99 protein-coding genes, 4 tRNA genes and 2 pseudogenes (1 of these 105 running past the window's edge) are annotated in these 115,343 nt (G+C 54.9%); 31 read left to right on the top strand and 74 right to left on the bottom strand.

Going from position 1 to position 115,343, the window contains the following annotated elements; translation table 11 throughout:
* The 4 genes and pseudogenes from WG891_RS13450 to WG891_RS13435 all read right to left on the bottom strand — a co-directional run.
* A pseudogene (locus WG891_RS13450) lies at window positions 1–342 on the bottom strand (fimbria/pilus outer membrane usher protein) (its annotated part extends 1,874 nt beyond the left edge of the window); the annotation flags it as partial.
* Window positions 343–367: 25 nt separating this feature from the next.
* Window positions 368–1,108, bottom strand: a complete 741-nt coding sequence (locus tag WG891_RS13445; RefSeq protein WP_337263168.1) for a fimbria/pilus periplasmic chaperone — start codon at window positions 1,106–1,108, stop codon at window positions 368–370.
* 47 nt (window positions 1,109–1,155) lie between these two features.
* On the bottom strand, window positions 1,156–1,695 hold the full coding sequence (locus tag WG891_RS13440) for a fimbrial protein (RefSeq protein WP_337263167.1): 540 nt from the start codon (window positions 1,693–1,695) through the stop codon (window positions 1,156–1,158).
* Window positions 1,696–2,212: 517 nt separating this feature from the next.
* The gene (locus WG891_RS13435; RefSeq protein WP_337263166.1) at window positions 2,213–2,893 is read right to left on the bottom strand and encodes a hypothetical protein; all 681 of its coding nucleotides are present in this window, start codon (window positions 2,891–2,893) and stop codon (window positions 2,213–2,215) included.
* A gap of 404 nt (window positions 2,894–3,297) precedes the next feature.
* Here WG891_RS13435 and WG891_RS13430 point away from each other — a divergent pair, with 404 nt between their 5' ends.
* The 3 genes from WG891_RS13430 (at window position 3,298) to WG891_RS13420 (ending at window position 4,549) form a co-directional block, all read left to right on the top strand.
* Window positions 3,298–3,486, top strand: coding sequence for a hypothetical protein (locus WG891_RS13430; RefSeq protein ID WP_337263165.1), 189 nt, complete (start codon window positions 3,298–3,300; stop codon window positions 3,484–3,486).
* A 93-nt stretch (window positions 3,487–3,579) separates the two neighbouring features.
* Window positions 3,580–4,089 carry a hypothetical protein gene (locus tag WG891_RS13425; protein ID WP_337263164.1) on the top strand — a complete coding sequence of 170 codons (510 nt, stop codon included), beginning with the start codon at window positions 3,580–3,582 and terminating at the stop codon, window positions 4,087–4,089.
* The gene (locus tag WG891_RS13420; RefSeq protein ID WP_337263163.1) at window positions 4,082–4,549 is read left to right on the top strand and encodes a hypothetical protein; all 468 of its coding nucleotides are present in this window, start codon (window positions 4,082–4,084) and stop codon (window positions 4,547–4,549) included. Before WG891_RS13425 ends, WG891_RS13420 begins: the two co-directional genes overlap by 8 nt.
* A gap of 339 nt (window positions 4,550–4,888) precedes the next feature.
* Here WG891_RS13420 and ugpQ read toward each other — a convergent pair whose 3' ends face one another.
* The 11 genes from ugpQ to WG891_RS13365 form a co-directional block, all read right to left on the bottom strand.
* A complete protein-coding gene (gene ugpQ / locus WG891_RS13415; RefSeq protein ID WP_337263162.1) occupies window positions 4,889–5,626 on the bottom strand; it encodes a glycerophosphodiester phosphodiesterase in 738 nt (245 codons plus the stop codon).
* Window positions 5,626–6,699 carry a sn-glycerol-3-phosphate import ATP-binding protein UgpC gene (locus WG891_RS13410; RefSeq protein WP_337263161.1) on the bottom strand — a complete coding sequence of 358 codons (1,074 nt, stop codon included), beginning with the start codon at window positions 6,697–6,699 and terminating at the stop codon, window positions 5,626–5,628. Before WG891_RS13410 ends, ugpQ begins: the two co-directional genes overlap by 1 nt.
* On the bottom strand, window positions 6,700–7,545 hold the full coding sequence (gene ugpE, locus WG891_RS13405) for a sn-glycerol-3-phosphate ABC transporter permease UgpE (RefSeq protein ID WP_337263160.1): 846 nt from the start codon (window positions 7,543–7,545) through the stop codon (window positions 6,700–6,702).
* Window positions 7,542–8,429, bottom strand: a complete 888-nt coding sequence (gene ugpA / locus WG891_RS13400) for a sn-glycerol-3-phosphate ABC transporter permease UgpA (protein WP_337263159.1) — start codon at window positions 8,427–8,429, stop codon at window positions 7,542–7,544. Before ugpA ends, ugpE begins: the two co-directional genes overlap by 4 nt.
* Window positions 8,430–8,543: 114 nt before the next feature.
* Window positions 8,544–9,857 (bottom strand): sn-glycerol-3-phosphate ABC transporter substrate-binding protein UgpB, encoded by a 1,314-nt coding sequence (gene ugpB, locus WG891_RS13395; protein ID WP_337263158.1) that lies wholly within the window; start codon window positions 9,855–9,857, stop codon window positions 8,544–8,546.
* Window positions 9,858–10,154: 297 nt separating this feature from the next.
* Entirely contained in the window at window positions 10,155–11,342 is a 1,188-nt protein-coding gene (locus WG891_RS13390; RefSeq protein WP_337263157.1) for an aminotransferase-like domain-containing protein, read from the bottom strand.
* A gap of 217 nt (window positions 11,343–11,559) precedes the next feature.
* Window positions 11,560–12,261: a high-affinity branched-chain amino acid ABC transporter ATP-binding protein LivF gene (gene livF / locus WG891_RS13385; protein WP_337263156.1), complete on the bottom strand. Its 702-nt coding sequence runs from the start codon at window positions 12,259–12,261 to the stop codon at window positions 11,560–11,562.
* Window positions 12,262–12,265: 4 nt separating this feature from the next.
* Window positions 12,266–13,033 (bottom strand): high-affinity branched-chain amino acid ABC transporter ATP-binding protein LivG, encoded by a 768-nt coding sequence (livG, locus tag WG891_RS13380; RefSeq protein ID WP_337263155.1) that lies wholly within the window; start codon window positions 13,031–13,033, stop codon window positions 12,266–12,268.
* The gene (locus tag WG891_RS13375; RefSeq protein WP_337263154.1) at window positions 13,030–14,313 is read right to left on the bottom strand and encodes a high-affinity branched-chain amino acid ABC transporter permease LivM; all 1,284 of its coding nucleotides are present in this window, start codon (window positions 14,311–14,313) and stop codon (window positions 13,030–13,032) included. The genes livG and WG891_RS13375 overlap by 4 nt, the downstream gene beginning before the upstream one ends.
* Window positions 14,310–15,236 carry a high-affinity branched-chain amino acid ABC transporter permease LivH gene (gene livH / locus WG891_RS13370; protein ID WP_076943562.1) on the bottom strand — a complete coding sequence of 309 codons (927 nt, stop codon included), beginning with the start codon at window positions 15,234–15,236 and terminating at the stop codon, window positions 14,310–14,312. Before livH ends, WG891_RS13375 begins: the two co-directional genes overlap by 4 nt.
* Before the next feature lie 238 nt (window positions 15,237–15,474).
* Entirely contained in the window at window positions 15,475–16,590 is a 1,116-nt protein-coding gene (locus tag WG891_RS13365) for a branched-chain amino acid ABC transporter substrate-binding protein (RefSeq protein WP_337263153.1), read from the bottom strand.
* Window positions 16,591–17,062: 472 nt separating this feature from the next.
* Between WG891_RS13365 and panM the strand changes: the two genes are divergently transcribed.
* From panM to WG891_RS13350, 3 genes are read left to right on the top strand one after another with little or no spacing between them, the layout of a single operon-like run.
* Window positions 17,063–17,455, top strand: coding sequence for an aspartate 1-decarboxylase autocleavage activator PanM (gene panM, locus WG891_RS13360; protein ID WP_337263152.1), 393 nt, complete (start codon window positions 17,063–17,065; stop codon window positions 17,453–17,455).
* Window positions 17,452–18,660, top strand: coding sequence for a DUF3142 domain-containing protein (locus WG891_RS13355; RefSeq protein ID WP_337263151.1), 1,209 nt, complete (start codon window positions 17,452–17,454; stop codon window positions 18,658–18,660). Before panM ends, WG891_RS13355 begins: the two co-directional genes overlap by 4 nt.
* Window positions 18,647–20,707 (top strand): hypothetical protein, encoded by a 2,061-nt coding sequence (locus WG891_RS13350; protein ID WP_337263150.1) that lies wholly within the window; start codon window positions 18,647–18,649, stop codon window positions 20,705–20,707. Before WG891_RS13355 ends, WG891_RS13350 begins: the two co-directional genes overlap by 14 nt.
* Window positions 20,708–20,772: 65 nt before the next feature.
* Here the strand turns inward: WG891_RS13350 and rpoH are convergent, their stop codons facing one another.
* From rpoH to ftsY, 4 genes are all read right to left on the bottom strand, one after another.
* Window positions 20,773–21,630, bottom strand: a complete 858-nt coding sequence (gene rpoH, locus WG891_RS13345; RefSeq protein ID WP_076943557.1) for an RNA polymerase sigma factor RpoH — start codon at window positions 21,628–21,630, stop codon at window positions 20,773–20,775.
* Window positions 21,631–21,935: 305 nt separating this feature from the next.
* Window positions 21,936–22,889 (bottom strand): permease-like cell division protein FtsX, encoded by a 954-nt coding sequence (ftsX, locus tag WG891_RS13340; protein WP_076943556.1) that lies wholly within the window; start codon window positions 22,887–22,889, stop codon window positions 21,936–21,938.
* A complete protein-coding gene (ftsE, locus tag WG891_RS13335) occupies window positions 22,879–23,550 on the bottom strand; it encodes a cell division ATP-binding protein FtsE (protein ID WP_337263149.1) in 672 nt (223 codons plus the stop codon). Before ftsE ends, ftsX begins: the two co-directional genes overlap by 11 nt.
* A 5-nt stretch (window positions 23,551–23,555) precedes the next feature.
* Window positions 23,556–24,914: a signal recognition particle-docking protein FtsY gene (gene ftsY, locus WG891_RS13330; protein ID WP_337263148.1), complete on the bottom strand. Its 1,359-nt coding sequence runs from the start codon at window positions 24,912–24,914 to the stop codon at window positions 23,556–23,558.
* Between the two features lie 253 nt (window positions 24,915–25,167).
* Between ftsY and rsmD the strand changes: the two genes are divergently transcribed.
* From rsmD to WG891_RS13315, 3 genes are all read left to right on the top strand, one after another.
* Window positions 25,168–25,791: a 16S rRNA (guanine(966)-N(2))-methyltransferase gene (gene rsmD / locus WG891_RS13325; protein WP_337263147.1), complete on the top strand. Its 624-nt coding sequence runs from the start codon at window positions 25,168–25,170 to the stop codon at window positions 25,789–25,791.
* A complete protein-coding gene (locus WG891_RS13320) occupies window positions 25,781–26,053 on the top strand; it encodes a DUF1145 family protein (RefSeq protein ID WP_076943552.1) in 273 nt (90 codons plus the stop codon). Before rsmD ends, WG891_RS13320 begins: the two co-directional genes overlap by 11 nt.
* Before the next feature lie 125 nt (window positions 26,054–26,178).
* Complete coding sequence (locus WG891_RS13315; RefSeq protein ID WP_156293328.1) at window positions 26,179–26,805, top strand: lysoplasmalogenase; 627 nt, start codon at window positions 26,179–26,181, stop codon at window positions 26,803–26,805.
* A 40-nt stretch (window positions 26,806–26,845) separates the two neighbouring features.
* Here the strand turns inward: WG891_RS13315 and WG891_RS13310 are convergent, their stop codons facing one another.
* Both WG891_RS13310 and WG891_RS13305 read right to left on the bottom strand, forming a co-directional pair.
* The gene (locus tag WG891_RS13310; RefSeq protein WP_156293327.1) at window positions 26,846–27,205 is read right to left on the bottom strand and encodes an AprI/Inh family metalloprotease inhibitor; all 360 of its coding nucleotides are present in this window, start codon (window positions 27,203–27,205) and stop codon (window positions 26,846–26,848) included.
* A gap of 48 nt (window positions 27,206–27,253) precedes the next feature.
* The gene (locus tag WG891_RS13305) at window positions 27,254–28,822 is read right to left on the bottom strand and encodes a serralysin family metalloprotease (protein WP_337263146.1); all 1,569 of its coding nucleotides are present in this window, start codon (window positions 28,820–28,822) and stop codon (window positions 27,254–27,256) included.
* 567 nt (window positions 28,823–29,389) lie between these two features.
* Between WG891_RS13305 and WG891_RS13300 the strand changes: the two genes are divergently transcribed.
* A complete protein-coding gene (locus WG891_RS13300) occupies window positions 29,390–31,702 on the top strand; it encodes a zinc/cadmium/mercury/lead-transporting ATPase (RefSeq protein ID WP_337263145.1) in 2,313 nt (770 codons plus the stop codon).
* A gap of 43 nt (window positions 31,703–31,745) precedes the next feature.
* Here WG891_RS13300 and tusA read toward each other — a convergent pair whose 3' ends face one another.
* A complete protein-coding gene (gene tusA, locus WG891_RS13295) occupies window positions 31,746–31,997 on the bottom strand; it encodes a sulfurtransferase TusA (RefSeq protein WP_076943611.1) in 252 nt (83 codons plus the stop codon).
* A 231-nt stretch (window positions 31,998–32,228) separates the two neighbouring features.
* On the opposite strand from tusA, the gene WG891_RS13290 reads away from it, so the two are divergent.
* Together WG891_RS13290 and WG891_RS13285 are read left to right on the top strand one after the other, a co-directional pair.
* A complete protein-coding gene (locus WG891_RS13290) occupies window positions 32,229–32,894 on the top strand; it encodes a 7-cyano-7-deazaguanine/7-aminomethyl-7-deazaguanine transporter (protein ID WP_337263144.1) in 666 nt (221 codons plus the stop codon).
* 135 nt (window positions 32,895–33,029) lie between these two features.
* Window positions 33,030–33,590: a DcrB family lipoprotein gene (locus WG891_RS13285; RefSeq protein WP_337263143.1), complete on the top strand. Its 561-nt coding sequence runs from the start codon at window positions 33,030–33,032 to the stop codon at window positions 33,588–33,590.
* A gap of 38 nt (window positions 33,591–33,628) precedes the next feature.
* On the opposite strand, the gene glpC is transcribed toward WG891_RS13285, so the two are convergent.
* The 3 genes from glpC to glpA are packed head-to-tail and all read right to left on the bottom strand — an operon-like array spanning window position 33,629 to window position 37,735.
* Complete coding sequence (gene glpC, locus WG891_RS13280; RefSeq protein ID WP_337263142.1) at window positions 33,629–34,828, bottom strand: anaerobic glycerol-3-phosphate dehydrogenase subunit GlpC; 1,200 nt, start codon at window positions 34,826–34,828, stop codon at window positions 33,629–33,631.
* Entirely contained in the window at window positions 34,825–36,096 is a 1,272-nt protein-coding gene (glpB, locus tag WG891_RS13275) for a glycerol-3-phosphate dehydrogenase subunit GlpB (RefSeq protein ID WP_337263197.1), read from the bottom strand. The genes glpC and glpB overlap by 4 nt, the downstream gene beginning before the upstream one ends.
* Window positions 36,086–37,735: an anaerobic glycerol-3-phosphate dehydrogenase subunit A gene (gene glpA / locus WG891_RS13270; RefSeq protein ID WP_337263141.1), complete on the bottom strand. Its 1,650-nt coding sequence runs from the start codon at window positions 37,733–37,735 to the stop codon at window positions 36,086–36,088. The genes glpB and glpA overlap by 11 nt, the downstream gene beginning before the upstream one ends.
* Window positions 37,736–38,100: 365 nt before the next feature.
* On the opposite strand from glpA, the gene glpT reads away from it, so the two are divergent.
* The 4 genes from glpT to WG891_RS13250 all read left to right on the top strand — a co-directional run bounded on the left by glpT (window position 38,101) and on the right by WG891_RS13250 (window position 41,591).
* Window positions 38,101–39,453, top strand: coding sequence for a glycerol-3-phosphate transporter (glpT, locus tag WG891_RS13265; protein ID WP_337263140.1), 1,353 nt, complete (start codon window positions 38,101–38,103; stop codon window positions 39,451–39,453).
* Between the two features lie 204 nt (window positions 39,454–39,657).
* Window positions 39,658–40,749, top strand: a complete 1,092-nt coding sequence (gene glpQ, locus WG891_RS13260; protein WP_337263139.1) for a glycerophosphodiester phosphodiesterase — start codon at window positions 39,658–39,660, stop codon at window positions 40,747–40,749.
* Window positions 40,750–40,879: 130 nt separating this feature from the next.
* Window positions 40,880–41,341, top strand: a complete 462-nt coding sequence (locus tag WG891_RS13255) for a hypothetical protein (RefSeq protein ID WP_337263138.1) — start codon at window positions 40,880–40,882, stop codon at window positions 41,339–41,341.
* The gene (locus WG891_RS13250) at window positions 41,319–41,591 is read left to right on the top strand and encodes a hypothetical protein (protein ID WP_337263137.1); all 273 of its coding nucleotides are present in this window, start codon (window positions 41,319–41,321) and stop codon (window positions 41,589–41,591) included. The genes WG891_RS13255 and WG891_RS13250 overlap by 23 nt, the downstream gene beginning before the upstream one ends.
* 5 nt (window positions 41,592–41,596) lie before the next feature.
* Here the strand turns inward: WG891_RS13250 and WG891_RS13245 are convergent, their stop codons facing one another.
* The 10 genes from WG891_RS13245 to pldB all read right to left on the bottom strand — a co-directional run bounded on the left by WG891_RS13245 (window position 41,597) and on the right by pldB (window position 52,048).
* Complete coding sequence (locus WG891_RS13245; protein ID WP_076943539.1) at window positions 41,597–42,505, bottom strand: LysR substrate-binding domain-containing protein; 909 nt, start codon at window positions 42,503–42,505, stop codon at window positions 41,597–41,599.
* Between the two features lie 83 nt (window positions 42,506–42,588).
* The gene (locus tag WG891_RS13240) at window positions 42,589–43,812 is read right to left on the bottom strand and encodes a cytosine permease (protein ID WP_337263136.1); all 1,224 of its coding nucleotides are present in this window, start codon (window positions 43,810–43,812) and stop codon (window positions 42,589–42,591) included.
* An 87-nt stretch (window positions 43,813–43,899) separates the two neighbouring features.
* Window positions 43,900–44,292 carry an allophanate hydrolase-related protein gene (locus WG891_RS13235; RefSeq protein ID WP_037403674.1) on the bottom strand — a complete coding sequence of 131 codons (393 nt, stop codon included), beginning with the start codon at window positions 44,290–44,292 and terminating at the stop codon, window positions 43,900–43,902.
* Window positions 44,293–44,311: 19 nt separating this feature from the next.
* Window positions 44,312–45,271 carry a carbamate kinase gene (gene arcC, locus WG891_RS13230; protein WP_076943537.1) on the bottom strand — a complete coding sequence of 320 codons (960 nt, stop codon included), beginning with the start codon at window positions 45,269–45,271 and terminating at the stop codon, window positions 44,312–44,314.
* Window positions 45,268–46,689, bottom strand: coding sequence for a DUF1116 domain-containing protein (locus tag WG891_RS13225; protein ID WP_076943536.1), 1,422 nt, complete (start codon window positions 46,687–46,689; stop codon window positions 45,268–45,270). The genes arcC and WG891_RS13225 overlap by 4 nt, the downstream gene beginning before the upstream one ends.
* A complete protein-coding gene (gene fdrA / locus WG891_RS13220; protein WP_337263135.1) occupies window positions 46,686–48,245 on the bottom strand; it encodes an acyl-CoA synthetase FdrA in 1,560 nt (519 codons plus the stop codon). Before fdrA ends, WG891_RS13225 begins: the two co-directional genes overlap by 4 nt.
* A 93-nt stretch (window positions 48,246–48,338) precedes the next feature.
* Window positions 48,339–49,217, bottom strand: a complete 879-nt coding sequence (locus WG891_RS13215) for a DUF2877 domain-containing protein (RefSeq protein ID WP_337263134.1) — start codon at window positions 49,215–49,217, stop codon at window positions 48,339–48,341.
* A 17-nt stretch (window positions 49,218–49,234) separates the two neighbouring features.
* On the bottom strand, window positions 49,235–49,903 hold the full coding sequence (locus tag WG891_RS13210; RefSeq protein ID WP_076943533.1) for a cysteine hydrolase family protein: 669 nt from the start codon (window positions 49,901–49,903) through the stop codon (window positions 49,235–49,237).
* 295 nt (window positions 49,904–50,198) lie between these two features.
* Window positions 50,199–50,999, bottom strand: a complete 801-nt coding sequence (gene yigL, locus WG891_RS13205) for a sugar/pyridoxal phosphate phosphatase YigL (protein WP_076943532.1) — start codon at window positions 50,997–50,999, stop codon at window positions 50,199–50,201.
* An 11-nt stretch (window positions 51,000–51,010) separates the two neighbouring features.
* On the bottom strand, window positions 51,011–52,048 hold the full coding sequence (gene pldB, locus WG891_RS13200; protein WP_337263133.1) for a lysophospholipase L2: 1,038 nt from the start codon (window positions 52,046–52,048) through the stop codon (window positions 51,011–51,013).
* Between the two features lie 345 nt (window positions 52,049–52,393).
* On the opposite strand from pldB, the gene rhtB reads away from it, so the two are divergent.
* Window positions 52,394–53,014 (top strand): homoserine/homoserine lactone efflux protein, encoded by a 621-nt coding sequence (gene rhtB, locus WG891_RS13195; protein ID WP_337263132.1) that lies wholly within the window; start codon window positions 52,394–52,396, stop codon window positions 53,012–53,014.
* Window positions 53,015–53,138: 124 nt separating this feature from the next.
* Here the strand turns inward: rhtB and rhtC are convergent, their stop codons facing one another.
* The 3 genes from rhtC to pldA form a co-directional block, all read right to left on the bottom strand.
* A complete protein-coding gene (gene rhtC, locus WG891_RS13190; RefSeq protein ID WP_337263131.1) occupies window positions 53,139–53,765 on the bottom strand; it encodes a threonine export protein RhtC in 627 nt (208 codons plus the stop codon).
* A 12-nt stretch (window positions 53,766–53,777) separates the two neighbouring features.
* Complete coding sequence (gene recQ, locus WG891_RS13185; protein ID WP_337263130.1) at window positions 53,778–55,610, bottom strand: ATP-dependent DNA helicase RecQ; 1,833 nt, start codon at window positions 55,608–55,610, stop codon at window positions 53,778–53,780.
* 61 nt (window positions 55,611–55,671) lie between these two features.
* Complete coding sequence (pldA, locus tag WG891_RS13180; protein WP_337263129.1) at window positions 55,672–56,538, bottom strand: phospholipase A; 867 nt, start codon at window positions 56,536–56,538, stop codon at window positions 55,672–55,674.
* A 199-nt stretch (window positions 56,539–56,737) separates the two neighbouring features.
* Between pldA and WG891_RS13175 the strand changes: the two genes are divergently transcribed.
* Together WG891_RS13175 and rarD are read left to right on the top strand one after the other, a co-directional pair.
* Window positions 56,738–57,208, top strand: a complete 471-nt coding sequence (locus tag WG891_RS13175; protein ID WP_076943526.1) for a thioesterase family protein — start codon at window positions 56,738–56,740, stop codon at window positions 57,206–57,208.
* A gap of 84 nt (window positions 57,209–57,292) precedes the next feature.
* The gene (gene rarD / locus WG891_RS13170; protein WP_337263128.1) at window positions 57,293–58,180 is read left to right on the top strand and encodes an EamA family transporter RarD; all 888 of its coding nucleotides are present in this window, start codon (window positions 57,293–57,295) and stop codon (window positions 58,178–58,180) included.
* Between the two features lie 16 nt (window positions 58,181–58,196).
* Here the strand turns inward: rarD and WG891_RS13165 are convergent, their stop codons facing one another.
* The gene (locus tag WG891_RS13165; protein WP_337263127.1) at window positions 58,197–59,276 is read right to left on the bottom strand and encodes an AbrB family transcriptional regulator; all 1,080 of its coding nucleotides are present in this window, start codon (window positions 59,274–59,276) and stop codon (window positions 58,197–58,199) included.
* 123 nt (window positions 59,277–59,399) lie between these two features.
* The gene (corA, locus tag WG891_RS13160) at window positions 59,400–60,350 is read right to left on the bottom strand and encodes a magnesium/cobalt transporter CorA (protein ID WP_337263126.1); all 951 of its coding nucleotides are present in this window, start codon (window positions 60,348–60,350) and stop codon (window positions 59,400–59,402) included.
* 455 nt (window positions 60,351–60,805) lie between these two features.
* On the opposite strand from corA, the gene WG891_RS13155 reads away from it, so the two are divergent.
* A complete protein-coding gene (locus WG891_RS13155; protein ID WP_337263125.1) occupies window positions 60,806–61,279 on the top strand; it encodes a WbuC family cupin fold metalloprotein in 474 nt (157 codons plus the stop codon).
* Window positions 61,280–61,323: 44 nt separating this feature from the next.
* On the opposite strand, the gene uvrD is transcribed toward WG891_RS13155, so the two are convergent.
* The 6 genes from uvrD to lptM all read right to left on the bottom strand — a co-directional run bounded on the left by uvrD (window position 61,324) and on the right by lptM (window position 67,105).
* Window positions 61,324–63,486, bottom strand: coding sequence for a DNA helicase II (uvrD, locus tag WG891_RS13150; protein WP_337263124.1), 2,163 nt, complete (start codon window positions 63,484–63,486; stop codon window positions 61,324–61,326).
* A 189-nt stretch (window positions 63,487–63,675) separates the two neighbouring features.
* Entirely contained in the window at window positions 63,676–64,407 is a 732-nt protein-coding gene (gene yigB, locus WG891_RS13145; RefSeq protein ID WP_156293314.1) for a 5-amino-6-(5-phospho-D-ribitylamino)uracil phosphatase YigB, read from the bottom strand.
* A complete protein-coding gene (gene xerC / locus WG891_RS13140; RefSeq protein ID WP_337263123.1) occupies window positions 64,407–65,318 on the bottom strand; it encodes a tyrosine recombinase XerC in 912 nt (303 codons plus the stop codon). Before xerC ends, yigB begins: the two co-directional genes overlap by 1 nt.
* Complete coding sequence (locus WG891_RS13135) at window positions 65,315–66,019, bottom strand: DUF484 domain-containing protein (protein ID WP_337263122.1); 705 nt, start codon at window positions 66,017–66,019, stop codon at window positions 65,315–65,317. The genes xerC and WG891_RS13135 overlap by 4 nt, the downstream gene beginning before the upstream one ends.
* Entirely contained in the window at window positions 66,016–66,840 is an 825-nt protein-coding gene (gene dapF / locus WG891_RS13130; RefSeq protein WP_337263121.1) for a diaminopimelate epimerase, read from the bottom strand. The genes WG891_RS13135 and dapF overlap by 4 nt, the downstream gene beginning before the upstream one ends.
* 91 nt (window positions 66,841–66,931) lie before the next feature.
* Window positions 66,932–67,105 (bottom strand): LPS translocon maturation chaperone LptM, encoded by a 174-nt coding sequence (gene lptM / locus WG891_RS13125; RefSeq protein ID WP_337263120.1) that lies wholly within the window; start codon window positions 67,103–67,105, stop codon window positions 66,932–66,934.
* A gap of 78 nt (window positions 67,106–67,183) precedes the next feature.
* Here lptM and cyaY point away from each other — a divergent pair, with 78 nt between their 5' ends.
* The gene (gene cyaY / locus WG891_RS13120) at window positions 67,184–67,504 is read left to right on the top strand and encodes an iron donor protein CyaY (RefSeq protein WP_337263119.1); all 321 of its coding nucleotides are present in this window, start codon (window positions 67,184–67,186) and stop codon (window positions 67,502–67,504) included.
* A gap of 37 nt (window positions 67,505–67,541) precedes the next feature.
* Here the strand turns inward: cyaY and WG891_RS13115 are convergent, their stop codons facing one another.
* Window positions 67,542–70,097: a class I adenylate cyclase gene (locus WG891_RS13115; protein ID WP_337263118.1), complete on the bottom strand. Its 2,556-nt coding sequence runs from the start codon at window positions 70,095–70,097 to the stop codon at window positions 67,542–67,544.
* A gap of 303 nt (window positions 70,098–70,400) precedes the next feature.
* On the opposite strand from WG891_RS13115, the gene hemC reads away from it, so the two are divergent.
* The 4 genes from hemC to hemY are packed head-to-tail and all read left to right on the top strand — an operon-like array spanning window position 70,401 to window position 74,423.
* Window positions 70,401–71,342: a hydroxymethylbilane synthase gene (gene hemC / locus WG891_RS13110; protein WP_076943513.1), complete on the top strand. Its 942-nt coding sequence runs from the start codon at window positions 70,401–70,403 to the stop codon at window positions 71,340–71,342.
* A complete protein-coding gene (hemD, locus tag WG891_RS13105) occupies window positions 71,339–72,079 on the top strand; it encodes a uroporphyrinogen-III synthase (protein ID WP_156293308.1) in 741 nt (246 codons plus the stop codon). Before hemC ends, hemD begins: the two co-directional genes overlap by 4 nt.
* A 22-nt stretch (window positions 72,080–72,101) precedes the next feature.
* Window positions 72,102–73,226, top strand: a complete 1,125-nt coding sequence (gene hemX, locus WG891_RS13100; protein WP_337263117.1) for a uroporphyrinogen-III C-methyltransferase — start codon at window positions 72,102–72,104, stop codon at window positions 73,224–73,226.
* Window positions 73,227–73,229: 3 nt separating this feature from the next.
* Window positions 73,230–74,423 carry a protoheme IX biogenesis protein HemY gene (hemY, locus tag WG891_RS13095; RefSeq protein ID WP_337263116.1) on the top strand — a complete coding sequence of 398 codons (1,194 nt, stop codon included), beginning with the start codon at window positions 73,230–73,232 and terminating at the stop codon, window positions 74,421–74,423.
* 708 nt (window positions 74,424–75,131) lie between these two features.
* On the opposite strand, the gene WG891_RS13090 is transcribed toward hemY, so the two are convergent.
* The 18 genes from WG891_RS13090 to trxA form a co-directional block, all read right to left on the bottom strand.
* Window positions 75,132–75,208 (bottom strand) — tRNA-Pro (locus tag WG891_RS13090).
* Between the two features lie 75 nt (window positions 75,209–75,283).
* A tRNA-Leu gene (locus WG891_RS13085) sits at window positions 75,284–75,370 on the bottom strand.
* Window positions 75,371–75,417: 47 nt separating this feature from the next.
* Window positions 75,418–75,493 (bottom strand) — tRNA-His (locus WG891_RS13080).
* A 58-nt stretch (window positions 75,494–75,551) separates the two neighbouring features.
* Window positions 75,552–75,628: transfer RNA gene (locus WG891_RS13075), tRNA-Arg, on the bottom strand.
* 204 nt (window positions 75,629–75,832) lie between these two features.
* A complete protein-coding gene (gene wecG, locus WG891_RS13070) occupies window positions 75,833–76,573 on the bottom strand; it encodes a lipopolysaccharide N-acetylmannosaminouronosyltransferase (RefSeq protein WP_337263115.1) in 741 nt (246 codons plus the stop codon).
* Between the two features lie 11 nt (window positions 76,574–76,584).
* Window positions 76,585–77,946 carry an ECA oligosaccharide polymerase gene (wzyE, locus tag WG891_RS13065; protein ID WP_337263114.1) on the bottom strand — a complete coding sequence of 454 codons (1,362 nt, stop codon included), beginning with the start codon at window positions 77,944–77,946 and terminating at the stop codon, window positions 76,585–76,587.
* Window positions 77,943–79,028 carry a TDP-N-acetylfucosamine:lipid II N-acetylfucosaminyltransferase gene (locus WG891_RS13060; protein WP_337263113.1) on the bottom strand — a complete coding sequence of 362 codons (1,086 nt, stop codon included), beginning with the start codon at window positions 79,026–79,028 and terminating at the stop codon, window positions 77,943–77,945. Before WG891_RS13060 ends, wzyE begins: the two co-directional genes overlap by 4 nt.
* Window positions 79,025–80,275 (bottom strand): lipid III flippase WzxE, encoded by a 1,251-nt coding sequence (wzxE, locus tag WG891_RS13055; protein ID WP_337263112.1) that lies wholly within the window; start codon window positions 80,273–80,275, stop codon window positions 79,025–79,027. Before wzxE ends, WG891_RS13060 begins: the two co-directional genes overlap by 4 nt.
* Before the next feature lies 1 nt (window position 80,276).
* Window positions 80,277–81,407, bottom strand: a complete 1,131-nt coding sequence (gene rffA / locus WG891_RS13050; protein WP_337263111.1) for a dTDP-4-amino-4,6-dideoxygalactose transaminase — start codon at window positions 81,405–81,407, stop codon at window positions 80,277–80,279.
* Window positions 81,394–82,110, bottom strand: a complete 717-nt coding sequence (gene rffC / locus WG891_RS13045; protein WP_337263110.1) for a dTDP-4-amino-4,6-dideoxy-D-galactose acyltransferase — start codon at window positions 82,108–82,110, stop codon at window positions 81,394–81,396. Before rffC ends, rffA begins: the two co-directional genes overlap by 14 nt.
* Complete coding sequence (gene rfbA / locus WG891_RS13040) at window positions 82,088–82,969, bottom strand: glucose-1-phosphate thymidylyltransferase RfbA (protein WP_076943503.1); 882 nt, start codon at window positions 82,967–82,969, stop codon at window positions 82,088–82,090. The genes rffC and rfbA overlap by 23 nt, the downstream gene beginning before the upstream one ends.
* 63 nt (window positions 82,970–83,032) lie before the next feature.
* Window positions 83,033–84,097 carry a dTDP-glucose 4,6-dehydratase gene (gene rffG / locus WG891_RS13035; protein ID WP_337263109.1) on the bottom strand — a complete coding sequence of 355 codons (1,065 nt, stop codon included), beginning with the start codon at window positions 84,095–84,097 and terminating at the stop codon, window positions 83,033–83,035.
* Complete coding sequence (wecC, locus tag WG891_RS13030; protein ID WP_337263108.1) at window positions 84,094–85,356, bottom strand: UDP-N-acetyl-D-mannosamine dehydrogenase; 1,263 nt, start codon at window positions 85,354–85,356, stop codon at window positions 84,094–84,096. Before wecC ends, rffG begins: the two co-directional genes overlap by 4 nt.
* Complete coding sequence (gene wecB, locus WG891_RS13025) at window positions 85,353–86,483, bottom strand: non-hydrolyzing UDP-N-acetylglucosamine 2-epimerase (RefSeq protein ID WP_337263107.1); 1,131 nt, start codon at window positions 86,481–86,483, stop codon at window positions 85,353–85,355. Before wecB ends, wecC begins: the two co-directional genes overlap by 4 nt.
* An 83-nt stretch (window positions 86,484–86,566) precedes the next feature.
* Complete coding sequence (gene wzzE / locus WG891_RS13020; RefSeq protein WP_337263196.1) at window positions 86,567–87,619, bottom strand: ECA polysaccharide chain length modulation protein; 1,053 nt, start codon at window positions 87,617–87,619, stop codon at window positions 86,567–86,569.
* Window positions 87,620–87,639: 20 nt separating this feature from the next.
* Window positions 87,640–88,737, bottom strand: a complete 1,098-nt coding sequence (wecA, locus tag WG891_RS13015; protein ID WP_337263106.1) for a UDP-N-acetylglucosamine--undecaprenyl-phosphate N-acetylglucosaminephosphotransferase — start codon at window positions 88,735–88,737, stop codon at window positions 87,640–87,642.
* Between the two features lie 345 nt (window positions 88,738–89,082).
* Window positions 89,083–90,342: a transcription termination factor Rho gene (rho, locus tag WG891_RS13010; protein ID WP_021181558.1), complete on the bottom strand. Its 1,260-nt coding sequence runs from the start codon at window positions 90,340–90,342 to the stop codon at window positions 89,083–89,085.
* A gap of 401 nt (window positions 90,343–90,743) precedes the next feature.
* Window positions 90,744–91,070, bottom strand: coding sequence for a thioredoxin TrxA (trxA, locus tag WG891_RS13005; protein WP_156293301.1), 327 nt, complete (start codon window positions 91,068–91,070; stop codon window positions 90,744–90,746).
* 136 nt (window positions 91,071–91,206) lie between these two features.
* Between trxA and rhlB the strand changes: the two genes are divergently transcribed.
* Together rhlB and gppA are read left to right on the top strand one after the other, a co-directional pair.
* A complete protein-coding gene (gene rhlB, locus WG891_RS13000) occupies window positions 91,207–92,493 on the top strand; it encodes an ATP-dependent RNA helicase RhlB (RefSeq protein WP_337263105.1) in 1,287 nt (428 codons plus the stop codon).
* 9 nt (window positions 92,494–92,502) lie between these two features.
* Entirely contained in the window at window positions 92,503–93,996 is a 1,494-nt protein-coding gene (gppA, locus tag WG891_RS12995) for a guanosine-5'-triphosphate,3'-diphosphate diphosphatase (protein ID WP_337263104.1), read from the top strand.
* A gap of 31 nt (window positions 93,997–94,027) precedes the next feature.
* Here gppA and rep read toward each other — a convergent pair whose 3' ends face one another.
* Complete coding sequence (gene rep, locus WG891_RS12990) at window positions 94,028–96,052, bottom strand: DNA helicase Rep (RefSeq protein ID WP_337263103.1); 2,025 nt, start codon at window positions 96,050–96,052, stop codon at window positions 94,028–94,030.
* A 114-nt stretch (window positions 96,053–96,166) separates the two neighbouring features.
* Between rep and ppiC the strand changes: the two genes are divergently transcribed.
* The gene (gene ppiC / locus WG891_RS12985) at window positions 96,167–96,448 is read left to right on the top strand and encodes a peptidylprolyl isomerase PpiC (protein WP_037401326.1); all 282 of its coding nucleotides are present in this window, start codon (window positions 96,167–96,169) and stop codon (window positions 96,446–96,448) included.
* 32 nt (window positions 96,449–96,480) lie between these two features.
* On the opposite strand, the gene WG891_RS12980 is transcribed toward ppiC, so the two are convergent.
* From WG891_RS12980 to bcsR, 8 genes and pseudogenes are all read right to left on the bottom strand, one after another.
* Window positions 96,481–97,971: a M16 family metallopeptidase gene (locus tag WG891_RS12980; RefSeq protein WP_337263102.1), complete on the bottom strand. Its 1,491-nt coding sequence runs from the start codon at window positions 97,969–97,971 to the stop codon at window positions 96,481–96,483.
* A 294-nt stretch (window positions 97,972–98,265) separates the two neighbouring features.
* Window positions 98,266–99,558, bottom strand: a complete 1,293-nt coding sequence (locus tag WG891_RS12975; protein WP_337263101.1) for a dicarboxylate/amino acid:cation symporter — start codon at window positions 99,556–99,558, stop codon at window positions 98,266–98,268.
* Between the two features lie 272 nt (window positions 99,559–99,830).
* Window positions 99,831–101,837, bottom strand: coding sequence for a biofilm formation regulator HmsP (gene hmsP, locus WG891_RS12970; protein WP_337263100.1), 2,007 nt, complete (start codon window positions 101,835–101,837; stop codon window positions 99,831–99,833).
* A gap of 216 nt (window positions 101,838–102,053) precedes the next feature.
* The gene (gene bcsC, locus WG891_RS12965) at window positions 102,054–105,524 is read right to left on the bottom strand and encodes a cellulose synthase complex outer membrane protein BcsC (RefSeq protein WP_337263099.1); all 3,471 of its coding nucleotides are present in this window, start codon (window positions 105,522–105,524) and stop codon (window positions 102,054–102,056) included.
* Between the two features lie 14 nt (window positions 105,525–105,538).
* The gene (gene bcsB / locus WG891_RS12960; protein ID WP_337263098.1) at window positions 105,539–107,848 is read right to left on the bottom strand and encodes a cellulose biosynthesis cyclic di-GMP-binding regulatory protein BcsB; all 2,310 of its coding nucleotides are present in this window, start codon (window positions 107,846–107,848) and stop codon (window positions 105,539–105,541) included.
* Between the two features lie 57 nt (window positions 107,849–107,905).
* A pseudogene (gene bcsA, locus WG891_RS12955) lies at window positions 107,906–110,532 on the bottom strand (UDP-forming cellulose synthase catalytic subunit).
* Window positions 110,529–111,266, bottom strand: coding sequence for a cellulose biosynthesis protein BcsQ (bcsQ, locus tag WG891_RS12950; RefSeq protein WP_337263097.1), 738 nt, complete (start codon window positions 111,264–111,266; stop codon window positions 110,529–110,531). Before bcsQ ends, bcsA begins: the two are co-directional and overlap by 4 nt.
* Window positions 111,267–111,269: 3 nt before the next feature.
* Window positions 111,270–111,416, bottom strand: coding sequence for a cellulose biosynthesis protein BcsR (gene bcsR / locus WG891_RS12945; RefSeq protein WP_337263195.1), 147 nt, complete (start codon window positions 111,414–111,416; stop codon window positions 111,270–111,272).
* A 244-nt stretch (window positions 111,417–111,660) separates the two neighbouring features.
* Between bcsR and bcsE the strand changes: the two genes are divergently transcribed.
* Genes bcsE through bcsG form a run of 3 tightly spaced genes read left to right on the top strand, consistent with a single transcriptional unit; the run spans window position 111,661 to window position 115,095 of the window.
* Window positions 111,661–113,244 (top strand): cellulose biosynthesis protein BcsE, encoded by a 1,584-nt coding sequence (gene bcsE / locus WG891_RS12940; protein ID WP_337263096.1) that lies wholly within the window; start codon window positions 111,661–111,663, stop codon window positions 113,242–113,244.
* The gene (gene bcsF, locus WG891_RS12935; RefSeq protein ID WP_337263095.1) at window positions 113,241–113,453 is read left to right on the top strand and encodes a cellulose biosynthesis protein BcsF; all 213 of its coding nucleotides are present in this window, start codon (window positions 113,241–113,243) and stop codon (window positions 113,451–113,453) included. Before bcsE ends, bcsF begins: the two co-directional genes overlap by 4 nt.
* Window positions 113,440–115,095, top strand: coding sequence for a cellulose biosynthesis protein BcsG (gene bcsG, locus WG891_RS12930; protein WP_337263094.1), 1,656 nt, complete (start codon window positions 113,440–113,442; stop codon window positions 115,093–115,095). Before bcsF ends, bcsG begins: the two co-directional genes overlap by 14 nt.
* Window positions 115,096–115,343 lie beyond the last annotated feature (248 nt).

Here is a 115,343-nt window from a genome sequence, read left to right as displayed (position 1 = left end):
ATTAAAGCAAAAAACCGGTTCGTTATTACCGTCCAGTTCAATGGTAATTTCTTGTATACCCATAGACTTTTGGTTTATATAAATATCCAACCGATATTTCCCGGGAACCAATGGGTTACCATGCTCAAAACGAGACAAATCCACGGGTGTACCATTTTTATTAATGATAAAATCCGTATTGAAGCGAGTTGGAATTCCAGCATCTGCAATCGCGGGCACTAATGCGCTATCAATGATTATTATTGATAAGCAGATCGCAGCCCAAGATATAATAGGAAAAACTGGCGCAATGGCAAAAATGCTACGCTCGCCCACAAGGGAATCCCTTATTTCATCGCACATGTGAAATATCCTTTTCAATTACACTTCAGCGAACAGAAGACGTCTTTTCAGCCCCCACTCCATAGTCAGTCATGGGCAGATAAATAAGCTGAAGCTTGCCAGAGTGATTGCGCATTCCTTTAATATTGAAAGTTTCATTTGAGAAAGGGTCGATCATCCCCGACCCAAGACTATAGCTTTGTTTCCCCATTTTCAGCGCAAGTTTGCGATAGGTCACATAATAAGGCGTCGGGTTTTTTCCACGCAGAGCATAGCCCCCCTCTGCCAAAGGGATCACCTGCCAATCAACCTGGTTTGGTGCATCAGCAGCTTCTCCCACCAACTGTGCCGGGCGAAAAAACAGTTTCAAGTGGGAGCGAACAGCAATCTGCAATACGCTTTTATCCTGAGCTTCAGTGGCTGGAGGGATCTCCAATGTGTTTAGCCAAAAAAGTGTTTCACGATCCTTGGGCAGCTTTTCCCCTGTAAATGTGATACGCACGCTCTGCCCGTTTTTGGGGTCAATCCGGACGATCGGTGGTGAAACCAAAAAAGGGGCGTCACTATCCTGAGGCTGTACTGTAGTGTCCCCACGGTCAACCCATAACTGCATCAGCGATGGTGTTCCGCCTTTATTAACCATTTTTATCGTTATTTCATTGGCTTTTTCAGGGTAAACAAAGCGGATACCATCAACCGCGACAGCCGCATTTACAGCATTAGGGATTGATAAAAAAGAAAATGCACTAAGCAGTACTGCGCTGCCAATAAAAAATGGAACCTTCATAATAAACCTTCAAGATAAACCCCGAGAAAAATCTCGGGGTTTCTGGATCACAGATATTTCATGCTGTATTGAATGCTGGTTTTCAACACGCCAGCAGTCGGTTTGTTACTTTTGCTAAAATAGTTGGCGTAGAAGTCAATGGTAACTTTATCATCAGCAATATTACCGAGATTACTTGCAGATTCGCCGTAGTTGGCCAAATTAATAGGCGTAGTGCCGTCGGCCTTATAAATGCGGATCTGCGCATCAGTTCCACTCGATAGACTGTTATTCAGGTTACCGTTCGTGCTATCAACATTACCTCCGGTGGCAAATAAAACCGAAGCACTAACAGCACCGGCATCACAGCCATTGGCACTCAGGCTAAATTTAACAGCCGGAATATTGGCTGCGGCATTAGCAGCTGTGAAGTTGGCAGCAGTGACAGAAGGCAGAAGAACAGTCATATTTTGGCTGTCGGTTTCCAAAGTACAGGTTGTATCGTTAACCACACCTTCAAAAGTAATTGTGCCATCAACGGCTGCTACGTTAGCCGCAAATCCCAGACTCATTGCGGCCAAAACGCTAAGATAGAGATTCTTTTCCATAAGTAAAACTCCAGAAATTAATAGTTAGTTAATAAAGACAATGGTGTTACCACGATAAAGCAAATTCACTTATTACGTGAATATACCTATCGTACTCCAGGTAGCATGTTTGCTGCTGTGCCGTAACTGACGATTACATGGCTATCTATATACCTGGAAAGTGACGAGTTTGCAGCTTTCATGCAATTCGAATTATTTAGAGTTCGTCTGCTATATTAATAGCTTACAGCAGAGTAAGACTAATATAAAAAATAGCAGCCCCTAAAACATCCTGTTTACCACGTATCGCAGATCATTATTGATATGCGGTCACTTTAAACTCAACGCATAATATACTCACAAAAAAACAGTAATCATAGACAGAAAACAAAGAATATTCTTATTTCAAAGACATAAAACAAAAGAAAACTCCTAATTAATGGTCATTGTTTAAAGAAATATCTTAAGAATAGATAAAATCCTCATCATACGTCAGGTTAATAGGGGGAACTCAAAGCACAAGAAAGATAAAAAACCCTTATCTATATAGCATATCGTTTATTTTTGATAGATAAACGTAATACTGCCTCATACTCTTGAACCCTAATTTCTCCACTGTGTTATAGCGTCTGGAATAAAAAGTCTTATATTTACTCTCTGTGATCCTTGAGCTAACCGACAGTTGATTCTCCGCAAGCTCAGCAAAATACCCTTGAATTGCTTTTGGGGAGATCGATGGCATTCGATAGTCTCCAACAAGTTGGTGCACTGAATCACTGAATAGCACCTCATTAGTTTCACTTAGCGAGCAAAACAGTTTTTTTATTGATCGCACCGGTTCTTTCTTCAATATTACCCCCCCAGAGATAAAGCTGGAGACTGAACTAATGAAAAAACAGTCTTCAACAGAAGTGTAGATCACGACTTTCAAGTTAGGCTTACGAGCAAAGTATTTTCTCATGGTGTTATAAAAAGCCAGTGGCGTTTGCTTATCACCAGAAAAGTCAACAACCAGCAGCAAAGAGGACTGAGGTTTACACTCTTGCGAAATTAACCTGATGGCATCACTAAACTCATTCCCCACACTGACTCTACTTTCAGGATAAATCTCATGCAATATCTCCAATATGGCACTCCTTGATAAAAAGTTATTATCTGAAATAACTATATTTTCAGGAATCCATGTTGGTTGAACAGAAGAATTGATATTAAAACTCACACAACTCCCCTATTATTTATAAAATTCATTTTTGCCTTACCTGTTAAAAAACTTAATGCAAAATACTCGTCATATTTCAAGTTGCCTGCGCATAGGCTGTACTCACTCCCAGTTTCACAGAGAGCTTGTTAACAACATCCATGCTGTTGATTAGCGGGTTGGCGAAATCAATGCTACGGGGAAGTACCGAAAACCTATAGTAAATCTTGCTCTGAATAAGTCCAATTCAAACCAACGCCGCGATAAAAATAAATTTACATTAAAATCACATAGATATGATTTATTGATTTTTCTGATTAAGAAAATTTTGCTACTCGAAATTTTTCTTAACTCTGAAAATTAAGATATAATTAGTTTAGCTATGCAGCACTTGGTAAAAAAATGTGCAACGATCGGGAGCAGCAATGGGTAAAGCCTACCTTATTGATAATTGTGTTATTTATAATCCTGAGCTGCACTCTCTGCGGCGCTGCTATCCATCGACACCGCAAGATATTATTCAGCTAAACGTTCCCGCCAGCCGTTGCTTGGAGCTTCTGCTGACCAATCGCTATAATGTTATGAACCAAAAAGCTTTTTTTAAGTTTGTCTGAGAAGATAATGGTGTACATGTCAGTGCGAATACGCTCTATCAGAACATTTCATTGTTGCGTAAGGCCTTCAAAAATCTGGGTCTGGATGACGTCGTGAAAACGATATCAAAACAGGGGCTCGTTATCAGTGAGACAGTATCTGTTGAGGAGATAGAGGAAGATCGTATCGACCTTCCCCTTGCGCCCCCTCCGTTGCAGGTTCCGACACGCCCATTTGATAGACATCCGCTAGCATTGAAAAGCTTGCTGTTGGGTTCAAAACTCCTTTTGACAGTTCTTGTCGCTCTGATCATCGGTTTTATCATCATTTCAATTACGGATCGCTATCAACATAAGGCGCATCAAGGGTATTTTGATCACTACGTAAAATTTTCCGAAATTAATAATTGCATGCTGTTCAGAGCAAGCACGGATAAGACTGATGATAAATATTTATCTTTTATCAAACAAAACCCCATAGAATGTGAAGAGAAAAGCTGGATCTACCTGACAATACCTAAAGGCCGCCCCCAGATCTCAATCATTACCTGTAATAAAAGCATCCTGGAATCTGGCGTAAAATGCCGCTCCTACGATAGGCTTAGGGAACTAAATTATGACTAGGCCCCAGATAGCAAAGTGGTTACTCGTGCTGTTTTTATTAACGGCCGTCAGTGTCATCTCTTTAGGATACTATCGCACCTATCCTATGGAGCATTTTTCTTGCGAGAGTAACTTCGAAGCAACATTGGATAACAAGGCTGTTCGTGGAATATTATCATTTAAATTCAATGAGGGCCGTGGCAGCATGGAAGGATCATTCTCATTGATTGAAAATGGGGAAAGAATAGCTAGGATTAACCGCGTGTTGAACTTCACTTATACTAGGTCCGGCAATAGTTATATTCTGATATCTCAAGATGCTTATGATTCTAAGTATGCAGGTTTTATGAGCGTGTTATTACCTGACTTTTATTTGTTTGAACATAGCGGTTTGCAACTCGAGATTTACTCGCAAAACACCTCTGGCTTTGTTTTTGTCAAAGCCAATACCCCGATGTTCTATTGCGATAAAACCCTCTGATAGACACATCATCAATTCAGCATAAAAAGCAGTGATAACCTATCACTGCTCAGACTGCTGACAAAGCCTGTTATTAGGGAGAGCGTGCCGTAGGGGTCGTAGCGGTGTAAGCCGCCGACAAATTTGCCGGGAGCAAATTTGAACGACGTTAAGTCGGCCCGCAGGGTGGGACACAAGGATGTGTCCCATCATAGCCCCTCGGTGCGCTAGGCCCGAGTATCTCGGGTTCAAAAGCTACTTTTTCATCAACCTCAAGCAGTGATAACCTACCACGGCTCCTTTCTAAACTCGGTGCCGAAACTGACACCAATCATGCGCTAATAGTAAAAAACCTGATGCTCAAAAACCTGGGCCGATTAAATCTATCCGGTCGGTACAAATGCAGTCCACGCCCCAATTCAACAATAAGCGCGCACGCTCAGGGCTGTTGACGGTGTACACCAAAATGCGCAGCCCGGCGTCTTTCAGCTGCTTTACCCGCTCGGCGGTCAGGACGTTGTGGTTGAGATGTATCGAAACGCATTCCAGCCTGCGGGTCAGTTCACGCCAATTGTCATCCCACTCATCCAGCAGCAGGCCGCGGGGCAGTTCCGGCACCGCATGCTGCGCCGCCGCCAGCGCTTCAACGGAAAACGAAGACAGCAGCGGGTCGGTTTGCCCTTGCCACAACAGACGCGCCGTCAGTGCGACCTCACGGCCGGTTTCATCTTCCACCCCAGAGGTGGGTTTGATCTCGATATTGGCCATCAGCCCATGTCGCTTACAGCGCTCCGCCACCTCAGCCAGCAGCGGCAGGCGCTCGCCTTTAAACGCCGCGCTGTACCAGTTACCGGCGTCTAACTGCTCCAGCTTCTCCCACGGCAGATTGCCCGCCACACCCCAGCCGTTGCTGGTGCGATCGAGCGTGTCGTCATGCAGCAGGAAGATCTGCCCGTCCTGCGCCAACTTGGCGTCAAACTCGATCATCTTGTGACCGTAGCGCGCGCCAACATCGATCGCCGCAAGGGTATTTTCCGGTGCCAAAGAACCACCGCCGCGATGAGCAACGATATGAGGGTAAGGCCAAGCCGTGGTCATCATTCCATCCTTAATCCGCTATGAGTGTCAAAAAAGTGCAGTGCCTGCGCAGGCAACTGTAAATATAACCTGCTACCCGCTGGCGGCAAGGTTTCGTGGCTCAAGCGTGCGATCACGCTCGTGCCGCCCCATTGGCCATGCGCCAGATTATCTGCGCCGAGCAGCTCCAGCGTTTGCAGTTCCAGTGGAATACCGCCCTGCTCACGCGTGGTCAGTTGCAGATGTTCAGGGCGAATGCCCAGCGTTAACTCTCGCCCACCCCAGTGCGGCTGCGCCTCAGGCAAGCGCAATACCATTCCGCTGGCCAGTTGCAGTTGGCTGCCATCGGCATGCAATACGCCGGGCAGCAGGTTCATTGCCGGGGAACCGATAAAGCTGGCGACAAACAGCGAAGCCGGGCGCTGATAAACCTGGCTCGGCGTGCCGATCTGCTCCGCTACGCCTTTGTTCATCACGATCACCCGCTGCGCCAGCGTCATCGCCTCCACCTGATCGTGCGTCACGTACAGGCTGGTGGTTTTCAGGCGGCGGTGCAGTTGCTGCAGTTCCAGGCGCATCTGCACACGCAGTTTGGCATCCAGGTTAGACAGCGGCTCATCAAACAGGAATACCGCCGGTTCGCGCACAATCGCCCGACCCATCGCCACCCGCTGGCGCTGCCCGCCGGAAAGCTCACGCGGTTTGCGCTGCAGCAACGGCTCCAGTTCCAGAATGCGCGCCGCTTCCTCCACGCGCTGGCGAATCTGCTGTTTGCCAAATCCACGGATTTTCAGGCCGTAGGCCATGTTGTCGTACACGCTCATATGCGGGTACAGCGCATAGTTCTGGAACACCATCGCGATACCGCGATCTTTCGGCTCCAGCTCGGTGACCCGCTGGGTGTCGATATAAATATCGCCGCTGGTGGTGCGTTCCAGGCCAGCCACCATACGCAGCAGCGTCGATTTGCCGCAGCCGGAAGGGCCAACCAGCACGATAAACTCACCGTCCGCTACGTCGAGATCGAAAGGCTTAATCACCGGTGTTTTGTCGTCGTAAGACTTGGTGACCGCCTGTAGTTTTAAACCTGCCATTTATTTCTCACTGTCTACAAGACCGCGCACAAACCAGCGCTGCATCAGAAGAACCACCGCCAAGGGTGGAATTAAGGTCAATATCATTGCCGCCATCACCTGGTTCCACTGGGTTGGCGCACCGGAAGTGGAAATCATGCTTCTGATCCCCGCCACGGCGGTGCCCATTGAGGCGTCACTGGTGATCAGCAGCGGCCACAGGTACTGGTTCCAGCCGTAGATAAAGGTGATGACAAACAGCGCCGCCAGATTGGTTTTCGACAGCGGCAGCACGATGTCCCAGAAGAAACGCATGGGCCCGGCGCCGTCGATGCGTGCCGCTTCCAGCAGCTCATCCGGCAAGGTCATAAAGAACTGGCGCAGCAGGAAGGTGGCGGTCGCCGAAGCCATCAGCGGCAGCGTGAGGCCGGTGTAGCTGTCCAGCAGATTGAGGTTGGAGATCACCTCCACCGTCGGAAAAATACGCACTTCCACCGGCAGCATCAGCGTCATGAAAATCAGCCAGAAAAACAGGCTGCGCAGCGGGAAACGGAAATAGACAATGGCATAGGCAGAAAGCACCGAAACCACCATTTTACCGGCGGTGATCGCCAGCGCCACGATCGCGCTGTTGAGCAACAACTGTGAAAACGGCACCTTGAGGGAACCCACGCCGCTCTGCCAGATATGGCTCAGGTTGCTCCACAGATGCTCCCCTGGGATAAGCTGCATTGGCACCTCAAACACCTGCCGATCGTCCAGCGTGGCGGTAACGAACGCTACATACAGCGGGAACAACACCACCAGCACACCGATAATCAGCATCGTATGGCTGAAAATGTCCAGCCCGCGTCGATTCTCGATCATTGATAACGCACCTTACGTTCGACAAAACGGAACTGGATGATCGTCAGGCCAATCACCAGCAGCATCAGGATCACCGATTGCGCCGCAGAGCTGGACAGATCCAGGCCAGCAAAGCCTTCACGGTAAACCTTGTAGATCAGCGTGGTGGTGGATTGCCCCGGGCCGCCGCCGGTGGCGGCGTCGATCACCGGGAAGGTATTGAAAAAGGCGTACACCAGGTTCACCACCAGCAGGAAGAAGCTGACTGGGGCGATCAGCGGCAGCACCAGATTGAAGAAGCGTCGCACCGGGCCTGCGCCATCGATCGCCGCCGCTTCCACCAGCGAACGTGGGATCGACTGCAATGCCGCCAGGAAAAACAGGAAGTTGTAGCTGATCTGCTGCCATACCGACGCCAGCACCACCAGGAACATCGCCTGGCCGCTGTTTTGCGCATGATTCCATTCGTAGCCGAACCCGGCGAGAAAGCGGGTGATCAACCCCATGCCGGGGCTGAACAGGAAGATCCACAGCACCGCCGCCACGGCGGGCGCTACCGCATAGGGCAGGATCATCAGCGTTTGGTAGACGCGGCTGGCACGCAGCACATAATCCACCAGCGCCGCAAACAGCAACGACACCAGCAGGCCGACCCCGGCCACCAAGGAGCTGAACACCAGCGTGGTATAGAACGACTCCAGATAATAGGGATCCCGGAACAGTTGGCGAAAATTATCCAGACCGACAAACTGGCTGGAGAGGCCAAAGGGATCGACACTCTGTACCGAATACCACAGAGCCTGACCGGCGGGCCACAGGAAGAAAATAACGGTGATCAGCAGTTGAGGCAGCACCAGAGCATAGGGCAGCCAGCTACGGCCGAAACCGGGACGATGTGATGACATTGAGGTTAACCGTTTATGTGGAGGAGAGACTGCATCAGCCACTCACCCCGGCCCTCTCCCACTGGGAGAGGGAGTGAATCGATGCCGCTTGGCGGAACACGGCCAAACTGACGCTTACTGAGTTGAGGACTCGAAGCGGCGCAACAGTGCATCCCCACGTTCAACGGCGGCATCCATCGCCTGCTGCGGGGTTTTCTTGCCCGCCCAGACGCTTTCGAACTCTTCATCCACCAGGGTACGGATCTGCGGCATATTGCCCAGGCGCAGGCCTTTGGTGAAAGGTAACGGCGGCTTGTTCAGCATCTGGCGGGTTGGGATATCGGCCCCTGGGAACTTGTCGTAAAAGCCCTGCTGTTTGGTCAGCTCAAAAGCGGCGGTAGTGATCGGCAAATAACCGGTTTTCTGGTGCCATTCGGCGGCAATCTCCGGCTGCGCCAGAAACTGTAGGAACTGCGCCACGCCTTTGTAGGTGGCGGCATCTTTACCGTTCATCACCCATAGGCTGGCCCCGCCGATAATGGCGTTCTGTGGGGCATCTTTCGCCTCGGCGTCGTAAGGCATCATGCCGACGCCGAAGTCGAATTTGGCATATTTCCGGACGGTGGCCATCGCGCCGGAAGAGGCGGTGATAATGGCGCAGTCGCCGCTGTAAAACTTCTCGGTGGGTTCGTCTTTACGCCCGTAGTAGGTAAAGTCGCCTTTCTTACTCATGTCCTGCAGCAATTGGACATGCTTGACCTGCAGCGGCTGGTTAAACTCCAGCTTAGCGTTAGTGCCGCCAAAGCCGTTGTTTTCGCTGGCAAACGGCACTGCGTGCCAGGCGCTGAAGTTCTCCAGTTGGATCCACCCCAGCCAGCCGCTGGTGTAGCCGCACTTCATACCGGCCTGGCGCAGCTTGGCGCTATCGGCCGCCAGTTCCTGCCAGGTTTTTGGCGGTTGATCCGGGTTCAGGCCGGCTTTTTTGAAGGCGTCTTTGTTGTAATACAGCACCGGGGTGGAGCTGTTGAACGGTTGGGAAATCAGGTGCCCGCTGTTATTGTCGCTGTAGTAACCGGCCACGGTCGGGACAAAAACCGACTCATCAAACGGCACGCCGCTTTCCTGAAAGATCTGGTACACCGGCTTCACGGCCTTGCTGGCCATCATGGTGGCGGTGCCGACTTCGTAAACCTGCAGGATCGCCGGTGCTTTGCCAGAACGGTAAGCGGCAATGCCCGCCGCCAGGCTCTGTTCGTAGTTGCCTTTAAAAACCGGAACAATTCGTACGTCGCTGTGGGCCTGGTTGAAGCGGCTCACCAAAGAATCCACCTCTTTACCCAACTCACCTTCCATTGAATGCCAAAACGGGATGTCGATTGCAGCCTGAGCGCCGCTCGCCAGAGTTAACGCCACGCACAGCGTCGTTATTTTAATTGTTTGGGTCAGCATGCCTAACTCCTGAGAAAAACGGGTATAAAACGAGGTTGATGACAAAGTAGGTTTTGAACCCGAGATACTCGGGCCTAGCGCACCGAGGGGCGCTCCGGCGGCTTACGCCGCTACGACCCCTTCGGCTCGCTCTCCCTAATAACGGGCTTTGTCAGCAGTCTGAAACGTCTCATTTAGTTCGGGAGCTAACATGCCATGCAGGAATGACAGAAAAATAACGATTGGATTACAGCAGCGTGACGGAAAGGTGAAGCGCAGATGGCGGCGGCATGGAGGCTCCACGCCGCCGTAAAGGGATTATAAGGCGCGGCGCAGGCGGGCGACCGCTTCCTGCATTTGCTGTTCGGTCGCGGTAGCAAACGACAGGCGGAACGTGGAGTGATCTGGCTTATCAGAGAAGAAATACTCCCCTGGCACAAATACCACACCTTCATTCAGGGTGGCTTTCAACCATTCGGTGGCGTTGAACGGCTGGCGGAAGCGCGCCCACAGGAACATGCCGCCTTTTGGCATATCAAAGCTGATCACATCACCCAGCTCTTTTTCAACCAAGCCGGCCAGAATGCCGCATTTCTGCTTATAGGCAGCGCGGATCTTCTCGATCTGTGCCGGTAAACGATTCAGGCCCAGATAGCATTCGGCGATGCTCTGCGACAGCGAGCTGGCATGCAGATCGGCCGCCTGCTTGATGATGGCGATCTTGTGCAGCAAGAACGGCGGCAGGATCGCCCAGCCCAGGCGCAGGCCTGGAGCCAGGATCTTGGAGAACGTTGAGGTGTAAATAACGTTATCGGTATGGCCCAAAATCTGCTGGGAAACCTGATACAACGTGGCATTGCGCTCTTCGGTGAAACGCAGTTCGCCGTACGGATCGTCTTCCATAATCAGGAAGTTATGCTCGGCAGCCAGCTTCACCAGTTGTTCACGACGTGCGGCGCTCAGCGTCAGGCCGGTCGGGTTACCGAAGTTCGGTACCACGTATACCCCTTTGATTTTCTGGGTTTTCAGCAGTTCCGCCAGCTCATCAACCACCATGCCGTCGCTGTCGGAAGAGACCGACATGACGTTGGCTTCCGCCAGTTCCAGCGTCTGCAGCGCCGCCAGGTAGGTCGGGCGCTCCACCACAAACACATCACCGGGGTTAACCACCGCACGCATCACCAGATCCAGCGCCTGCTGAGAACCGGCGGTAACCAGCACGTCTTCCGGTTTGGCGATGACGCCACGTTCGCTACACAGGGCACAGATGCGTTCACGCAGCAGGTAGCTGCCTTCGGTCAGCCCATACTGAAAAGCGCTTTTTGCCTGCTCGGTAATCGCCTGCTGTGTGGCAATGCTCAATCCTTCGAAATCGAACAGCGCATCAGAGGGAATGCCACCCGCCAGCGAAATGACATTTTCCATTTTACTGTGCTTGAGCAATTCACGGATTGCCGAGCTCTTTACCTTCAGCATGCGCTGCGCGAGTAATCCTTCTGTCTTCATTGGTTATTCTCGTAATCGTTAAAAATATGAGCGCAATCTGTTGTTTGATAACGCTTAAATCAAGGCTGCCCTTTCCCTCTCCTGCGGGGAAAGGGTTAGCATGAGCGGGATCTGCTGTTGCCAAAGCCCCTCACCCCGGCCCTCTCCCGCAGGGAGAGGGGGCGTCATCGCAATCTGTTGTGCCACCCTGTGTGAAGTTCAACCTGTGTTTGGCGAATTAACCGCCCAGATACGCCGATCTGACTGCTTCGTTTGCTAACAATGCAGCTCCCGTATCTTCTAACACCACGCGGCCGTTTTCCAGCACATAACCACGATCCGCCAGTTTTAACGCCTGATTGGCATTTTGCTCCACCAGGAAAATGGTCATGCCCTCTTCGCGCAGTTGCTGGATGATGTCGAAAATCTGCTGGATGATGATCGGTGCCAGCCCGAGCGAAGGCTCGTCGAGCAGCAGCAGTTTCGGCTGGCTCATCAGCGCCCGGCCGATCGCCAACATCTGCTGTTCACCGCCGGACATGGTGCCGGAACGCTGGTTGCGGCGCTCCAGCAGGCGTGGGAACAGGTTGAATACCCGCTCAATACGCTGCTGGTACTGCTCACGGTTCGCAAAAAAACCGCCCATCGCCAGATTCTCTTCCACCGTCATGCGCGAGAACACCCGTCGCCCTTCCGGCACGATCGCCACCGCCTCACGCATAATGCGCGCGGTCTGCCACTGGGTAATGTCCTGATCCAGCAGTTGGATGGTGCCTTCGCTGGCACGCGGTTCACCACAGAGTGTGCCAAGCAGCGTAGTTTTACCGGCACCGTTGGCGCCGATCAGGGTGACGATCTCACCCTGCTGAATATTCAGGCTGACCTGATGCAGCGCCTGGATTTTGCCGTAATGGGCGGAAACCTGATTAAATGACAACATATGCTTATTCGCCCAGATAGGCCCGGATCACGTCCGGGTTATTGCGGATTTCTGCCGGAGTGCCATGCGCTAGCGGGGTTCCCTGATTGACCACATAGATGCGATCGGAAATCCCCATCACCAGTTTCATATCGTGCTCAATCAGCAACACCGAAACCTTATGCTGATTGCGCAGTTCCATAATCAGGTGATCCAGCTCGTCGGTTTCTTTCGGGTTCAAGCCTGCCGCCGGTTCATCCAGCATCAGCAGTTCCGGGCGCGTCACCATGCAGCGGGCAATTTCCAGCCGCCGCTGCTGACCATAGGCCAGGTTACCCGCCGAACGGTTGGCCATTTCCAGCAGGCCGACGCGCTCCAGCCATACCGTTGCCCGTTCCAGCGCATCGGCTTCGGCGCGGCGGAACGCCGGGGTTTTCAGCAAACCGGCAAACACGCCGCTCTTCAAGTGCTGATGCTGAGCCACCAGCAGGTTTTCCACCACCGTCATTTCGCGGAATAGCCGCACGTGCTGGAAGGTGCGCACCACGCCCATACGCGCGATCGTCTGGCCTGGCAGCCCTTCCAGATGGCGATCGCGCAGTTTGATGGTGCCGCTGGTGGGGCGATAGAAACCGGTCAGGCAGTTGAACACCGTGGTTTTTCCCGCGCCGTTCGGGCCGATCAGCGAAACGATCTCGCCTTCATGCAGCGCCAAGGCAACGTTGTTGACCGCCAACAGGCCGCCAAAACGCATCGACAGCCCGTCGACTGCCAGTAAAGGTTGAGTACTCATGCCTGCTCCCCCTTCACTGCCTTGATCTCTGCCGCTTTCAGCTTCAGCTGTGGCCGTTTCATCGGCAACAAACCTTGTGGCCGCCAAATCATCATCAATACCATCAATGCGCCCAGCAGCAACATGCTGTATTCATTCAAGTCACGCATCAATTCACGGGAAACCACCAGCAGAATCGCCGCCAGGATCACCGCAAACTGCGAACCCATCCCACCCAACACTACGATCGCCAGCACAAAGGCCGATTCGACAAAGGTGAACGATTCCGGGCTGACAAAGCCTTGGCGCGCGGCAAACAGCGTTCCGGCAAAACCGGCGAACGCCGCGCTGATGATAAAGGCGGTCAGCTTGATTTTGGCTGGGCTGAGGCCCAATGAGCGGCAGGCGATCTCATCTTCACGCAGCGCTTCCCAGGCCCGCCCCAGCGGCATGCGTAGCAAGCGGTTAATCACGAACAACGTCAGGATCACCAGCAGCAGCGCCACCAGATACAGGAACACGATGCGATCGCCAGGATCGTACTGCAGACCAAAGAAATTGTGGAACGTATCCCAGCCGCCATCGCGTGCGCTGCGGTTGAATTCCAGGCCGAAGAAGGTCGGTTTCGGGATCTGGCTGATACCGTTCGGGCCGCCGGTGATTTCGGTGTTGTTCAACAGCAGGATACGCACGATCTCACCAAAACCGAGCGTGACGATCGCCAGATAGTCGCCGCGCAGGCGCAATACCGGAAAACCGAGAATAAAACCGAAGGCCGCCGTGACAATCCCCGCCAGCGGCAGGCTTTCCCAGAATCCCAGGCCATAATAGTGGTTCAGCAGCGCGTAGGTATAAGCGCCGATGGCATAAAAACCGCCGTAACCCAGCACCAGCAGGCCGGAAAGGCCGACCACCACGTTCAGGCCCAGGCCGAGCATCACGTAGATCAGCGTCAGGGTAGCAATATCCACCGTGCCGCGTGAAACCAGGAACGGCCAGATTACCGCTGCGATGATGATCGCCGCCGCCAGCAGTTTCTGGCGCATGGTGGTGCCATCAAAACTGGGCAACACGAACGACGGGCCGGAGACTTTTTTCAGCCCCTGCTGCATCAGCGGGCGCAACAGTTGGAAGAAGAACACCACCACGCAGCCGATGCCAATCCACATCCAGCGCACTTCGGCAGCACCGTGCACCACCAGTTTGGTGCCGTCGAGGCTCAGTTGCATCCCCATCAGGAAGGACGCCATGACAAACAGCACCACCGTGGCAATGATGGCGTTAAGCAGATCGAGTTTCATACTTTCTCCACCTCCGGACGCCCGAGGATGCCGGTCGGCATCACCAGCAACACCACGATCAGTAGTGCGAAAGACACCACATCTTTGTATTCGGTGCTCAAATAAGCCGAGGTCAGCGCTTCGGCCACGCCCAGCACCAGCCCACCGATCATCGCCCCCGGAATGCTGCCGATCCCGCCCAGCACGGCGGCGGTGAAGGCTTTCATCCCGGCCATAAAGCCGATGTACGGGTTAATCACGCCATAGAACTGGCCGAGCAGCACACCGGCGACCGCCGCCATAATGGCACCGATGACGAAGGTCAGCGAAATCACCCGATCGGTGTTGATGCCCAGCAGGCTGGCCATCTTTAAATCTTCAGCACAGGCGCGGCAGGCGCGGCCCATGCGCGAATAGCGGATGAACAGGGTCAGCGCCAGCATGGCGAGGAAAGTCACCACCCAGATCGTGATCTGCATGGTACTGATGGTGGCGGCAAAGCCGTTGCTTTCGCCGAGCACCCACTGGCCGGTGACCAGGCTCGGTAACGCCACATCGCGCGAGCCCTGCGTCAGGCTGACGTAGTTTTGCAGGAAGATCGACATCCCGATGGCGGAGATCAGCGCGATCAGGCGCTTGGAGCTGCGCACCGGCTTATAGGCCACGCGCTCAATGCTCCAGCCATAAGCGCTGGCGATCACGATAGAGACCAGGAAGGCGCTGCCGATCAACAGCCAACCAACGTCGATCCCCATCATCATCAGGGCGGCGATCACGATAAATGAGACATAACTGCCGATCATATACACTTCGCCATGAGCGAAGTTGATCATGCCGATAATGCCGTAGACCATGGTGTAACCGATGGCAATCAATGCATAGGTGCTGCCCAACGTGACGCCGTTGAACATCTGCTGCAGGAAATAGAGAAACTGCTCTGACATACTCTGGCCTTCTAAGGTGTTGTCGTGGCCGGAAAATATCGGCCCAACGGCCTGCGAACGTTGCAGGCACCGGTAATACCGGGTTTATAGATACTTAAGTCAAGGTTGACCCTCTCCCATTAGAGAGAGGGTCAGGATGAGGAGGAACCAACTAAGCCATTGCCCCTCACCCCGGCCCTCTCACGCAGGGAGAGGGGGCGCCACCTTAAGCATTGGCATTACTGAATATTATTATGGCTTATTTAATTGGCGTCGATGAACCATCAGCATGCCATTCGAACACGCCAAATTCGAAACCTTTCAGATCGCCCTTCTCATCCCAGCTCAGTGGCCCCATCACGGTTTCCACCGGTTTGCCCGCTTTCAGATCTTTGACGATATCCGCAGGCTCCTGGCTGCCGCTGCGCTCCATGCCGGCAACCAGCGATTGCAGCGCGGCGTAGGTGGTCCAGACGAACGGCCCGGTTGGATCCAGCTTCTTGGCCTTCAGCGCATCCACAATCGGCTGGTTGGCAGGAACCTGATCGTAGCGTTTCGGCAAAGTCACCAGCATGCCTTCAGACGCAGCACCGGCGATGTTAGAGAGCGAAGAGTTACCCACGCCTTCCGGCCCCATAAAACGGGTGGTCAGGCCAGCCTGCTTGGCCTGGCGCAGGATCTGCCCCATTTCCGGGTAGTAGCCGCCAAAGTAAACGAAATCGACGTTCTCTTTCTTCAGGCGCGCCACCAGGGTGGAGAAATCTTTGTCGCCGGCGGTGATACCTTCGAACATCACCACGTCAGTCCCCTGCTGTTTCAGGCTGTCACGCACTGAACGCGCCAAGCCTTCACCGTACTGCTGCTTATCGTGCACCACGGCAATGCGCTTCGGTTTGATCTCGCTGAGGATGAATTTCGCCGCAGTCGGCCCCTGATCGGAATCCAGGCCGGTGGTGCGCATGATCATTTTGTAACCACGGGTGGTCAGATCGGCGTTGGTGGCCGCCGGGGTAATCATGATCACCCCTTCGTCTTCATAGATATCTGACGCAGGCTGGGTAGAAGAGGAGCACAGATGGCCGATCACGTAACGGACACCGTCGTTGATCACTTTGTTAGCCACCGCAACGGCCTGTTTTGGGTCGCAGGCGTCATCATATTCCACGCCAACCAGTTTATCCCCGTTAATGCCGCCTTTGGCGTTGATATCAGCGATCGCCTGACGCGCACCGGTGAACTGCATATCACCGTATTGCGCCACCGGGCCTGACATTGCCCCCACGATCGCCACTTTGATATCTTTCGCCATCGCCACATGGCCCATGGCCATTGCGATACAACCAGCCAGCAACGCTTTACCCTTTGTTAATTTCATCCGCATAATCCCCGTCTATCGTTGTGAGTTTGCCCGTGGTGTTTGCCGCACCTATTCACTGTATACCCTTTATGGCTTGAAACTGCAGCCAGGCAGCAAACGCGTGAGCCGTTTGAAATACGCCGGGTATACGGCTTTTATCTATAAGTAATAATGATTTAGGTGTATTTCCGACAACATTTTCTAATAAGACTTTACTTTTCATGCCATTAAACAGGAATTTTCTTCTGCAAATCAACTCTTCTGCTCAGAAACAAGCGGTGTAAACAGAATAAAATCCGGATTAATTCTACGCTAGATCGAACATGGCACAGCGCATTGTGCTAGTTAACAAGCCTGTAACTAATTTTTTACTCGGAAAATGCCGGCTGAAAAAAACATTTTGCGCAGTCGTCGTACAGAAAAACTTACACAACGCTCTGAACAAGATCTATTACACTGTCCAGACTCTTCATCCTAGTGGAAATTTTGCATGAAACTGACCATTGAGCGATTGACCACGTTATCCGCACAAGACCTGATTGACCTTGGCAAAATCTGGCCACACCAGCCATCGGCAGAATGGCAAGCCTGGCTGCAAGATAGCAAGGCACTGTTCGCCGCACGGTTTAATGAGCGGCTGCTGGGGGCGGTCAAAATTGAGCTGCAGGGTGATACCGCGCAACTGCACGATCTGATGGTGCGCGAAGTGACACGCCGCCGCGGCGTCGGGCTGTATCTGGTACAGGATGCCCAGCGCCAATTGCCGCAGGCGTTGCGCTGGCAGCTCTCTACCGCCGGATTACCCCCGCGTGAGCGCGGCGAAGTAGAGAACTTTATGCGCGCCTGCGGCTTTTCCGCCCAGGGCGATCTCTGGCAGAAATGAAACCTTGGGCCGCCGCCGCCGTATTGTTGCTGGCGCTGACCGCAGTGCTGGCTGGCCGCTATCAGGCATTGCGCTTGCATACTGCCTGGGATCAGCAGGTGTATCTCTGGCAGCGGGTCTGGACGCCACAGCACGCCAGCGCGTTGGCCGCCAGCCGTGATCTGTTTTCCACCCTGCGCATTCTTGGCCTGCAGGTGCACCCGCGTGAGGGCTACCGCGAGATCCAGGTCAATACGCCACTGCTGAAGCAGGATGGCCGCCCGCTGTGGCTGGTGGTGCGCCTGGATGGGCAACTGAAACAGTTGGATGAACCGGCAATTCGCCAGCGCCTGTTGCAACTGTTGCAACGCTGGCAGGCGGCCGGGTTGCCGGTCATCGGGGTGGAGATCGATCACGATGCCGCCACAGCCCGCCTGCCGGAGTACCAGCATTTTCTGCAGCAACTGCGCCAGCAACTCCCCGCCTCGTTGCAACTGGGTATCACCGCTCTGCCTGCCTGGATCGGCTCACCGGCGTTACCCGGCGTGTTGCAACAGGCCGACAGCTCAGTGCTGCAAGTGCATGCGGTGTTATCACCGCAGCAAGGCTTGTTCGATGGCCCGCTGGCACTGCGCTGGGTCAGCCAATATGCCCACCTCAGCCCCAATCCCTTCCGCGTGGCATTGCCTGCTTACGGTATGGGCCTGGTGGGTTTTGATGCCCAGGGCGCCCAGGTGGAAAGCGAGGCTTCTGTGCGCGTAGCGGGCAGCACGCAGGAGCTCAGCGTGGCACCACAGCAGGTGGCCGACTTTCTGCGCCAGCTTGCCACGCTCAATTTGCCACGCCTGCACGGTATTATCTGGTTTCGCCTGCCGCTGGAAAGCGATCGCCGCGCCTGGTCACTCGCCACGCTGCGGGCGGTGATCGACCATCAGCCGCTCAAAGCCGATTGGCAGGTAAAATTTCTGCCGCAGCCAAATGGGCTGTATGATCTGCTGATTCAGAATAACGGACCGGTGGATGGCCCGCTCCCGCGCGAGATCGGCATTAACGCCAGCCGCTGTCTGGCTGCCGACGCGGTGGGCCATTACCGGTTGGAAACCACAGCAGAACAAGCACGTTTTATCCGCATCAGCGGCGATCAGCTACGCGCAGGGCAATCACGCCCGTTGGGCTGGCTGCGTTGCCAACAGATCACGCCAGGAGGCACTTATGTCGTCCCATGATTTGCGCTTAGCGGGCATGCGTAACCGCACTCTCCCGCTCGTCCCCCTGATTGCCGCCGCGTTGCTTATTCCATTGAGCAGCCAGGCCTGCGGGCCGGATTTCCCCAACCGCTTGTTGCTCAATCGCGACGGTACTCTGTTGTATATGCCAGAAGGTAACTTTGCGTTCGAAGCCCGCCGCCTGGTCGCAGTAGATAAGCAATTGCCGCTGTGGAAGGCTGCGGCCCCGGAGACACCGGCAAAACCGATGCCACAGTCCCCTCAGGAGATGGCGATCAACCAGATGCGCGCCAGCAAAACCGTTGAACAAGCCGATGCCGTTGACGCACAAGCGCTCTCCAACGCGGCACGCCTGTACACCCTGGGCGCGGTAGCTTTTGCGGCGGAAGATCCCCGTGCGGCGGATTACTTCCAACAAGTGCTGGCGCTGCCGGCGGCCGATCGGGGCGACTGGGGATTACGGGCACAATACTCGCTCGGGCGACTGTGGATGAATGATCGCGGCACGCCGGAAAACGCCGACGGTTCAACCGCACCGGCAGTGCAACATCCAGAAAAAGCACAGCTTGCTAAGGCTAGCGCGGCTTTCCAGCAGGTGATCGATCAAGTGAAAAACGGTGTGGCCGATCCCGATCAACTGGCGTTAAGCAGCCTGGGCCAGCAGGCGCGTATTCACCTGTGGCAGGGCGAGATTGCCCCTGCGGTGCAGCTGTATGCCCAGCAGGCGGCGCAAGGGGATAGCGATGGCGGCTTATCGTTGCAATATGTCTCCAGCTATCTGGTTAACCCGGCTCATCTGGACAGCTTAAAACAGGTGATTCACGATCCGCTGATTCAGCAACTGGTGACCATCGAACTGTTCGCCCGCAGCGGTAACCTGCAGCCAAACGACAATACCAAGCAGATAATTGCACCAATCCTGGCGCTGCTGAATGAATCGGTGCAAAGCGGCTTTGCAGGCAGCGATCGGCTGGCGGCACTCGCTTATCGTTCCGGGCAGTACCCGATGGCCGCCAGCCTGCTGAAAAACGCCGGAGACAGCGGTTTGGCCTGGTGGTTGCGCGCCAAGATGGCGCTGCGTGACGGCAACCTGAAGGCCGCCACCGCCGCCTATGCCAAAGCTGCCGCAGCCTTCCCCTCTGACGAAAGCTGGGGGCCGCAGTATGGTGAAGATTTCGCTAATGAAATGATCATTCCCGAATGCCGGGTAGCCGGTGAGCAAGCCATTTTGGCGCTGAACCGCGGCGATTACCTGCAAGCGATGGAACTGATGTACCGCGGTAAAGAAAATTACTGGGCAGACGTCGCCGATATCGCCGAGCGGGTGCTGACCATTGATGAGTTGAAAGGCTTTGTCGATAAACATGCCCCTGCGCCCACCACGCCGCTAAAACCGGTCAAGCCGGATGAGTACAACGGCCAGGTACTCACGCCAGAAATCCATCTGCGCGAACTGCTGGCGCGGCGGATGATGCGCGCCGGGCGTTATCAGGAAGCGCTCAATTACTTCGCCATTCCTAACTATGGCCAAGCCGCGCAGGAATTTGCCGCCCGCTTAAAAGTGGCACAGGATAAAGCCAGCGATAAAACCACGCGCGCCGAAGCCTACTATCAGGCGGCGGCCTTGCTGCGCTCACAGGGGCTGGAGTTCAGCGGTTACGAAATGACGCCAGACTACGCCATTTACGGCGCAGGTTACTCCTATCTTGGGGATGCCTTTGATACCGGTGAATTGAAGCACAAGAGCTGGATCAGTGCCGCCGAAGCGGTGCGTGCTGCCAAATCTCTGCCAGAGGCAGATAACCGCTTCCTGCACTATCGCTGGCAGGCGGTGGCCCTGGGGCAGAAAGCCGCCGATCTCTTGCCGCCAAAAAGCCAGGCCTACGCCGCCGTGCTGTGCAACGCCGCAAGTTGGGTTATCGCACGCGATGCCAAAACCGGGCGGGCGCTCTATCAGCGCTACGTCAAAACAGGCACTCCATACGGCTGGTCAAGCCATTTTGGCTATAATTGCCCGGCACCGGAATTTGCTGGCGTCGCTAAATAAACGCCCAACAATAGAAAAGCCCGGCGGTTAACACCAGCCGGGCTTTTTCAATGCATTGAGCAGAATTACGCTTCGATCGCCATCTTCAGCTTCTTCATGGCGTTCTTTTCAAGCTGGCGCACACGTTCAGCGGAAACACCGTATTGATCGGCCAATTCCTGCAAGGTGGATTTGTTGTCATCGTCCAGCCAGCGGGCGCGGATGATATGCTGGCTGCGCTCGTCCAGACCTTCCAGCGCATAGGCCAGTTTGTCTGCGGCGCTGCTTTCCCAGTTATCTTCCTCGATACCTTCGGCAAAGTCAGAGCTTTTGTCCTGCAGATACAGCACCGGAGCCATTGCCTGACCATCACGCCCTTCATCTTCCGGCGTTGGGTCAAAGGTCATGTCCTGTGCGGCCATGCGGGATTCCATTTCACGCACGTCTTTACTGGTCACCCCCAGTTCGCGAGCGACCAGCTCCACTTCGTCCTGATTGAACCAGCCCAGACGCTGCTTGGTTTTACGCAGGTTAAAGAACAGTTTGCGCTGTGCCTTGGTGGTCGCCACTTTGACGATACGCCAGTTGCGCAACACGTATTCGTGAATTTCTGCCTTGATCCAGTGCACGGCAAAAGAAACCAGGCGCACACCCACTTCTGGATTGAAGCGGCGCACCGCTTTCATCAGGCCAATATTCCCTTCCTGGATCAGGTCTGCCTGTGGCAACCCGTACCCTGAATAATTACGGGCAATATGAGCGACAAAGCGCAGGTGAGACAGGATGAGCAGCTTGGCTGCTTCCAGATCGCCCTGGTAATGCAGCCGTTCAGCCAATTCCCGCTCTTCCTCTGCCGTCAGCATCGGATAGGCGTTGGCTGCCCGCAGGTAGGCTTCCAAGCTGCCCTGTGGGACTAAGGCTAAAGTTTGCATTTCTTTGGTCATTCAAACCCCTCTCTTGATAAAACAGATCATGCAGATGATTTTACGGCGGGGGAGTTATTGATCTTATGGCTATTGCTGTTGCAAAAACGGTTCCACGCGCCGGGCACCTTAACATTTGCTGCCATTTTCGACCCTGTTCTACCCTATAAGTTCCACATTTTTTCGTTCGCCGCGCTCACGACAATACGTGACGGATGCTCAGAATCATAGGGAATTTGTGCGGTCATGAAAAGAGGTGGGATAGGCGCCCTCTTCTCCCGCAACCAGGTAAGACGCAGCAGGAGAAGAGTATACCAAAAAAACCTTTATTGTGGTGTAAATCGGCGTAAATGTTGCACTGTGGCCAACCAGGCGGCAACCCAGCCAATCATCGCGGCAATCAGCAATAACAGCAGGGCTTCGTCCCACCCCAGACCGTGCAGGGTAAAGGTGGTGCCGAACACTTTTGCCACGCTGGTCACCACCGATTCCAACGTCCATACCAGCACACCGGAGAGGATCAGCGAGAATAATGCGCCAAAGAAGCCAAGCATGGCGCCGCCGTTGAGGAACGGGCGCAGAATAAAGCCATCGGTGGCACCGATCAGCTTCATCACGTTGATGGTATCGCGACGGCTGAAGATACTTAGGCGTACGCTGTTACCAATCACCAGGAATACCGCCACAATCATCAAGATGCCGATCATCAAAGCCACCTGGCCCACCAGCCCGGTCAGCGCCGCCAGGCGGGCAAACCAGCTGTCGTCCATCCGCACGTCGTCCACACCGTGAATCGCCGCCACGCGATCGCGCAGGGTGTTGAGCGTATCGGAGCTCTGGAAACTCATCTTCGGCGTGATTATCGCCACCGCTGGCAGCGGATTCTCTTCCAGCATATCCAGCGCGCCGCCAAAACCAGACCAGTTGCGGAACTCACCGCGCGCTTCCTCACGCGACAGGTAGTTCACCTTTTCCACGCCCGCTTCCGCCTTGATGGCGTCCAGCACTTTCACCGCCGCGTCGTCGTCGAGGGATTTATCCAGGTAGACCGTCAGCTGCGGCGTCGGGTACCACTGGGTGGCCGCGGTGCTGACGTTTTTCCACACGATATAACAAACGCTGGGCAGCGTCAGGGAGATAGCGATCACCATCACCGTCAGCAGCGTGGCCAGCGGTTGGCGCAGCATATCCGCGATGGCGTTCATCCAGGCGTAGCGCCACTGTTCACGCCAGCCGCCGCGCAGTGCCTTGCTCTTGGCCGTTTTCTCGTTATTCGCCATGATGCGCTCCTCCGGTCATGCGGCCCTGGCTCAGCGTCAGGATACGGTAGTTGCGGCGCGCAATCAGCCCGGTATCGTGGGTGGCCATCAGCACCGTCACCCCTACGCGGTTAAATTCTTCAAACAGGCGCAGAATACCTTCCGACAGCGCATCATCCAGGTTACCGGTTGGCTCATCCGCCAGCAGAACCGCAGGCTTGTTCACCACCGCGCGGGCGATGCCGACGCGCTGCTGCTCACCGCCAGAAAGCTGGATCGGGAAGTTCTTCGCTTTATCCAGCAGCCCGACCTTGTCCAGCGCGGCCGACACGCGGCGGCGAATATCTTCGCTACTGGCCCCGGCGATCACCAGCGGCATGGCCACGTTGTCGTACACCGTGCGATCCAGCAACAGATGGTGATCCTGAAAGATCATGCCGATCTGGCGGCGCAAGAAAGGCACCTCGCGGCTCTTCAAGCGGCTGATATCGTGCCCGCTGAACCAGATATGCCCCGCGCTCGGCCGTTCGATACCACAAATCAGTTTCAGCAGGGTACTTTTCCCTGCCCCGGAATGGCCGGTCAGAAACGCCATCTCCGCCGGGCCCAGATGGAAATCGACCCCTTGCAGCGCCTGCCGTCCGCCCAGATAAGCTTTACTGACCTGTTCAAAGCGAATCATCCGTATTAATCCTCTCGGGCAAAAAGTGCCTCAATAAAATCGTCGGCCTTAAACGGCCGCAAATCTTCAATGCCTTCACCTACGCCGATATAGCGAATCGGGATAGTAAACTGATCGGCGATAGAGAAAATCACCCCGCCTTTGGCGGTACCATCCAGTTTAGTCAGCGTGATGCCGGTTAAGCCCACGGCTTCATTAAACAACTTCGCCTGGCTGACCGCATTCTGCCCGGTGCTGGCATCCAGAGTCAGCATAACCTCATGGGGGGCCTGCTCGTCCAGTTTTTTCATGACGCGCACGATCTTCTTCAGCTCTTCCATCAGGTGCGCTTTGTTCTGCAAACGGCCAGCGGTATCGGCGATCAGGACGTCGATATTACGCGCCTTAGCGGCCTGGACGGCGTCGAAGATCACCGAGGCAGAATCAGCCCCGGTATGCTGGGCCACCACCGGAATACGGTTACGCTCCCCCCACACCTGCAACTGCTCGACCGCGGCGGCGCGGAAGGTATCACCAGCCGCCAGCATCACCGACTTCCCTTCGGCCTGGAACTGGCGCGCCAGTTTACCAATAGTCGTGGTTTTACCCACGCCGTTAACCCCCACCATCAGGATCACAAACGGCGTTTTACCACTGACATCCAGCGGCTGATCCACCTTCGCCAGAATGCCCGACATCTCTTCTTTCAGCTTGCCGTACAGCGCCTCGGCATCTTTCAACTGCTTGCGGCTGGCATGCTGGGTGAGGGATTCAATGATTTTACGCGTGGTTTCCACGCCGACGTCGGCAATCAGCAGTTGTTCTTCCAACTCTTCGAACAGATCGTCATCAATCTTTTTGCCACGGAACAGGCCGATAAAACCAGAGCCCAAATTCTGTTTGGTTTTTAGCAGGCTGCGTTTCAGACGAGCGAAGAAGCCTTCCTTGCTCGGCCGTTCCTGCTCCTGTGTCACCGCAGGGGCCTGCAGTTCGGGGATATCTGCCGGGGTTTCAATCTCTGCCGTTGTGGCCAGCGGCTCGGGTGCAGGCTGTGGCTCAGGTTCAACCACCTCAGCCACCGGTTCAATCAGGGGGGCGATCTCTTCGGCTGGTTGTTCCACCACCACACTGTGCTCAACCAGCACCGGGATGTTTTCAGCGATTGGCTCGCCGTTCAGGCTGGCATCCCACTCCCCTGGGGTATCTTTGGATTCGGCGGGTGCGGATTCCTGAGCGGGGAGTTTGTCGTCCAGTTTAGGGGCAACCACTGTGTCTGTCGCCTGATGTTCCCCTTGTTCTGCCGCTGGCTCAGGTTGCTGCTGATTCTCTTCCTGTTGGCCGAAGCCCAGCCAGGAGAAAAAACCACGTTTCTTATCTTTTGCCATCTATTGCCCCTACTCCATACCCATATACCCTGATGACTTGAAACCGCAGCGTTGCTGGCCGCACTCCAAGTGCATTGGGTAGTTAACTTACCAATGCGAAAATTAATCCGCCGAGTCTATCACTTTCCCTCACACAGCAACACGCATCGGACACGCTTTCCAACGCAACCGTGTTTTAGCGTTTCCCCCGGCGCGCCGCACCGGTAGAATGGTGATCACTTTTCGTTAACTCCGAAGCGTATCAATACTCTTTATGGCAAAACTATCTTCACGCAGCCCAGCTAAAAAAGCGCCATCGGCCCCTGCCGGCCAGATCCGCATTATCGGCGGCCAGTGGCGCGGGCGTAAGCTACCGGTCCCCAACAGCCAAGGGCTGCGGCCAACCACCGATCGCGTGCGTGAAACGCTGTTCAACTGGCTGGCACCGGTGATCCGCGGCGCTCGTTGCCTGGATTGCTTCGCCGGCAGCGGTGCGTTAGGACTGGAAGCACTGTCACGCTACGCCGCCAGCGCCACGCTGCTGGAATATGAACGGCCAGTGGCACAACAACTGGAGAAAAACCTGGCGTTGCTGCAGGGCGCAGGGCAGGTGATCAATACCAACGCCCTGCACTGGCTTGCGGGCACCGGGCAACCTTTTGACGTGGTGTTTCTCGATCCGCCATTTCGCCAAGGGTTGCTGGCTGAAACCGTTATACTATTAGAACAAGGTGGTTGGCTGGCGGATGAGGCGTTGATCTATGTCGAAGCCGAAGCAGAAAGTGCCGCCACTGACGTTCCCGCCACCTGGACGCTGCACCGCGAGAAAGTCGCCGGTCAGGTGGCTTACCGTCTTTATATCCGTTCCACTGATGAGAAAACCGAACATGCTGATTAATCTGGGCCGCTTGCTGATGCTGTGCGTATGGGGCTTTCTGCTCACCAACCTGTTCGCGCCGTACCCCAAACCGCTGAAGTATTTTATTGATGTGGCGCTGTTTTTTATGGTGGTCATGCACGGGCTGCAACTGGTATTACTGAAATCCACCCAGCCGAAAGACCAGCCCATCAGCCGTGGGCAGCAGGCCAAAATCTTTATTTTTGGCGTCTTTGAACTGCTGGCCTGGCAGAAAAAACAGCCGCCGATCAAGAAGAAGTAACCCGATACCCTGCATGATGAAGAAAGCATTGTTTAACTTACGTGCGCTGCCTAAACTGAAGAAGTGACATGAGTGACAACCTGGAGTTGGTTACTGCAGCTCCCATAATAAATAAGGAAGACAAAATGAGTTGGCCGTTCCTTGCCGTATTTTTCTCCGGTTGGCTGTTCGTCGACGCCTCCTACCGCGGACCGCGCTGGCAACGCTGGGTGTTTAAACCGGTCACGCTGCTGCTGATGCTGCTGTTGGCCTGGCAGGCACCGGTGCTGGGTGCCACCGGCTATCTGATCGTCCTGGGCCTGTTGGCCACGCTGGTGGGTGATGCCCTGTTGCTGCTGCCGCGCGAACGCGTGCTGTATGCCATCGGTGCGTTCTTCCTCTCACACTTACTTTATACCCTGAGCTTTGCCAGCCAGATGACCTTCAGCCTGTTCTGGCCATTGCCTCTGGCGCTGCTCATCATCGGAGCAGCGCTGCTGGCAACCATTTGGAGCCGGTTGGAAGAGATGCGCTGGCCGATCGCCACGCTGGTGGCAATGACGCTGCTGATGGTATGGCTGGCCGGTGAGCAATATTTCCTGCGCAGTACCGATTTAAGCTTCTCGCTGCTGGCGGGTACGTCACTGCTGCTGCTGGCCAACATCGTGTGGCTGCTCAACCGCTACCGTTTTACTTTCCGTGCCGCAGACGGGATTGTGGCCTTCTGTTACTTCGTCGGCCATTTCCTGATCGTCCGTTCGCTGTATCTGTAATGCCTGCAACGGGTTCGGTTCGCCGAACCCGTTCTGCCCGTTACAGTGCCTTTAACGTCAACCCCGCCCCCGTATAAACCTCCCCCTCGTGTGAGAAAAACACCCAGGTGCTGCCATCAGCCTGCAATAGTGCGATGCCATCGGGCGCTGGCCGCCAGCCAACCACCTCTGCGGCAAACAGGTTTTTCAAACACTGCTCGCGATCCCGCAGCTCATAACCATTGGTGCCCTGTTGCTCGCTGACGAGAAACTCCACCCGACATTGCTGCTGGCCGTCGGCAACCTGCCACTGGCCCGCCAATGACTGCGCGGTAGGAAGAACTAAACTGCTGGCCATCGCTGCTCCCATCACTGTGATGCCCACCGCGATCATCGCGGCACGCGTTAACCTGCTACTCATCTGATTCTCCTGCAAGTAGGGGCTGCATAGGCGGCCCCTACCCTCCTGCTAAACGATAAAGTCTGCAGTCATATCCACCTGGCCAACGATCTTCAACAAGAAATCAGGGGTCTGATAGCCGCCAAGGTTCAGCGCCAACTGACTCTGATTACTGGCAGCATCATAAGTCAGCAATGCTTCACCCGCATTACCGCTCAAATGATCGACAAAGTGGATGAAATCCTTGCCCTGCGTGCCCTGATTAAAGAAGGACAGGTCGATCTTATCGCTGCCGCTCTCAAAATCGTAGATGCAATCGGCAAAATCAGGCATTGAATCGCTGGCGGCATTGAACACAAAGATATCCTTACCTTCGCCGCCAAACAGCTGATCGGCACCCGCGCCGCCGTACAAAATGTCATCTCCTGCGCCACCGAGCAGTTGATCGTGCCCATTGCCGCCAAACAGGATGTCGTTACCGTCATCCCCCCACAAGCGATCGTTACCATCGCCACCGGCCAGTATGTCGTTTCCAGCGCCACCAAACAGCACGTTATTGACCGCATTGCCCACGATCACATCGTCGCCTGAGCCCCCAATGGCGTTTTCAATGGTGACACCGGCGGCTATCGCCACGTTGCCCTTGAGCCCGCCGACATCAGAAAAAGATTTTTCATTCAGATTGATGCGCTGATCAGCGGTATACCCTGAAAAATCAAAGGTATCGTTACCACCCGCATCCCAGGCGGCGAAGATCACTTTCTGTTCGTTGCTGCTGGTGCTGAGGAAATCACGATCGGTGTTGGAATTAAAACCATACACGGTATCCCCGGTACGGGTGGTCATATTGGCCCCATACAGATGCTGGATCGCGGAAATATCGTCGATCAGCGGTGCCGCCGCGTAGTGGCCGCCGTTATCTCCCCCCGTCTTGGTTTCGCTCCAGTAGCTCATCAAGCTGAATTGACGGGTATCTTCGGCATAGGTGGCGTTTTGGTAGGTTGGGTTACCCTGACCGGCGTTGTAGTCACCCGGATGGCTCAAGCCCAACGCGTGGCCGATTTCATGGGTCAACGTCTGGCGGCCGTAATCTTCACTGGCCGGATGTTTCACATCGTACTGGTTGATGTTGTACCAAGTCTGGCCGGAGAGATCCTTTCCCTGATAAATCGAGCCCGGCAGGAAGGCGTAGGCCTGGGTTGCGTAATCATCGTGGCCGGGTTGATCCTGGCTGTAGTTACCGAAGGTGATATTGGCTTTCTGCGTAGAGGCCACTTCGCTAAAGGTAATGTTGGCAACATCGGCCCAGGATTGCAGCGACAGCTTCGCCTGCTGTTGCTGCTCAACGTTGAACTTGCTAAGCCCGGTATCCCCCGCTGCGTTGGTGCTGGAGAATTTATAATCTGGGAATGAGAAGGTTAGCTTAACCGGGTGGTCAAAAACCCCTTTACCATTCCAGGTTTGATTAGTGCGAGTAATGAATAACCCCGCTTGCTCGGTAGAAAATGAATCCTTGCCATTAATCTGGATCCCGTTACCTCGCTCATGATAATGCAGTAAAGCCTCAACGGCGCCATAACCGGTGATAGCCGACAAACTGGATCCAGAGACTTCAATTGTTTCTTTCGTCAATTGCATTGGTTCGATTCCACTTATTATCTGAATTATTAAAAATCAGACAGATAGACATAACCGACCCACCAGTCAGGTGCACGCACCATGAAATGGTGAGAGGGAGTTTATGCGCCATTGCTGGCAGTGACTCAGGTAGAATTACGCGGATAGATCGGTAAATAAGATCACCATCTCAAATGGCAATCGTTTCCAAGTATAGGCAGGGGTCTCGCATACAGTTAAAAATAATTAACCATTTATAGAAGAAATATGAGCTAATAATGCTGATTTTTTCAACTTAAAACACAGTTAAGGCAGGTTAATGACGTAATAATGGCTGCAAACTTCAATCCTGATGCGGCGTACAGAGACAAGAGAGTTATGCTGGCACTCACTCAAAAATCATAAATTTTATTGAATATATTTATATTAATTACTATTAATTAATACGTATTTCTATTTTTTATATATAAAAACAACGCAGCGTCCCTTTCAATTAGCAATAATTCTCATATGAGGCTTGACTCTGGAGTCAGCTCCAAGGTGTAGAGTTAATAGTGTGAACACCGTTAATTGCCTGAAGGGGGCGTTATGCATACTCATAAAGAACATCATCAGGAACATAGCCATACCGAGAGCGGCTGCGGTTGCGGCCATGGTCACGCGCAAACCCAGCACGGTTGCAGCAGTGTAAAAACCACCGGGGCAGAAAATCACGCCCATCACCACCAACATACCCATGAGCACGGTGCCAGCGGTTGCAGCAGCGGGCACGAAGACCCGGATGAGGAAAGCGACAGGCTGGCTGCCGCTCCCCCTTCCGGCAGCCAGCGTTTCAGTTGGAAAGTCACCGGCATGGACTGCCCAAGCTGTGCCAAAAAAATTGAAAATGCCGTCATGACCATTCCCGGTGTCGCAAGCGCACGCGTGCTGTTTGCCACAGAAAAGCTTGTGGTGGATGCCCAGGCCGATATCAGCCGGCACGTGCAGGATGCGGTAAAACAGGCCGGTTTTACCCTGCAGGATGTGGCGGTCAAAACCGACGAACCCAACCCCTCCCGCCTGGGCGAGTTCGGCCCGCTGCTACTGCTCTCACTGCTGATGGTGAGCAGTTGGATCTTGGATCTCATCAACCCGCAATTCGGCCAGATCGCCTTTATCATTACGACGCTGGTCGGCCTGGCACCGATTGGGCAGAAAGCCATACGCCTGATCCGTTCTGGCACCCCGTTCGCCATCGAAACCCTGATGAGCGTCGCGGCCATCGGCGCGCTGTTTATCGGCGCTACGGCCGAGGCCGCCATGGTGCTGCTGCTGTTCATGGTGGGCGAACTGCTGGAATCCTATGCTGCCAACCGTGCCCGCAAAGGGGTGAAAGCCCTGATGGCGCTGGTGCCGGAAGATGCCTTGCTGATCCAGGGCAGCTCGCGTAAAAGGGTGCCGGTTGCCAGCCTGCGCCCCGGCGATATCATCGAAATCGCGCCAGGCGGCCGTCTCCCCGCCGACGCTGAATTAATCAGCCCGTTCGCCAGCTTTGACGAAAGCGCGTTAACCGGTGAATCCGTGCCGGTTGAACGCCAGCAGGGTGAAAAAGTGGCTGCAGGCAGCCTGTCGGTCGATCAGGCGGCACAAATGAAAGTGACCTCTGAACCGGGCAAAAATGCCATCGACCGTATTCTGCAACTGATTGAAGAAGCGGAAGAGCGCCGTGCGCCGATCGAGCGCTTCCTCGATCGCTTTAGCCGTTACTACACCCCGGCGATCATGCTGCTGGCGGTTGCCGTGATCCTGGTCCCCCCGCTGATGTTCGCCGAACCTTGGCAGATGTGGATCTACCGTGGCCTGACCCTGCTGCTGATCGGTTGCCCTTGCGCGCTGGTGATCTCGACCCCGGCAGCGATCACTTCCGGCCTGGCCGCAGCTACCCGCCGTGGTGCGCTGATTAAAGGCGGCGCGGCGCTGGAACAGTTGGGCCGGGTGCAAACCATTGCATTCGATAAAACAGGCACGCTGACCGAGGGCAAACCCACCGTCACCGACGTGCTGCCAGCCGATGGCATCAGCGAACAGCAATTGCTGGCTCTGGCAGCGGCGGTGGAAGCTGGCTCGCATCACCCACTGGCGCAGGCCATTATCAACCGCGCGGGGGAAAACGGCGCGGCACTGCCGCTGGCAGAAAACCGCCGGGCGCTGGCGGGGATTGGCGTAGAGGGCGTGATTAACGGTAAAACTATTTTGATCAGCGCGCCGGGCAAGCTGGCGGAAAACCAGCTCAGCCCTACATGGCGTAACCAGGTGGAAACGCTGGAAACGGCAGGGAAAACCGCCGTGGTGGTGCTGGAAGAGGGAGTTCCCGTCGGCCTGCTGGCACTGCGTGATACTTTGCGCAACGACGCCAAACAGGCGATTGCCGAGCTGGCAGAGTTGGGTATTCGCGGCGTGATGCTTACCGGGGATAACCCGCGCGCGGCGGCAGCCATCGCCAACGAACTGGGGATTGATTACCGCGCCGGGCTGATGCCGGAAGACAAGGTGCAGGCCATCACCGCGCTGAATCAGCAGCAGCAGACGGCCATGATTGGCGACGGCATCAACGATGCGCCGGCGATGAAAGCCGCCAGTATCGGTATTGCCATGGGCAGCGGCACCGATGTGGCGCTGGAAACGGCCGACGCCGCACTGACGCACAACCGCCTGGTTGGGGTAGCCGAGATGATTCGCATTGCACGCGCCACGCACGCGAACATCCGCCAGAACATCGCCATCGCGCTCGGGCTGAAAGGGATTTTCCTGGTTACCACCCTGCTGGGGATGACCGGTTTGTGGCTGGCGGTGCTGGCAGATTCCGGTGCCACTGCGCTGGTGACCGCCAACGCGCTGCGCTTGCTGAAAAAACGCCCGTAAGCGTTACTTACAGCATGTCAGGCTCACCAAAGTGGGCCTGACGTTACTCTACCAGCCCTTTGCGCAACAGATAGCGGTAAGGAGCCCGGTCGGTTTCCTGTGCCACCAAGGTGTGTTCCATAAAGCGGCAAAAACCCGGAATATCGCGGGTGGTGGCCGGATCGTCGGCAATAATCAGCAACGTTTTACCGTTGTCCATATGGCGCACGGTTTTACGCACCATCATTACCGGTTCCGGACAGCGCAACCCTAACGCGTCGAGCGTCTGGTCTGCCTGGGTAAAGATATCAGTCATGCATTGTTCTCGATCAAAAACGATCGGCGAAGGCTCGCCGGATCTCACTGGCATATAGTTTACGCCAGTGGTTTTTCTGTGCAACACAGGTTATCGTTTGCGTGAAATTTAACCACAACTTAAGTTGCATTGATTGCGCAAACGCGTATTATGCGCCGCGCAGGTAGAAATGTGCTCTATCTTCACCGGTTAAATATGGGTTCCCTCACCCCAACTTAAAAAGGTCACATCATGTATTCGTTTACCGCTCAACAGCGCGTTACCGCGTTGGTTTGGCTATCGCTATTCCATATTGCCATCATTACCTCCAGTAACTATCTGGTGCAGTTGCCGATCAGCATTTTCGGTTTCCACACCACCTGGGGGGCGTTCACTTTCCCATTCATCTTCCTGGCGACCGATCTGACGGTCCGGATCTTCGGTGCCCCGCTGGCGCGCAGAATCATCCTCGCCGTGATGATCCCCGCGCTGTTTATTTCCTATGTGATCTCTACCGTCACGTTCCAGGGGGAATGGCAGGGCCTGGGCGCGCTGGCCAGCTTTAACCTGTTTGTAGCCAGGATCGCCGTCGCCAGCTTTATGGCCTACGTGCTGGGCCAGATCCTGGATGTGTACGTCTTCAACCGCCTGCGTCAGCGCCGCACCTGGTGGCTCGCCCCGGCGGCAGCTATGTTCCTTGGCAACATCAGCGATACGCTGGCGTTCTTCTTCATCGCTTTCTACCGCAGCAGCGACCCTTTTATGGCCGCCAACTGGGTGGAAATTGCGCTGGTGGATTACAGCTTCAAAGTGCTGATCTGCATGCTGTTCTTCCTGCCGATGTACGGCGTGCTGTTGAACATGCTGCTCAAACGCCTGGCATCACGCCAACAAGACGGCCAGTTACAGCCGAGTTAATCCGCTGATAAGGGGTGGCTCAGCCGCCCCACGACTGCGCAAACAAGCCTTGTGACAACATCCGCCTTGCATTTCAGCCTGGAATACGGTGCCATACGCTACAACCCCCTACCTGTGAAGGAATAAGGAAGCCCCATGCGTAAAGTAGCAAAATTGATGGGTATCAGCCTGTTAGTGCTAGGCCTCGCGGCCTGTGATGGCGACACCAAAGACAGTAAAGCGTCAGCGGGCGATGCCGCTGCCAGCGCAGCTGCCGCGCAAGTGAGCTTGCTGAATGGCAAACTGACCTTTACCCTGCCAAACGGCATGGCGGATCAGAGCAGCAAACTGAGCCAACAGTCCAATAACCGCCACGTCTTTGCCGACAGCACCGGCCAGCGCGCGTTGATCATCATCCTCGGCGATAAACCAGCAGACAGCCTGGAAACCCTGGCCCAGAACATGGAGCAGCAGCAACGCTCACGCGATGCCAACCTGCAGGTGATCACCAATAAAGCCATCGACATCAGCGGTGTATCATTGCACCAACTGGATAGCATTATTACCAGCGGTGGCCAAAAGGCTTACTCGTCGATCCTGCTTGGTGAGCTGGATAACCAGTTGCTGACGATTCAGGTCACGCTGCCAGCTGATAACCAACAGCAGGCGCAAAGCGAAGCCGCAGGCATTATCAGTTCGTTGAAGTTACAACCTTAATCTTGCAGGGCCAGTTTCTGTACTGGCCCCTTTAATTTCTACCCCAGCGCCTGCGCCAACAGCGTGATCGGGTGCTCGCAGCGCTTGCTGGTCGACATCTCAATCTGCCATTTGCAGGTTTCACAGTCGGTAATCACCAGGTCCACCCCGCTCTCTTCAATCTGGCGGAACAACGAAGCGCCAATGCCCTGCGAAGTTTCATAGTTCTCTGACTTGAAACCGTAAGTGCCGGCGATCCCGCAGCATTGCGACTCCAATACCACCAGTTCCAGGCCTGGGATCTGCCGCAGCAGCTCCAGCGTGTAGGCGGTCCACCCCATCTTTTCCATATGGCACGGCGTATGGTAAGCCACGCGCAGCGGTGTGTGCTTCAGCGGTAACCGACGGCCTTGGCTGAGCAGGCGATACAGGTAGCGCGTTGCCAGTTCCACCCGCTCGCGCACCGCCGAGGTATCGACTTCCAGCAGATGCGGATATTCATCGCGCAGGGTAAAGGTGCAGCTCGAAGAGGTGGCTACCACCGGAATACCACGTTCCAGCACCGCATCACGCAAAGATTCGGCGTTCACTTTGGCCTGTTTCTTGGCCTGCTCCATAAAACCATTGGCGATCAGCGGTACGCCGCAGCATTTCTCGCGCTTCAGCAGTTGCACGCCAATCTCCATGGCGTTGAAAACCTTGATCAGATCTTTGCCAAGCTGCGGGTGGTTGTAATTAACAAAGCAACCGTGGAAAAACGCCACCTGTTCACTATAACGCTGCTGCTGTTGCGCCTGTTGACGATACCAACGGCGGAAGGTGCCGAAAGAGTATTTTGGCAGTTCGCGCCGATGATCGATCTTCAGCGCCTTATCCAGCAGCATTCGCACCGGTTTCAGCCCGGTGGTGGCATTGACGATCGGCGCAAACGGCGTCGACAGCGAGCCCATGATATCGGTATGGCTGAGAATGGCGTCACGCAGCGTCGGCTTTTTCTGGCTAAAATTGGCTCGGGCGCGCTGGATAATGTCACCGATTTTCACGTCGGATGGGCACGCCACTTCGCAACGTTTGCAGTTGGTGCAATATTTAAGCGCTTCATCATACAGCGCCGGATCCTTCAGCCGCAGGCGCTCACCGTCCGGCCCAGCCTGCTTCGGCCCCGGGTAGAGTGGGTTTACTTTGGCGACCGGGCAATAGGTGGTGCACACCGTGCATTTAATGCAGCTCTCAAAGCTGTTGTCTTTTAACAGGCTCATGCCGATACCTCCTGCATAGCAATCTGTTGCGCCACGTGCAGCGCCCCCACCAGCGACACCCCGGCTCCACAGCCTTGCTGCAGCGGATCGTAACCGCCAACCACGGCACCGATGGCGTACAGATTGACGATCGCCTGCCCTTGCTTCAGCGCGCGCAGGCTGGCATCGGTCTGCACGCCAAATTGCAGGTAAGGCTGCGGTGCGAACAAATCGCGGCGGCTCCAGTCTTCACGCTGCGGTTGGCTATACACGTCGAGGCCAAACACCGGCTCACGGATACCATCGAATTCCGCGACCAACCCATTGCTGAAGAAACTGCCGCTGGCCAACACCACCTGCTGCGCGCGCAGCGGAATATCGGTATGGTTACGAGTATACAGGCCGCTGATGCGTTGCCCGTCAAAATCCGCCCGCAGCACGGTATCCCCCGGCATAAACACCCCGCTCAACTGCTGCAAACGCTGGCGCAACGCCTGGTGCAGCCGCATACCTAGCACTGAAGGAGGCAACGTCGGCAACAGGAATACCGGTTTGCCGAGCGCCTCACGCAGCGCAGCCAGCGGCTGATCGCTTTCCAGCCCGAGGCAAGCGGGCAAGAAAATGGCTTCTGCCTCACCCGCCTGGCGTCGTATCTCTTCCGTCAGCACCGCCAGATTCTCCGGCACGTCCAGCACGCGGGCAATATTCACCGCACGAAATTCGCTAGGGTTATTACGCAACCGATCCAGCAGCGGTAAATGCAGGGAAGCGACCTTGGCCATCACGCCTTGTTCCTCAGCTAACGAACTGGCCGCCATCTGCGGTTGAAAATCCAGGAAGCCTTCGATGCCCAACACCGCAAGCTTGCGCCACGGCAAAACGCCGCCAAGCGCAGTGGTCGGAATAGCCTGCGGGCTGAGCCAAGTGGCACGGCGCGTGCCGAGCGGCGTAACGCGCAGATGATTACGCTCGCTGCTGCCCTGCATCTGCATGCCGCAGCGCGCCAGCAACTGCACCGTTTCTGCTGCCAGCGTAGCGACACGCGCTGCACCCAGCAGGCTGTAAGGGTGCCACGGTGCCTGCTGGGCCAGCGCCGGTAAGGCCGCCAGCGGTGATTCCACCGCCGTGCCATCGGGTAATTGCGCCAGCAGATCGAGCGAGCCGGAAGAAAAATAGAGCGCGCTCTGGCCTGAGCTGACCACCGCGCAACGCTTGCCCTGCTCGGCCAAACGGATGGCGCAGCTTAACCCGGCCAGCCCGCCGCCAATCACCACCACATCAAATTGCATCATCCGCCTCCTGCTGCTGGTCACCGCGCGCATCAAGCCCGCACAACCCCTGGTAAACCCAACTGGTGAACTCGCTGGCACGCAACGCATCCCCCCAGGCGATCGGCCGCACGCCCTTCCAGCGTTCATTCAAAAAGTGAGAAAGCTGTGCGATGGATTGCTGCGGCGTGGTGACGTTAAAGTGCGTGAGTAACCCGGCGGCGCGGCAGGCACACAGCTCGCCTTGGCAGGTGCCCATACCAACGCGGGTGCGACGACGCAAATCCACCAGGTTATTAACGGTCAGGGAATTTACCGCATAGCGCACTTCACCGGCGGTCACCGCCTCACACTCACACACCAGGCTATTGTCCAGCCGGTCGCCAGATGGTACCTGGCTGGCACGATCGCCGTGGCGATAGATTGCCGATCCCCGAATGCTCGCTGGCAGCGATACCACGCTGCGCACCGTTTCTTCCGCCGACTGACGGGAGCCCGGCAACGCCACTTCAGCCGTCGTACAAGGCGTGTTGATCCCCAGTTTGGCGCACACCTTGTCGGTCGCCCATTCCGCCATCAGCCGGTAAGTCATCAGCTTGCCGCCGGTAATGGTGATGAAGCCTTCCAGCCCGTCACGTTCTGCGTGATCGAGCAACACAATGCCGCGGCTGACGTTACGTCCGGAAGGATCGTCATCACGCGCCACCAGCGGCCGCACGCCGGCATAGGCACGCAGAATGCGGGTTTGCGCAAGAGTGGGGGCAAGCAGCGAACCCTCACGGATCAGCACGTCCACTTCCTGCGGGGTAACGACCATATTGTCGATCTGGTCATAATCAATGCGGGTCGAGGTGGTACCGATCAGCGAGATGGTATCTCCTGGCACCAGAATGTCTGCATCTGCCGGTTTACGGCAGCGGTTAATCACCATGTTGTTTATACGATGGCCAAGGATCAACAGTGCCCCCTTGGCCGGGAACATGCGTACTCGCAGATCGGCATATTCCGCAATCTGTTGCCCCCAAATCCCGGCGGCATTCACCACCACCTGCGCATAAATATCGTATTGGTGAGCGTTTTTATGGTCGAAAACGCGCACACCGGTGACACGATCGTTTGTACGCAGCAAACCGATCACCTGATGGTAGGTGAGCACCTGCGCACCGTGCTCACGCGCATCCAACATATTGGCGGCGGTCAGCCGGAACGGATCGACGGTGCCGTCCGGCACCCGCACGGCACCGATCAGCGCCGGATTGGCCGCGGGTTCCAGGCGCAGTGCTTGTTGGGGGTCGATCGCTTCAGCATTAATTCCGGCATCCAGGCAGGCAGTAATAAACTGTTGCTGATACGCCAACGAATCCTGCGGCAGGGTAATAAACAGGCCATCGCTAGGTTCAATGCAATGGTGGGCAATGCGTTTCAGTATGCGATTTTCTTCAATACACTCGCGGGCCGATTCGCCGTCGGTTACCGCATAGCGCGCTCCGCTGTGCAACAGCCCGTGATTGCGGCCGGTTGCTCCGGTGGCAATGTCGTGCCGTTCCAGCAAAACGCAACGCAACCCGCGCCGCGCGCAGTCACGGGCAATCCCTGCACCGGTCGCACCGCCGCCAATAATGATCACATCCGTTTCTGTTACTGGTGAGTTATTGCTCATCACGCCCCCTCAGCCTGTGGTTATCTTCCTATTGATACACACTTACTAAGGTTTTTGTTTGATAAGGAACAATAACGAACAAATATCGAAAACAAAATGTGCTTAAAAACCCATGAATGTGATCATAATCACGTGATTTCTGTGTTTTCCCATTTCAAAATGTTAACCAATCGCGCAAAATTCGCCGACGCTTCATAAAAGTGTAACAATTGCGCCATCCATCACAAAGGCACACCCGCGTTTTGACTAGGATGACGCTCGTTATGGAACAATTTGACAACACTGATTTCTGGTAACTGCTCGATCATCTTCAGGACATCCGTTTCCTGCTGATGCAATAACTGATAAAGCCATCGGAGGCGCTCATGTTGAGTATTTTTAAGCCAGCCGCACACATTTCCCGTGTGCCGGTCGACAAGGTAGACCCGCTCTACCGTAAGCTGCGCTGGCAAATTTTTATGGGGATCTTCTTCGGTTACGCCGCCTACTATCTGGTGCGTAAAAACTTCACCCTGGCGATGCCGTATCTGATCGAGCAGGGTTTCAGCCGTGGTGACCTGGGCTTTGCGCTATCAGGGATCTCCATCGCTTATGGTTTCTCCAAATTCATCATGGGTTCGGTTTCCGACCGTTCCAACCCGCGCGTCTTCCTGCCTGCGGGCCTGATCCTCGCGGCAGCAGTGATGCTGTTTATGGGCTTTGTGCCTTGGGCCACCTCCAGTATTGCTGTGATGTTTGTGCTGCTGTTCCTGTGCGGCTGGTTCCAGGGTATGGGTTGGCCGCCGTGTGGCCGCACTATGGTGCATTGGTGGTCGCAGAAAGAGCGCGGCGGCATCGTTTCGGTGTGGAACTGTGCGCATAACGTGGGGGGGGGTCTGCCACCGCTGCTGTTCCTGTTAGGCATGGCGTGGTTCAACGACTGGAAAGCCGCGCTGTATATGCCGGCCTTCGGGGCAATCCTGGTAGCGCTGATCGCCTTCGCTCTGATGCGTGATACCCCACAATCTGTTGGCCTGCCACCGATTGAAGAATACAAAAACGATTACCCGGACGACTACAGCGATAAAGCAGAAGAAGAGCTGACCGCCAAGCAGATCTTCATGCAGTACGTTTTCCCTAACAAACTGCTGTGGTATATCGCTATCGCCAACGTTTTCGTCTATCTGCTGCGTTACGGCATCCTGGACTGGTCACCAACCTACCTGAAAGAAGTCAAACACTTCGCGCTGGATAAATCGTCCTGGGCCTACTTCCTGTACGAATACGCCGGTATCCCTGGCACCCTTCTGTGCGGTTGGATGTCGGATAAGGTGTTCAAAGGCAACCGTGGTGCCACCGGGGTGTTCTTTATGACGCTGGTCACCATCGCCACCATCGTTTACTGGCTGAACCCGGTGGGCAATCCAGGCATTGATATGGCCTGTATGATCATTATCGGCTTCCTGATTTACGGCCCGGTAATGCTGATCGGCCTGCACGCACTGGAACTGGCACCGAAAAAAGCAGCGGGTACGGCAGCGGGCTTCACCGGCCTGTTCGGCTACCTGGGTGGCTCCGTCGCCGCCAGCGCCATCGTCGGTTACACCGTTGACTATTTCGGTTGGGACGGCGGCTTTATGGTGATGATCGGCGGCAGCATCGGCGCAGTCATCCTGCTGTTGTTAACCATGATCAGCGAAAAGAAACATCACGCTGATATCGCAGCCAAACGCGGTTAACTATCACAATACTTTTGCATAATTTAAAGGCCGCTCTCTGCGTAATGCCGGTCAATTAAGGCCAACCAGTTCCCTCTCCCTTGGGGAGAGGGGGCGACTCCTTTAGCAATTGCACACAATTATGCAGTTTTGCGTTTAACTGACCGGCATTACGCTCTCCGCAGCCTTTTTACTTACCTCTGCCTATAAAATGGAGAATATAGAATGCGGACTCAAACCAAAGCCCTGCTGACAGGGTTCATTCTCGCGACTTCAATGCTCAGTGCTGCGCAGGCCGCAGATAAACTGGTTATCGCCCACCGTGGTGCCAGCGGTTATCTGCCGGAGCACACGCTGCCTGCCAAGGCGATGGCCTACGCCCAAGGCGCGGATTACCTGGAGCAGGACGTGGTGATGACCAAGGACGACAAGCTGATCGTTTTGCACGATCACTTCCTTGATCGCGTGACCGATGTGGCGAAGAAGTTCCCCGATCGCCACCGTAAGGATGGCCGCTATTACGCCATTGATTTCACCCTGCCCGAGATTCAGTCGCTGAAATTCACCGAAGAGTTTTTGGTCAAGGACGGTGTCCAGCAGCAGAAATTCCCTAACCGTTTCCCAATGTGGAAATCTGACTTCCGTATCCACACGCTGCAGGATGAGATTGAGATGATTCAGGGGATGAATCACTCAACCGGCAAAGATATTGGCATCTACGTGGAAACCAAGGCCCCTTGGTTCCACAAAATCGAAGGCAAGGATATCTCCAAGGCCGTGCTGGAAGTGCTGAAATCTTACGGTTACACCAAGAAAGCGGACAAAGTTTACCTGCAAAGCTTCGATGCACCGGATTTGGAACGGGTGAAGAAAGAGCTGCTGCCCGCGATGAACATGGACATCAAACTGGTGCAATTGATCACCAATACCGGCGATCAGAAAGTCAGCGAAACGATGGTGATCCACCCGGATGGCAGCCTGACGCCGTACAACTACGACTGGATGTACGAGCCTGGCGCTGCCGCCAAGCTGGCTAAATATGCCGATGGCATTGGCCCGTGGTATCCGATGATTGTGAAAAGCACCTCAACCCCTGGCCACATTGAGCTGACCACGTTGGCGAAAGAGGCTAAGCAACAGGGCCTGCAGATCCACCCTTACACCTTCCGTGCCGATCCTGGCCAGGTACCGGCCTATGCCAAGGACTTCAACGATATGCTGAAGATCTTCTACATTGATGCAGACGTTGACGGCCTGTTCACCGACTTCCCGGACAAAGGCGTACAGTTCCTGCAGCAGCATAAGTTGCACAAATAAGCGCGACTCAGCCCCTCCCGCTCGGGTGGGGCTTTCCAGCACTTCTGCCAGTAGCCGCTCCCCTGAACCTTGAAAGACAACGGGTATGATGGAAGGATAGGGATAATGGTCGCTAATGGGGGTAGTGTTCATGGAACGCTCGGTATTATTACAGCATCTTAAAACGTCATGCTATGCCTTATCGGCTATCGTGCTCACCGGCTGGGTCACCGATGCGCTGAATGAAGGGCTGATCTTCAAAATGGTATTACGCTTTTTCCGCCCGGATGATGTTGAACGTTATTCCCATCCGTTCAGTGATTTGGTCAGCTTTTTCATCTGGTTTATCCCGTTAATTTTTACGACGCTGTTACTGTTATTTGCTTCGGTAATGACATTACATCATGTCAAAAAGCCGCACCTTTACCGGATCGCCAAAAGAAAACCGCTACTCTACTGCCCGCAGGTGGTGGGTTCCCCTCTGCTGGAGCACCTGCCCTTATTTTTGCAAACTTACCGGGCAGCCGAGAAATTATCACTATTGATTCCGGAAGCGTTGCAGCAGGAATATAAAAATACGCTGGCGAGATATGGCGGGGAGCAGAAATTATGACATCCATCCGCTCAAAGAAAATGACGATCTGCAAAAGATAACGCTCGAAATGGAGCAGTGGATAAAAAAAACGCTGAAAAACCAGCAGCCCGACAACCCTACGCCACTGTTCTTTGATATTACCTATGCCTCAGCGGCTCACAGCAGTGCTGCCTTATTTTGCAGCCTGGATCAGGATATGGAACTCCTTCAGGCAACGCCTGAAGGCACCTTATATTCCTATGATCTGGTCTGCAAAGTTCAGGAGTAAACGCTTTACCATTGGCCATGCAGCCGGGCACGGAACGAAGGCGCCAGCAGGTAATCCATGCACCAACGGCCAACTTTGCCCATGCCATCAGAACGCGCCGCCAAAAAGATCTGCGTGGCGTGTTTATGTTCCTGCATCGGTTTTTTGACTAACGAACCGCCATTCAACAACGGCAAAGCCAGATGGTGCGGCACATAACCAATGCCCACATTGCGCTGGATAAGCTCAATGGCGGTGGCAAAATCAGGCACAAACATCGGTTTTTGCCCCTCCAGCAGCCACGCCTGCTGCGGCACAAAGTTGACCGCAGTGTCGCGGATGCACAGCGCCGGATAGTGCCGCAGCTCATTGTTGTGTAACGGCAATACCTGGGTCGCCAACGGATGCTCTGGCCCGACAACAAAATCCCACTCCAGGTGGCCTATCGACTCGCTGATAATCCCCTCGGTGCTGGGCACCGCATGCGGAGCACCAATCACCAGATTGGCTCTTTTGCCGTATAGCGCATCCCAGCAGCCGTTATACACTTCGGTATCAATGGTCAGCCGGGTAGAGGGAAACATTGCTTCAAAATCGCAGACAAACTCCACAATCGCTGAACGAGGGATGATGTTGTTCACCGCGATCGTCAGTTCCTGCTCCACACCGCTGTGGATCAAGGCCGTGTTGCGCTGTAGCGCATCCAAATCATTAAGAATGGTTTTGCTGTGTTCGACGAAATACTCGCCCGCCGGGGTGAGTTCAATATAGCGGCCTTTGCGCAGAAAGAGCTCAACGCCAAAGCTCTCCTCAAGCTTTTTCACCGTATAGCTGATCGCGGAAGGGACTTTGTTCAGGTGTTCGGCAGCGGTAGTAATGCTCTGGTATTTGGCAACCAGATGGATGACCCGCAATGTTTCGTCGGAGATAAACATAATGATTCCCTGAGGCTACCTGAGAGGAGACTGCCAGCTTACGTGCTGGCAGCATATTCACTATGTTCGATTATACCTGAGTATTATTTTTGCGTACCGATCCGGCTTAACAGCACATAACCCACGCAGGCCACCAGGATCGAGTCCACCGAAGGAATGGTGGTCAGGGTAAACATCCCTTTTACCGTCATAAAACCCACCGCCGAGCCCGCAACCCAAGCGACAAACGTCAGCAGCTTGATCTGTGGCTCCGACGCCAGCACGCTTTCCTGATAACCCTTGCGGCGATAGAGGAAGAAGTCGGCGATATAGATACCGGCCACCGGTGGGGTAGCAATGCCCAGAAACAGCAGGAACGGAATAAACCAACCCATGATGTCCATACTGCCGACAATAGCCGACAATACGCCGAGCGCCAGAGTGATCTGCCATTTCGGGAAGCGGGTTAACAGCGTCGACACCACCAGCGTGCCCTGGAACATATTACCGGCGTTGCCGGTGATGCAGGCAAACACCAACAGCAAGGCCGCCGGTAATACCGAACCGAATGCCGCCATCGCCGCCAGCAGCGATCCCTGCCCGCTCAGTGCGCTAGGCGTCGCCCCCACCCAATACAGCAATGGGTAAGCAATCAGAAAGGTGCTAAATGCGCCGATCAACGCATGCTTGCGGTTATGCACGAAGCTGCCGAAGTCGGGCAAAGTGGCAACCAGCACAATGATCGTCCCCACTACGGTAGAAACCGCCACCCCGGTATCCATACTGCCCACGCTTTGTGCCAGTTCCACCTGGCCGTTCATCGCCACATACAGGATGTAGCACAGCACCAGTGCGATAATCGGCACCGCGATCTGCGCCACTTTACCCAGCACGGCAAAGCCAAACGCGGTGGATGCGACAAAAATACAGCACCCAATCGCCACCAGCAGCGGCGTTGGCAGATCCATGCCACGCTGCGCCAGCAGATCGTGCACCGAATGGCCGAACATGTTGGCGGTTACCGCAATCCAACCAAACAGGCTGATCGCCATCAGAATGTTAATGGCCACCGCACCGCGCTCACCGAAGGGATACTTCACGATGCCGTAGGTCGGCAGACGCGCTTTTTCACCCACGCTGATGGTGATGGCGGCCAACACCGCCAGAATAATTCCCCCCAATCCCACCACGGTGATCAGCTCTGAACGGGAGAGCTGGTTGCCAAGGCTGGAAGAAGAGAGCAGCACCGGGGTAACCGCAATCCCCAGCAAGATCATCGCAATATGGAAGCCGGACGCGGTACTGACGCTTTCATCCGTTTTACGCATAGAATACTCCTATGGAGTCTTGTGTCAGGTGGTCCCGCCAGCGCACGTCAGTGCTGCTGGCGGTGTATAACCTGAAGATTTAGCCACTCATTCGGTGAAGGTTTCACCGGTATACTGGCGCCAGCCGCCGCACTCGGTAATTTCTTTCTGCCCTGCCACCAGCCAAGGTTCTGCCAGCACGCCCAGCACTTCGCTGCCGTCCTGCAGTTTCACCTTGCCGATCGACAGCCCAGCCGGTTCGCTCAGCAACAGCGTCGCGAACGACGCCATCGGCAGTTCCCAGATCTCCAGCGCTACCGAAACGCCGCCTTCCATCACCCGGATCATGCCTGGATGGCGATCGTTAATGCTCCACAGCCGATAATGGGCATCGGTCTGGTCTTCACGAACGAAAACGCCGCCTGCTCCGGTCATGTTGCCGTTCAGTTCCAGGCCGCGCATCAGGGTGCCGTTCACGGCCACCAAAGTAGTCTGACTCATTGTGTTAATTCCTTAATGGTTATGGCTTAATCCAAGTGCCGGTCTGGTGATTCAGGGCTGCCTTAATGGCTTGCGGGCTGGTGATCAGCCCCTGGCCGTTCTTGCCCTGCTGCTGGCTACGGGTCACAAAGCCCAAGATAGCTTCAACTTTCGGCTGCATGCTGCCGGCACCAAACTGCCCCTGCTGCAGTAATTCCTGCGCCTGTTCAATGCTCAACGTATCCAGCCACTGTTGCTGCGGTGTACCAAAATTGATGGCAACCTGTTCAACCCCGGTCGGGATCATCAACAGGTCCGCACCGAGCTGTTCTGCCAGCAATGCCGAAGCAAGATCTTTGTCGATCACCGCTTCCACACCTTGCAGTTGCTGATGTTCATCGCGGATCACCGGGATCCCACCGCCGCCACAGGCGATGACGATGCAGCCTTGCGCCAGCAGTTGGCTAATCACATCACGCTCGATGATCTCCAGCGGCGCAGGTGAAGGCACCGTGCGGCGCCAGCCGCGGCCTGCATCTTCCATGACCGTCCAGCCCAGCGTTTGCTGGCGCGCTAACGCCGTCTCACGATCAAAGAATGCCCCTACCGGCTTGCTCGGATGCTGGAATGCCGCATCATCGGCGCTGACCAGAGTTTGCGTCACCAGCGCGACCACAGGGCGCTGAATCCCACGGCGCTGCAGTTCATTACGCAGCGCCTTCTGGAACATGTAGCCAATCGCGCCTTGGGTATCGCCTACCGCATAATCCAGCGGCACCGGTGCCACTTCTTCTGCTGCCAGCTCGGAGCGGCGCAGGATAAACCCGACCTGCGGCCCGTTGCCGTGGGTCAGCACCAGATCCCAACCGGCTTCGATCATCTCAACGACATGCCCAACGGTTTCCATCACCGCCTGGTACTGATCGGGAATACTGTTTTGCCGATCGTTCTGAATCAACGCGTTACCACCTACGGCAACCACGGCTAAAGGTTTGCTCATGCTTTTTCTCCTGCAGGCAGTGACTGAGCCAGTGCCTGGATGGCATCGACGAAACAAGGCATCGGCGCGGTAGTAATACCAGCACCAATCTGCCCGACACCCGCCTGTTTGTGGGCGATACCGGTATTGATCACCGGCAGGATCTGGCGATCGGCCACTTTACGCGCATCGATCCCCGCCGCCGTCGGCGCAAAGTTAAGCGCAGGCAGGGTGAAGGCCGGGTTAGCACCGACGGTGATCTCCTGCATACGGCGGCTGTTATTGGTGGCATCGGCCGGCGTACCGCCGACAAACTTGACGATGGCTGGGGAAGAGGCCATGGCAAAACCGCCCACGCCAGCGGTTTCGGTGATCGCGCTGTCGCCGAGATCGGCTGCCGCATCGTCCACACCATAACCAGGGAAGAACAGCCCTTCCACCGCGTTGGCCGGAGCCTGGAACCAGCGATCGCCCGTACCGGACAGACGGATACCGAAATTGACGCCGTTACGTGCCATCACGGTGACCATTGAGCTGTAGGGCACATCGGCGGCAGCGTCCATCATCGCTTTACAGGCGGCCATCGACAGGTTGAGGAAGAAGTGATCGTTGCCGGTAATAAAGGCCACCACGCTCTGCAGCGTTGCCACTGGCAGATCGCAGGCCAACAACGCCGGTACCAGGCGCTTGATCAGCAGCCCGGTCGCCGCAGAGTTACGGTTGTGAACCTCATCCCCCATGTGCAGCGCCTGTGCCATCAGCGGTTTCAGTTCCAACTCGCCAATCTGGCGCACGGCGGCTTTCAATGCCGGTGCCAGTTCTTGTTGCATCCAGCGCAGGCGCTGCAGCACTTCTTCATTGTTGGCACCAAAGCGCAGCACTTTGCCCAGGCCTTCGTTGAAGTTGCTGAACGCGCGCTGGCCGTTGGTTTTGTTTTCAATCACCCACAGCGGCATCGACGGGCTGATGATGCCAGCCATCGGCCCGACGGCCTGATGATGATGGCAAGGCTCCAGGTCCACTGCGCCTTCAACGATCAGTTGCTCGGCGGCCTGATGATCCGTAGCCCAGCCTTCAAACAGGATCGCCCCAACGATCGCCCCTTTCACCGGGCCACACATGTCTGGCCAGGCAATCGGCGGGCCGGAATGCAGGATCAGCTTGCGCTGGGCCATGGCAGGAATCGCCTCAGCCGCGCTCATCACGTCAATCAGCACCGGTTGAGCACTCAGGTAGCGTTCGAAGGCGATCTGGTTGGCCTGCTCCACTAGCGGGTGGCGAATCAACTCAGCCAGATCCAGCCCTGCTTGCACGTCGCCCAAGGCAGGGGGTTGCCAGCTCAAGGCAACCACGTCGCCATTGGCCTGTTTCAGGTTATCGGCAAAACCGGTCAGCCCGGCATTCACCACTTTCAGTGGCTGCTGGAATAATGGATTCATGATTTTTCTCCGTTTTTCTCTGCCTGAATGCGGGCAATCTGGCTGGCCCACATGGCCGCCTGGGCATTACAGCCCGCAATCAATACGCCAGCCTGGCGTAAGGCAGCTATCTGACGTGAACGTTGTTGAGGATCGGCTTCGGTGCCGCAGACATGGGCAATCAGCAACGGCCTGGACTGGCTAGAGTTTTGATTCAACAGGGCCAGCAGTTCGGTTGCTGGCTCAGCGGCCGCGCCATAACCCAGCACCAGATCAAACAGCACCACGGCGGTCTCGGCGTCATTCAACTCAGCCACAATGCGCTGGTTGCGCAGGGTGGGGTCGATCATCGGGTGCGGCCGGCCACGGGTAAAGTCATCGTCGCCCATGTCGATCAGCGTATGGCCCTGGCTGCGCCAGATATCCGCCAGCTTGGTGTTGCCCTTGACCGGCGTATTCGACGCCGCTCTGAACCCTTGCTGTTGGCATAGCAGTTGGCCTTCATAGCAGAAAGTGCCACCGGCAAACACACCGCGAATGTAGCGGCGAGCGGCTGGCAAGCTGGCGCTGGCGTTTTGCAGGATTTGCCGATCTTCCGCTGATATTGTGGTGACCGTGGCCGGTGCTGGTGTGCCGTTCGCCAGCGCCACCGCAAGCCCGGCAGCATCTGCCAGCGTAGCCGCCGCGGTGATCCCAGGACGAGTGACCTCTTCCGGCGCAGCGCCCAGGAAGTTCACTACCACCGGTTTTCCGCAGGCTTGTGCCTGCTCCAGAATACGTTCGGCAACCGGGCGTGCCGGTGGCTTGGAGATCAAAACAATCACCTGCGTTGCCGGATCGGCGGCCAGCGCCTGTAACCCGTGCAGCATGGAGATACCGCCGATCTCTTCATGCAGATCGTGGCCGCCGGTGCCAATCGCCTGAGAAATACCCGCTCCCAACTGGTCGATGCGGCAGGTCACTTCCTGTACGCCGGTGCCTGAAGCACCAACGATGCCGATTACACCGGGTTGCACCACGTTGGCGAAACCCAGCGGCAGGCCATTGATAATCGCGGTACCGCAATCTGGCCCCATCACCAAGCGATTCTTGCTCTGGGCCAGCAGTTTTATCCGCTTTTCCTGCTCCAGGCTGACGTTATCGCTGAACAGCATCACGTTCATATCCAGATGCAGGGCTTTAATCGCCTCGGCTGCCGCGTAATCACCGGGTACGGAGATCAGCGCCAGATTAATATCGGGCTGTTGCTCGGCGGCCATTTCCAGGCTCACCAATGGCGGAGCCTGTATGCCCCCATTATTGCTTTCTGCGGGCTTGCTGTTCAGGCGTTGATGCGCCAGTTCCAGCGCGGCAACGCAGGCCGCTTCTTCGCCACGTACGGCGATGATCAGGTCGTTCGGCCCAGCCTGGCAGCCGTTATCCAAACCGGCATCGCGCAGTTGGCCAAGGTTGGTGGCGGTTCCCATGACCACCGAGGCCTGTTCAATACCAGGAAGTTGGCTGATTTGCGCCGAAATCTGCATCAGCGATACGGAATCCTGATAGAGATTGGCAAAAACTTTATGCATTACACTCATAGCGGTTACCTATGCGAGATCTGCAAGCCGGTAGACAGCTGGCAGAAGGGTTCCCTGCTGAAAAGGGCTTTCAGCATGTTGAAATTAATCGGTTTATCTGGCTGGGCTCAGAGCGCTGCTTAACGTCCTCAGGCCGTGCAGCAACCCAGCCAAACAATCCACACCGGAAGAAGCACCAAACTGCATCACCTGCTGGGCCGCCGCCTGAATCTGGGGGGCCATAGCCTCAGTGCCCAACAGCAGCATCAGATCACAGATCGGCTGTGAAACGTGGCCTTCCAACGCACGTGCCAGGTAATGACGGCTGATGTCATTGGTGCGTGATAGCTGGCTGCTAATGATGCTGCGCAGCGTGGCGTCGTGTGTAGCGATGGCCGGGTGTTGCCGCCACGGCCACAGTGCCGTCAGATACCCCAAGAGGTAGTCATCACCGTCCGGCGTCAGCCCGCGCCCGAAGCCGATCAGCGCGCTGACTTCTGCCGTCAGTTGCGCGGGGGTGTCGGTCATTGCCAACGTGACCGCCCGTGCGCATGGCTCCATACCGGGTAACAGTTGCAGATCGCTTGCACTCTGGTGCTGTTGGCAATATTGGCCCAGTTGTTGGGCCAACGGGGCGTAATGACGCAGTACACTTTGAAGCTGAGGGGCAAAATCACCCGACAACCACGGCTGTGGGCACCAGCGTATGGCGCGGCTCAGCACAATGCTCCAGTGATCGCTCTGCAAGGTAGCGTTAGCAAACCGGACGGCTTGCCCTGCCTGCAGGTGATAACGCCAGTCCCAATTACCGGGAAGCGCGATACGGATCGCATCCGGCAGATTCTGGTTATCGCGGCTCAAGATTGAGAGCAGATAACCATCGGGGTGACGCAGGTTCAGCGAACGTTGAAAACCGCTGTGTACCTGGAGTTGATCCCCTTCCGCCAAGCGGTTGGCAGCCAGGTAGCCCACTGAAAGCACTGGGAAAAACATTGGCTGCCCCATGCCGATCAGCCTTGCAGACCTGCCACAATCGCGGAAGAGTCGCTAACCCAGCCAAAAATAGCGCCCTGCGCTTTGATCATCTCCAAAGCGTACTTCTGGAATTCCGGGAAGTAAGAACCCACGCAGTCCTGCGGAATAATGCACTCGTAGCCACGGTCATTGGCTTCGCGCACGGTGGTATTCACGCAAACCTCGGTGGTGACGCCGCATACGATCAGCGTTTTGATGCCGTGGTTTTGCAGGATCAGATGCAGATCGGTCTGGTAAAACGCGCCTTTACCTGGCTTATCAATTACCGGTTCACCGGCCTGCGGGTACAGTTCAGGAATAATGTCGTGGCCCGCTTCGCCGCGCACCAGAATGCGCCCCATCGGCCCATGCGTACCGATAAAGGTTTGCCCGCCGCGCGTCAGTTTGGCAGGAGGGCAATCGCTCAGATCGGCACGGTGGCCTTCGCGGGTATGGATCACCAACACCCCTTGGCGGCGAGCGGCATCCAGCACTCGTTTGCAAGGCTCAATAGCGCTGCGGACGAAAGAAACATCATTGCCCAGCGCTTCACCAAAGCCGCCCGGCTCAACAAAGTCTCTTTGCATGTCGATCATCACCAGCGCGGTACTGCCGATTTCAAACGGCAGATCAAAAGGTTCGGCGTGGAAAGTTTTCTGTGTCATGTGCCATCTCCTGGTTCGTTACGTTTCGGCCTGATGGCCGCAATCTTGGGAGTCAGATCCAAGTATAGATAGTGTGGAGAAGCACAACAGATAAACGATTTCGCGGGCAGCGACGAAAATTTTGCAGCGGGCAAAATACCCGCACAATAAGTATGAGATAAGCTGAAGGCTGGCTTTCAGTTGCAATCGGATTGATGCAGGGGCGGGGTTTTCATCGAAAAAATCGTTGATAGAATGTGAGCTGGGTCGCTGAGGCTGCCAGAACAACGGGCGCAGCAGGCTGCGCCCCGGCAATTTACGACAGGAACATCTTACGCAGGTAACGTGGCACGGCGTCATCGGCGTTAGAACCGATCACCTCCAGATCCGGTAAGGTATCCTTCAGGCGCTGATGAGCATCGCGCATGATGCAACCCTTGCCCGCCATCGACAGCATCTCCAGATCGTTCATGCCGTCGCCAAACGCAATACACTCTTTCAGCGAGTAGCCGATGATCTTGGCCACTTCTTCCAGCGCATGCCCTTTCGACACCCCGCCTGCCATCACTTCCAGACAGGTCGGCAAAGAGAAGCTGACGTTGACCCGATCGCCCCAGCGCGCGTTGATGGCATCTTCCAATGGCTGCAGCAAGGCGTGATCGTCGCAGGTGAAATACACCTTGCACACCCCGTCGGTTTCCAGCAGGCCCGGTTCAAATAGCTGATATTTAAAGATCGATTCCTGGAAGAATTTTTCCTGCTCCGGGCTCTCACGGTTCATGAACCAGTCGTCGTTGCGGTAGACGTTGGTCAGGATCTCCTGATTATCATGCATCATGGTGTAGAGATCGTGAGCGATATCTTCGTCCAGATTGTGGCTGAAGATCAGCTCACCTGCGGTGTTGTGCACCCGCGCACCGTTCGAGGTGATCATAAAAGCGCTGATGCCGAGATTATCGCGGATCTGGGAAACGTCGATATGGTGGCGGCCGGTGGCGAAAACAAAGTGTACACCGCGCTGTGTCAGCAACTGCAGCGTCTCTTTGGCATAGGGCGTCAGGGTATGGTCAGGAGACAGCAGTGTGCCATCTAAATCGGAAGCGACAACGTGATACATAGCGATATGTTCTAACCTCTAATGGTGTTTTCGGCAGCAGCAGCGCCGCCTAAGTGCTGGGCAAAGAAATGCAGGATTGCGTTCAGTGCCTCGGCGCGCATCGCGTCCCGTTCAAACAGGATCTCATGGCGTGCGCCTTTGATAACCCGCGGATTACCCCCTTCACAAGGATGCCCCGCGTCTGACATTGCCTGACAAAAAGCCCAATGAGAACGGTTGTCGACTACCCGATCCTCACCGGCCTGCAATAATAAAATCGGTGTGGTTATTTTAGCTGCCTGAGCAATGATTTGCCGCCCGGCCTGCATACTTTCCCGTACCCAGTGATAGGTTGGCCCCCCCACCTGAAGTTCAGGATAATCGGCATAATAGCGCAAACTACGGTGATAACGCTCGCGGCTGTGGGTCAAGGCATTCACGATGTACGGCAATGGCCGCCACTGCCCGGTGCCAACGGCGTAATAATCACGCAGCCTCGGGCGCTTTTCCGCCCAGTTCAGAATACGCTTGGCCATCCAACCCGGCATCGGCAGATAAATACCGAACATCGGGGCGCATAAGGCCGCCGCCGTAAAAGCCTGGGGTTCACGTGCCAGGAACTGCGCCAGTATCGCGCCGCCCATCGAGTGCGCCAAGGCCAGATGCTGCTGATAACCGTGCGGCAACACTTCCTGCTGATAAAACCGGGCAAAATCGTCAACGTAATCGGCGAAGTTTACCACATGCCCACGGTGTGAATCAGCCAGCATACGCCCGGAACGCCCCTGACCACGGTGATCGATAATCATCACGTCATAGCCGCTGTGAAACAGATCGTAAGCCACTTCCGGGTATTTTATATAGCTCTCGATGCGCCCGGGGCTCACCACTACCACCTGCCGGTGCTGCGCTGAACTGAAACGTACGAAACGGATCGGTACATCGCCCACGCCGAGGAACTCCCCCTCTTCACGCCGCCGCCAGAAATCCAGCAATGGTCCGGTGGCGAAAGCAGAAAACTGTTTTTCGCGGCTGAGCCATTGAGCGGAATTGAAAGTGGATAACGTCATTGAATGCCTTTTCACGGGGTATTTTGCGGTACCAACATACAAGGAATAGTACTATACCCAAAATAATTCGAGTTGCTTGTAGGCGGCAATTCCGAGAGTCGCCAGGAGCATAGATAACTATGTGACTGGTGCGAGCGGATGCAGCCAACACCCAAGCAACTTGAAGCATGAAGGGTATATACCCTATGGATTTCGAGTTACAGCTAGGCGGCAAGCGTCGGAATCCCTGGGAGCTTACTCGAGTAAGTGACCAGGGTGACTACGTGAAGCCAACAACGCTGCAGCTTGAAAGACGACGGGTATAGCGTATTGTGGCACACATTGACGTATTCAGGGAGCATCGCAATGACCTTAGACTGGTGGTTAACCTATCTGCTGACAACCTTTATCCTTAGCCTCTCCCCCGGTTCAGGGGCGATTAACACCATGAGCACCGGCATCAGCCACGGTTACCGTGGCGCCATGGCGTCGATCGCCGGGTTACAGGTCGGGCTCAGCCTGCATATCGTGCTGGTGGGAATTGGCCTCGGAGCAGTGCTTTCCCAATCGCTGCTGGCGTTTGAACTGCTGAAATGGTTCGGTGCTGCCTATCTGGTGTGGTTAGGCATTCAACAGTGGCGCGCCGCCGGTGCGCTGGATTTGCATACCTTGGCGGGCACCCTACCGCGCCGCCGCCTGTTTCGCCGTGCGGTGCTGGTGAATCTGACCAACCCGAAAAGTATCGTGTTCCTGGCCGCGCTGTTCCCACAGTTTATTGTGCCCAATCAGCCGCAGGCCGAGCAATACGTGATACTGGGCGTTACCACGGTGGTGGTGGATATCTTTGTGATGATTGGCTACGCCACGCTGGCAACACGCATAGCCAACTGGCTGAAGACTCCGCGCCAGATGCGGCTGCTGAACCGTATTTTTGGCTCACTGTTTATTCTGGTGGCAGGCTTGTTGGCAACGGCCAGAAAGGCCTGAGGATGCAATACTAGGCGTTATTGTCGCAGGCAGGTTGGGCACGGCCAGCGCGCAGGACCCGGAGCGTACATAAGTACGTGAGGAGTCCGAGCACTGCCGGGCTCTAACTGGCAAGTAAAATAGCCTAGCGGGTAAAAATCAGATGCAGGCCAAAACCGGTGAATAACACGCCTGCCACGCCGTCGATCCACTTGGCGAGACGCTGATAGCCACGGCGCATGGCGGGCAGCGCAAACACCACCGCCACCAGGCTGAACCAGACCAAGGTTTCACCGGTGATCAGCATGAATAGCCCCCAGCGCGCCCCGGCACCGACATCCTCACCGACAAACAGCGAAAACACGCTGCCGAAGTAAATCACCGCCTTCGGGTTGGAAAGATTGGTCAGCAAGCCACGGATGAAGCTGCGGCCGGCCTTCGGTAACACCACCGCCACATCCTCTACGGGAGCGGATTGAGCATTCTGCGCGCGGGCGGAGCGCAGCAGTTGCCAGCCCATCCAGCACAGGTACAGGCCACCGGCTACCATGATGATTTGATGCAGCCAAGCCATTTTCTGCAGGATCAGGTTCAGCCCCAGCAGCGCCACCCCGGCCCAGACCATCACGCCCAGCGAGATCCCGATGACACCCATCATCGCCTCGCGGCGCGAGCGGCTGACGGCGGTCTGCGAAACAAAAAAGAAGTCCGGCCCCGGGCTCATCAGCGCAATCAAATGCACCATCGCCACGGTCAAAAATAATATCAGCATGATTGATCGTCCTTATTCGTCGTCATCGTCAAGATGATCGCGGATCATCGCCATAAATGGCGCACCAAAACGCTCCAGTTTACGCTGGCCGACGCCGTTCACGCTCAGCAGTTCGCTGGCCTTGATCGGCATCTGTTCTGCCATCTCCAGCAGCGTGGCATCGTTGAAGACCACGTAGGGGGGGATGTTCTCTTCATCGGCGATCGATTTACGCAGCTTGCGCAACTTGGCAAACAGCTTGCGATCGTAATTGCCGCCGTAGGATTTCTGATTGGCGCTGCTGCGCACCTTCAGACTCTGAATACGCGGCACCGCCAAGGGAAGTTCCACTTCACCGCGCAGCACCGGGCGCGCGGCCTCGGTCAGTTGCAACGCTGAATACATCGCAATGTTCTGGCTGATAAAACCCAGGTGAATCAACTGGCGCAGCACGCTGGTCCAGTGTTCAGTGGTTTTATCGCGGCCAATGCCGTACACCGGCAGTTTTTCATGACCAAACTCGCGGATGCGCTGGTTATTGGCCCCACGCAATATTTCTACCACATAGCCAATACCGAAGCGCTGCCCGACACGGCCAATCGCCGACAGCGCCTTACGGGCATCCTCCAGCCCATCGTAACGCTTGGGGGGATCGAGGCAGATATCGCAGTTGCCGCAGGATTGCTGCTTGCCTTCGCCAAAGTAGTTCAGCAACACCAGGCGGCGGCAGGTTTGCGCTTCGGCAAACGCGCCCATGGCATTCAGCTTGTGGCGTTCGATATCCAGTTGCTGGCCCGCCGGTTTTTCTTCCAGACAGCGGCGCAGCCAGGCCATATCGGCCGGATCGTACAGCAGGATCGCCTCCGCCGGCAGGCCATCACGCCCGGCGCGGCCGGTTTCCTGATAGTAAGATTCGATATTGCGCGGAATATCAAAGTGCACCACAAAACGCACGTTGGGTTTGTTGATGCCCATGCCAAAGGCGACGGTGGCGACCACCACCTGCAGATCGTCGCGCTGGAACGCTTCCTGCACCTGGGCACGGCGTTCGTTTTCCAGCCCGGCATGATAGGCCGCCACGCTCAGCCCACGGCTTTGCAAGCGGGCGGTGGTGTCTTCCACCTTGGCGCGGCTGTTGCAGTAAATAATACCGCTCTTGCCGCGCTGATCCTGCACAAAACGCCACAGCTGATCGAGCGGTTTGAATTTCTCCACCAGCGTATAACGGATATTCGGGCGATCAAAGCTGCTGATCTGGATCAGCGGGTCCTGCAACGCCAGCAGGCGCACAATATCACTGCGCGTGGCTTCATCGGCCGTGGCCGTCAGCGCCAGCACCGGCATGGCCGGGAAGCGTTGCTTCAACTGGCCCAGGGCACGATATTCCGGGCGGAAATCATGGCCCCACTGGGAAATACAGTGCGCTTCGTCCACTGCCAACAGCGCCGGTGGGCATTGCTCCAGCAGATCGAAGAAGCTGTCCATCATCAAACGCTCGGGGGCGATGTACAGCAGTTTGATCTTGCCGCTGCGGCAACCGGCCATCACCTCCAGTTGCTGTTCGCGCGTTTGCGTCGAGTTGTAGCAAGCAGCAGAAACGCCATAAGCGAGAAGCTGATCGACCTGATCTTTCATCAGTGAGATCAGCGGGGAGACCACCAGCGTCAAGCCATCCATCACCAGCGCCGGGATTTGATAGCACAACGATTTACCCCCGCCGGTCGGCATCACAACCAGGCAGTCCTGCCCGCCGATGGCGGCATTGATAATCGTTTGTTGGCCCGGACGGAACTGCTGGTAGCCGAAGGTATCGCGCAATACCTGTTCTGCCAGCAACTCTCTGTTTATCACTGCTGCGGTTGACACACACTACCCCATTTTTACGCTACGACGGTGCCTGCAAGGCACCGCTATCTGAACGGCAAAATTACATAATATCGTTAAGCATGACACCAACGCCAAGCCGTGTCTGCTGGAAGTTGTAATCAATCATCGATTCGCCGTAGCCGCTGAACAACTGGGTATAGAAACGTACGTGGCTAGTGATTGGATAACTCCACCCCAGTTTTGCGCCACCGTACCCGGTGTTCCAGTTGTAGAAACCGTCGACGCTGAATACGCTTTCCCGCCAGGCATAGCCGACTTTCAGACGGTAATAGCCCATGTATTTGGTGATGTCCGGGTTGTCGTCATTGCTGTCGCTTTCTGCAAAACGGAACCAGGGTTTGACTTCCACCTGCCAGTCACCGTTTTGCGCCATTAAACGGGCATAGCCACGGTTCCAACTGCGAGAGGTCGGGTCCTCGCGCCCATTGGATTCATGGTTGATCCCCACTTCGATATCGCGCAGCGTCCAGCCAGCAAACTGGTAATCCGTTGCCCAGCCGAGGAAAATCTGCGGTTCGTAGTTAGTTTCGCGGAAGGGGGCCGATTCTTCATGGTTGGAGAGCTGCCACCATGAGCGTTGGGTATAGGAAGCGCCAAGCAACGAATTCTCACCAAGAATGCCCTTCCAGATTGGGAAGGCCAGGCTGATCTGGAATTTCACTTCATCCTTATTGGCATTTTTCGCCCAGTTGTATGATTCAATGGCTTCTTTATTGAGATCGCTGGTTTCGGTATAGATCAGATAGTTGGGCTCATAAGCATAAAAGGTAAATGGCCCGTCATAATTTTGCAGCATGCCGGAAATGATACTGCCTCGTACTGGCCCCGCTTGCTTCTTGGCTTCATCAGCCTGCACTACCGTTGGCGCTAACAGCAACGCCATAACTACCCCAGACAGAACGCGCATGATTTTGCTCACTCCAGAAAGATTAGGAAAAGACCTGAAATAAAAACAGGCCATTTTACACACAAAGAATCATTTACCGCACTAGGAATACGCCAACGGGATAAACCTGGAAAGCAACAAAAAATAAGCATAAAATCTACAAATGATTAACCTGGACTGACCAGTTAGCCCAATCACAACAGTCAAGAAGAAAGGAACTATGTCGCATACATTACTCACCCTGGAAGCCGCACGCCAGAAGATAGGCGAGATCTTTGTCTACCATATGCCGTTTAACCGTGAGCTGGGGCTGGAACTGCGCCGCTTCGACGACGACGTTGTCGAACTCACCTTTACCAACCAGCCTAAGCTGGTGGGCAATGCCGCGCAGAATATCCTGCATGGCGGCGTGATTGCCTCTGTTCTGGACGTGGCCGCCGGATTGGTTTGCGTCGGCAGCGTGCTGATGCGCCAGGATCCGCTGATCGAAGAAGAACTGGCCTCACGCCTCTCGCGCATGGGTACCATTGATTTGCGCGTCGACTATCTGCGCCCCGGCCGGGGTGAGCATTTTACGGCTACCGCCAGCGTGCTGCGCAGCGGCAATAAAGTCGCTGTCGCCCGCGTTGAACTGCATAACCATGATGGTTTGCATATCGCCAGTGCTACCGCCACGTATCTGGTGGGATAAGTTCTAAATTGTGTCCCGTAATGACGGGACACAACCTACCCTCTTCAAGTAAAATCATCGCATCTTTTTTTCCCGGTAACTGTCATGGATGCAAAACAGACGCGGCAGGGCATTCTCTTTGCCCTGGCCGCTTATTTTATTTGGGGCATCGCCCCGGCTTATTTCAAACTGATCCAGCAGGTGCCTGCCGACGAGATCCTCACCCATCGTGTGATCTGGTCGTTCTTCTTCATGCTGTTATTGGTGTCACTGGGGCATCATTGGCCGCAGGTGCGCGCCGCCTGCCGTAATCGCAAACGGCTGTTATTATTGGCAGTGACTGCACTGCTGGTGGGGGGTAATTGGCTGCTGTTTATCTGGGCGGTGAATAACCATCATATGTTGGAAGCCAGCCTGGGCTATTTTATCAACCCGCTGGTCAACGTGTTGCTGGGAATGCTGTTTCTGGGTGAGCGTTTCCGCCGCATGCAATGGGTTGCCGTCACGCTGGCGTTTACCGGGGTGCTGATCCAGCTGTGGCAATTCGGTTCCCTGCCGATCATCGCGCTGGGGTTGGCCTTCAGTTTTGCCTTCTACGGCCTGTTGCGCAAGAAAATTGCGATCGATGCGCAAACCGGCATGCTGATTGAAACCCTATGGCTGTTGCCGCTGGCGGCAATCTACCTGTTCCTGATCGCCGATAGCCCAACCAGCCACCTGAGCGCCAACCCTTGGTCTCTGAACCTGCTGCTGGCCGCCGCCGGTGTGGTCACCACGGTGCCGCTGCTGTTCTTTACCGCTGCGGCCACCCGCCTGCGCCTTTCCACGCTCGGGTTCTTCCAGTATCTGGGGCCTACGCTGATGTTCCTGCTGGCCATCACCTTCTACGATGAAACCATTGGCCAAGACAAGCTGGTGACCTTTGGCTTTATTTGGGCTGCGTTGCTGCTGTTCACGCTGGATGCGCTGTACCAGCAACGTAAACAGCGTTAACTCAGCGCAACCGGGCTTACTGCTGGTTTGTGACGCTATCTTGCTCAAGAGCAGGCGATAGGCGAGTAATAAACCGCGCCATTGCCGGGCCAGTGAGCAGGATGGTGAACAAACGCAGCGTCTGCATCGCCATCACAAATGACATGTCCACCCGACTGCCAGCGGCAATGATGGCCACGGTATCCAACCCGCCAGGGCTGGTTGCCAGATAGGCGGTCAGCAGATCGACCGGCAAGAACTGCGTCAGCAGCCAGGCCAACCCACCGCAAAACAGCATCAGCCCAAGGATAGACACCACCATTTGCGGCAGCGTGCGCAGCGCCAGCAGGAATATCGGTTGGGTGAAACGCAGGCCAACGCTCCAGCCAATCAGGGTATAAGCCAGCGCCAGCAACCATTCCGGCACCTGCAACGTCATGGTACCGGTAGCATGAAACGCCGCACCAACGATCATCGGCAGCATCAGCGAACCAGAAGGAATACGTAGGCGGGGGCCTAACCAGGCGCCAGCGGCAGCAATCGCTAGGGTGCCGAGAAAATGCAAGTCCAGCGGCGGGAACCATACCTGCATGACACTGCCGTGCCCAGCCTCATCCCCAAGACCGATGCGTGCCACCATCGCTGCGGCAGTGGCGACAAACAATACGCGCAGATACTGCATAAACGCCACCAGCCGGGCATCCGCCCCATAGTCCCCCGCCATCGCCACCATCGCCGATGCACCACCGGGGGAAGATCCCCAGGCACCGGTCGAACCGGGCAAATTACTGAAGCGCACCAAGCACCAGCCCGAAACACCGCTGGCCATCAGCGTCGCAGCCAACACCAGCAACACCAGCGGCCAGTCAGCCAGCAAAGGGGTAAGGATCGAGGGCGAAAGGCTTTGGGCGATCATGCAGCCCAGCACCGCCTGCGAGGCAATAAAGAAGGGAGCGGGAATGCGCACTGAAGCACCAAGCAGCCCCATGGCGACACCGACAATCATCGGCCCCAGCAATAATGCGGCGGGAATATGGAATATCTGCAAGCCAAAACCCAGCACCAGCGAAGCCAGTAACAGGATCAGCCATTGGACCAACGGGGGGAAACGCTCCATCAAAACGCATGCCTTACGGACAGCCAACTATGGATGCTATTCTACCCCTATTTAGCCGGCCAAGCAGGGATGAAATGGGCGATTTTAGCTATCACGGGCCCGAATCAGGCCCCTGCGTTTCGCTTACAGCCAGTTCTTACGCTTGAAGTACAGGTACGGGGCCAAGCCCGCCAGCAGCATCAGGATAATGGCGCCAGGGTAACCAAACGACCACTTCAGTTCCGGCATAAATTCAAAGTTCATGCCGTAACTCGAGGCTACCAGCGTTGGCGGGAGGAACACCACCGATACCACCGAGAAGATCTTGATGATGCGGCTCTGTTCAATGTTGATGAACCCCATCGCCGCCTGCATCAGGAAGTTCACCTTCTGGAACAGCGATTCGTTGTGTGGCAGCAGGGATTCGATATCGCGCAGCACTTCACGCGCCTGCTCCAGTTGGCCGGTTGGCAAACGCGCCTTACGCACCAGGAAATTCAGCGCCCGCTGGGTATCCATCAGACACAGCCGCACCTTCCAGCCAACGTCCTCCAGTTCTGCTAACGTTGACAACGCCTCGTCATACTCCTCGCCTGGATGGCCTTCCATGATCACGCGGCTGAGTTTTTCCAGATCGCTGTAGACGTTTTCGATCTCATCAGCCAGTTGTTCAATCTTGGTTTCAAACAGATCCAGCAACAGCTCGTAAGCGTTACCCTCCATCATTCTCTGATTACGGGCTCGCATACGGTAAAGCCGGAATGCGGGCAACTCACGCTCACGCAGGGTATACAGACGACCGTCGCGGATAGTAAAGGCCACCGTGGAGTTGCCCGCGTGATCTTCCGCATCTTCAAAATAGAAAAAGGAGTGAATATGCAGGCCGTCTTCATCTTCAAAGAAACGGGCGGAGGCTTCGATGTCATCCAATTCAGGGCGTGTCGCCAGGCTCTGGCCCAGCTCGGTTTGCACGCGCTCACGCTCGCCTTCCTCCGGCTCAACCAGGTCAACCCACAACGACATGGTCAGATCGTCTGAGTCATCCAACTCCAGACGGGATAAGCGGCTGTTGTCTAATTTAAAAGCGCTTAGCATGTGCCAAAACTCCCCTATAGTGACGGGTAGAGACAACGCGTTGAAGCACAGAGATCGAGAAAGGTGGGAAAATGTATCACCAGTTCGTTCCAGACCATGAAGAGATCCGACTCAGAGCGACACAAAGAAGGTCACCGACAACCACGAAGGGTATCAGCGCGATGGGATAGCCTTAGAAGTTGTACCTGTTGTTGTCCAGGTCATTGAGCCAGTATCTACTGGGTGTGTCCAAGGCATATGTCCTCATTGATAGTAGTGCGCGCATGTTACGCCGAGAGGAAAAAGCCTGTCAACACGTTAGACAGTATAATTGCGCAACAATTCATCAGGCTGGCTGAGCTTCTGTAACAACTCGCTAACCGCGGCCAAACGCTGCAGAAAAACACGCGCCGATCTCTGACCGCTACCCGGAAAATTGCTAAGATTAGGGCACAAAACCCTTGCGGAATAACCTTATGAAACAGATTACCGCCCACGACCTGACGACCATGAGCGAACAGGCCGCTAAAGTTCAACGCCTGCGCGCGCACCGCAATTTGCATGAAGAGTTAAGCGATCCGGTGCAACGCTTGGCGATCGCCATGGAGCCGGGGACCTATATCCGCCCACACCGCCACCCGCAAACCTGGGAGTTACTCACCGCGTTGCGCGGCCGTTTTGTAGTGTTGCAGTTCAACGATGATGGCGTCGTGACCCAACGCACCCTGCTGGGCGAAGAAACCAAAGTGCTGGAGATGCCCGCATCGACCTGGCATGCCGTGCTGTCGGTTGACCCAGGTGGCGTAGTGTTCGAAGTGAAACAAGGCCCTTATCGCGCGCTGGCAGAAGAAGACTGTATGGCTTGGGCACCGCAGGAGGGAGGTGAAGGTATTGCCGCCGTTATGCGTTGGTATGCCACCGCGAAAGTGGGCGATCGCTACCCTCATTGAAGTTAATTCTGGGGCACTGTAAAGGGTGCCCCGATCCCCCTCAGTTAAGCCGTTTCCAGCTTGGCGTAAGCCGCCACCAGCCACTTGATCCCTTCCCCCTGAAACGCAATCTGCAACCGGCTGTGTTCGCCGCTGCCTTCCAGGTTGACGATCGTACCTTCACCAAACTTCGGATGGCGCACGCGCTGACCCAGTTTGTAGCCGGTATCGTTCTCGCCGATCGGCGTTCCCATGCGGCGATGATTCACCGGGCGCGAAACGCTGGCGCGCAGGCGCACTTCCTCCACACACTCCTCTGGGATTTCACCAATAAAGCGCGATGGGCGGTGATACACCTCTTTACCGTACAGGCGGCGGGTTTCCGCGTAGGTCAGCGTCAGTTTCTGCATAGCACGGGTCACACCGACATAAGCCAAGCGACGCTCTTCTTCCAGCCGACCGCCTTCATCCAGCGACATCTGGCTCGGGAACATACCCTCTTCCATACCGACGATAAACACTTGGCGGAACTCCAACCCTTTGGCCGAGTGCAGGGTCATCAGCTGCACCGCGTCCTGGTAGGCATCCGCCTGGCCTTCGCCCGCCTCCAGCGCGGCATGGGAGAGAAACGCCTGCAATGGCATCAGGTCCTGATCTTCATCCTGATAGCTGTATTGGCGGGTGGCCGTGACCAGTTCTTCCAAGTTTTCGATGCGCGCCTGACCCTTCTCGCCTTTTTCCTGCTCATACATGATGAACAAGCCGGAATCACGGATCACCCGGTCAGTTTGCACATGCAGCGGCATATCCGCAGTTTCGTGCGCCAGTGAATCCACCAGTTCGAGAAAACGCTGCAGCGAAGAGGCTGCGCGGCCCGCCAGCACCTTATCCTGCAACAAGGCGCGCGTTGCCTGCCACAGCGTCAGTTGCCGATCGCGCGCCGTTTGCCGCACTACGTCAAGCGTACGATCGCCAATGCCGCGCGTTGGGGTATTCACCACACGTTCAAAAGCGGCATCGTCATTACGGTTGGCAATCAAGCGCAGGTAGGCCAGCGCGTCTTTGATTTCCTGGCGTTCGAAGAAGCGCATACCGCCATAGATACGGTATGGCATCGCGGTTTGCAGCAACGCCTCTTCCAGTACGCGCGACTGGGCGTTACTGCGGTAGAGGATCGCACAATCGTTCAGCGCCCCGCCGTTGTCTTGCCAGGACTTGATGCGGTTGACCACAAAGCGCGCTTCGTCCAGCTCGTTGAAAGCGCAATAGATCGAGATCGGCTCACCTTCGGCCCCTTCGGTCCACAGGTTTTTGCCCAGGCGCCCGTCGTTGTTGGCAATCAAGGTATTAGCCGCTTTCAGGATATTGCTGGTGGAGCGATAGTTCTGCTCCAGGCGCACCGTTGCTGCACCGGGGAAGTCTTGCAGAAAACGCTGGATGTTCTCCACCTGGGCACCGCGCCAGCCATAAATTGACTGATCGTCATCGCCCACGATCATCACCTTGGCCTGATCCCCCGCCAGCAGGCGGATCCAGGCATATTGAATCCGGTTGGTATCCTGGAATTCGTCCACCAGAATGTTAGTGAAGCGCTCACGGTAATGATTGAGGATATGCGGCTTGTTCAGCCACAGCTCATGGGCACGCAGCAACAGTTCGGCAAAATCCACCAGCCCCGCCCGATCGCAGGCTTCCTGGTAGGCCTGGTAGATGCGCAGCCAGGTGGCCTCGACCGGGTTGCCGTAGCTTTCGATATGCTGTGGGCGTAAACCATCGTCTTTTTTGCCGTTGATGTACCACATCGCCTGACGCGGTGCCCATTGCTTCTCGTCGATGTTCAGCGCGCGCACGATGCGTTTGATCAGCCGCAGTTGGTCTTCGCTGTCGAGGATCTGGAAATCCTGCGGCAGGTTGGCATCCATATGGTGGGCACGCAGCAGGCGGTGCGCCAGCCCGTGGAAGGTGCCGATCCACATGCCGCCCTGGCTGGTACCAATCAAATGCTCAATACGGTTACGCATCTCCGCCGCCGCCTTGTTGGTGAAGGTCACTGCCATAATTGAGTAGGGTGAACAGTTCTCCACCGCCAGCAGCCAGGCGATGCGATGCACCAGCACACGGGTTTTTCCGCTGCCTGCGCCCGCCAGCACCAACAGGTTGCTGCGTGGCGCAGCCACGGCTTCACGTTGTTTATCATTCATGCTGTCGAGCAGATCGGAAACGTCCATAGGCACCATTTAATAGGTAAAGGGAAAGTGTGCGCTCCGCGTGCTTTCCACTGGGGATTTATACAGATTCAAACCGGGATTATACCCGAAATAATTGAAGTTGCAGCAAGGCGGCAAGTGCGTGAATCCTCAGGAGCTTACTCAAGTAAGTGACTGAGGTGAGCACACGTAGCCAACACAGCTGCGGCTTCAAGTATGAAGGGGAGATAACAATGCTGTCAGCGATGCCAACTGAGTGATCTCAATATGTGGCAGCAAACGGCTATCTTCGGCCTGCATCAGGCTGCGCTGGCGATCGTTGATCCAGCAGGCTTGCAGGCCCGAACGCAGCGCGCCAGCCACGTCGGTGGTCAGATCGTCGCCAACGTGCAGGATCTGCCCTGGCGCGACGCCCAGCCTGACGGCTGCCAAGCGGTACATATCCTGATAGGGCTTGGCACGGCCATCCGGCCCTGAGCGCAACACAAACTGAAAATACCCACCCAGCCCGCATAGCGCCGGATCGGCATTGCCGTTAGTGATCGCCACCAACGGATAACGCTGCGCCAGCGCCTGCAACGTCATATGGGTCGCTTCCGGTATATCGATCCGGCTACGCCACAGGGCAAAATTCTGCATGGCTGCGTCTGCACCCAGCGCGGCTTCTGCATCGCGCAACCCTTGGCGGCTTAGCGCCAAGTGGACCGCTCGCCAGCGCCATTGAGTGACATCGTGGTAAATCTCTGGATCCTGCTCGCGCAGTTCCTGGCGCAAACGGTGAAAATCTGCCGACTGAAACTGGCTCAAGCCCGGATGGTAGCTCTGCAAAAAGGCCACCGACTGCTGCTCGGTTTGAGTAATTACCGGGCGATTGTCGTATAGCGTATCGTCAAGATCGAAGGTCAGCGCCGCCAGCGGGCGCAGCGGACGGTAAAAGTGCATCAGGATTTCCCCCGTTTGGCACGTGGATGCGCGGCATCATACACTTTCGCCAGATGTTGAAAGTCGAGGTGGGTATAAATTTGCGTGGTGGTCAGGTTGGCGTGGCCCAATAATTCCTGCACCGCGCGCAGATCGCCGCTCGACTCCAGCATATGGGTGGCAAAAGAGTGGCGCAGCTTATGCGGGTGAATATGGCTGTTAATACCCTGCTTAACGCCCCACTCGGCAAAACGCTTCTGCACGTTGCGGGCCGAAATGCGTTTACCTTGGTTGGAGAGGAACATCGCATCGTCGGCCGGTGCAAACAGATCGCGCAGTGCTAACCAGTATTGCAACCAAACGATCGCCATACGGCCAAGCGGCAGTTTGCGCTCTTTGCTGCCTTTGCCCATCACCCAGAGTTCACCGGCTGCCAGATCGACATAACGGCAATCCAGCCCCACCAGTTCAGCAAGACGCAGCCCGGCACCGTACATCACCTCCAGCATGGCGCGATCGCGCACCGCCAGCGGATCGTTGAGATCAATGTTCAGCAGTTGATTCATTTCATCAACGTCGATGTTTTTCGGCAGATGGCGGCCACTGCGTGGCGTGCGGATCCCTTTCGCCGGGTTGGCGCTCAGCACGCCCTGGCTGACCAGCCAATCCAGAAAGCTGCGCAGCGCCGAAAGATGCAACGCCAGGCTAGAAGATTGTAGCCCGGCGCGTTTGCTGCGTGCCGCCAGTTGGCGCACTTTTGCCGCATCCAGCATCGGCCATGCACTGACGCCAAGATCGGCCGCCAACGCCATGAGCGCCTGCAGTTGGCGCGCATAGCTGATTTGAGTGAGTGGGCTAAGCTGGCGCTCGACCTTCAGATAACGCAGGAAAGCGTCCACCGGCGGTTGCAGGCTGGCCGCTGAAAGGCTCATACGCGTTCGATCCAGCGTTCCAGCAGTTTCGGCAGCATAAGCGCCAGTTGGCCAAGCATCACCGTGCCCATGCCCTGCTGATAATGTTGCGTGTCACGGCTGCTGAAAATCACCATGCCCAGTTCGCCATGTTCCCCAAGCAATGATAGAGCCACCGAACCGACCTGCTTCGCCTGCGGTAACAGCAGCAACAGTTCGGGGCCATTAAGGTTGCCGAGATAATGCAACTGACTACCCAGACGCTGAATGCGCAAGGGTTCAAACGCCGAGCGCGCCAGGCCAAGATGGGTAAAATCCGATGGTGCACCGATGTTCCAGCGATCGCTAAACAGACGGATATTGGCCCCTGCCAGGCCCAAGCCACGCGCCCAGCGCTGCAAACGGTTCAGCATCTCCTGCAGGCTGCTGGCAGTGGCCAGATCGGCCTGCAGATGCAGCAGACGGGCAAACAGCGTTTCGTTGGCGCTGGCCTGCTCCATCAGCAAAGTGATCTCTTCTTCCAACTGGGTGATGTGGTTGCGCTGCCGCGCCAAATGCCACTCCACCAACGACACCGTGCCACGTACCGGGTGCGGCACGCGCATCTGTTCAACCTGGCGCGCATTGCGGATAAAGAAATCAGGATTCTGTAGCAGATACTGCATGATGACATCGTCCTCAAGCTCAATACCCGTCACTGCCTGGTCCTCTACACTCTTCATAGATGAATAAATCCGTCATAGACATGGGTCGCAGGACCGGTCATAAACAAAGGATTGCCCGGCCCTTTCCAGCGGATATGCAAGCTGCCGCCCGGCAGTTCCACATGGACTTCTTCTGACAGCAACTCTTGTTGGATACCGATCGCCACCGCCGCGCAGGCGCCGCTGCCGCAGGCCTGTGTATCGCCCGCTCCGCGCTCATAAACTCGCAGCTTGATGTGTTCACGACTGACCACCTGCATAAAACCGATGTTGGCGCGCTCGGGGAAACGCTCGTGCCCTTCCAGCACCGGGCCGAGGAATTCGACCTTGGCGGTTTTAACATCATCCACCTGTAAAACACAGTGTGGGTTACCCATTGAGACAACGCCACACAGTACAGTATGCTCCGCTGCGCGCATGATGTAGGTTTTTTCTGCCTTGGTGGCGCGAAACGGCACCACCTGTGGATCGAAGTTCGGCTCGCCCATGTTGACGCAGACCTGATCGTCATCGGTCACACTCAATACCATACGCCCGGTTTGCGTGCTGACGCGGATATCCCGCTTGTTGGTCAGCCCTTTCAGCCGTACAAAGCGGGCAAAGCAGCGGGCACCGTTACCACACTGCGCCACTTCGCTGCCGTCAGCATTGAAAATGCGATAATGGAAATCGAGTTCTGGATCGTAAGGCGGTTCTACGATCAGCATTTGGTCAAAGCCAACGCCCAAATGCCGATCGGCCAAGCGGCGGATCAGCTCAGGTGAAAAGTAGACATTCTGTGTTACGGCATCGACCACCATAAAGTCGTTGCCCAGACCGTGCATTTTGGAGAACTGCATATCATACTCCGCTATCTGGACGCGCTATCCGTCGGACATCCACGCTGACCCAGCCACCACAAGTGGATGGTGACAGGTTGCTCATCGACGGTTATTGCTGAGTGCCAGCGGGTTGTTGTTGATTTTTGCCTACATTATCAGCATTTGTCGTCGGCTGCGCCGCCGGTTTGTCCTGCGGTGGGAAATAAAGCGGGCCTTTCAAGCCACAGCCAGCAAGCCCAGCCAGCAGAACGGCCATCAGCGCATAGCGTAATTGTTTTTTCATTTGCATTAATGCCTGTAATTCATGCGTCCAAGCTCACTATAATCGCAGGTGGATCATGAAAAGCAATAGGAATCGAATATGAACGACAGCGAGTTTCACCAGTTGGCCGACCAACTGATGCTTGATATTGAACAGACACTGGATGATTTTGACGGCGATGCAGACATCGATTACGAAACCAACGGCGGTGTTATGACGCTGAGCTTCGAAAACGGCAGCAAAATTGTCATAAACCGCCAGGAACCGCTGCACCAGGTGTGGTTGGCCACCAAGACCGGGGGTTATCACTTTAACTACCGTGACGGCGCCTGGTGCTGCGATCGCAGCGATCGTGAGTTCTATGCATTGCTCAGCGAAGCCGCCAGCGCGCAGGCGGGTGAAACGGTCCGTTTTGCTTGAGTGCTGTTACCAAGGGGCGCAAATTATCGCGCCCAGGTCAGTGCAGTTGGAAGTGTTGTTTCAGGGGCTGAACGGGATTACCGTCAGAAATAGCGACGCACAGATTAGACAGCGTATTGCTGCGGAATGGGATCACCTGAGTGCGGCCATCAAGCTGCACAATCTGGTAAAACTGCGGCAGGTTGAAGTTGATAAAGCTGGAACCGTAGGTAAAACGATCGTGTGATGACGAGTAGAAGCGGCTGACGTCTCGCACTAACTCCTCTTTGCTGCCTTCACAGTGGTGATACACCTCAATGCGGTTCGATTCATCCAGAATGTAGATATTGAAGCCTTTCTGATCCTTGGTGTCTTCAAAGAAGAACTGGATAATCCCTTCGCTGGCAAAGCCATCCACCACTGCCGGCAGATGCACCTGGTCGGCTTCTACCTTGATCGACAGGCCATGCAGCTTGTTGTGAGAGATGGCACCGTAAAACTCCACCGCGTTCTCCAGCTTTTGCACCGACACGCTCAGGCGCTCAAAGAACAATCCCCAGGTTTGCCCGGCTACGCGCACCGCTTTAAAACGGCCCGGTTCGAGACGGGTACTGGAAAGACGCAGCTCAATGCATTCGGAAACCAACTGCTGAATGCGGGTACGGATCAGGCCGCGCAGATGCTGACTGTAACAGAACACCTCTACCGACTCCGGTGGCGCTGCATCCTGGTGCATTTTGCCCAGAATGGTTTTCAATGCCTCGAGCACCGATTGTTCACCGCTGAAATGCAAGGTACGCACTTCGTTCCACGAGTTGCGGTACAGCAGATCGATACTGCCTACCAGACATTGCTGTTGCTGGCCGAAACTGAACACGTCCAGTTTGCGGAAATCAAAATGCACTACCTGATTGCGGAAGGCGGCTGTCGGATCGTTTTCCAGGTTGACGATAATCGCCAGGTGGCGGATTTCACAAGGGCTGTACAGCGCCTTAGGCGTCGGGGCAGGTAAACGCAGCGGGAAATGATGCGACACGTCAGCAACCAACTCCTGCAACTTGGCAGAGTCGCAGATATCCGCACTTTTGATATGCAAACGGGTCTGCGGCGTCAGCAGGCCATTGAAATAGGCCCAGGCCACCAGCTTGTTCAGGTAACGGTTATATTCCAGCGGCTGATGGCTGACGATAGTGCTCATAGCCGGAGCCTGGTTATACAGATACCAGCCGGTGCGGTTGGCGCGGCCGGCCGGCACATGAATAAAGGTTAAATCATTTTCCGACAGATCCGGCGAAATCTGCGGGTTCACCAACGTCACTTTACCCGGCAACGCTTCAAATGCGGCGTACAGTTTGCGGGTCAACACGCCGATATCCTGTGGGCTGGCGCTGACGCTGAGGTTGTTGCGGCGCGCAAAGCGGATCAGATTACGGTAGCTCTGCATCATCGCGTCCAACAGTTCGTTGTGAGCTTCGCGGACGCGTTCGATCTTCCAGTTGGCGCGATTATCCAGAATAGCCAGGCGCTCTTCGCTCCAGCCCCAGTCACTGACCAGTTGACCAAGAATTTCACGCCGCCAGCCGACGCAGGCTTTGGACAGCGACAGCTTTTCGCAGACTTTCAGGTAAAAACAGCGGCGGACCAGATCGAGGCGGGTGGTATCGTTAATTTGCGTCAGGTAATGAGTCACGCGCTCCAGCATCATACAGTAGGCATCAAGACCAAAACAGACGATCTCCCCTGCGTGCAGACGCTGTTTGATGTCCATCGCCAGCAGCTGCGTATTAGGGTATTCCCACGAATACGCCTCAAGCAGCAGCGTTTTCAGCACCGCTTTGTACGGCGAATCGATACTCTTATACAACTGCCACAGGCTGGCACCGAAATATTCTTCCGCTGACAGCGTGCTCAGCCCGCCGAGATCCAGCCATTCATTCGGCGTTAATACCCCCTGTGCGTACAGCGACAGGACATATTCATCATAATGCGCTTCTTCTTCGCCCGGCACCATGTTCCACAGGATACGTTTCCCTGCCAGACGCACCGCCGAGCGGTAGAACTCATCCAGCAACAGAATGTGTTGGGTAGAACCGCAGTCCTCACCGCCCAGGCTGCCGCTTTCATTATGACGGAAACGGTTTTCATCAATCAGGAAGAAGCTGACTTCTGCCCCCATTGAGGCCGCCCATTTCTCCAGCAGGTTGCATTTCTGCTGCAGACGATTGCGCTCTTCGTTATCAAGCCAGGATTGGTGACATACCCAGATATCCAGGTCTGAGGTGCAGCTCTGGCCGATCGATGAGGTGCTGCCCATGCTGTACACGCCAGTGATTGGCAGTTCACCACAGGCCATTTGCTCAAAGGGGCTGCCCCACTTTTCTTCTAAATCAGTAAGATAATCTTTCTGGATTTCATCGGGCGTGTAGAGACAGACACCGTGGGGAACGTTACCAGTAAGATAGCCCGGCATCAGCGGATGGTGATAGTGCAGTAAAGTAGGCAGCAGACTATACACCCGCTGAAACGCGGGCTTCATCGCTGCCAGAGCGCGATCAACGCGTAATTGGTTAATCGCATCCAGTCTCTGTTTAAGTGTCTCGATGTAGAGGTACAAGACGTCTCGCCTGATTATCCTGGTACTTGAAAAAAACCCGTATTCCGTCAGCGTCTTTAGTTTAGAAGAATATTTGACGACTTATTGCTGGAAACGTGATCAATCTAACACCTTGCTGATTGACCGTAAAGGAGGTAAAGCGACACACTTATTCTCACGTCTCTATAAACGATTTTCCCGGCCACGCCGCTTCCTCACCTCCCCATTGATTCCGTTGTCCTTTCTCCTCCTGTGGCTTCTTGCACTGACAGTTTTCGTACTCAGTGGTAGGATGGACGGCGAATTATAAAAACGGTAACCCGCATGTTAGACAAAACGATTCGAATTGCCACCCGGCAAAGCCCACTGGCACTGTGGCAAGCGCATTATGTACAACAATGCCTGATGGCAAACCATCCAGGCCTGCAGGTAGAACTGGTGCCAATGGTGACCCGCGGCGACGTTATTCTGGACACACCGCTGGCTAAAGTCGGTGGTAAAGGCCTGTTCGTGAAAGAACTTGAGCTGGCTTTGCTGGAAGGCCGGGCGGATATCGCCGTGCATTCCATGAAAGATGTGCCGGTCGCTTTTCCTGAAGGCCTGGGGTTGGTCACCATTTGTGAACGCGACGATCCGCGTGATGCCTTTGTCTCCAACCGTTTCGCCTCCCTCAGCCAGCTGCCGCTCGGTAGCGTGGTGGGCACCTCCAGCCTGCGCCGCCAGTGCCAGTTGCGTGAACGCCGCCCGGATCTGATCGTGCGCGATCTGCGTGGCAACGTAGGCACTCGCTTGGCCAAGCTGGATAACGGCGATTACGACGCCATTATTCTGGCCGTCGCCGGGTTGAAGCGCCTGGGGCTGGAACAGCGCATCCGTTGCCCGCTAAGCGCAGAAGAATCGCTGCCCGCCGTCGGCCAAGGTGCGGTAGGTATTGAATGCCGCCTTGATGACGAAGTGACCCGCGCCCTGCTCGCCCCGCTCAACCACCGCGCGACAGAAATCCGCGTTAGCGCTGAGCGAGCAATGAATACCCGGCTGGAAGGCGGTTGCCAGGTGCCCATCGGCAGCTACGCCGAACTGGAAGGCGAGCAACTGTGGCTGCGTGCGCTGGTCGGTGCACCAGACGGCAGCCAGATCGTGCGTGGAGAACGTCGTGGCCCTGCCGCTATGGCGGAGCAGATGGGCGTTGAACTGGCAGAAGAACTGCTGGCCGCAGGCGCTCGCGAGATCTTGCATGACGTTTATCAGGGAAATCCTCCGGCATGACCATTCTGGTAACCCGCCCTTCTCCGGCAGGAGAAGAACTGGTGGGCCGCCTGCGCGCCCTCGGCCGGGTTGCCTACCACGCGCCGCTGATTGATTTTGCTCCTGGTGCAGACCTGATTAAACTGCCCCAAGCGTTGTCACAGCTAAATGAGGGCGATCTGGTGTTCGTACTGTCGCAGCACGCGGTCAGCTATGCCAACTCCGTGATCAACCGTGCCGGGCTTCAATGGCCAACCCGCTTGTCTTATTATGCGATCGGTCGTACTACCGCGCTGGCAATGCATCGTATCAGCAGCCTGCCGGTAGAGTATCCGCGCGAGCGTGAAATCAGCGAAACGCTGCTGCTGCTGCCTGCATTGCAGAAACTGGCGGGCAAACAGGCGTTGATCATGCGCGGTAACGGCGGGCGCGAGTTGTTGGGAGAAACCCTGAGCGCGCGCGGTGCCGCTGTCCGCTATTATGAATGCTACCAGCGCAGCCCGGTTCACTATGATGGCACCGAACAAAGTGCCCACTGGCAGCGGGCCGGTGTCGATACGCTGGTCGTGACCAGCGGTGAAATGTTACAACAGCTCTATAATTTAGTTCCTGATTACTATCGTTCTTCATGGCTGTTATGTTGCCGTTTGATCGTAGTCAGTGAACGCTTGGCTACCCTCGCCCAAGAATTGGGCTGGAGCACGATTCGGGTAGCTGATAACGCCGATAATGACGCGCTGATGCGCGCGCTACAATAACCTGACTATGGGATGTGCCACTATGACGGAACAAAACACTCCATCCGCCCCGGTTGAGGAGCCAACCCCTGCGGTCAAGAGCCCCCAACAGCCAGACGCTGACCACCGTAAAGGTAAAAATACCGGCCCGGTACTGGGTGCGATCGCCATCGTACTGGTCATCGCACTGGGAGTGGGTGGCTATTACCACACGCACAAGCAGGCACAAGCACTCATTGCCGCCAATCAGGCCCTGGTGCAACAGCTCAGCGAGCTGCGACAAAGCCAGCTACAAGGGAAAAATGCGCTGGAAGCATTATTGCAACAGCAGGCTAAAACGCTGGATGCTACCGATCACGAGCAAACCACTCTGGCCCGTCAACTGACTGAATTGCAGGAGAAAGTTTCTACCATTTCCGGCAGCGATGCCAAAACCTGGCTGCTGGCTCAGGCCGACTTCCTGGTGAAAATGGCTGGCCGTAAGCTGTGGAACGATCAGGATGTCACTACCGCGGCTACCCTGCTCAAAAGCGCCGATGCCAGCCTGGCAGAGATGAACGATCCCAGCTTAATCGATATTCGCCGCGCCATCACCGAAGACATCGGTTCGCTCTCTGCCGTGGCACAGGTGGATTTTGACGGTATTATCCTGAAGGTGAATCAGCTTTCCAATCAGGTAGATAACTTGCGCCTGGCGGATAACAACAAAGATGAAACGCCGATGGATCAAGACAGCAGCGAGCTTTCCAGCTCACTGAGCGAATGGCGCCAGAATCTGACCAAAAGCTGGCACAATTTTATGGCTGACTTCATCACTATCCGCCGCCGTGATAGCCATGCGGAGCCGCTGCTGGCACCGAATCAGGATATCTACCTGCGTGAGAATATCCGTTCGCGCTTGCTGGTGGCGGCACAGGCGATCCCTCGTCATCAGAACGAAGTGTACAAACAGTCGCTGGAAACCGTATCCACATGGGTACGCGCCTACTTCGATACTACCGATCCTGCCACCAAAGCCTTCCTGGATGAGTTGGACAATTTGATCCAACAACCGATTTCCATGGATGTGCCGCAACAGTTGAAGAGCCAGCCCCTGTTGGAAAAACTGATGCAGAGCCGGGTACGCAATTTGTTAACCCAGACACCTGCCACTCACCAGGAGGGATAAACCATGTTACGCGTGTTATTCCTGTTCCTGGTGCTGATCGCCAGCGTCGTGGTGGGCCCCATGCTGGCCGGCCATCAGGGCTATGTGCTGATTCAAACCGACAGCTACAACGTTGAAACCAGCGTTACCGGCTTAGTGATCATGATGATCCTGCTGTTCCTGGTGCTGTTTGTGATCGAATGGATCCTGCGCCGTGTCTTCCGTACCGGTGCCCGCACCCGTGGCTGGCTCCTTGGCCGCAAACGCAACCGGGCACGCAAGCAGACTAAAGCCGCGCTGATCAAACTGGCTGAGGGTGATTACAAGCAGGTTGAAAAGCTGCTGACACGTAATGCCGATCATGCGGAGCAGCCGGTGGTGAACTATCTGCTGGCGGCAGAAGCGGCGCAGCAGCGCGGTGACGACTTCAGAACCAACCAGTATCTGGAGCGTGCGGCCGAAGTGGCTGATACCGATCAGTTGCCGGTTGACATTACCCGCGTGCGTATCCGGTTGGCACAGGGTGAAGCCCATGCGGCACGTCACGGCGTCGATCGCCTGCTGAACCAGGCTCCTCGTCACCCGGAAGTGCTACGGTTGGCTGAGCAGGCTTATCTACAGACCGGTGCTTACACATCATTGCTGGAAATTCTGCCTTCGATGAGCAAAATCAACCTGCATACTGAGGAAGAACTTCAGGCACTGCAGCAGCAAGCCTATATCGGCCTGATGAATCAGGCGATGGCAGACGAAGGGAGTGATGGCCTGAAACTCTGGTGGAAAGATCAGAGCCGCAAAACCCGCCATGAAGTGCCGTTGCAGGTGGCCATGGTAGAACATCTGATCGAATGTGATGACCATGAACTGGCACAGGATATCGTGCTCAACAGCCTGAAACGCCAATACGATGAACGCCTGATCTTACTGATCCCGCGCCTCAAATCGGGTAACCCGGAACAGTTGGAAAAAGCATTGCGCCAGCAGATCAAACAGCACGGGGCAACGCCATTACTGAACAGTACGCTAGGGCAGTTGCTGATGAAACATGGTGAATGGCAACAGGCCAGTGATGCTTTCCAAGAAGCGCTGAAGCAACGCCCTGATGCCTATGATTACGCCTGGCTGGCCGATGCGTTGGAGAAGCTACACCGCTCTGATGAGGCAGCACAGATGCGCCACGAAGGGCTGATGCTCACGCTGAAGCAAAACGGCGAGTAAGCTACGCTTTCTCTTTCACAACATGAAAACGCGGCCACGGTATGTAGTCGCGTTTTTTTTCGACTGAACGTTACCCCTTGCTATGTATCCATTAATTCAGAGGGTATAGGCAAAAAAAACACTTGCCATATAGGCAAGTGTATAAGAAGCAATCAGGTCTAGAACAACAGGGGTGGTGCCTCACTCAACGTTATGCCCGGAGTGTGATGAAGCCATTGCTTTCATCGTTCTCGTGGACAATAGGCACCCTAAAATTGGCTCTGCATCATTCCTGGGTTTATGAGGCCGGAGGCGAACATAAGAGATGGAATGAGCATCTACGTATTAGGTATTGCACTTCGCGTGCCAATTTACGGCATTCATGCCATAAAGATTAGAAAAATAATTATCATATTGAATTTAAAGGATTTAAATCTCACTCCTCTTCAGCTCATTCTTCACTGCTCCGTTAGGTGTTTTTTAGTCCTAACGTCAACCTGTCGCTTTAACACGACACCATAAGCAGAAATGATTTTTATCAATTAAAATCAAATAGTTAAATGTCTCAAGCTGACGACAGAGACAAGTACCGCTGTCGTTGGAAAACAACATCCCAAAAAGCAGTGCTGAAATCGAGGGGGAGCAGAAAGTGAGATGGCAACAGGTACGGGAAAGTTTAAAAACAGAAAGCGAAAAGCCCGTTCATTGCTGAACGGGCTTTTCTGAAAGTGGTCGGCGAGAGAGGATTCGAACCTCCGACCCACTGGTCCCAAACCAGTTGCGCTACCAAGCTGCGCTACTCGCCGATTTCTTGTTGTTGATACTACTGAATCTTTAAGCTTATGTCTATGTAAATATTAATATTTATCAAACATTTTGTGTGGTGCGAAGAGAGGGACTTGAACCCTCACGTCCGTAAGAACACTAACACCTGAAGCTAGCGCGTCTACCAATTCCGCCACCTTCGCACAGTCACAAAACAGCTTTTAGTTCTTTACTTTACGCTGAGGTAAAGTGGGGTGGCTAATGGGACTCGAACCCACGACAACTGGAATCACAATCCAGGGCTCTACCAACTGAGCTATAGCCACCATTACTACTTTATTCACGCGGTAATCATACCACCGCAGCTCCTGCGCACAAAATTAATGGCGCGCCCGACAGGATTCGAACCTGAGACCTCTGCCTCCGGAGGGCAGCGCTCTATCCAGCTGAGCTACGGGCGCGTAGCGCCGTTGCGGGTGGGGATACTACGGTTTTAAACCCATCCTGTCTAGTGCTTTTTCGCAGAAATGTTGTGTTTGCTTACGCTTTGCTCACTCCTGCACAGGAAAGGGTTCTCTGTTGCCCCTTTTCAACGGTTATCGCTGACTTTTCAGCCGTTTTTCAGGTTGATGCCGTGTTTTGCCAATGGGTAAACACACGGCAGATTACATCTTGCCGGTATAGTAATAACCGACGAATTTAAGCAACTTGAGCTGACGGCCAATGCGGCTTGGCTGGCTGAGCAAGCGATAAAGCCACTCCAGGCCAAGATTTTGCCAAACCTTAGGTGCACGCTTTACATGGCCAGTAAATACGTCGTAGGTGCCGCCTACGCCCATATACAGCGCTTGTGGATGCACTTTGCGGCAATCCCGCATCAGGATCTCCTGCTTCGGCGAGCCCATAGCTACCGTCACAATCGCCGCGCCACTGGCATGAATACGCTCGAACAGCGCTTCACGCTGCTCAGGCGTGAAGTAACCATCTTGGGAGCCAACCAGGTTAACATTCCACTGGCTGCGCAGCTTCTGCTCAGTTTCTGCCAACACCTCAGGCTTGCCGCCGATCAGGAACACCGGCGTACCCTCCTGCCCGGCTCGTTGCATCAGGGCTTCCCACAGATCGGCACCTGCCACGCGCGAAACCTCTGCCCCTGGGTATTTACGGCGGATCGAACGCACCATGCTGATGCCGTCGGCATATTTATACTCGGCCTCATCCAGCAACGCATGCAGTGCAGGGTCGGTTTCCGCCTTAAGGATTTTCTCCGCATTCATCGCGACCAGCGTGCCTTGTTTTACCCCATCAGCGTCGAACAGGAAATCCATGCACTGCGCCATATCACGGAATCCCCAAAGGCTGAAGCCGCGTAACTCATACTTGGGAACCGAAATCTTTGCTTCCATTGTTATTACCTTTACAGAACGCTACCCGCAGAGGGCACCATCGCACGCTTACGTATTATCCGTGCCTTGATCAAGCCAGCGACATCAAACAACCAGTACAGCAATTTTGCCAGCATCAGGCAGACACCAAAAATGATGCAGAAGAACACGACGCGTGAAACGAAGGAGTCGACCCCTTCGCGCGCCAACACGATGATATTGAACACCGCGCCAAAGCAAAAACCCTGCAAAATGGCCGCTTTAAAACGATTCTGCTCGTTTTTGCCCATTTCATACAGCCAGTCAAACCATTTGATGATCAACCCCACCACAATGGCACCAAGAGGGATAAACAGCACGCCGCCCATCACCACCAAAGAACCGATCAAGGTCGGAGAAATCGCCAGCCCGGAATGGTTATCCAACACTTCCCAGGTAAAATAGTTGGCGCTATTCAGCACCAGATCGGGCCGCCCTGGCCACAACCAGGTAGGGATAAACACATAGAAATCACGCACGATCGGTGCCAAGCCCTGGAAGTCGATCTTGTCGTAATTCTGCAGCAGTAACCCCAGGTTTTCCCACGGAGAGAAGGTATCGCGCGTCAGATACAAGAAAGTATAAAACGCTTCGGGGCCACTCACGTCCAGGCTATAGCGTTTCAACGCCAGCCAGAACATGCCGACAATACCGAACACCCCAGCGGCCACCAACATCCACAACGAAATCCAGCCGCGCACGATGCCGATAAACAGGAACAGCGAGAAAGCGATGATGATATTGGCACGGGTGCCACCGACGATCACATAGGTCAGAATGCCAAAGGCCACCGTCGCCGCCAGGAAGAAGAACCAGGCGCGCACATCCTGCTTGAGAAAATAAACCACCAACATCGCCGGGATAAAGAAGTAGAAAAAGCGCTTGAGCGCCACCCCAGATACATCGCTGGAGAAAATCTGGCTATAGGAGTTAAGCTTGAACAACAGGAAACCGTTCTGCATAAAGAAAATGCCGACGGTGCCAATCGCCACCAGCGCCAGTAGCATCCAGGTGAGATGGGTTTCCACCCGGTTCATGGTAAATATCGGCTTATGCTGCTGGTTGCTGCGCTTACGCAACCGCGTTTTGTAGCTGACGTAGTAAATGGCGTAGAAACAGGTCGCAGAAAGAATGGCATACAGCAGGAATTCAACCGGCACCACCTGAACGTCAAACTGGAAGACCAGCAGACAGGTCAGCGGAAAGCCGAAATAAAACGTCAGCAAATAGAGCAGAGAAAAAAACACATTAAAATTGAAACGGACACGCCGGAATTCCTGATAGGTCAGCGTCAGCACAAACAGTGCCCCAATCAGATAAACGACGAACAACCCGCCAAACTGAGCCAACGTCATGGATTTTCTCCCGCCACTTGCGCCAAGGCCTGCTGCCAGCCGTCCACGTAGTTCGGATTAAAGAAGGCTATCGCATGTTTGTCCACCAAAGCCAACTGACGCTGTGACTCGCGGACAATGGCTTCATCCAGCGAATCGCCATAAAACAGAACTGGCAGGTGCTGCTCCGCCAAGTCCTGCCAGAAGGGGTTTTTGCGGCTGAGCACAAACGGCACGCCAAACTGTATCAACAGGCACAGAGTACCGATACCCTGCTGTCGATCAAAGATAAAGTAACCGAGATCGCATTCGCGCAGGATATTCAGGTAATCATCAAACGCCACCTGCTGCGTCAACAGCTGCAGATGGTTTTCGCCAAACAGCGCCAGCCCGGCAGCACGCACCTGCTCAATGTAAGGCTCATTGTTGGCGGGATAACCCATAGGTACAATCACCCGCACATCGCTGCCAAACTGCTGATGAATCGCCTTCAGCGCCTCGATATGGCGGTTAGTACGGTCCCCTGAATTCCCCACCAGAATGGTCAGCGGCCCGGTGCTGTTTTTCTGCACCTCGATGCCGGTCAGTTGAGGGTCCATGCGTGTCGGGAAGTATAGCAATGAGGCCGGAACACGCGGATGGCGCTGCTGGTAGTGAATCAGATCGCCACGCGTCGCAAACACGTGGCTTACCCGCCCCTGCGCGATCCGGCGCAGGATATAAAACAGCCGGAACTTCCAACTGGTGGCATTCTCGTACAGATCGGCCCCCCAGATATGCCAACTCACCTGATGGGCTTTGATTTTACCGCTCAGCAACGCCAGCCACAGCGCCGCGTTAAACTGACCATGCAGGAAAAAGCGGGTATGGCGATCGGCCTGAGCGCGAGCAATCACCGCCTCCGCCAGGCTTTTCTTGCCTGGAAAGGTTTCCACTTTCAGTGCAGAAAACTGGCCCAGCGCCGCAGTATCCTTGGCAGCCACCATAAAATGGCCCACCTGTTCAGCAGGCAAGCGCTCTGCCAGCACGTCATTAAAGAAGCGCAGCACCGTATGATTATGATGCGGGATATCAGATCCCAGTACGTGAATCAGTGTGGTCATACTCGTCTACGATAGAGGATAAATACGCAGCTACAGAGCGCGAAATACACGATGTAGGTTGCCATATAGGCCTGTGCCGCCCCCAGCGCGCCATGCTGCGGGATCAGCCAGTGCGAGAACAGCGTCAGCAAGGCAAACTGGCTGACTTCCGTCAGAATATAAAAACGCAGGGATGCTTTGGCAATCACCAGGTAACCGAAAACGTAAGAGCCGACTTTCAGCACATCGCCAACCAGTTGCCAGGCAAACAGATCGCGCATCGCGACAAATTTTTCGGAGAACAACAGCCAGATAGCGAAATCACGCAGCAACCACACGGTCAAACTGGCGGCAGCCACCGCGGGTAATACAAACTTCAGCGACCGCACAATCTCTTGCGAGATGGCGCTTTTTTCCTTCAGGCGCGACAGCGTTGGCAGCAAGTAAACGGTGAACGACGCAGTAATAAACTGTAGATAAGCATCGGAAATACTGCTTACCCCTTGCCAGATACCCACCTCGTCCCAGCTGTAATGCGCCGCCAGCAGGTTACGCATCATCACATAGGCGACAGGCAGAGTCACGGAGGTGATCAGTGCCATAAGGGTGAACTTGCCTAAATGGCTGGCCAGCGCCTTATCCCACGCCAGCGCAAGATAGCGCAATGGCAGCATCTTGCGCCGCCACAGCAGGAAGCCAGCTGGCAGCACCACCAGTGCAGGAACCAGGGCCAGACCGGCCAACGCCCCCTCATAGCCGCCCAGCTTGAAACACAGGGTGTAGGCCACCACGCCGATCAGGCTACCGCCGATCACCGCCAGCGCGTTCCCCATGGCATCACGGTAGCCTTTCAGAATGGCCAGGAACAGGTTGGCGTAAGCAATCCCCATTTGGATAAACGCCACTGCCCGCACGACATTGACGTACTCGGCATGGCCGAACAGCCCTATGCTTATCGGCTCGGCGGCGAACAGAAATACCAACGCCAACAGGGTCGAAAACCCCAGCACAATGCTGGAAGCAGTGCCCACCGCCATGCGCAACCGCTGGGGATCCTGATGATATTCCGCCACATACTTGGTAATACCGTTAAAAATCCCGGCGCCGGACAGCACGCCAAGAACGGTAATCAATTGGCGGAAATTACCCGCTTGCCCGACACCGCTGGGGCCAAAAGCCACCGCCAGCATTTTGACTACCAACAGCCCCACGCCAATTTTTATCAGCGTGGAGCCAGCAGTCCAAACCGATGCTTTTGCCAGCGACATATCAGGCCAGGTAGCTCAGGATGGTGGTGATCACCGTGCGTTGGTTAACATCAGACATATTATAGAACAGCGGCAGGCGCACCAGACGCTCACTTTCTTTGGTAGTGAAACGATCTTCACCAGCAAAACGGCCAAACTTCTCACCCGCCGGGCAGGCGTGCAGTGGGATGTAATGGAATACCGTCATGATTTCGGCTTCTTTCAGGTAATCGATAAACGCCGAGCGATCCTGAACATCCTTGAGCTTAACGTAGAACATATGAGCATTATGCACACACCCCTCTGGGATCACCGGCAAGCTGATACGGCCTGCGTCAGCCAGCGGTTTGAATGCATCGTAGTAGTTCTGCCACAGCTTCAGACGACGCTGGTTAATCTCTTCTGCTGCTTCCAATTGTGCCCATAGATAAGCCGCCTGCAGATCAGACATCAGATAGCTGGAACCGATATCGCGCCAGGTGTACTTATCAACCTGACCACGGAAGAACTGGCTGCGGTTGGTGCCTTTTTCGCGGATCACTTCTGCACGATCGATCAGCGCCGGATCGTTAATCAGCGTTGCGCCACCCTCGCCACCAGCGGTGTAGTTTTTAGTTTCATGGAAGCTGTAACAACCGATATGGCCGATAGTTCCCAACGCCTTACCTTTGTAAGTCGACATAACGCCCTGCGCGGCATCTTCAACCACGAACAGATTGTATTTTTTCGCCAGCGCCATGATGGTATCCATCTCGCAGGCTACGCCAGCATAGTGCACCGGCACAATCGCGCGGGTTTTATCGGTAATCGCCGCTTCGATTTTGGTTTCATCGATATTCATGGTGTCTGGACGCACATCAACAAACACCACTACCGCACCACGCAGCACGAAAGCGTTGGCGGTAGACACGAAGGTGAAGCTCGGCATGATCACTTCATCACCTGGCTGAATATCCAGCAGGATAGCGGCCATTTCCAATGAAGCGGTGCAGGAAGGCGTCAGCAGCACTTTCGGGCTGCCGAAATGCTGTTCCATCCATTGCTGGCAGCGACGCGTAAAGCCACCGTCACCACAGAGTTTGCCGCTGCCCATGGCAGCCTGCATGTAATCGAGTTCGGTACCAACAACCGGTGGGGCGTTAAATGGAATCATGTAAACCTCTGTAGAACCAATACGCGGTGCTTTCTATGATGGCACCGTGCCGTTGATAGAGCCGTAACGCGGCGATATTACTCATCTGGGTCGCAACCCACAGGCGTTGCAGCTCACGCTGCTGACACCAGGCGATCGCGGCAGCCATCAGCCGTGAACCAGCACCCTTTCCTTGCGCGCCCGGGAAGACTGCCAGCAGGCCGATACGGGCTTCGTGCTGGCCGATATCACGCAGGCTGACAAAACCTTCTGGCTGCCCATCGCTTCCCAGCACCAATAGACACTGATGATCGAAGGTTCCCAGCACCGCTTTTTCAATCCAAGTAGCGTAAAATCGCCCGCTATCCTGCGGCCCATACCAAGGGGCACGAAAACGGCTGGCGGCGAATACGCTGGCTGCGACACCACGTAATAGCGGGATATCTTCAGGAACCGCCGGGCGCACTGCCGTTAATGAAGCACTTTCCGTGCCAATCACCAGGGCTAAATCAACTTCACCTTCCACCAGCCGAAAACCCTGCCCGGCCAATGCGTCAGCTAAATCCAGACGCTGTGCCGGTATTTTGGCCTGCACCAGCGCAAAAGCATCTAATTCCGCATCACTGAGCGGTGGCGAGGCATCGTCAAACTGCAGCTTGGCGCTGGAGATATGGAAAAACTCGCTTTCCCAGCCCAAAGGCTCAATATTGGCGTGGACGGACATGCAGTAAATCCAATAAATATTTACCATAGCCGGTTTTAGCCAGCGCCAGTGCCGCACGTCTTACACCTTCATCGTCCAGCCAGCCGTTACGCCAGGCAATCTCTTCCAAGCAGGCAATTTTGAACCCTTGGCGTTTCTCTACCGTTTGGACAAAGGTACTGGCCTCAATCAGGCTGTCGTGAGTACCGGTATCAAGCCAGGCAAAACCGCGGCCCAGCAGCTCAACGCTCAGTTCACCACGCTCCAGATACATCTGGTTAATGCTGGTGATTTCCAGTTCGCCGCGCGGCGATGGCTTCACCTGCTTGGCAAAATCCACCACCTGGTTGTCGTAGAAATAAAGCCCCGTAACCGCCCAGTTGGACTTTGGCTTAGCCGGCTTTTCTTCGATCGACAACGCACGGAAATTATCATCAAACTCCACAACGCCGAAACGCTCTGGATCCATCACCTGATAACCGAATACTGTCGCCCCTTTCAGGCCCGCGACCACATTTTTCAGTTTTGGGCTAAAGCTCTGCCCGAAATAGATGTTGTCGCCCAGCACCAAACAGGTCGGCTCGCCGGCAATAAACTCTTCGCCGATCAGGAATGCCTGTGCCAGCCCATCTGGACTTGGCTGCTCTGCATAGCTGAGGTTGATACCAAACTCTTCACCGCTGCCAAGTAAGCGGCGGAATGACGGTAGATCTTCCGGCGTAGAGATAATCAAAACGTCACGGATCCCGGCCAGCATCAGCACCGAAAGCGGATAGTAGATCATCGGCTTATCGTAGATAGGGAGCAGCTGTTTCGAAACACCACGGGTAATCGGGTGCAAACGCGTCCCTGAACCGCCGGCAAGAATGATGCCTTTCATAATAACTCCTGAACTTACTGTAACAACGCGACGCCTAGGCACTGCGCGTTCATCTGGATGGTGTTAATTCAGCCCTAAACGCTCACCCGCATAGGAACCATCTTGCACACGGCGCCACCAGGTTTCGTTACTCAGGTACCAAGAGACCGTTTTGCGGATACCGCTTTCAAAGCTTTCCTGTGGGCGCCAACCCAGCTCACGCTCGATTTTCCCCGCGTCAATGGCATAGCGCATATCATGGCCGGGGCGATCTGTCACATAAGTGATCAGATCGCGGTAGTTTGCCACACCTTGCGGCTTGTTCGGTGCCAGCTCTTCCAGCAGGTCGCAGATGGCGTGTACCACTTCGATGTTCTTACGCTCGTTGTGTCCACCGATGTTATAGGTTTCCCCTATCACTCCTTCGGTCACGACCTGATACAGCGCACGGGCGTGATCTTCCACATACAACCAATCACGCACCTGCGCGCCATTGCCATAGACCGGCAGCGGTTTACCGGAAATAGCGTTCAGGATCACCAGTGGAATCAGTTTTTCTGGGAAGTGGTAAGGGCCATAGTTGTTGGAACAGTTGGTCACCACCGTCGGGAAACCGTAAGTACGCAACCAGGCGCGCACCAGATGATCGCTCGACGCCTTAGACGCTGAATATGGGCTGCTCGGCGCATAAGGTGTGGTTTCAGTAAACAGGTCGTCAGTCCCGTGCAGATCGCCGTACACTTCATCGGTAGAGATATGATGGAAGCGGAAGCCCTGCTTTTTCTCTTCTGCAAGCGCTTGCCAATAATGGCGGGCAGCTTCCAGCATGGTGTAGGTTCCCACCACGTTGGTTTCAATAAATGCCGCCGGGCCGTCAATAGAGCGGTCAACGTGGCTTTCTGCTGCCAGATGCATCACAAAATCAGGCTGGTACTGGGAAAATACCCGATCCAGCGCGGCACGATCGCAGATATCAACCTGTTCGAACGCATAGCGTTCGCTGTCAGCCACGCTAGCCAGCGACTCCAGATTGCCTGCATAGGTCAGCTTGTCCACCACCACCACGCTATCGGCAGTGTTGCTGATGATGTGCCTTACCACAGCGGAACCAATAAAACCGGCACCGCCGGTGACTAAAATACGTTTCAACGCCAGACCCCTTTGGTGTCGACAATCCAGGATTGCTTGATCTCTTCCGGCTTAATCGCCTTAAACTCTTTGTGATCGACCAACATCACGATCACATCAGCCTGCTGCAACGCACTGGCAATATCCTTCAGCGTCACATGGCCCGCCAAGGACTTCGGCAACTGCTCAACGTTCGGCTCCACCGCCAACGTTTCACCTACGTGCCAATCAGCAATCAGGTGTGCCACTTCTACGGCTGGGCTTTCACGCAAATCATCAATATTGGGCTTGAACGCCAAACCAAAGCAGGCGATTTTCACTTCGGAAGCACGTTTATTGGTTGCTGCGAGGCAGTCGGCCACTGCGGCCTTCACACGTTCAACCACCCACAACGGTTTGCCATCGTTAACCAGACGCGCGGTATGGATCAGACGTGCCTGCTGTGGGTTTTGCGCCACGATAAACCACGGATCAACGGCGATACAGTGCCCGCCAACGCCAGGGCCCGGCTGCAAAATATTGACGCGCGGATGGCGGTTGGCCAGGCGGATCAGTTCCCACACGTTGATCCCTTGATCGGCACAAATCAGCGACAATTCGTTAGCAAACGCGATATTGACATCACGGAAGCTGTTTTCCGTCAGTTTGCACATCTCAGCGGTGCGTGAGTTGGTGATAACACATTCACCTTCAAGGAAAATCTTATACAGTGCACTGGCGCGCTCTGAGCATTTCGGCGTCATGCCACCGATCACGCGGTCATTCTGGATCAGTTCAACCATCACCTGGCCCGGCAATACGCGCTCAGGGCAATAGGCGATATTGACGTCGGCCTGCTCACCGGCATTTTGTGGAAAGCTGAGATCGCTACGCGCTTCTGCCAGCCACTGCGCCATCTGTTCGGTCGCGCCCACCGGTGAGGTGGATTCCAGAATCACCAGATCGCCTTTTTTCAGTACCGGTGCCAATGACTTAGCCGCTGCTTCAACATAGGCCAGATCGGGTTCGTGATCCCCTTTGAACGGGGTTGGTACCGCAATCAGGAAAGCATCTGCTGCCAGCGGTTTCGTCACCGCCTGCAGGAATCCCCCTTCAACCGCTTCCTTCACCACGCGATCCAGATCGGGTTCCACAATATGAATCTCACCACGATTGATGGTATCTACCGCGTGCTGATTAACATCTACGCCCACCACTTTTTTCTTGCGGGAAGCAAACGCCGCCGCCGTTGGCAGACCGATGTAACCTAGGCCAATAACTGAAATAGTGTTAAAACTCATAGTGTCACCTGATGATTCTTTAAAGCTTTGAGGATACGCTGGCAGGCATGCCCGTCACCGTAAGGGTTATGCGCCCGGCTCATGGCGTGATATTCGTTTTCGTCCGTCAACAGCCGAGTCACTTCATCGACAATCTTAGCCACATCCGTCCCCACCAACCGCACCGTTCCGGCATCCACCGCTTCTGGTCGCTCCGTGGTATCGCGCATCACTAACACCGGTTTACCCAGCGACGGTGCCTCTTCCTGAATACCGCCTGAGTCAGTCAGAATCAGGTAAGAGTGGGTCATCAGATAAACGAATGGCAGGTAATCCTGTGGATCGATCAGTATGATGTTGTCGATGCCTTTCAGGATGCGATTGACCGGTTCGCTGACGTTAGGATTAAGGTGTACAGGGTAAACCACCTGCACATCAGGATGCTGGCGGGCAATTTCTGCCAGTGCGCTACAGATGCGCTCAAATCCACCGCCGAAGCTTTCGCGACGGTGGCCGGTCACCAGGATCAGCTTCTTGCTGGCATCCAGGAAGGGATAACGCTGATCGAGGCTGTTACGCAGTGCTTCGTCACTCAGGACGCGATCGCGTACCCATAACAACGCATCAATCACCGTATTACCGGTGACGAAAATATGGTCATCCCGCAGCGATTCCCGCTGCAGATTCAGCCGCGAGTTTTCGGTCGGTGCGAAATGGTACATCGCCAAATGCCCCGTCAGCTTGCGGTTTGCCTCTTCAGGCCAGGGAGAATAGAGGTTACCGGTACGCAGACCCGCTTCCACATGCCCAACCGGAATACGCTGATAAAACGCTGCCAGACTGGTCGCCATAGTCGTGGTAGTATCACCGTGAACCAGCACCACATCGGGTTTGAAATCTTCCAGAACACCCTTCAACCCTTCCAGGATGCGGCAAGTGATTTCACTCAGCCCCTGCCCAGGTTTCATGATATTCAGATCGTAATCCGGTACAATTTCAAACAAACGCAATACCTGATCCAACATCTCGCGATGCTGTGCCGTAACGCAGACTCTTGATTCAAAGGCTGCATCCTGAGCCAGAGCATGTACCAGAGGAGCCATTTTGATGGCTTCCGGCCTGGTGCCAAAAACAGTCAACACTTTCACAGCGAATCTCTTTTGGTCGGTGAACCGCAGGCGAACCTGCAAACTGGGTGCATAGGCACCCATCAACAAAATAATGATCTTTTTTAATTGCGTGGCCGACGAGCCAAAGCAACTCCAGCGCCAACCAGGGCGCCAATTGCCCCCCACATAATCAGCCAGAATACACGGCGTGGGCTATCACGTTTAACCGGCTCTTCCGGCGTACGCAGATAACGGTACGTCTGGAACTTGGCATCCAGCGTCGGCCCAACGCTCAGCGTTGTCAGCATAGCGCGGTTTTGATCGTAATCCAGATCGTAAGTTGGGCCAGAAGCCTGTAACCCTTCCAGACGCGCCTGCAACATTGGCTTGCCCAACAGGAACAAATCAGAATCAGGCAATTGCTCTGCCGGCGTATCGGTTTGGCTGCGGCTGATCCCCTGCTGCTCCGCGATTTTCAGCGCCTGCTGCACGGTTTTAAGTTCACGCTGGTAAATCGCATCCGCGACCGCTTCCTGGCGCTTAACCTGCGCATTCATCGACGTGGTACGCGCCGCCCAGGCACCCTGGATTTCCTCATTCAGATGCTGTGCTGCCCGGTGACTGGCGAACGCCACGTACTGACGCAACAGGCGATTGGAGTCCGGTGCCGTCTCTGCCGTCAGCTTCACGCTATCGTTAAGCACTTTCTTGTCGTCACGTGGAGTGAACAGAATATTGTTAATCAGATCGTCAAGTAATGCCGCATCTGCGCGCGCATCCCCTTCCTGACGCTGCTTGTAGTAATCGCTTTGCAACCAGAAATCGCGGCGGGTATCGTAAGCCGCCAACTGCATAATGAATTCATTATAGGCCTCATCGGCAATTCCCGGCTTATCACTCGCCACTGCTGGCACGGTGCGCATATCAAGGTTACGCAGGAACTGCTGCTGGGAGTAATAGCCACCCAACGCATTCACCGTAGGTTTGTCGGTGATCGCCGTCGCACTCCATTCCTGCTTAACCAGATAGGAGACGATCAATGCCACGGCGGCAAACAGCACCGCAAAACCGATAATCCACTTCTTACCGCGCCACAGCGTGCAACACAGACCACGGATATCGAGTTCATTATCGACTACCGGGGTATTTTTTTCAGACGTTGTCTCAGGAGTCATCACTGCCCAAAAGCCTCAGGTTAAGGTACTTGCTTATTGTTCGTTGCATTTCGAATACGGCGTTTCATACGTTTGATATAACGCGCGACGCGCCATGCACGTTTGATGCAATAGCCATAGAAGAAAAAAGCAAGCAAAAATAGTGCCAACATTACCCATTCAGGGATAAACGTCAGACGCTCGCCAAGTACGCCAATCGCCGCCAGAATCGCGGCAGCCAGCGTAATCAGAACAAAAGCCTGACGCGACGTAAAGCCCGCACGCATGATCAAATGATGGATGTGCTGGCGGTCTGGTGAGAACGGGCTCATGCCTTTGCGCAGACGACGATACATGATTGCTATCATATCCATCAACGGTATGGCAATAATCCACAGCGCCGTTACCGGCCTGATGGGGTGGTTTGCCCCTTGGGAACTTTGCAGCAACACCCAGATCGCCGTAAAGCCAATCAGCGTACTGCCCGCATCCCCCATGAATACTTTGTATCGGCGGCCCAATAAGCCAAGGTTAAGCAAAATGTAGGGGATGATCGCTGCCAGCATGGCAAAGCACCAAAAAGCGAGTGCCGTATGGCCACTCAAATACAACAGCGCCCCCAATGCTCCAAACGAAACGCAGGAAAGACCGCCAAGCAGCCCGTCAATGCCATCAACCATGTTGAACGCATTGATCGCTGCCCAGACAGCAAACAGAGTAACCAGATAGCCAAACGGCCCCAACAGCATTTCCCAGCCGCCAAACACATAACCGAAGCTGCGCAGGTAGAGGCCGGCAAACACCATCATGGCGATGCCAACCAAAGCCTGGATCGTGGCGCGTATTTTAACGCTGATGTCGAAACGATCGTCCAGCGCCCCTACAAACACCAATACCCCCGCACAAGCGAGATACAGCTTAGCGTGAGCAATCGGTTGGTCGGAAATCAGGAAGGCAAAACAGAGGCCTGCGTAAACAGAAATACCGCCAACCAGAGGGATTAAACCCTGATGACGTTTGCGATAGTTAGGTTTATCAACCAAACCTATCTTTTTTGCTACCTTGCGGGCAACAAATAGAAAAGCCAGAGAGAACAGGAAAACAAAAAGAATTTCAGTACTCATAGTGAGTAAGTTCACAGTTAACAAATCTCTGAAGAAGATGAGGCAGCTTAACATGGGTAAAAAAACGCACCATAGACAAAAGCTACCTTTCAGTCATTTCCTATGACAACAGGCAATCACAATTATATCCCTTTTACTCAAAACAGCAGAGGTGCTAACCGCAGCTCCAAGCATTTGGGAGATCTATGCCTAAGTCATTACTTCACCCTACTCACGCTCAGCCTGACGTAAATAAGATGAATTCTCAGTAAGCCGCAAGAAAAACTTACTTTTCCTTTATTGCTACTTATCGTATCCGCCAAAAGCGAAAAACGCCACGACTAGGCGTGGCGTTCCCCGAATTTTTTACTGAATACTGAATTACGAACGTTTCATCATGTCAAAGAATTCATCATTAGTCTTGGTCATTGCCAACTTATTAATGAGGAACTCCATCGCGTCGATCTCACCCATCGGGTGAATAATCTTGCGCAGGATCCACATTTTCTGCAGCTCTTCAGACGTGGTGAGCAACTCTTCTTTACGAGTACCGGAGCGGTTGTAATCGATAGCAGGGAACACTCGCTTCTCGGCGATTTTACGCGCCAGATGCAATTCCATGTTGCCGGTACCTTTAAATTCTTCGTAGATCACTTCGTCCATTTTGGAACCAGTATCTACCAGCGCGGTGGCGATGATGGTCAGGCTACCACCTTCCTCCACGTTACGTGCCGCACCGAAGAAACGCTTCGGACGATGCAGGGCGTTGGCATCCACACCACCGGTCAGCACTTTGCCTGAAGCAGGTACCACGGTGTTGTAGGCACGCGCCAGACGGGTGATCGAATCCAGCAGGATGATAACGTCTTTCTTATGCTCAACCAGACGTTTGGCCTTCTCGATAACCATTTCTGCCACCTGTACGTGGCGGGATGCGGGTTCATCAAAGGTAGAAGCGATAACTTCACCTTTAACCAAGCGCTGCATCTCGGTCACTTCTTCCGGACGTTCATCGATCAGCAACACCATCAACACGCAGTCGGGGTGGTTGTAAGCAATGCTCTGCGCAATATTTTGCAGCAGCATGGTTTTACCGGCCTTCGGTGGTGCCACAATCAGGCCACGCTGACCACGGCCAATCGGAGCAGCCAGATCCAGAACGCGCGCCGTCAGATCTTCTGTGGAGCCATTGCCACGCTCCATCCGCAGACGGGAATTAGCATGCAGCGGCGTCAGGTTTTCGAACAGGATCTTGTTACGGGCGTTTTCCGGCTTGTCGTAGTTGACTTCGTTGACTTTCAACAGAGCAAAATAGCGCTCGCCTTCTTTTGGCGGACGAATCTTACCGGAAATGGTGTCACCTGTGCGGAGGTTGAAACGGCGGATTTGGCTGGGGGAAACGTAGATATCATCAGGGCCGGCGAGGTAGGAACTGTCTCCAGAGCGGAGGAAACCAAATCCATCCTGCAATATCTCCAACACGCCGTCGCCGAAGATATCTTCTCCGCTTTTCGCATGCTGCTTAAGTATAGAGAAGATAATGTCCTGCTTGCGCAGGCGGGCCAGGTTTTCCAGCCCCATATTTTCGCCGAGAGTAATCAGCTCAGAAACCGGCGTATTCTTTAATTCGGTAAGATTCATAGTGGTGGGTTCTTAAACTCGGGGTATGTCTCGAACTTATATCGTGAATGGTATGGCAGCGAGATGCGTGCCTGTTTACTGGACGTTCGATCGCCGGGCCACAGAGCTGTCACGGTAAGAAATGGCTTACATTGGACGCACGCGCTAACGGTCTAGGATCGAAGGTGCCTTAAAACTGATTTTTGCAAAACCGTTTGATTGTCGAAACATGGGCTGAGTTCATACTTAATGGCAACACCGATGATTCAACATAGAGTAAAGCTTAGATTCAAACTCTTTAGATTTAATACTTAGGGCAAGTTCTATATGCAGTGTGGCTAAACTTAGCACGCTTCTTGGCAGGCGTCTAGCGGTGAATTACGCATCCCCTCCAGACGCCCATCGCAGGGCTTCCCGCCCGATTACAGATTCGCGTTCAGGAAATCTTTGAGCTGGCCTTTGGACAACGCCCCCACTTTGGTGGCGGCCACTTCACCATTTTTGAACAGCAACAGCGTAGGAATGCCACGGATACCGTATTTTGGCGCAGTAGCCGGGTTTTGATCGATGTTCAGCTTGGTGATGGTCAACTTGCCTTCGAACTCTTCGGCAATCTCATCCAGGATCGGAGCAATCATCTTGCACGGACCGCACCATTCAGCCCAGAAATCAACCAGAATTGGCCCTTCGGCTTTCAGCACATCGGTATCAAAGCTGTCGTCAGTCAGGTGAATAATTTTATCGCTCATGTTCTACTCCACAGGATTAGGTCTACCTTGTAAGTGTTGGCTTAGTATAACCAACCCAAGGTGATTTTATTTCACCGCGTTTATTTCAACGGATGTGCTTTCGTAAAGCAATAGTTAGCTGATATTCTACCACACTATGAGCAAAACACACTTGACCGAACAGAAGTTTTCCGACTTCGCCCTGCACCCGTTAGTCCTTGAAGCCCTTGAGAAAAAAGGGTTTCACCATTGCACGCCCATCCAGGCGTTAGCATTGCCGCTCACGCTCTCTGGGCGTGACGTTGCAGGTCAGGCGCAAACCGGTACCGGAAAGACGCTGGCATTTTTAGCGTCTACTTTTCACTATTTACTGTCCCATCCGGCGAAAGAAGGTCGCCAGACCAATCAGCCGCGCGCCTTGATCATGGCGCCAACGCGTGAGCTGGCAGTACAGATCCATTCCGATGCCGAAGCCCTTTCGCAGTCCACTGGTTTGAAGCTGGGCCTGGCTTACGGTGGTGATGGCTATGACAAACAACTCAAAGTACTGGAAAGCGGTGTGGATATCCTGGTTGGGACCACGGGCCGTTTAATCGATTACGCCAAGCAGAACTATATCGATCTGGGTGCGATCCAGGTGGTGGTTCTGGATGAAGCTGACCGTATGTACGATCTGGGCTTCATCAAAGATATCCGCTGGCTGTTCCGCCGCATGCCTGCGGTCGATCAGCGTCTGAATATGCTGTTCTCTGCCACGCTGTCTTATCGCGTTCGCGAACTGGCGTTCGAACAGATGAACAATGCCGAATATGTGGAAGTCGAACCGGAACAGAAAACCGGCCATCGGATCCAGGAAGAGCTTTTCTACCCTTCCAACGAAGAAAAAATGCGTCTGCTGCAGACTCTGATCGAGGAAGAGTGGCCGGATCGCTGCATTATTTTCGCCAATACCAAGCACCGCTGTGAAGATATCTGGGGCCACTTGGCTGCCGATGGTCACCGTGTCGGGTTGTTGACTGGCGATGTGGCACAGAAAAAACGCCTGCGTATTCTGGATGACTTCACCAAAGGCAACCTGGATATTCTGGTCGCTACCGACGTTGCGGCCCGCGGTCTGCATATTCCACTGGTGACTCACGTTTTCAACTACGATCTGCCGGATGATTGTGAAGACTACGTACACCGTATCGGTCGTACCGGTCGCGCGGGCGAAAGCGGCCACTCCATCAGCCTAGCCTGTGAAGAATACGCGCTGAACCTGCCGGCGATCGAAACCTATACCGGTCACAGCATTCCGGTGAGTAAATACAACAGCGATGCCTTGCTGACCGATCTGCCTGCTCCAAAACGCCTGGTGCGCCCACGTGGCAACAACGGCCCGCGCCGTAACTCAGCGCCACGCCGTGGTGGTGCACCGCGTAACAACCGTAAACGTTCAGGCTGACAGATAACTATGCCCGCTTCCAGCACCCTTTATGCCGCCATCGATCTCGGCTCCAACAGCTTCCATATGTTGGTGGTACGTGAGGTGGCTGGCAGCATTCAGACTCTGGCGCGCATCAAACGCAAAGTGCGCCTGGCTGCCGGGTTAGATCAGCAGAATCACCTGTCGCATGAGGCCATGCAGCGTGGCTGGCAATGCCTGAGGTTGTTTTCAGAGCGTTTGCAAGATATTCCGCGTGAGCAGATCCGCGTAGTGGCTACCGCAACCTTGCGGTTGGCCAGCAATGCCGGCGAATTCCTGCACACCGCGCAAGAGATTCTGGGCTGCCCAGTGCAGGTGATCAGCGGCGAAGAAGAAGCTCGCCTGATTTACCACGGTGTTGCACACACCACCGGTGGCCCGGACCAACGCCTGGTGGTGGATATTGGTGGTGGCAGCACGGAACTGGTCACCGGCACGGGTGCACAAGCCTCACAGCTCTATAGCCTGTCGATGGGCTGCGTCACCTGGCTCGAACGTTTTTTCAGCGATCGCAATCTTGGGCAGGAAAACTTTGAAGCGGCGGAGTTGGCCGCGCGCGAAATGGTGCGCCCCATCGCACCACAGCTGCTTCAACAGGGTTGGCAGATTTGCGTCGGCGCTTCCGGCACCGTGCAAGCGTTGCAGGAAATCATGGTGGCTCAGGGGATGGATGAGCGTATTACGCTGCCTAAACTGCGCCAACTGAAACAGCGCGCCATTCAGTGTGGCAAGCTGGAAGAACTGGAAATTGAAGGCCTTACGCTAGAACGCGCGCTGGTATTCCCAAGCGGCCTGTCCATACTGTTAGCGATTTTCCAGGAACTGAACATTGAATGCATGACGTTGGCCGGTGGTGCGCTGCGCGAAGGGCTGGTGTACGGCATGCTGCATTTACCGGTCGAGCAGGATATTCGCAGCCGTACTCTACGCAATCTGCAACGTCGCTATATGTTGGATACCGAGCAGGCAGCACGCGTCAGCCAGCTTGCCATGAACTTTTCTTTGCAGATCGCCAACGAATGGCAACTGGATGCGCGATGTCGCGAGCTACTGCATGCGGCCTGCCTGATCCACGAAATCGGCCTCAGCGTTGACTTCAAGCAGGCGCCGCAACATGCCGCCTATCTGATCGGTCATCTGGATTTACCCGGCTTTACTCCCGCACAGAAGAAACTGTTGGCTACTCTGCTGCAAAACCAGAGCAATACCATTGACTTGCCGCTGCTCAGTCAGCAAAACGCCGTCTTGCCGCGTATGGCGCAGCGTTTGTGCCGGATTCTGCGTTTAGCCATCATCTTTGCCAGCCGTCGTCGTGACGATACCTTGCCTGCGGTACGTTTGCGCGCCAACGATGAAGAACTGTACCTAACCCTGCCACCTGGCTGGCTAGAGCAGCATCCGCTGCGTGCCGAAACGCTGGAGCAGGAGAGCCATTGGCAGAGTTATGTCCACTGGCCGCTGTTCCTGGATGAACAACGTTAATGCGATCAGGGCGCTGCTGCGCCCTCTCTGTTTAATTCCCGCCTTTGGCTTTCGCCAGCATGGCCTTTACACTGGCCAGATGGCTCTGCCCTTTCTGCATCCGTTCCTCTGGGCTGATGACTTTGCGTTCCGTTTCCCAGGCTAAGTCATCCTGCGGTAGCTCCAACAGGAAGCGGCTCGGTTCAGGGCGCACCAGTTCGCCATACTGGCGACGTTCGCGACACAGCGTAAAAATCAGCTCTTTTTGGGCGCGGGTGATGCCGACATAGGCCAAACGCCGCTCCTCGTCGACATTATCCTCATCAATACTGCTCTGATGCGGCAATAGCCCCTCTTCCATGCCCACCAGGAACACATAGGGGAATTCCAATCCTTTGGAAGCATGCAGCGTCATCAACTGCACCTGATCCGACTCTTCATCACTTTCGCCGCGCTCCATCATATCGCGCAGGGTGAAGCGGGTAACCACCTGCGTCAGCGTCATAGCTTCATCCAGTTCGCTGCCCTCCAGCATCTCGGTCATCCAGCCAAACAGCGTGTTAACGTTCTTCATGCGCATTTCAGCCGCTTTCGGGCTGGGGGAGGTTTCAAACAGCCAGCTCTCGTAATCGATGCCGTGGATCAAATCGCGCACTGCCGCCACCGGTTCACGCTCCACCAACTGGGCGATTCCGGCCATCCAGTGCGTGAAACGTTGTAACGACTCCAGCCCGCGGCCGGTCAGATGCTGGCCCAAGCCGAGATCAAAACTGGCGCGAAACAGGCTTTTGTTACGTTGGTTGGCCCACTCACCCAGCTTTTGCAACGTGGCCGAACCGATTTCGCGCTTCGGAGTATTAACGATGCGCAGAAAAGCGCTGTCGTCATCCGGGTTGGTCAACACGCGCAGGTAAGCCAGCAAATCCTTGATTTCCGGGCGCGAGAAAAACGAGGTTCCACCAGAAATCTTGTACGGGATCCGGTTCTGCATCAGCATTTTTTCAAACAATCGTGACTGATGGTTGCCACGATAAAGGATCGCATAATCGCCATACTGGGTTTTTTTCACAAAATGGTGGGCGATCAGTTCACCGACCACCCGTTCAGCCTCATGATCTTCATTGTTGGCGGTAATCACCTTCAGTTCTTCACCATAACCCAACTCGGAAAACAGCCGTTTTTCAAACACGTGCGGGTTGTTGGCAATCAGAATGTTGGCCGCTTTGAGGATACGTTCGCTGGACCGATAATTCTGCTCCAGTTTAACCACCTGTAAGTGAGGGAAGTCTTCCTGCAGCAACACCAGATTCTGCGGGCGCGCCCCACGCCAGGAATAAATCGACTGATCGTCATCGCCTACCACAGTAAAGCGCGCGCGCTGGCCAACCAACAGCTTAACCAACTCGTATTGGCTGGTGTTGGTATCCTGATACTCATCCACCAACAGGTAGCGAATACGGTTCTGCCAGCGCTCACGCACTTCCTCATTGCGTTGCAGCAATAGCGTCGGCAGCAGGATTAAATCGTCAAAATCCAGCACATTGCAGGCTTTCATATGGTCATCATACAGCCCGTAACAGTGAGCAAACAGCTTATCGCGTTCGGAGCGTGCCAATCCCATCGCCCGCTGCGGATCCACCAGGTCATTCTTCCAGTTGGAAATGGTCGAAATCAGCTGTGCTACCAAGGTTTTATCGTTTTCCAGCCATTTTTCAGTCAGTTCTTTCAATAATGCCAACTGATCCTGATCGTCGAACAGCGAAAAGTTGGACTTCATCCCCAGCGCCACATATTCCCGCTTGATCACCTCCAGCCCCAGAGTATGGAAGGTGGAAATCATCAGCCCACGCGCCTCTTTACGCCCCAGGGTTTGTGCCACTCGCTCTTTCATCTCGCGCGCGGCCTTGTTAGTAAAGGTCACTGCAGCGATGTGCCGTGCCTGATAACCACATTGGTGGATCAGATGAGCGATTTTATTGGTGATCACGCGCGTTTTGCCGGAACCGGCACCGGCCAGCACCAGGCAGGGCCCGGTAACGAATTCGACGGCTTGTTGTTGGCTGGGATTTAATCGCATGGCGCTTTATTGCTCGGTTGTCATCACGTGGGGGAAAGGATTGTAGCAGAAAGCGCCTGCGAGATTTAGCAGGTATAATGGCGGCAATTTCTGCATGACTGAACGGATAAAATGATGGCTAAAACGGCCTGTGCCCTACACATCTTGGTAGATAACGAAAAGCTGGCCAACGAGCTGCTGGCCAAACTCAAGCGCGGTGTCAGCTTCGACACACTGGCACGCAAGTATTCAAGCTGCCCATCAAAGCGCAACGGCGGCTCACTGGGTGAATTCAACAAAGGCACCATGGTGGCAGCCTTTGATAAGGCGGTATTCAGCATCCCATTGCTGAAACCCTACGGCCCGGTGAAAACCCAGTTTGGTTACCACATCATCAAGGTGCTGTACCGCAATTAAACTCAGGGGCAGCGTTCTGCCCCTGGTCCTCGTTACGGAGTGTGGGTTTCCGCTGCCGCGGTATCAGCCGGTTTAGCTTCTTCACTGACGGCGACCAGAGCAGGTATCATGATACCGTTGTAGGTTTCCTGCAGTTGCTTCATGTTCATCTCAGGCTCACCTTTCGGCTGCATCAGCACCAGCGTTGCATCCTGCGACAGTTGTAGCTTCAGTTCCTGATTCAACGCTTCCAACGTCAGCGAAGAAAGGAACGCCTGACGTAATTTCTGATACTGTTCCGGGGCAATATCCACCACCCCACTCTGCTGTGAACGCAGGCGCTGGCTCATCAGGATATCGGTATCCGTGCGGGCATAGGTAGCAAACAGCTTGCTCAACTGATCGCTTTTCTGCGCCAACAGCGCATTAAATTCATCTTGCGAGAAGCCGTTATTGCGCAGGTTAGCCAACTCACGGGCAATAAATGCCAAACCGGTGTTCAGGTTTTCATTGGGTGAATTCAGGTGGATCGCACACTGCGCACGTTGGTACTGCACCCGGCAGTCGAAGCCCAGCTGGATATTTTTCTGCTCGCTCTTTTGCAACACTTGCTGGATATGCCAGAACAGGGCTTCACGCGCGATGTCACTACGCCAGTAGCGGCTCAGGCTTTGTGAATCACGAATCGGGTGCCACGGAGAGTCCCACATGATCGACAGCGTATCCTGCTTCACCTGCTCGCTGATCAGGCTCACGGGGTGCGGTGGTAACGGTGTCAGGGTCGGCATAGTCGCTGGCGTTTCACGTTTGCCTTTCAGTGGCGAAAACGCTTTGTTGATCTGCTCGCCCAAGCTGCGGCTGTCCACTTTCCCCACCACGTACAGCGTCATCGCGTCTGGGGTATACCACTGCTGATAAAATTTCTTCAGCTCATCGATATTGATCGGCTGCTTAACCTGTTGGCCCGGATCGTGCGCCAGCAGCGTTGAATCTTTCAGGCGATAACGCCACCAGGAATCTTTGGGATCGGGTGGGAAAGTGCCGATAGGATCGACACTGGAACTCATCACGCTCTGTATCGTGTGCTCATCAATCGCCAGCCTGCCCGAGGTATCGGCAAGCCAGGCCAGTGCCTCTTTCAGCAGATCGGGGCGATTATTCGGCAAGCTCAGGTTGTACAGAGTGAAATCATAAGAGCTGATGGCAGGCGGCAATGGCCGTTCGCCATCCACACTCTGTTGCCACAGTGAACGTAACTGCGGCTCGGTAAAACTCTCGCTGCGCGCGATCGCAATGCGTGGCAACAGATGGGCAAAACCGATCTGCTGGGAAGATTCCATCAGCGATCCCGTATTGACCATTAACCGCAGTTCAACGCGATCGCTCGGCCGCTGCGGCGTATCAAGAATCTGCCAGGAAAACCCGTTATCCAGTTGCCCCTGCTGCCAGGCCGGGTCTGGTTGTAGTGCTTCAGCCTGCACGCTGCCGCTGGCCGCAGCCAACAGTAGCCCACCCACTAAAAGATGAATTCTGGTGCCCTGCATGTGAACCCCTACTTAATGACTATCCAATTTTTATAGGTAAATACGGATATTCCGTTCAATGGAATACTAGGCTGCGCCCAAATTCGTGCGTGGCACAGTCTACAATAACGCCCTGAGTTTCACCGTGGGGCGCAAAGCGGAAAGTGTACCATTCTGTTAGACCGCACGCCTTTGCGGATGTCACTCATCAGAGTGAAAAATAATGGATAGTCGATTTTTAAGTGCGAAAAGTGCCTAAGCAGCGAGGAAAAACAACATCGGCTGCGGTTGCAGCCGATGTTTCAGCAGAAAAAATCAGGCAGAAGGCAGCGTCTTATCAACAGGTACGGCACCAGGCTTATTGTTCAGCGTGTCACGCAGCTGTTTTTCATCCAGTTGGTTGCACCACTTCGCCACCACTACGGTTGCAACACCGTTACCTACCAGGTTGGTCAACGCACGCGCTTCAGACATAAAGCGGTCGATACCCAGAATCAGCGCCAAACCGGCCAGTGGCAAATGGCCCACTGCCGAGATGGTGGCAGCCAGAACAATAAAGCCACTCCCGGTAACACCTGCCGCCCCTTTCGAAGACAGCAGTAGCACCACCAGCAGTGTCACCTGATGCATGATATCCATATGGGTGTTAGTCGCCTGAGCAATAAACACCGCCGCCATGGTCAGGTAGATCGAGGTGCCATCCAGGTTGAACGAATAGCCCGTTGGAATCACCAAACCCACCACCGATTTCTTACAACCCAGTTTCTCCATTTTATCGAGCATGCGTGGCAGCACCGACTCGGAAGACGAAGTACCGAGTACGATCAGCAGTTCTTCTTTGATATAACGAATAAATTTGAAGATGTTGAAGCCGTTGTAGCGGGCAATCGAACCGAGGACCACCACCACAAACAGCACACAGGTGATATAGAAACAGGCGATCAGCTGGCCCAGTTGCACCAGCGTACCCACACCGTATTTACCGATGGTGAACGCCATTGCACCGAAAGCACCCAGCGGGGCCAAGCGCATGATCATGTTGATAATGCCGAAGATCACGCGTGAGAAACTTTCAATCACGTTGAAGATCAACTGGCCTTTCTCACCCAAGCGATGCAGGGCAAAACCGAACAGCACGGCAAACAGCAACACCTGCAGGATATTGCCACTGGCGAATGCGCCAATCACGCTACCCGGGATAATATCCAGCAGGAAAGGAATGATCCCCTGCTGCGACGCCTGCTCAGCGTAAACCGCGACCGCTTTGGCATCCAGCGTGCCAGGATCGACGTTCATCCCGGCACCGGGTTGCACCAGGTTAACGATCACCAGGCCGATCAGCAGCGCCAAGGTGCTGACAATTTCAAAATACAGTAGCGCTATCGCCCCGGTGCGGCCAACGGCCTTCATGCTTTCCATCCCCGCGATGCCGGTCACCACGGTACAGAAAATCACAGGTGCGATAATCATTTTGATTAATTTAACAAATCCATCACCCAGTGGTTTCATCTGGGCACCGAGGTCAGGGTAGAAATGGCCAAGCAGGATACCCAGCGTAATCGCTGTCAGCACCTGAAAATAGAGGCTCTTAAAGATAGTTGTTTTCATATGAAATCCTTTGGGGGGAGACAACGCGACAGTCGGACATTCACTCGTCCGTCCTGTTTATCGCTTGCGCGGAAAATAACACCCACATAACAACATGGAAATAATTTGTTGTTCCCAATAACGCTTATTGATACGAATTTAAGAGCTGAAACGCGTCAGCTAAGCTGCAAAGCTGAAAGCTACGTAAGTTTTTCTTTGCACTAACGCAAAAGGGGTAGGAGTGAAGTGCGATTTTCGGACACCGCAAAAGTACCAGAAAATCACGAAAAAACTTATTGTACGGGCGGGCAAAATTGAGCTTCGAACGCCTCGCGAGGCAAAGGTTCGGCAAACAGAAAACCCTGACCATGGCGGATACCGTGCTGTAACAGCCAGTCACGCTGCGCGTCGGTTTCCACACCTTCCGCCATCATCGGCAGATTGAGCACATCAGAGATAGAGCTGATGATGCGTACTAGCGCATCATCCTGCGGCAGGTCATCAATAAAACTCTTGTCGATTTTAATCAAATCGATCGGCAAGCATTTGAGATGGTTCAGGTAATTCAGGCTGGAATACCCCATGCCAAAATCATCCAAGACGATCGACAAGCCCAAATCATGCAGTTCACGCAGCAACCCCAGCACCTGCTCAAGATCGTTAATGCGCACGGTTTCCGTGATTTCCAGCTGTAATTTACCCGGCTCGATCCGATGCTGAACTAACAGCTGCTTCAAGTGTGGGATAAAATCTTGATGCAGCAGCTGAAGCGCAGAAATATTCATCGCCAGCGGCAGCTTAATCCCTTGATGCTGCCACTGTGCCAGAATACGGCAGGACTCTTCCAACACCCAGTTACCGAGTGGAACGATAACGCCCAACTCTTCCGCTAACGGAATCACTTCCGCCGGTAACACCAGGCTGCTATCGCGCTGTGGCCAGCGCAACAGCGCCTCAGCCCCCAGCACCTGATGGGTTTGCATATCCACCTGCGGTTGCAGAAACAGCGTAAACTGACGCTGCTCAATCGCCAGCAGGATCTCGCTTTCCTGTGTCAGCCTCTTTTGCGTTCGTTCCGTCAGGCTCGGCTCAAAGAACAGGATTTGGTTCTTACCTTCACGGTGTGCCGCCATCATTGCCGAAGTGGCACTACGCAGCAGTTGTTCCGCGCTGCCCCCAGGGGGTGAGAAATGGGCAATGCCGATACTGGCACTTGGTCTCAGTGACATTTGCTGCAGATTCAGCGGGTTATTGATCTCTACCATAATACGTCGTGCCAACTGCATGGCATGGAACGGCTGTTCAATATTCTTTGCCAGAATGGCAAACTCGGCGTTACTCAACTGTGCCAGCACGCAATCAGAACCGATGGCATTACGCAGTTTTTTCACCAGCATCAGCAACAGCGCTTCACGTTTTGACGGGCTGAGCACACCAGACACTTCGTGTAGTGTTTCAATCCCAACCACCAGCAGGTTAAAACGTGCCGGACGCATATGGGAAGCCAAGTGCTGTTCAAGCAACGCGGTAAACAACACCGAGTTGGGTAATTCAGTAATCGAGTTGCGGGTGCTAAGGCGGCTCATTTCAGTGTGCGCCTTAGCCAGCATCTGCTGATTGCGGTTGTAATTACGCACCAGCAGACCCAGCTCATCATCCTGGTGGTGAGCGGGCAACATCAGTTGGTGATAAGGCATATCTTCTGGAGCGATATTCTCAAGCTCCCTCACCATCGCGCGCAACGGGTAAACCAGCAACCGATTCATGCACCAGGTAATGGCAACCGACAGGATCAGCGCCAGCAGCAGGTAGGTGGATAACATGGTAGACAGCGTGCTGAGAATAAATTGATACATGCGGAACGAGTCGGCTTGTAACACCAAATAGGCCAGCGGCTGAGGATTAGCAGGCACTCGCTCCAGCGAATAAAGCGGCACTGAAATCTGTACCGGCAGCTCAAAAATACGCGCCAGCAGCGCGGGCACCGGCCGTTCAGGCGGGAAATTGGCATGTACAGCCTCAAACTCATTCGGCAATACAATATAGGCGCGCGTAAGGATCCCGACCGGCAGCAATGAATTGAGCACTCTCTCGGTTTCCGGCACATCCATGCGCAGCACGGCCTCGGCTAGAGGTTGGCGGACAGAGTGCGCGATACTCTCTAACTGATGGGCGTAGTCATCCCTGCGCTGCTGCACAAAATGGAATAACTGGATCACGATGAAGATACAGATTGTCACCAGCGCAACGCTGGACACCGTGGCCATCTGCTTGATCGTTAACGAACGCCTGACTTGCAAACCGGTTCTCCGCTCATTCGGGCCGCAATAAAAAAGGGCAGATGCCGTATGCCCGCCCCTCAAACCAAACTGAGTATACTCGATCGTTTCATGTTTTTACCTTCCCTGCCGCCTGACGACGGCAGAAAAGCGCGGGTTTCAGTATTATCCTAGCTGGAATGCCTACAGGGTAACAAAACCACTCGGTAGGTAACACCCGAATCGACCGATTTCTTATTACTTGAAATCGGCGTATGGCGTCAGGGGTTGTGGAGGCAAGTCAAGATCGCCTTGCCAGCCGGCAAATGAATAGCGCAGATAAATCAATGCATGACTAGGCGTATAGTTTTTGGCCTGCTGGATATCCACCCCAGCTCCCATTGTCCAATGAGAACCGAGGCGGCGTTCAATAATCGCCCGCAGCGTATAGCCGATACCGGAGGAGGAACTGCCCGTTTCAACGGCAAACTTATCTGGCAGAGAATCGGGGATCAACCCCTGTAACGGATAGCGTTTTTCGTCATTGGATTTCGAATGAGAAATCGACACCGATCCGCCCACCTCCCATGACCAGTTCTCAGTGCGCTGACGATAGTTCACCGGCACCGCCAGCGATACGTATTCCTGTGGGCTGTAATAGCCCCCTTGCCCCAGGGAATAACCGCTTAAATCCTTCTGGTAATGCCACAGCATGCTGCTCAGGCCCAGGGTGAAACGGCGATTATCCTCATTAATCAACTTATAGTAATAGCCCGCCATTAGGCGCTGACGCTGGTTATCCTCAACGTTTTGACCGGTGAGCAGATGAGCGCTGAGATCGGCCCAAACGCCGCTGGCCTCACCGCGATCGTAACTGCCACTGAGGCTGATACCGGTAGCACGCACGCCGCCCCAGGTGATACCGGTATTGGGATCGCGCGTGCCGCCAAACGCCAGTAACGAACTGGAAATCGGCCGACGCGAAACGCCCAGCCGCCAGCCGATATGGTTCCAATCGCCGTTGTAAGCCAAACCACCGACCCAATCCACCACGTCAAAACCGATTGGCGTAGTACCCAGATCGGTTTCCCAACGTTCGTTTTTCCAACCCACGGCCACGCTAGTGCCGGTGGCTCTCTGCCGCTCATCACCGCTGCAACCCACCGTATTACAAGTCCCGAAGGTTTCGAAGTGCTTGCCCTGAGCATCGGTAGAAAACGTGCCCGCATTCAGTTGAACGGTATCGGTGCGGAAGAATGCGCGGCCGTCATACAGCGGCATATCCACCTGCAGCATGGTGTCATGCGCGCTCAAATCGGAGATCCCACCGGTGCCGCTCGACCCCCAGTAATCATGATTCAGCGTCACCTTCACATCCTGCTGGCGATAGAGATCGGCGGCATCAGAACGGATACCACGCTTAAGCCAGTCATCCATCGGATTATTACGCGTCGCACGGGTGTAGCTGTCGTTATCCAGCAGAATAGCGGGCACCATACCGCTGGCCACCATCGCCTGGCGATAATCCTGCTGCGCCTCCGCGGGACGCTGCTGTACCTGTTCCAAGCGCGCGGCATCGCGATACACCAGCGCTTTCGCCTGGCCTGCGGGTTCATGCAGCGCGGCAGCTTTCAACTGCGTGAAGATGGCGGTCGCTTTCTGCGGTTCACCCACCGCATTCCAGGCATTAGCCAAGCGGCGCTGGCCGTTGAGCGACTCCTCCTTCGGTGGCGCGGTTTTCAGCCGCTGATGTGCCTCACTCAGCTTGCCTTCGGCTACGTAGGCTTCAATCTCGCCCAATCGTGCGTCTGGGTTACTCGGTTCACGCAGGCGCACTCGCTGATACGCGGCCAACGCTTCCCCATAATCCTCCCGGGCCAAAGCCCAATCGGCAAGCAGCAGTTCGATCCGCGTATCCGCCGGTTGCTGGCGCAGATAGGCAATCGCTCCCGCTTCATCGCCCGCGGCACGCAGTTTTTCGCCATGGTCCAGCGCCGCCTGCATCTCCAGCCGCTGTGCCATCTCACGCATATCATCGCTCCACTGCGCTTTCGGCAACGTATCCAGATGTGCCAACGCCTGGCTATCGCGATCGCTGGCAGACAGATACAGCGCATAGGCATAAATTTGTTGTGGATCGCCGGGTTTTTTCTGCGCCAGTTGGCTGAATAGCGCGTCGGCCTGCTGTGGATGCCAATCCTGACGTAACGCCTGCGCGTAGTGATAAGTCAGCCAGACATCGCTTGGATCCATCTGGTAGGCTTGCCGGTATATCTCCACCGCCTGCGACCACTGCTGGCGCTGTGTCAACACTTCCGCCTGCTGCTTTAGCATATCCAGTTGCAGGCTGTTGAGGGTATCACGCAACTTATCCTGCTGCCTGCGTGGCAAGCTGTTCAGATAGGCCAACGCCTTTTGCGGCGATTGACGCTGGTAGATATTCACCAGGCCGCGGACCGCACTGCCGCTGCTCGGGTCAAGGCGCAAAGCCTGCTGATAGTAACGCTCGGCGGTCACATCATCTTTATGAGCCACGGCAACGTCAGCGAGACCGATCAACGCACTGCTGTCGCTGTGGTCAATCTGCCGCGCCTGCTGATATTTTTGCTGCGCCAGCGCTAGATTATTGGCCTTCAGCGCTTTGTCGCCCGCATCGATCGCCAACCAATAGCGATTACTCTGGATTAGGCTTTGCCATTTAGCGCTGTCGTAGCCATTCTTATCTGCTTTCTGCGCCTGCAAAAACAGGCTCAAGGCTTTCTGACGGTTACCTGAACGCGCGTAGGCCAAACCCAATGCCCCCAGCACCTGTGCGTCATCAGGCGTACTGACCAGCGCTTTTTTCAGCTCTGGGATCGCCGCGTGGCTCCCCCCTTTATCCACCTGCGCCAAACCGACCATCCGCGCCTGATAAGCAGGATCGGCCAACAGAGTTTGCTGTCTGGCTAATTCCTGCTGTGCGCTGGCCGCCTGATCGCTGCTTTCAAACACGCTGAGGAAGCGGTTGAGCATCGCCACGCTTTGGGGGCTGACTGGCATCGCTTTGATTTTTTCCAGCCACAAATCAGCCGCAGGGCCACGCCCGGCGGGATCCGCTGCGAGCCGCTGCAAAACGTCGTAAGCCTGTTTCTCCTGATTCTGGCTGAACAGCAGTTGTGCCAATGTCATACGCAATGAAATATTACCGGGATACTGCTGATCCAGCCGTTGCAGCTTTTGCTGTGCCACAGGCTCCTGCCCCGGCAGCCGCGCCACCAGTTTCCAGTATTCCACCGCCAGTTCGAGAGTGGGCGGATCCCCTTGAAACAAGGCATCGTACTGCGCCTTGGCTTCCGGCAAGCGGCCAGCGGCAGCCATCAAACGCGCCTGTTGCAGTTTCTGGCGCGTTTCCGGCTGGGTCAGCAACAGGTTCGTCTGCGCCTGATGATAAGCGGCGGATTGTGGTGCGATATTCTTCAACTTGTCCAACTGCTGCTGCGCCAGTACCTGATTGCCCTGGCGCAATGCCAAGCGCATACGTGCCGCAATCACCTCAGGATTATTCGGGTCCATCAGTTCAAGACGATAAAGCGACTGACGCACCAGTTCGTCTTTATTGCTGGCCTCACCGACGCGCACCTGCTCCAGCAGCCATTGCTCAGGCGCAACGGTTTCTGTACTTTGCGCCTGGGGAAATAGGACCAGGCTCAAAGGAAACAGGCATAACCAGTTTTTTCTGAAGTTACGCATCACCCGCATAGCATTTAGTCCCGCTCATCCGGCGACAGGCGACGACGGCTGTAGGCCTTCAAGCCACGCCACAGCAACAGCGCCATGATCACTACCACCAAGGTTGCCATGACGGCTAACCATACTGGATGGGTGGCTAACACATGCCAGACACGTTCCCACCACGGCAGATGCCCGACATAGTAAATATCCCCCACGCTCAGGCTGCTGATCCCCGATTCACGGATCACCGCCACCGAGCCAAATACATTGGCTCGTTTAGCGCCATCCAGCAGCGCATTATTCAGCAGTTCATAACCCTGGGGGCTATCCGCCAACAGCGCCACAATGCTGCGTTGATCGTTGAACGGCGACTGCACACCGACAATCGCTGCTACGGCCCCTGCGGAGCTGATAGTCGCTTTACTGTCTGGCGTTGCATCATCCTGCTGCACTTTGATTTCCGGCAGCGGTAACTGACGCATCGGCTGTTTCACCCAGCTCTGAGTGGCTTCTATCAGTAAATTGATTTTCTTCTCATCGCGCAACTCCGGCGGGATGGTGCCGATCAGCAGAATATCGGCGTCTTTCTCTCTGGCCTGCGACCAATCATCGGCCAGCATAAAGGCCAACGCCGGATAACCGGTTTGAGCCCCCACACTTCCCAGCGCATTGAGCAAGGCACTAACCTGGGCGGGCTGCGGCTGCTTGCTCACCAGCACCAGGGTTTGCGATAGATCCGCCATGCGGCTGAATGGGAAACTGGCATTGGCAAAAGCGCGCAGGTCGGGCATCGCCATAAAGTGTCGATAGCCCGAGAAATCAATGGTGGAACTGCCGTCGATCACCGCATGATTAGGGGCTACTGAATAGGTTTCACAGCGATCTGCCGTGCCGCTGCCTAATAGCGTGGTGTAATCAAAGTCAAAGCGTATCTGGTTAATCGGCTCAAGTTTCAGCGCCGGAATATTGACCGTTTTCTCCGCAGCAATCAGCCCCTGCCGCAGCGGAATGCCCAATATTTTTCCGTCCTGCTCGTTCTCTGGCAACAGCGAATAGGCCTGCACAAACTGGTTGTTCAGGCTGATGCTCAGGCGCGAGCTATCCTGCACACGCGGTGCGGTATATCGATATTTCAGTGACATATCGATACCCGTACTGCGGATCAGGAACAAGTCCGGTGGCAAATTCATGTTCAACGAGATCGGGCCAGGTTCAATGCCGCTGGTTTGCAACTGCCCGGCATATTGCTGCAACTCGCTAAAGGTCATTGGCCGATCGGTGCGTACCCAGTTTGGCGCATCGTACGGCTGCCGCGGTAACAATTGCTCGACCTTATCCACCGTCAGGCTCTGGCCGCGGAACAGAATGTCCCCCTGTGCAATGCCCTGCACGGCGGTAATCAGATCGTTGTCATCACGGCCCTCTATCAGCAGCAGCTTCACATACGGGTTATTCGGATGATTGACCATTTCTATGGTCGGCCCGTTCACCTGCGGATGATCTTTCAGGAAATCCGGCCGTTGCTGATTGGTAACAAACACAATCGCGTGCTGGTTGGGCAACTGATTAAACAGCGTTGGGAACGACTGGCCGCGCCACTGCGCCTTGCTGCCAAACCAGGAGGCCAGAATACCGGCCGCACGCTGCTGCACCAAATCCGGCTGCCCGGCAAACACCATCGGCAGATCTAACGGACGGCTGTCACGGCTATCAAAGAAAGGTTCGGGGAAATGCGACAGATCATTTTTCAGCGGCAATTTCTGGAAGCGCAGATTCAGCGCACTGGATTTACTGACATCCAGCCACAACACGCTGTTTGCCGGGTTTTCACAGATATTCTGGTAATGGCCGACAAACTCCAGGCGCACGCGGTTAAAATCACTGATATAACGCGGGTCGATCGAGATCTGAACCCGATTGGTTTTCCCCAATTGCTCTTTGGCAATGCTTGACACCCCCATCAGTTCATCATTGAGATAGACCTTAACGTGGGACTCCTGTGGGATCAGCGAAGGCGATGGCGTAAACGTCAGGTCGAGCACGGCCTGTGACACCACTTCGTCGCTGCGCACGCCAAATTCCACCTGCCCTTCAGGGCGCGTTCCACGCAGCGTAAAGGTCCCCGGTGGTGGCGCGATTTGTGCGAAGGGTAATTGCACATCCCGCACCGGCGTGTTCGGATCTTCAGGTATGACCGATCGGATGGGCGTAGTCACAGAAGAACCAGCGGCCTCAATCGCCGGGGGTAACCCAAAGGCAATTGCTGAAGTCGGTGTTTCCGCCTGAGACAGGGAACTGATGCCTAAGGCCAATGCGGTAAACCAGGTTATTTTTCTCTTCATCGTATCATCATCAATGTTAGAACCTGTTCACGGGCGAACGGTTGCAAAATACACCGCCTATGCCACAGCCTCTTTCTGAACAAAAGCCGGTTCCCTGCCTACGCCTTGAGGGATAAATGACATTACCCAGGCAGTCAGCGTGGCCAATCCGGCAATAATGCCGCGAATGATGGGCGGTGAATAATCCGCCATTCGCATGTAACCGCGGATCCCCAGCATCATGACATCTCGCAGGCTCTCCCCCGGTTTATCTTCAGGGAACCCATCCTGCCACAGCGCCCAGGTATCGGCGCGGGCGAAGGTACACTGAATAAATTCAATATGCTGACGGATAGACAGATCTTCCAGACGTACCCCGACATGGACACCGTTGGCGCGCGTCACCAAACAGGGGAAACTGAATTCCTGCTGACCACGCTTGAGCAATAACAACACTCTGTCTCCGTCCCTTAACTGATCCGGCACACGCATTTCCAGGCCAACGCCCCCGTCGGAGTAATCCCGCAGGCTGCACGGGAAAAGGTGCCCATCGGCCCTTGCCAACGCTGCTGGCATGGCAATTTCCACCCGGTGTGAGCGACGCATCTGTTTGACTTCCACGGCCACCGCAATGGCACCGCCAAGAATCAGCATGTTGTAAAAGACCCACACCAGATTGAGCACCACGGTCATGAGTTCATCGCTCGGGCCGAAGAAAAGGCGCCACACGCCAAATCCGATCCCCGCTAAATTCAGCACGACCAGGCACAAGTATGGGCGCGTGATCACCCAGTCAAAATGATCCTGATCTGAATGCACCCCTTTTGCCGTTACGTTGAACTTGCTTTTATACGGATTGAACAACGCAGCCGTGGTCGGCCTGGCGATATACCAGGCCAGAACGGTTTCATAGATTTCACCCCAGAAAGAGTAACGATATTTGCTCTGGATACGTGAACTGGTCAGGCTGGCGTGGATCATGTGCGGCAGAACGTACAGCGCGATCGCCAGCGCTGGGGCATAGATGATGTAAGCATGCAACAACAGGAACACCAATGGCGCAATCAGGAAAATCAAGCGCGGGCCGCCGGAAAAAAAGTGCAGCATGGCGTTGGCGTAACATAGCCGCTGTCCGATCTTAAGCCCTTTACCCAGCAACGGGTTATCCAAGCGGAAGATCTGCGCCATACCGCGCGCCCAGCGGATACGTTGCCCAACGTGCGCAGCCAGGCTCTCCGTTGCCAGCCCGGCAGCCTGTGGAATACGAATATAGGCCGAAGTGTGGCCGAGACGATGCAGACGCAATGAAGTATGCGCATCCTCGGTGACGGTCTCCACCGCGATGCCGCCGATTTCATCCAGCGCACTGCGGCGCAATACGGCACAGGAGCCACAGAAGAAGGTGGCGTCCCACATATCGTTGCCGTCTTGTACCAAGCCATAAAACAGCGTTCCCTCATTCGGCGTCTGACGAAAACGGCCAAGGTTGCGCTCGAAGGGATCGGGGGAGAAGAAATGGTGCGGCGTTTGCAACATCGCCAGTTTTTTATCTTTGAAGAACCAGCCCATGGTCAGTTGCAGGAAGGATCGCGTCGAGACATGATCGCAATCGAAGATGGCAACAAATTCACCGGTGGCCTGCTTCAACGCATTGTTAATGTTACCGGCCTTCGCGTGTTCATGGGTGGAGCGAGCGATGTAACGGACACCTAACTGCTCGGCAAACTCTCTGAATTCCTTACGATTACCGTCATCAAGGATATAAATATTGAGCTTCTCTTTCGCCAATCGATGCCCAGTGCAGCGTAAATCGCTGGCTTGACGACCCCCAGATCCTCGTTGTAAGTCGGCACCATCAAATCTACCGTTGGCCAGGTGCTGGTATCGGCTGGCATCGGCACCGGCTGACGCTGCAGCGGCCACACGGTCTGGAAGTAGCACAAGACCAGCACCACCCAGGCATAGGTTTCGGCGGCCAACAGCAGCAACCCGCAGATCAGGCTGAACGGATCGCCCCAGTTCAGCGTCTCGGTATAGCGCCACCACAGATACCGGCAGGAAACGGTGAGTGACAGCACGATCAGCATCAGGCTGGGTAAACGGCCGGGCAAACGGCGCACCACCATGGCAACCCCCCACAACAGCAGCACAAAGATAAACTGCGGCCATAATTCAAAGGGTTGTGAAATACATAACATCGCCATCAGCGCCGCAAGCACACCAGCAGCAATAAACAAAGCCTGACGCACACGCCGGTTCAGTTGGCTGAAGCGCTGCCACAGACGCTGCCCCATTTCAGCTTGCTGTACCCGCTGCGGGAAACCTTTCAGCCCCTTGGTATAATTCCGCTGCAGGCGCTGCAAGCGCTCAGCAAAGTTGGGCCTCTTGAGTATCGGGCGACTATCGTTGCGAATGATCAACAACCACAAGCACTGGAACAGATAACGTAATACGTCTGCAGGCCGCGGGCGATTTGGTGCGATATGGGGGAACCAGTGTTGAGGATTGGCTCTGAGCCGCCGCCAAGCCGGAGATTCAAAACGCAGGAAAACCCAACCCAGCAGCAGCATCAGCATCAGCATCAGCATCAGGGTATTGAAAAAGGCAGCAAACGGTGAGGCTTTCCTCAGGCGATAAGCACGATAACGCGCTTGTAGCGCCTGACGAACAGGAGGGATCAGCACCAGGCTCAATAGCCGGCTCATTTTGCCACTCCCTGCAGATTGATCAGACACCAGTTGGCCAGGGTGATGACTTCCTCCGCCGCCAGGCTTTCCGGCCGGTATTCTCCCAGCGGCTGTTTGGCGGCCAGCGCCTCAGATAACGCTTCATCGCGATGGATCATCAAAGGTAACAAGCCACTCAGCGTTTGCAGCCAGAATTGGTGCAAGTCTTCCTGCAGTTGGCTGGCGGCAGAGTAGTTATTAATAAGGAAATGACAATGAGGCGGTAACACCTGCTGGTGCAGACGGGCATGGCAATTGGCATCGGGGTTAAGCAGCAGGAAAACGCTGTCAGCCAGCGCCAATTGCTGCTGAATCACGGGGCTGTTACCGGCCGGAATATCCAGCAGGATCCAACGATATTGCCCAGACGTTTTGACCTGTTGCAGAAAATCGCGCCAATGCGTTGGCGTTGCGTCACTCAGCAGCCCCATTTTCCACTGCTCAGCCACGCTTAAACGACCAAACGGCAGAAAATCGAGTTTCGGGCAGTAGCGCATTGCCCCTTGCTGCCAGTTAACCCCGTCCAGCTCGGCTCGCGCCCAGCCGCGGCTCAGCTCAAAGGGCATATTGAAATGCAGCCGCAGTAAATTGTCCGGCGAAAAATCAATCGCCAGTACCGATTCCCCTAATTCCTGCAATGCCCAGGCAAGCGCGGCGCTCAATGATGTGGTACCACTGCCCCCGCGTATTCCCTGCAAAGCAATGACCGGCATAAGTCAGAGGCTCCCCGTTTTTTGCGCCAGTTCGGCTAATAATGGCCAGCGCCCCATCATGTGCGCTAACCGCTCCTGACGCAAAATATCGATGTAATTTAATTCAGGCAAAGAAAACGCGAGACTCAAGGCCAGTAAATCGTCTTGCATCAGTGGCTGATCCACCGTGCGAAAGTGTGATAAATCGCCCTTATTCATTCTGCCACCTTCAATAAAGTAGGCTAATGTTAAATGACTATAGCAACGATTAAAGAAAAATAACCAATAAGATGAATTTTAACGGTTATTATGACATAAGCGAGCTAGGCCTGTTATTCTTGACCGCAACGTTACGGTTTTTCAGTCGCTGAATCTGTCAGATCTGTGACATTTTCGACAAAAGCAGAATAAATCTATGGCGCAGACTTTCTTATTAGGTATCCGACAAATGTGGGAAGAGTTGTCGGTAATGCAATCACCCGGGTTTTACTGGGTTAATGTCGATCGCCAGACCGATGCGAATTTGCTTTGCTGGCAAATTATCACGGCTCAGGCAGAAGAGAGCTCGTTGGCGCTGATTTACAGCGGCGACAAACCGGATAATTTGCTGGCCGCCCCCCCTTCGCCCGCAGTAAAAAAACTGCCTTTATATAGCTTGCCGGAGAAAAAAGCAGCGCTGCTGCATTTGCGCAATGATTTGATGCGCACATTAAACCCGAAAAACCGTCTGTTGATCCTGCTGGCTCCTGCCAACTTATGGCAAAACTTCACTCACGATGAGCTGCGCGAATGGTCTTACAGCACCGCTAAATGGTTACGCCAGCAGCAGTGCACGATGGTTATTCTCAGCCACAGCAGCGGCGTCAACCGGCTCCGCGGCCAGCTTAGTAACGAGCACCGCATTTTCAATGGTTTATCCAGCCTGCATTGGCAGCAGGACAGTGCGCAGTACCTGGTCAACTGGTGGAGCACACCGCACTGCATCAACGCCAACCAACTGCTGACGCTGAACCAAACGCCACAAGGCTGGCAGGCCGAAGAAGAGGAAGAAGAGGAAGAAGGCCCCGCGCTTCATACTCCGGTCGTCAGCGATGCGGGCCGCTATCTGGCAGAAAGGTGCATCCTTGAAGGTGCACCTCCGCTGTCCGCTAACTGGCAACTGTTCGAAAACAGCACGTTACTGACCCAGCAAGGCATGCAGGCCATGGCGGCAACGCTGATTTTTGCCCTCTATCAGAGTGACCACATTGATGTGCTGGCCCACCAGATCCACAATTTGCGCCGCCATCGCGGCAATGGGCTGAAAATCGTGGTACGCGAAATGAGCGCCAGCCTGCGTTACAGTGATGAACGCCTGCTGCTGGCCTGCGGGGCCAGCCTGATCGTGCCCCATTCCGCACCGCTGTCGAGTTTTCTGACCATGCTGGAGGGTGTTCAAGGCCAGCGTTTGTCACGCTATGTTCCTGCTGACATCGACGCCCTGCTGGCAGGGCTGCGGCCATTACCCGTAAAAGGCTATCTGCCGCTGGAGGATTTCAGTAAAGCGGTGGTATCGCTGCTAGAAAATACGTTGCTGCCGGAAGACGGCAAAGGCGTGATGGTCGCGTTACGCCCCGTTCCTGGGTTGACCGCTCGGCAGTCTATGACCTTGTGCCACCAGCGCCGCTTCGGCGATGTCATGACCGTGGCACAAAACCGGCTGTTCCTGTTCCTTTCCACCTGCCGGATTAACGATCTGGACACGGCGCTGAAGTTCATCTTCCGGCTGCCCGTGCGCGAAGCCTTCAGCAACTGGGTGGTCTGGTATGAGGACGTGGATATTCTCTCTGAAATCAACCAACTCACACAGAATCTGGCATTGGCCCAATCCTCCGTTAAACGCGATCTGCAGGCCGGCCCCAAAACCACGGCCAAAACAACAGCCACAACAGAAGAAACGCAGGCCGATCAACGCCGCCAGCCAGTGCCCATCACTCTGTTAAGCCGGGGGCCAGGATGAACGACATTACCGACATCGTACAGATCATGCTCCTTTGCGCGATCATCTTTATTCCCTTGGGTTACTCCCTGCATCGTCGTTTCCCAAACTGGTATCAGAATTGGCAAAACCGGCTGTTATCACCGCGTTATTTAAAGCCAGCAGGGTTGTGGACCCGCGAAGATCCCTCTTCTCAGACTAAGCGTAAAAATCATAATGAACGAAAATAAAATAACGACGCCTGAAAACGATCTGTGGCGCTACTGGCGCGGTCTTGGTGGTTGGAACTTTTACTTTTTAGCCAAGTTCAGCCTGCTATGGTTTGGCTATCTGAATTTCCATGCACTACCAAACCTGGTGTTTATGGCATTTTTGCTGATGCCGATCCCTTCACTGCGTCTGCACCGCTGGCGGCACATTATTGCCATTCCAATCGGGATAGGTCTGTTCTATTACGACACCTGGCTGCCTGGTATTAACAGCATCATCAGCCAGGGTTCGCAGCTCGCGGGTTTCAGCGCCCCGTATCTGCTTGAACTGGTCGAACGCTTTATCAACTGGCAGATGCTGGGTGCCGCTTTTGTGATGCTGATTGCCTATCTGTTTCTGGCGCAATGGCTGCGGATTACGGTGTTTACCGTTGCTGCCATGGTATGGTTGAACCTGGTGAATGTCACCGGCCCGGCGGTGTCCTTGCTGCCAACCACCAGTACCGCTGCGGCATCGGCTCCGGTAACGCCGCCGGCGAATGAGGCGGTTCCTGGCGGTAGCCAACCAGCCACCAACGGCCCTCCTACCAATGCCAACCTCGCCGCCAATCTGGAGCAGTTTTACGATCAGGAAAAAAGCCGCGCTACGGTTTTCCCTACCACACTGCCCAGCGATGCTCAGCCATTCGACCTGTTGATTATTAATATCTGTTCGCTGGCTTGGGCCGATCTGGATGCGGTCAATCTGCGCAACCACCCGCTGTGGGACAAGATGGACATTATATTCACCAACTTCAACTCAGCCACCGCCTACAGCGGCCCGGCGGCCATCCGCCTGCTGCGGGCCAGTTGCGGGCAGTCTTCGCACCACGATCTCTATCAGCCTGCCAATCAGCAGTGTTATCTGTTTGATAATCTGGCAAAACTCGGGTTTAAATCACAGCTGATGCTGGATCACTCCGGCATGTTTGGGGATTACCTGAAAAACCTGCGCACCGATGGGGGTTTACAGGCACCGCTGATGTCACAAGCAGGTATCAGCAATGAACTGACCTCTTTCGACGGCGAACCGATTTATAACGATCTGGAATTGCTCAATCGCTGGCTCGATCTACAGAAAAAAGGCACTGATGCCCGCACGGCAACCTTCTTCAACGTCATTCCACTACACGATGGCGATCGATTTGTGGGTGCCAACAAGGGCGCTGATTACCAGCCACGGGCGCAAAAGCTGTTAGATCAGTTGAATACCTTCCTTGATGAGTTGCAACAGTCCGGGCGAAAAGTGATGGTGGTACTCGTACCGGAGCACGGTGCGGCACTGGTTGGCGATAAAATGCAGATGTCTGGCCTGCGTGATATTCCAAGCCCGAGCATTACTCACACGCCCATGGGCATCAAGCTGATCGGCATGCAGGCCCCACATCAGGGTAGCCCGTTTGAGATTAAAACGCCGAGCAGCTATCTGGCGCTGTCTGAGCTGGTATCACGACTGGTGGATGGCAAAGTCTTTAGTGCGCCGAGCGTCGACTGGCAAACCCTGACTCAAGGCCTGCCGCAAACCGCCGCCGTCTCCGAAAATGACAACGCAGTTATTATGCAGTATCAGGGCAAGCCCTATATTCGCCTCAACGGTGGTGATTGGGTACCTTATCCGCAGTAACTTTGCTACTCGGCACGCCTTCGGGCGTAATGCCTGTCAGTTGAGCGCAAAGCGGCATAATCATGCATCAATGGCTCAAGGCATCGCCCTCTCTCCCTCTGGGAGGGCGGGGTGAGCAGTTGGTAGCCCGGCGATCGTCCCCTCACCCTAACCCTCTCCCCAAGGGAGAGCAGCTGTGTTTAAAGTCAATGGGTGATGATTAATTTGTCACCCATTGCCTATTATCTCGCAGCATCGCGTTTAATATC

The sequence above is a fragment of the Serratia sp. MMO-28 genome, from assembly GCF_037199905.1.
GTDB lineage: Bacteria > Pseudomonadota > Gammaproteobacteria > Enterobacterales > Enterobacteriaceae > Chania > Chania oryzae.
Note: the sequence above shows the minus strand (reverse complement) of the source record. Positions and strands in the feature narration are given on the sequence as shown.

Excerpts from the sequence above, each read along its gene's own strand:
- rffA (WP_337263111.1), bottom strand. The coding sequence starts at position 81,407 with ATGATTCCATTTAACGCCCCACCGGTTGTTGGTACCGAACTCGATTAC.
- WG891_RS13155 (WP_337263125.1), top strand. The coding sequence starts at position 60,806 with ATGAAACAGATTACCGCCCACGACCTGACGACCATGAGCGAACAGGCC.
- wecC (WP_337263108.1), bottom strand. The coding sequence starts at position 85,356 with ATGAGTTTTAACACTATTTCAGTTATTGGCCTAGGTTACATCGGTCTG.
- WG891_RS12975 (WP_337263101.1), bottom strand. The coding sequence starts at position 99,558 with ATGAAAACAACTATCTTTAAGAGCCTCTATTTTCAGGTGCTGACAGCG.
- WG891_RS13175 (WP_076943526.1), top strand. The coding sequence starts at position 56,738 with ATGTCGCATACATTACTCACCCTGGAAGCCGCACGCCAGAAGATAGGC.
- WG891_RS13420 (WP_337263163.1), top strand. The coding sequence starts at position 4,082 with ATGACTAGGCCCCAGATAGCAAAGTGGTTACTCGTGCTGTTTTTATTA.
- WG891_RS12980 (WP_337263102.1), bottom strand. The coding sequence starts at position 97,971 with ATGCAGGGCACCAGAATTCATCTTTTAGTGGGTGGGCTACTGTTGGCT.
- hemC (WP_076943513.1), top strand. The coding sequence starts at position 70,401 with ATGTTAGACAAAACGATTCGAATTGCCACCCGGCAAAGCCCACTGGCA.
- WG891_RS13430 (WP_337263165.1), top strand. The coding sequence starts at position 3,298 with ATGGGTAAAGCCTACCTTATTGATAATTGTGTTATTTATAATCCTGAG.
- WG891_RS13300 (WP_337263145.1), top strand. The coding sequence starts at position 29,390 with ATGCATACTCATAAAGAACATCATCAGGAACATAGCCATACCGAGAGC.
- hemY (WP_337263116.1), top strand. The coding sequence starts at position 73,230 with ATGTTACGCGTGTTATTCCTGTTCCTGGTGCTGATCGCCAGCGTCGTG.
- bcsF (WP_337263095.1), top strand. The coding sequence starts at position 113,241 with ATGAACGACATTACCGACATCGTACAGATCATGCTCCTTTGCGCGATC.
- WG891_RS13210 (WP_076943533.1), bottom strand. The coding sequence starts at position 49,903 with ATGACACAGAAAACTTTCCACGCCGAACCTTTTGATCTGCCGTTTGAA.
- ugpQ (WP_337263162.1), bottom strand. The coding sequence starts at position 5,626 with ATGACCACGGCTTGGCCTTACCCTCATATCGTTGCTCATCGCGGCGGT.
- WG891_RS13315 (WP_156293328.1), top strand. The coding sequence starts at position 26,179 with ATGAGTTGGCCGTTCCTTGCCGTATTTTTCTCCGGTTGGCTGTTCGTC.
- livG (WP_337263155.1), bottom strand. The coding sequence starts at position 13,033 with ATGAGTACTCAACCTTTACTGGCAGTCGACGGGCTGTCGATGCGTTTT.
- livH (WP_076943562.1), bottom strand. The coding sequence starts at position 15,236 with ATGTCAGAGCAGTTTCTCTATTTCCTGCAGCAGATGTTCAACGGCGTC.
- rhlB (WP_337263105.1), top strand. The coding sequence starts at position 91,207 with ATGAGCAAAACACACTTGACCGAACAGAAGTTTTCCGACTTCGCCCTG.
- glpB (WP_337263197.1), bottom strand. The coding sequence starts at position 36,096 with ATGCAATTTGATGTGGTGGTGATTGGCGGCGGGCTGGCCGGGTTAAGC.
- wecG (WP_337263115.1), bottom strand. The coding sequence starts at position 76,573 with ATGGAAGCAAAGATTTCGGTTCCCAAGTATGAGTTACGCGGCTTCAGC.
- bcsB (WP_337263098.1), bottom strand. The coding sequence starts at position 107,848 with ATGAAGAGAAAAATAACCTGGTTTACCGCATTGGCCTTAGGCATCAGT.
- WG891_RS13250 (WP_337263137.1), top strand. The coding sequence starts at position 41,319 with ATGGCGGGGAGCAGAAATTATGACATCCATCCGCTCAAAGAAAATGAC.
- WG891_RS13165 (WP_337263127.1), bottom strand. The coding sequence starts at position 59,276 with ATGGAGCGTTTCCCCCCGTTGGTCCAATGGCTGATCCTGTTACTGGCT.
- rho (WP_021181558.1), bottom strand. The coding sequence starts at position 90,342 with ATGAATCTTACCGAATTAAAGAATACGCCGGTTTCTGAGCTGATTACT.
- WG891_RS13440 (WP_337263167.1), bottom strand. The coding sequence starts at position 1,695 with ATGGAAAAGAATCTCTATCTTAGCGTTTTGGCCGCAATGAGTCTGGGA.
- ppiC (WP_037401326.1), top strand. The coding sequence starts at position 96,167 with ATGGCTAAAACGGCCTGTGCCCTACACATCTTGGTAGATAACGAAAAG.
- dapF (WP_337263121.1), bottom strand. The coding sequence starts at position 66,840 with ATGCAGTTCTCCAAAATGCACGGTCTGGGCAACGACTTTATGGTGGTC.
- xerC (WP_337263123.1), bottom strand. The coding sequence starts at position 65,318 with ATGAGCCTTTCAGCGGCCAGCCTGCAACCGCCGGTGGACGCTTTCCTG.
- ugpB (WP_337263158.1), bottom strand. The coding sequence starts at position 9,857 with ATGCTGACCCAAACAATTAAAATAACGACGCTGTGCGTGGCGTTAACT.
- WG891_RS13390 (WP_337263157.1), bottom strand. The coding sequence starts at position 11,342 with ATGAAGACAGAAGGATTACTCGCGCAGCGCATGCTGAAGGTAAAGAGC.
- wzyE (WP_337263114.1), bottom strand. The coding sequence starts at position 77,946 with ATGACGTTGGCTCAGTTTGGCGGGTTGTTCGTCGTTTATCTGATTGGG.
- gppA (WP_337263104.1), top strand. The coding sequence starts at position 92,503 with ATGCCCGCTTCCAGCACCCTTTATGCCGCCATCGATCTCGGCTCCAAC.
- bcsE (WP_337263096.1), top strand. The coding sequence starts at position 111,661 with ATGGCGCAGACTTTCTTATTAGGTATCCGACAAATGTGGGAAGAGTTG.
- WG891_RS13245 (WP_076943539.1), bottom strand. The coding sequence starts at position 42,505 with ATGTTTATCTCCGACGAAACATTGCGGGTCATCCATCTGGTTGCCAAA.
- arcC (WP_076943537.1), bottom strand. The coding sequence starts at position 45,271 with ATGAGCAAACCTTTAGCCGTGGTTGCCGTAGGTGGTAACGCGTTGATT.
- WG891_RS13365 (WP_337263153.1), bottom strand. The coding sequence starts at position 16,590 with ATGAAATTAACAAAGGGTAAAGCGTTGCTGGCTGGTTGTATCGCAATG.
- pldB (WP_337263133.1), bottom strand. The coding sequence starts at position 52,048 with ATGACGTTATCCACTTTCAATTCCGCTCAATGGCTCAGCCGCGAAAAA.
- rep (WP_337263103.1), bottom strand. The coding sequence starts at position 96,052 with ATGCGATTAAATCCCAGCCAACAACAAGCCGTCGAATTCGTTACCGGG.
- uvrD (WP_337263124.1), bottom strand. The coding sequence starts at position 63,486 with ATGGACGTTTCCGATCTGCTCGACAGCATGAATGATAAACAACGTGAA.
- WG891_RS13215 (WP_337263134.1), bottom strand. The coding sequence starts at position 49,217 with ATGTTTTTCCCAGTGCTTTCAGTGGGCTACCTGGCTGCCAACCGCTTG.
- ugpA (WP_337263159.1), bottom strand. The coding sequence starts at position 8,429 with ATGTCATCACATCGTCCCGGTTTCGGCCGTAGCTGGCTGCCCTATGCT.
- glpA (WP_337263141.1), bottom strand. The coding sequence starts at position 37,735 with ATGAGCAATAACTCACCAGTAACAGAAACGGATGTGATCATTATTGGC.
- ftsX (WP_076943556.1), bottom strand. The coding sequence starts at position 22,889 with ATGGCGAATAACGAGAAAACGGCCAAGAGCAAGGCACTGCGCGGCGGC.
- panM (WP_337263152.1), top strand. The coding sequence starts at position 17,063 with ATGAAACTGACCATTGAGCGATTGACCACGTTATCCGCACAAGACCTG.
- WG891_RS13135 (WP_337263122.1), bottom strand. The coding sequence starts at position 66,019 with ATGAAGAGTGTAGAGGACCAGGCAGTGACGGGTATTGAGCTTGAGGAC.
- rarD (WP_337263128.1), top strand. The coding sequence starts at position 57,293 with ATGGATGCAAAACAGACGCGGCAGGGCATTCTCTTTGCCCTGGCCGCT.
- trxA (WP_156293301.1), bottom strand. The coding sequence starts at position 91,070 with ATGAGCGATAAAATTATTCACCTGACTGACGACAGCTTTGATACCGAT.
- rhtB (WP_337263132.1), top strand. The coding sequence starts at position 52,394 with ATGACCTTAGACTGGTGGTTAACCTATCTGCTGACAACCTTTATCCTT.
- cyaY (WP_337263119.1), top strand. The coding sequence starts at position 67,184 with ATGAACGACAGCGAGTTTCACCAGTTGGCCGACCAACTGATGCTTGAT.
- WG891_RS13410 (WP_337263161.1), bottom strand. The coding sequence starts at position 6,699 with ATGGCAGGTTTAAAACTACAGGCGGTCACCAAGTCTTACGACGACAAA.
- wzxE (WP_337263112.1), bottom strand. The coding sequence starts at position 80,275 with ATGTCGCTGGCAAAAGCATCGGTTTGGACTGCTGGCTCCACGCTGATA.
- bcsR (WP_337263195.1), bottom strand. The coding sequence starts at position 111,416 with ATGCAAGACGATTTACTGGCCTTGAGTCTCGCGTTTTCTTTGCCTGAA.
- WG891_RS13375 (WP_337263154.1), bottom strand. The coding sequence starts at position 14,313 with ATGAAACTCGATCTGCTTAACGCCATCATTGCCACGGTGGTGCTGTTT.
- WG891_RS13355 (WP_337263151.1), top strand. The coding sequence starts at position 17,452 with ATGAAACCTTGGGCCGCCGCCGCCGTATTGTTGCTGGCGCTGACCGCA.
- corA (WP_337263126.1), bottom strand. The coding sequence starts at position 60,350 with ATGCTAAGCGCTTTTAAATTAGACAACAGCCGCTTATCCCGTCTGGAG.
- livF (WP_337263156.1), bottom strand. The coding sequence starts at position 12,261 with ATGTTGTCATTTAATCAGGTTTCCGCCCATTACGGCAAAATCCAGGCG.
- WG891_RS13240 (WP_337263136.1), bottom strand. The coding sequence starts at position 43,812 with ATGCGTAAAACGGATGAAAGCGTCAGTACCGCGTCCGGCTTCCATATT.
- WG891_RS13285 (WP_337263143.1), top strand. The coding sequence starts at position 33,030 with ATGCGTAAAGTAGCAAAATTGATGGGTATCAGCCTGTTAGTGCTAGGC.
- WG891_RS13235 (WP_037403674.1), bottom strand. The coding sequence starts at position 44,292 with ATGAGTCAGACTACTTTGGTGGCCGTGAACGGCACCCTGATGCGCGGC.
- WG891_RS13320 (WP_076943552.1), top strand. The coding sequence starts at position 25,781 with ATGCTGATTAATCTGGGCCGCTTGCTGATGCTGTGCGTATGGGGCTTT.
- WG891_RS13310 (WP_156293327.1), bottom strand. The coding sequence starts at position 27,205 with ATGAGTAGCAGGTTAACGCGTGCCGCGATGATCGCGGTGGGCATCACA.
- WG891_RS13060 (WP_337263113.1), bottom strand. The coding sequence starts at position 79,028 with ATGACCACACTGATTCACGTACTGGGATCTGATATCCCGCATCATAAT.
- bcsC (WP_337263099.1), bottom strand. The coding sequence starts at position 105,524 with ATGCGTAACTTCAGAAAAAACTGGTTATGCCTGTTTCCTTTGAGCCTG.
- glpC (WP_337263142.1), bottom strand. The coding sequence starts at position 34,828 with ATGAGCCTGTTAAAAGACAACAGCTTTGAGAGCTGCATTAAATGCACG.
- WG891_RS13290 (WP_337263144.1), top strand. The coding sequence starts at position 32,229 with ATGTATTCGTTTACCGCTCAACAGCGCGTTACCGCGTTGGTTTGGCTA.
- rfbA (WP_076943503.1), bottom strand. The coding sequence starts at position 82,969 with ATGAAAGGCATCATTCTTGCCGGCGGTTCAGGGACGCGTTTGCACCCG.
- tusA (WP_076943611.1), bottom strand. The coding sequence starts at position 31,997 with ATGACTGATATCTTTACCCAGGCAGACCAGACGCTCGACGCGTTAGGG.
- ftsE (WP_337263149.1), bottom strand. The coding sequence starts at position 23,550 with ATGATTCGCTTTGAACAGGTCAGTAAAGCTTATCTGGGCGGACGGCAG.
- WG891_RS13350 (WP_337263150.1), top strand. The coding sequence starts at position 18,647 with ATGTCGTCCCATGATTTGCGCTTAGCGGGCATGCGTAACCGCACTCTC.
- bcsQ (WP_337263097.1), bottom strand. The coding sequence starts at position 111,266 with ATGCCGGTCATTGCTTTGCAGGGAATACGCGGGGGCAGTGGTACCACA.
- ftsY (WP_337263148.1), bottom strand. The coding sequence starts at position 24,914 with ATGGCAAAAGATAAGAAACGTGGTTTTTTCTCCTGGCTGGGCTTCGGC.
- hemX (WP_337263117.1), top strand. The coding sequence starts at position 72,102 with ATGACGGAACAAAACACTCCATCCGCCCCGGTTGAGGAGCCAACCCCT.
- WG891_RS13225 (WP_076943536.1), bottom strand. The coding sequence starts at position 46,689 with ATGAATCCATTATTCCAGCAGCCACTGAAAGTGGTGAATGCCGGGCTG.
- pldA (WP_337263129.1), bottom strand. The coding sequence starts at position 56,538 with ATGCGCGTTCTGTCTGGGGTAGTTATGGCGTTGCTGTTAGCGCCAACG.
- fdrA (WP_337263135.1), bottom strand. The coding sequence starts at position 48,245 with ATGAGTGTAATGCATAAAGTTTTTGCCAATCTCTATCAGGATTCCGTA.
- WG891_RS13255 (WP_337263138.1), top strand. The coding sequence starts at position 40,880 with ATGGAACGCTCGGTATTATTACAGCATCTTAAAACGTCATGCTATGCC.
- bcsG (WP_337263094.1), top strand. The coding sequence starts at position 113,440 with ATGAACGAAAATAAAATAACGACGCCTGAAAACGATCTGTGGCGCTAC.
- ugpE (WP_337263160.1), bottom strand. The coding sequence starts at position 7,545 with ATGATCGAGAATCGACGCGGGCTGGACATTTTCAGCCATACGATGCTG.
- glpQ (WP_337263139.1), top strand. The coding sequence starts at position 39,658 with ATGCGGACTCAAACCAAAGCCCTGCTGACAGGGTTCATTCTCGCGACT.
- yigB (WP_156293314.1), bottom strand. The coding sequence starts at position 64,407 with ATGCACTTTTACCGTCCGCTGCGCCCGCTGGCGGCGCTGACCTTCGAT.
- glpT (WP_337263140.1), top strand. The coding sequence starts at position 38,101 with ATGTTGAGTATTTTTAAGCCAGCCGCACACATTTCCCGTGTGCCGGTC.
- rffC (WP_337263110.1), bottom strand. The coding sequence starts at position 82,110 with ATGTCCGTCCACGCCAATATTGAGCCTTTGGGCTGGGAAAGCGAGTTT.
- rpoH (WP_076943557.1), bottom strand. The coding sequence starts at position 21,630 with ATGACCAAAGAAATGCAAACTTTAGCCTTAGTCCCACAGGGCAGCTTG.
- hemD (WP_156293308.1), top strand. The coding sequence starts at position 71,339 with ATGACCATTCTGGTAACCCGCCCTTCTCCGGCAGGAGAAGAACTGGTG.
- WG891_RS13445 (WP_337263168.1), bottom strand. The coding sequence starts at position 1,108 with ATGAAGGTTCCATTTTTTATTGGCAGCGCAGTACTGCTTAGTGCATTT.
- yigL (WP_076943532.1), bottom strand. The coding sequence starts at position 50,999 with ATGTATCACGTTGTCGCTTCCGATTTAGATGGCACACTGCTGTCTCCT.
- lptM (WP_337263120.1), bottom strand. The coding sequence starts at position 67,105 with ATGAAAAAACAATTACGCTATGCGCTGATGGCCGTTCTGCTGGCTGGG.
- wzzE (WP_337263196.1), bottom strand. The coding sequence starts at position 87,619 with ATGACTCCTGAGACAACGTCTGAAAAAAATACCCCGGTAGTCGATAAT.
- rhtC (WP_337263131.1), bottom strand. The coding sequence starts at position 53,765 with ATGCTGATATTATTTTTGACCGTGGCGATGGTGCATTTGATTGCGCTG.
- WG891_RS13305 (WP_337263146.1), bottom strand. The coding sequence starts at position 28,822 with ATGCAATTGACGAAAGAAACAATTGAAGTCTCTGGATCCAGTTTGTCG.
- rsmD (WP_337263147.1), top strand. The coding sequence starts at position 25,168 with ATGGCAAAACTATCTTCACGCAGCCCAGCTAAAAAAGCGCCATCGGCC.